The 115,343-nt window shown below is 71.1% G+C and carries 94 protein-coding genes, 5 tRNA genes and 1 pseudogene (1 of these 100 cut by a window edge); 36 read left to right on the top strand and 64 right to left on the bottom strand.

Annotation, left to right across the window (positions count from 1 at the left end; genetic code table 11):
* Positions 1-1,360 (bottom strand): annotated as a pseudogene (gene proS / locus AC07DF_RS06035) (proline--tRNA ligase) (it extends 55 nt beyond the left edge of the window).
* A gap of 199 nt (positions 1,361-1,559) precedes the next feature.
* On the opposite strand from proS, the gene AC07DF_RS06030 reads away from it, so the two are divergent.
* Both AC07DF_RS06030 and AC07DF_RS06025 read left to right on the top strand, forming a co-directional pair.
* Entirely contained in the window at positions 1,560-2,414 is an 855-nt protein-coding gene (locus AC07DF_RS06030) for a methyltransferase domain-containing protein (protein WP_478967292.1), read from the top strand.
* 149 nt (positions 2,415-2,563) lie between these two features.
* The gene (locus tag AC07DF_RS06025; RefSeq protein ID WP_478967290.1) at positions 2,564-3,166 is read left to right on the top strand and encodes a hypothetical protein; all 603 of its coding nucleotides are present in this window, start codon (positions 2,564-2,566) and stop codon (positions 3,164-3,166) included.
* A gap of 82 nt (positions 3,167-3,248) precedes the next feature.
* Here AC07DF_RS06025 and ffh read toward each other — a convergent pair whose 3' ends face one another.
* From ffh to nsdA, 5 genes are all read right to left on the bottom strand, one after another.
* Positions 3,249-4,799 carry a signal recognition particle protein gene (ffh, locus tag AC07DF_RS06020; protein ID WP_478967288.1) on the bottom strand — a complete coding sequence of 517 codons (1,551 nt, stop codon included), beginning with the start codon at positions 4,797-4,799 and terminating at the stop codon, positions 3,249-3,251.
* Between the two features lie 81 nt (positions 4,800-4,880).
* Positions 4,881-7,328, bottom strand: coding sequence for a [protein-PII] uridylyltransferase (locus tag AC07DF_RS06015; protein ID WP_478967286.1), 2,448 nt, complete (start codon positions 7,326-7,328; stop codon positions 4,881-4,883).
* A gap of 29 nt (positions 7,329-7,357) precedes the next feature.
* Positions 7,358-7,696: a P-II family nitrogen regulator gene (locus AC07DF_RS06010; protein ID WP_030231663.1), complete on the bottom strand. Its 339-nt coding sequence runs from the start codon at positions 7,694-7,696 to the stop codon at positions 7,358-7,360.
* The gene (locus AC07DF_RS06005; RefSeq protein WP_478967284.1) at positions 7,693-9,033 is read right to left on the bottom strand and encodes an ammonium transporter; all 1,341 of its coding nucleotides are present in this window, start codon (positions 9,031-9,033) and stop codon (positions 7,693-7,695) included. The genes AC07DF_RS06010 and AC07DF_RS06005 overlap by 4 nt, the downstream gene beginning before the upstream one ends.
* A gap of 338 nt (positions 9,034-9,371) precedes the next feature.
* Positions 9,372-10,865: a transcriptional repressor NsdA gene (nsdA, locus tag AC07DF_RS06000; RefSeq protein ID WP_478967282.1), complete on the bottom strand. Its 1,494-nt coding sequence runs from the start codon at positions 10,863-10,865 to the stop codon at positions 9,372-9,374.
* Positions 10,866-11,311: 446 nt separating this feature from the next.
* Here nsdA and AC07DF_RS05995 point away from each other — a divergent pair, with 446 nt between their 5' ends.
* The gene (locus AC07DF_RS05995; protein ID WP_478967280.1) at positions 11,312-11,977 is read left to right on the top strand and encodes a bifunctional DNA primase/polymerase; all 666 of its coding nucleotides are present in this window, start codon (positions 11,312-11,314) and stop codon (positions 11,975-11,977) included.
* Between the two features lie 102 nt (positions 11,978-12,079).
* Here the strand turns inward: AC07DF_RS05995 and ftsY are convergent, their stop codons facing one another.
* A complete protein-coding gene (gene ftsY / locus AC07DF_RS05990) occupies positions 12,080-13,279 on the bottom strand; it encodes a signal recognition particle-docking protein FtsY (RefSeq protein ID WP_478967278.1) in 1,200 nt (399 codons plus the stop codon).
* 151 nt (positions 13,280-13,430) lie between these two features.
* Here ftsY and AC07DF_RS05985 point away from each other — a divergent pair, with 151 nt between their 5' ends.
* On the top strand, positions 13,431-14,405 hold the full coding sequence (locus tag AC07DF_RS05985; protein WP_478967276.1) for an LLM class flavin-dependent oxidoreductase: 975 nt from the start codon (positions 13,431-13,433) through the stop codon (positions 14,403-14,405).
* A 112-nt stretch (positions 14,406-14,517) separates the two neighbouring features.
* On the opposite strand, the gene AC07DF_RS05980 is transcribed toward AC07DF_RS05985, so the two are convergent.
* The 4 genes from AC07DF_RS05980 to AC07DF_RS05965 form a co-directional block, all read right to left on the bottom strand.
* A complete protein-coding gene (locus AC07DF_RS05980; protein ID WP_478967274.1) occupies positions 14,518-15,936 on the bottom strand; it encodes a sugar porter family MFS transporter in 1,419 nt (472 codons plus the stop codon).
* A gap of 222 nt (positions 15,937-16,158) precedes the next feature.
* Positions 16,159-19,737, bottom strand: coding sequence for a chromosome segregation protein SMC (gene smc / locus AC07DF_RS05975; RefSeq protein WP_478967272.1), 3,579 nt, complete (start codon positions 19,735-19,737; stop codon positions 16,159-16,161).
* 210 nt (positions 19,738-19,947) lie between these two features.
* Complete coding sequence (locus tag AC07DF_RS05970) at positions 19,948-20,151, bottom strand: hypothetical protein (protein WP_030852030.1); 204 nt, start codon at positions 20,149-20,151, stop codon at positions 19,948-19,950.
* Positions 20,152-20,531: 380 nt separating this feature from the next.
* Positions 20,532-20,813: an acylphosphatase gene (locus AC07DF_RS05965; RefSeq protein WP_478967270.1), complete on the bottom strand. Its 282-nt coding sequence runs from the start codon at positions 20,811-20,813 to the stop codon at positions 20,532-20,534.
* 162 nt (positions 20,814-20,975) lie between these two features.
* On the opposite strand from AC07DF_RS05965, the gene AC07DF_RS05960 reads away from it, so the two are divergent.
* Together AC07DF_RS05960 and AC07DF_RS05955 are read left to right on the top strand one after the other, a co-directional pair.
* Complete coding sequence (locus AC07DF_RS05960) at positions 20,976-22,124, top strand: CAP domain-containing protein (RefSeq protein WP_478967268.1); 1,149 nt, start codon at positions 20,976-20,978, stop codon at positions 22,122-22,124.
* A 70-nt stretch (positions 22,125-22,194) separates the two neighbouring features.
* Positions 22,195-22,593 carry a winged helix-turn-helix transcriptional regulator gene (locus AC07DF_RS05955; RefSeq protein ID WP_382496935.1) on the top strand — a complete coding sequence of 133 codons (399 nt, stop codon included), beginning with the start codon at positions 22,195-22,197 and terminating at the stop codon, positions 22,591-22,593.
* Here the strand turns inward: AC07DF_RS05955 and mutM are convergent.
* The 8 genes from mutM to recG all read right to left on the bottom strand — a co-directional run bounded on the left by mutM (position 22,583) and on the right by recG (position 29,865).
* The gene (gene mutM / locus AC07DF_RS05950) at positions 22,583-23,443 is read right to left on the bottom strand and encodes a bifunctional DNA-formamidopyrimidine glycosylase/DNA-(apurinic or apyrimidinic site) lyase (protein WP_478967265.1); all 861 of its coding nucleotides are present in this window, start codon (positions 23,441-23,443) and stop codon (positions 22,583-22,585) included. The genes AC07DF_RS05955 and mutM overlap by 11 nt on opposite strands.
* A 73-nt stretch (positions 23,444-23,516) precedes the next feature.
* Positions 23,517-24,305: a ribonuclease III gene (gene rnc, locus AC07DF_RS05945; RefSeq protein WP_478967263.1), complete on the bottom strand. Its 789-nt coding sequence runs from the start codon at positions 24,303-24,305 to the stop codon at positions 23,517-23,519.
* A gap of 19 nt (positions 24,306-24,324) precedes the next feature.
* Positions 24,325-24,498, bottom strand: a complete 174-nt coding sequence (gene rpmF / locus AC07DF_RS05940) for a 50S ribosomal protein L32 (protein WP_003951102.1) — start codon at positions 24,496-24,498, stop codon at positions 24,325-24,327.
* A gap of 2 nt (positions 24,499-24,500) precedes the next feature.
* Complete coding sequence (locus tag AC07DF_RS05935) at positions 24,501-25,145, bottom strand: YceD family protein (protein WP_478967261.1); 645 nt, start codon at positions 25,143-25,145, stop codon at positions 24,501-24,503.
* Between the two features lie 127 nt (positions 25,146-25,272).
* Positions 25,273-26,370, bottom strand: a complete 1,098-nt coding sequence (locus AC07DF_RS05930; protein WP_478967259.1) for a DivIVA domain-containing protein — start codon at positions 26,368-26,370, stop codon at positions 25,273-25,275.
* An 82-nt stretch (positions 26,371-26,452) separates the two neighbouring features.
* Entirely contained in the window at positions 26,453-26,932 is a 480-nt protein-coding gene (gene coaD / locus AC07DF_RS05925) for a pantetheine-phosphate adenylyltransferase (protein ID WP_189728227.1), read from the bottom strand.
* Positions 26,933-26,958: 26 nt separating this feature from the next.
* Positions 26,959-27,546 carry a 16S rRNA (guanine(966)-N(2))-methyltransferase RsmD gene (gene rsmD, locus AC07DF_RS05920; RefSeq protein WP_478967258.1) on the bottom strand — a complete coding sequence of 196 codons (588 nt, stop codon included), beginning with the start codon at positions 27,544-27,546 and terminating at the stop codon, positions 26,959-26,961.
* 81 nt (positions 27,547-27,627) lie between these two features.
* The gene (gene recG / locus AC07DF_RS05915) at positions 27,628-29,865 is read right to left on the bottom strand and encodes an ATP-dependent DNA helicase RecG (RefSeq protein WP_478967256.1); all 2,238 of its coding nucleotides are present in this window, start codon (positions 29,863-29,865) and stop codon (positions 27,628-27,630) included.
* Between the two features lie 189 nt (positions 29,866-30,054).
* Between recG and AC07DF_RS05910 the strand changes: the two genes are divergently transcribed.
* Together AC07DF_RS05910 and AC07DF_RS05905 are read left to right on the top strand one after the other, a co-directional pair.
* Positions 30,055-31,893, top strand: coding sequence for an HSP90 family protein (locus AC07DF_RS05910; RefSeq protein ID WP_478967605.1), 1,839 nt, complete (start codon positions 30,055-30,057; stop codon positions 31,891-31,893).
* Positions 31,890-34,829: a tetratricopeptide repeat protein gene (locus AC07DF_RS05905; protein WP_478967254.1), complete on the top strand. Its 2,940-nt coding sequence runs from the start codon at positions 31,890-31,892 to the stop codon at positions 34,827-34,829. The genes AC07DF_RS05910 and AC07DF_RS05905 overlap by 4 nt, the downstream gene beginning before the upstream one ends.
* A gap of 9 nt (positions 34,830-34,838) precedes the next feature.
* Here AC07DF_RS05905 and AC07DF_RS05900 read toward each other — a convergent pair whose 3' ends face one another.
* Positions 34,839-36,608 carry a DAK2 domain-containing protein gene (locus tag AC07DF_RS05900; RefSeq protein WP_478967252.1) on the bottom strand — a complete coding sequence of 590 codons (1,770 nt, stop codon included), beginning with the start codon at positions 36,606-36,608 and terminating at the stop codon, positions 34,839-34,841.
* Between the two features lie 247 nt (positions 36,609-36,855).
* Between AC07DF_RS05900 and rpmB the strand changes: the two genes are divergently transcribed.
* A complete protein-coding gene (gene rpmB, locus AC07DF_RS05895) occupies positions 36,856-37,041 on the top strand; it encodes a 50S ribosomal protein L28 (RefSeq protein WP_004924906.1) in 186 nt (61 codons plus the stop codon).
* 85 nt (positions 37,042-37,126) lie between these two features.
* On the opposite strand, the gene thiD is transcribed toward rpmB, so the two are convergent.
* Positions 37,127-37,918 carry a bifunctional hydroxymethylpyrimidine kinase/phosphomethylpyrimidine kinase gene (gene thiD, locus AC07DF_RS05890; protein ID WP_478967250.1) on the bottom strand — a complete coding sequence of 264 codons (792 nt, stop codon included), beginning with the start codon at positions 37,916-37,918 and terminating at the stop codon, positions 37,127-37,129.
* Positions 37,915-38,880 carry a thiamine-phosphate kinase gene (locus tag AC07DF_RS05885; protein WP_382496958.1) on the bottom strand — a complete coding sequence of 322 codons (966 nt, stop codon included), beginning with the start codon at positions 38,878-38,880 and terminating at the stop codon, positions 37,915-37,917. Before AC07DF_RS05885 ends, thiD begins: the two co-directional genes overlap by 4 nt.
* A 206-nt stretch (positions 38,881-39,086) precedes the next feature.
* Here AC07DF_RS05885 and AC07DF_RS05880 point away from each other — a divergent pair, with 206 nt between their 5' ends.
* Together AC07DF_RS05880 and AC07DF_RS05875 are read left to right on the top strand one after the other, a co-directional pair.
* A complete protein-coding gene (locus AC07DF_RS05880; RefSeq protein ID WP_189727946.1) occupies positions 39,087-39,320 on the top strand; it encodes an Lrp/AsnC family transcriptional regulator in 234 nt (77 codons plus the stop codon).
* Between the two features lie 20 nt (positions 39,321-39,340).
* Complete coding sequence (locus AC07DF_RS05875; RefSeq protein WP_478967248.1) at positions 39,341-39,859, top strand: DUF3515 domain-containing protein; 519 nt, start codon at positions 39,341-39,343, stop codon at positions 39,857-39,859.
* A gap of 24 nt (positions 39,860-39,883) precedes the next feature.
* On the opposite strand, the gene AC07DF_RS05870 is transcribed toward AC07DF_RS05875, so the two are convergent.
* Genes AC07DF_RS05870 through AC07DF_RS05860 form a run of 3 tightly spaced genes read right to left on the bottom strand, consistent with a single transcriptional unit; the run spans position 39,884 to position 42,911 of the window.
* Positions 39,884-41,041, bottom strand: a complete 1,158-nt coding sequence (locus AC07DF_RS05870; RefSeq protein ID WP_478967246.1) for a D-alanine--D-alanine ligase family protein — start codon at positions 41,039-41,041, stop codon at positions 39,884-39,886.
* Between the two features lie 59 nt (positions 41,042-41,100).
* The gene (locus AC07DF_RS05865; RefSeq protein WP_478967244.1) at positions 41,101-42,111 is read right to left on the bottom strand and encodes an NAD(P)H-dependent glycerol-3-phosphate dehydrogenase; all 1,011 of its coding nucleotides are present in this window, start codon (positions 42,109-42,111) and stop codon (positions 41,101-41,103) included.
* Positions 42,108-42,911 carry a lysophospholipid acyltransferase family protein gene (locus AC07DF_RS05860; protein ID WP_478967242.1) on the bottom strand — a complete coding sequence of 268 codons (804 nt, stop codon included), beginning with the start codon at positions 42,909-42,911 and terminating at the stop codon, positions 42,108-42,110. Before AC07DF_RS05860 ends, AC07DF_RS05865 begins: the two co-directional genes overlap by 4 nt.
* 159 nt (positions 42,912-43,070) lie before the next feature.
* Here AC07DF_RS05860 and cofC point away from each other — a divergent pair, with 159 nt between their 5' ends.
* Complete coding sequence (gene cofC / locus AC07DF_RS05855; protein ID WP_478967240.1) at positions 43,071-43,709, top strand: 2-phospho-L-lactate guanylyltransferase; 639 nt, start codon at positions 43,071-43,073, stop codon at positions 43,707-43,709.
* Positions 43,710-43,718: 9 nt separating this feature from the next.
* Positions 43,719-43,922 carry a hypothetical protein gene (locus tag AC07DF_RS05850; protein ID WP_184598572.1) on the top strand — a complete coding sequence of 68 codons (204 nt, stop codon included), beginning with the start codon at positions 43,719-43,721 and terminating at the stop codon, positions 43,920-43,922.
* 71 nt (positions 43,923-43,993) lie between these two features.
* On the opposite strand, the gene AC07DF_RS05845 is transcribed toward AC07DF_RS05850, so the two are convergent.
* From AC07DF_RS05845 to leuC, 4 genes are all read right to left on the bottom strand, one after another.
* Complete coding sequence (locus tag AC07DF_RS05845; protein WP_215118325.1) at positions 43,994-44,635, bottom strand: HU family DNA-binding protein; 642 nt, start codon at positions 44,633-44,635, stop codon at positions 43,994-43,996.
* Positions 44,636-44,771: 136 nt separating this feature from the next.
* Positions 44,772-45,002 (bottom strand): SCO5555 family protein, encoded by a 231-nt coding sequence (locus AC07DF_RS05840; RefSeq protein WP_382592352.1) that lies wholly within the window; start codon positions 45,000-45,002, stop codon positions 44,772-44,774.
* A 277-nt stretch (positions 45,003-45,279) separates the two neighbouring features.
* Positions 45,280-45,873 carry a 3-isopropylmalate dehydratase small subunit gene (leuD, locus tag AC07DF_RS05835; protein WP_478967237.1) on the bottom strand — a complete coding sequence of 198 codons (594 nt, stop codon included), beginning with the start codon at positions 45,871-45,873 and terminating at the stop codon, positions 45,280-45,282.
* Positions 45,874-45,879: 6 nt separating this feature from the next.
* Positions 45,880-47,310, bottom strand: coding sequence for a 3-isopropylmalate dehydratase large subunit (gene leuC, locus AC07DF_RS05830; protein WP_478967235.1), 1,431 nt, complete (start codon positions 47,308-47,310; stop codon positions 45,880-45,882).
* A gap of 194 nt (positions 47,311-47,504) precedes the next feature.
* Between leuC and ndgR the strand changes: the two genes are divergently transcribed.
* Positions 47,505-48,221, top strand: coding sequence for an IclR family transcriptional regulator NdgR (ndgR, locus tag AC07DF_RS05825; protein ID WP_184598579.1), 717 nt, complete (start codon positions 47,505-47,507; stop codon positions 48,219-48,221).
* A 184-nt stretch (positions 48,222-48,405) separates the two neighbouring features.
* Here ndgR and AC07DF_RS05820 read toward each other — a convergent pair.
* From AC07DF_RS05820 to AC07DF_RS05775, 10 genes are all read right to left on the bottom strand, one after another.
* A tRNA-Glu gene (locus tag AC07DF_RS05820) sits at positions 48,406-48,478 on the bottom strand.
* Positions 48,479-48,522: 44 nt separating this feature from the next.
* Positions 48,523-48,594 (bottom strand) — tRNA-Gln (locus AC07DF_RS05815).
* A 20-nt stretch (positions 48,595-48,614) separates the two neighbouring features.
* A tRNA-Glu gene (locus AC07DF_RS05810) sits at positions 48,615-48,687 on the bottom strand.
* 41 nt (positions 48,688-48,728) lie between these two features.
* Positions 48,729-48,801, bottom strand: a tRNA-Glu gene (locus AC07DF_RS05805).
* A 21-nt stretch (positions 48,802-48,822) separates the two neighbouring features.
* Positions 48,823-48,894 (bottom strand) — tRNA-Gln (locus AC07DF_RS05800).
* Positions 48,895-48,984: 90 nt separating this feature from the next.
* Complete coding sequence (locus AC07DF_RS05795; RefSeq protein WP_478967232.1) at positions 48,985-49,716, bottom strand: HAD family hydrolase; 732 nt, start codon at positions 49,714-49,716, stop codon at positions 48,985-48,987.
* A 29-nt stretch (positions 49,717-49,745) separates the two neighbouring features.
* Positions 49,746-51,965, bottom strand: a complete 2,220-nt coding sequence (locus AC07DF_RS05790) for a FlgD immunoglobulin-like domain containing protein (protein WP_478967230.1) — start codon at positions 51,963-51,965, stop codon at positions 49,746-49,748.
* A gap of 169 nt (positions 51,966-52,134) precedes the next feature.
* Positions 52,135-53,619: a glutamate--tRNA ligase gene (gene gltX, locus AC07DF_RS05785; protein ID WP_478967228.1), complete on the bottom strand. Its 1,485-nt coding sequence runs from the start codon at positions 53,617-53,619 to the stop codon at positions 52,135-52,137.
* On the bottom strand, positions 53,612-54,388 hold the full coding sequence (locus AC07DF_RS05780; RefSeq protein WP_471549888.1) for a fumarylacetoacetate hydrolase family protein: 777 nt from the start codon (positions 54,386-54,388) through the stop codon (positions 53,612-53,614). Before AC07DF_RS05780 ends, gltX begins: the two co-directional genes overlap by 8 nt.
* Positions 54,389-54,561: 173 nt before the next feature.
* On the bottom strand, positions 54,562-54,753 hold the full coding sequence (locus tag AC07DF_RS05775) for a hypothetical protein (protein ID WP_478967619.1): 192 nt from the start codon (positions 54,751-54,753) through the stop codon (positions 54,562-54,564).
* A 599-nt stretch (positions 54,754-55,352) separates the two neighbouring features.
* On the opposite strand from AC07DF_RS05775, the gene AC07DF_RS05770 reads away from it, so the two are divergent.
* The 8 genes from AC07DF_RS05770 (at position 55,353) to AC07DF_RS05735 (ending at position 66,031) form a co-directional block, all read left to right on the top strand.
* A complete protein-coding gene (locus tag AC07DF_RS05770; protein WP_478967226.1) occupies positions 55,353-59,198 on the top strand; it encodes a sensor histidine kinase in 3,846 nt (1,281 codons plus the stop codon).
* Between the two features lie 9 nt (positions 59,199-59,207).
* Positions 59,208-59,621, top strand: coding sequence for a roadblock/LC7 domain-containing protein (locus AC07DF_RS05765; protein WP_030231800.1), 414 nt, complete (start codon positions 59,208-59,210; stop codon positions 59,619-59,621).
* 110 nt (positions 59,622-59,731) lie between these two features.
* Positions 59,732-60,127, top strand: a complete 396-nt coding sequence (locus AC07DF_RS05760) for a DUF742 domain-containing protein (RefSeq protein WP_053668780.1) — start codon at positions 59,732-59,734, stop codon at positions 60,125-60,127.
* On the top strand, positions 60,108-60,683 hold the full coding sequence (locus AC07DF_RS05755) for a GTP-binding protein (protein ID WP_104781463.1): 576 nt from the start codon (positions 60,108-60,110) through the stop codon (positions 60,681-60,683). Before AC07DF_RS05760 ends, AC07DF_RS05755 begins: the two co-directional genes overlap by 20 nt.
* 377 nt (positions 60,684-61,060) lie before the next feature.
* Positions 61,061-64,372 carry a nitrate- and nitrite sensing domain-containing protein gene (locus AC07DF_RS05750; protein WP_478967223.1) on the top strand — a complete coding sequence of 1,104 codons (3,312 nt, stop codon included), beginning with the start codon at positions 61,061-61,063 and terminating at the stop codon, positions 64,370-64,372.
* A gap of 10 nt (positions 64,373-64,382) precedes the next feature.
* Entirely contained in the window at positions 64,383-64,796 is a 414-nt protein-coding gene (locus AC07DF_RS05745) for a roadblock/LC7 domain-containing protein (protein WP_003993185.1), read from the top strand.
* Between the two features lie 94 nt (positions 64,797-64,890).
* Entirely contained in the window at positions 64,891-65,469 is a 579-nt protein-coding gene (locus AC07DF_RS05740; RefSeq protein ID WP_184598587.1) for a DUF742 domain-containing protein, read from the top strand.
* Entirely contained in the window at positions 65,450-66,031 is a 582-nt protein-coding gene (locus tag AC07DF_RS05735; RefSeq protein ID WP_009314218.1) for a GTP-binding protein, read from the top strand. The genes AC07DF_RS05740 and AC07DF_RS05735 overlap by 20 nt, the downstream gene beginning before the upstream one ends.
* 176 nt (positions 66,032-66,207) lie before the next feature.
* Here the strand turns inward: AC07DF_RS05735 and AC07DF_RS05730 are convergent, their stop codons facing one another.
* The 4 genes from AC07DF_RS05730 to AC07DF_RS05715 form a co-directional block, all read right to left on the bottom strand.
* Entirely contained in the window at positions 66,208-66,402 is a 195-nt protein-coding gene (locus tag AC07DF_RS05730) for an acyl-CoA carboxylase subunit epsilon (protein ID WP_184988591.1), read from the bottom strand.
* 35 nt (positions 66,403-66,437) lie between these two features.
* A complete protein-coding gene (locus tag AC07DF_RS05725) occupies positions 66,438-68,021 on the bottom strand; it encodes an acyl-CoA carboxylase subunit beta (RefSeq protein WP_382496998.1) in 1,584 nt (527 codons plus the stop codon).
* A gap of 154 nt (positions 68,022-68,175) precedes the next feature.
* Positions 68,176-70,578: a polysaccharide lyase 8 family protein gene (locus tag AC07DF_RS05720; protein WP_478967220.1), complete on the bottom strand. Its 2,403-nt coding sequence runs from the start codon at positions 70,576-70,578 to the stop codon at positions 68,176-68,178.
* A 205-nt stretch (positions 70,579-70,783) separates the two neighbouring features.
* Positions 70,784-71,623 (bottom strand): SDR family NAD(P)-dependent oxidoreductase, encoded by an 840-nt coding sequence (locus tag AC07DF_RS05715; protein ID WP_478967218.1) that lies wholly within the window; start codon positions 71,621-71,623, stop codon positions 70,784-70,786.
* A 383-nt stretch (positions 71,624-72,006) separates the two neighbouring features.
* Here AC07DF_RS05715 and AC07DF_RS05710 point away from each other — a divergent pair, with 383 nt between their 5' ends.
* Both AC07DF_RS05710 and AC07DF_RS05705 read left to right on the top strand, forming a co-directional pair.
* Entirely contained in the window at positions 72,007-72,612 is a 606-nt protein-coding gene (locus AC07DF_RS05710; RefSeq protein WP_478967216.1) for a YceI family protein, read from the top strand.
* A gap of 217 nt (positions 72,613-72,829) precedes the next feature.
* Positions 72,830-73,615 (top strand): S1 family peptidase, encoded by a 786-nt coding sequence (locus tag AC07DF_RS05705; protein WP_478967214.1) that lies wholly within the window; start codon positions 72,830-72,832, stop codon positions 73,613-73,615.
* Between the two features lie 83 nt (positions 73,616-73,698).
* On the opposite strand, the gene AC07DF_RS05700 is transcribed toward AC07DF_RS05705, so the two are convergent.
* Complete coding sequence (locus AC07DF_RS05700; protein WP_478967212.1) at positions 73,699-74,280, bottom strand: YdeI/OmpD-associated family protein; 582 nt, start codon at positions 74,278-74,280, stop codon at positions 73,699-73,701.
* A gap of 39 nt (positions 74,281-74,319) precedes the next feature.
* Positions 74,320-74,907 carry a TetR/AcrR family transcriptional regulator gene (locus tag AC07DF_RS05695; protein WP_478967210.1) on the bottom strand — a complete coding sequence of 196 codons (588 nt, stop codon included), beginning with the start codon at positions 74,905-74,907 and terminating at the stop codon, positions 74,320-74,322.
* Positions 74,908-74,978: 71 nt separating this feature from the next.
* Between AC07DF_RS05695 and AC07DF_RS05690 the strand changes: the two genes are divergently transcribed.
* Complete coding sequence (locus AC07DF_RS05690) at positions 74,979-75,917, top strand: DMT family transporter (RefSeq protein ID WP_478967208.1); 939 nt, start codon at positions 74,979-74,981, stop codon at positions 75,915-75,917.
* A gap of 161 nt (positions 75,918-76,078) precedes the next feature.
* The gene (locus AC07DF_RS05685) at positions 76,079-77,254 is read left to right on the top strand and encodes a Cmx/CmrA family chloramphenicol efflux MFS transporter (RefSeq protein WP_478967206.1); all 1,176 of its coding nucleotides are present in this window, start codon (positions 76,079-76,081) and stop codon (positions 77,252-77,254) included.
* 39 nt (positions 77,255-77,293) lie between these two features.
* Here the strand turns inward: AC07DF_RS05685 and AC07DF_RS05680 are convergent, their stop codons facing one another.
* Positions 77,294-78,643 carry a hypothetical protein gene (locus tag AC07DF_RS05680; RefSeq protein ID WP_478967204.1) on the bottom strand — a complete coding sequence of 450 codons (1,350 nt, stop codon included), beginning with the start codon at positions 78,641-78,643 and terminating at the stop codon, positions 77,294-77,296.
* 182 nt (positions 78,644-78,825) lie between these two features.
* On the opposite strand from AC07DF_RS05680, the gene AC07DF_RS05675 reads away from it, so the two are divergent.
* Positions 78,826-79,488, top strand: a complete 663-nt coding sequence (locus AC07DF_RS05675; protein ID WP_478967202.1) for an SLATT domain-containing protein — start codon at positions 78,826-78,828, stop codon at positions 79,486-79,488.
* 94 nt (positions 79,489-79,582) lie between these two features.
* Here AC07DF_RS05675 and cimA read toward each other — a convergent pair whose 3' ends face one another.
* The 6 genes from cimA to ureA form a co-directional block, all read right to left on the bottom strand.
* A complete protein-coding gene (gene cimA, locus AC07DF_RS05670; protein ID WP_478967200.1) occupies positions 79,583-81,187 on the bottom strand; it encodes a citramalate synthase in 1,605 nt (534 codons plus the stop codon).
* A gap of 313 nt (positions 81,188-81,500) precedes the next feature.
* Entirely contained in the window at positions 81,501-82,742 is a 1,242-nt protein-coding gene (locus tag AC07DF_RS05665; protein WP_478967198.1) for a TolB family protein, read from the bottom strand.
* A 142-nt stretch (positions 82,743-82,884) separates the two neighbouring features.
* A complete protein-coding gene (locus AC07DF_RS05660) occupies positions 82,885-83,490 on the bottom strand; it encodes a TetR/AcrR family transcriptional regulator (protein WP_478967196.1) in 606 nt (201 codons plus the stop codon).
* 16 nt (positions 83,491-83,506) lie between these two features.
* Positions 83,507-84,544 carry an agmatine deiminase family protein gene (locus tag AC07DF_RS05655; protein WP_478967194.1) on the bottom strand — a complete coding sequence of 346 codons (1,038 nt, stop codon included), beginning with the start codon at positions 84,542-84,544 and terminating at the stop codon, positions 83,507-83,509.
* Between the two features lie 9 nt (positions 84,545-84,553).
* Positions 84,554-86,275, bottom strand: a complete 1,722-nt coding sequence (locus AC07DF_RS05650; RefSeq protein ID WP_478967192.1) for an urease subunit alpha — start codon at positions 86,273-86,275, stop codon at positions 84,554-84,556.
* Positions 86,275-86,976: an urease subunit gamma gene (gene ureA / locus AC07DF_RS05645; protein ID WP_478967190.1), complete on the bottom strand. Its 702-nt coding sequence runs from the start codon at positions 86,974-86,976 to the stop codon at positions 86,275-86,277. The genes AC07DF_RS05650 and ureA overlap by 1 nt, the downstream gene beginning before the upstream one ends.
* A gap of 129 nt (positions 86,977-87,105) precedes the next feature.
* Between ureA and AC07DF_RS05640 the strand changes: the two genes are divergently transcribed.
* Positions 87,106-88,557 carry a cytosine permease gene (locus AC07DF_RS05640; protein ID WP_478967188.1) on the top strand — a complete coding sequence of 484 codons (1,452 nt, stop codon included), beginning with the start codon at positions 87,106-87,108 and terminating at the stop codon, positions 88,555-88,557.
* A 41-nt stretch (positions 88,558-88,598) separates the two neighbouring features.
* On the opposite strand, the gene AC07DF_RS05635 is transcribed toward AC07DF_RS05640, so the two are convergent.
* Both AC07DF_RS05635 and AC07DF_RS05630 read right to left on the bottom strand, forming a co-directional pair.
* Positions 88,599-89,687, bottom strand: a complete 1,089-nt coding sequence (locus tag AC07DF_RS05635; RefSeq protein WP_478967186.1) for a branched-chain amino acid aminotransferase — start codon at positions 89,685-89,687, stop codon at positions 88,599-88,601.
* 244 nt (positions 89,688-89,931) lie between these two features.
* Positions 89,932-90,975 (bottom strand): 3-isopropylmalate dehydrogenase, encoded by a 1,044-nt coding sequence (locus tag AC07DF_RS05630; RefSeq protein ID WP_478967184.1) that lies wholly within the window; start codon positions 90,973-90,975, stop codon positions 89,932-89,934.
* A 118-nt stretch (positions 90,976-91,093) separates the two neighbouring features.
* Between AC07DF_RS05630 and AC07DF_RS05625 the strand changes: the two genes are divergently transcribed.
* Positions 91,094-92,662, top strand: a complete 1,569-nt coding sequence (locus tag AC07DF_RS05625) for a purple acid phosphatase family protein (protein WP_478967182.1) — start codon at positions 91,094-91,096, stop codon at positions 92,660-92,662.
* A gap of 46 nt (positions 92,663-92,708) precedes the next feature.
* Here the strand turns inward: AC07DF_RS05625 and AC07DF_RS05620 are convergent, their stop codons facing one another.
* From AC07DF_RS05620 to AC07DF_RS05605, 4 genes are all read right to left on the bottom strand, one after another.
* Positions 92,709-92,840: a hypothetical protein gene (locus AC07DF_RS05620; RefSeq protein WP_478967180.1), complete on the bottom strand. Its 132-nt coding sequence runs from the start codon at positions 92,838-92,840 to the stop codon at positions 92,709-92,711.
* 247 nt (positions 92,841-93,087) lie between these two features.
* Positions 93,088-93,630: a GNAT family N-acetyltransferase gene (locus AC07DF_RS05615; protein WP_478967178.1), complete on the bottom strand. Its 543-nt coding sequence runs from the start codon at positions 93,628-93,630 to the stop codon at positions 93,088-93,090.
* 74 nt (positions 93,631-93,704) lie between these two features.
* Positions 93,705-95,336: an L-glutamate gamma-semialdehyde dehydrogenase gene (pruA, locus tag AC07DF_RS05610; RefSeq protein ID WP_478967176.1), complete on the bottom strand. Its 1,632-nt coding sequence runs from the start codon at positions 95,334-95,336 to the stop codon at positions 93,705-93,707.
* A gap of 52 nt (positions 95,337-95,388) precedes the next feature.
* Entirely contained in the window at positions 95,389-96,315 is a 927-nt protein-coding gene (locus tag AC07DF_RS05605; RefSeq protein ID WP_382497041.1) for a proline dehydrogenase family protein, read from the bottom strand.
* 190 nt (positions 96,316-96,505) lie between these two features.
* On the opposite strand from AC07DF_RS05605, the gene AC07DF_RS05600 reads away from it, so the two are divergent.
* From AC07DF_RS05600 to AC07DF_RS05575, 6 genes are all read left to right on the top strand, one after another.
* A complete protein-coding gene (locus tag AC07DF_RS05600; protein WP_478967173.1) occupies positions 96,506-97,771 on the top strand; it encodes a PucR family transcriptional regulator in 1,266 nt (421 codons plus the stop codon).
* A 102-nt stretch (positions 97,772-97,873) separates the two neighbouring features.
* Positions 97,874-99,193, top strand: a complete 1,320-nt coding sequence (locus AC07DF_RS05595; RefSeq protein WP_478967171.1) for a vanadium-dependent haloperoxidase — start codon at positions 97,874-97,876, stop codon at positions 99,191-99,193.
* Positions 99,194-99,311: 118 nt separating this feature from the next.
* Positions 99,312-100,805 carry an ABC transporter substrate-binding protein gene (locus AC07DF_RS05590; RefSeq protein WP_478967169.1) on the top strand — a complete coding sequence of 498 codons (1,494 nt, stop codon included), beginning with the start codon at positions 99,312-99,314 and terminating at the stop codon, positions 100,803-100,805.
* Complete coding sequence (locus AC07DF_RS05585; protein ID WP_478967167.1) at positions 100,802-102,565, top strand: ABC transporter permease subunit; 1,764 nt, start codon at positions 100,802-100,804, stop codon at positions 102,563-102,565. Before AC07DF_RS05590 ends, AC07DF_RS05585 begins: the two co-directional genes overlap by 4 nt.
* Positions 102,555-103,523, top strand: a complete 969-nt coding sequence (locus AC07DF_RS05580; RefSeq protein WP_478967165.1) for an ABC transporter ATP-binding protein — start codon at positions 102,555-102,557, stop codon at positions 103,521-103,523. Before AC07DF_RS05585 ends, AC07DF_RS05580 begins: the two co-directional genes overlap by 11 nt.
* Positions 103,520-104,209: an ATP-binding cassette domain-containing protein gene (locus tag AC07DF_RS05575; RefSeq protein WP_478967163.1), complete on the top strand. Its 690-nt coding sequence runs from the start codon at positions 103,520-103,522 to the stop codon at positions 104,207-104,209. Before AC07DF_RS05580 ends, AC07DF_RS05575 begins: the two co-directional genes overlap by 4 nt.
* Here AC07DF_RS05575 and AC07DF_RS05570 read toward each other — a convergent pair.
* Complete coding sequence (locus tag AC07DF_RS05570; RefSeq protein ID WP_478967161.1) at positions 104,187-104,771, bottom strand: TetR/AcrR family transcriptional regulator; 585 nt, start codon at positions 104,769-104,771, stop codon at positions 104,187-104,189. The two genes, AC07DF_RS05575 and AC07DF_RS05570, sit on opposite strands and share 23 nt — an antisense overlap.
* A gap of 99 nt (positions 104,772-104,870) precedes the next feature.
* Between AC07DF_RS05570 and AC07DF_RS05565 the strand changes: the two genes are divergently transcribed.
* On the top strand, positions 104,871-106,412 hold the full coding sequence (locus AC07DF_RS05565; RefSeq protein WP_478967159.1) for an MFS transporter: 1,542 nt from the start codon (positions 104,871-104,873) through the stop codon (positions 106,410-106,412).
* Positions 106,413-106,419: 7 nt separating this feature from the next.
* On the opposite strand, the gene serA is transcribed toward AC07DF_RS05565, so the two are convergent.
* The 5 genes from serA to AC07DF_RS05540 all read right to left on the bottom strand — a co-directional run bounded on the left by serA (position 106,420) and on the right by AC07DF_RS05540 (position 115,001).
* Entirely contained in the window at positions 106,420-108,009 is a 1,590-nt protein-coding gene (serA, locus tag AC07DF_RS05560) for a phosphoglycerate dehydrogenase (protein ID WP_478967157.1), read from the bottom strand.
* A gap of 221 nt (positions 108,010-108,230) precedes the next feature.
* Positions 108,231-109,229, bottom strand: coding sequence for a ketol-acid reductoisomerase (gene ilvC / locus AC07DF_RS05555; RefSeq protein WP_478967155.1), 999 nt, complete (start codon positions 109,227-109,229; stop codon positions 108,231-108,233).
* A gap of 121 nt (positions 109,230-109,350) precedes the next feature.
* Positions 109,351-109,875 carry an acetolactate synthase small subunit gene (gene ilvN, locus AC07DF_RS05550; protein ID WP_003993148.1) on the bottom strand — a complete coding sequence of 175 codons (525 nt, stop codon included), beginning with the start codon at positions 109,873-109,875 and terminating at the stop codon, positions 109,351-109,353.
* Between the two features lie 35 nt (positions 109,876-109,910).
* Positions 109,911-111,761, bottom strand: a complete 1,851-nt coding sequence (locus tag AC07DF_RS05545) for an acetolactate synthase large subunit (RefSeq protein WP_478967153.1) — start codon at positions 111,759-111,761, stop codon at positions 109,911-109,913.
* 225 nt (positions 111,762-111,986) lie between these two features.
* Complete coding sequence (locus AC07DF_RS05540) at positions 111,987-115,001, bottom strand: putative bifunctional diguanylate cyclase/phosphodiesterase (RefSeq protein ID WP_478967151.1); 3,015 nt, start codon at positions 114,999-115,001, stop codon at positions 111,987-111,989.
* Positions 115,002-115,343 lie beyond the last annotated feature (342 nt).

Raw genomic sequence — 115,343 nt, 5'->3', positions numbered from 1 at the left:
ACCGCCCCGTCCTCGGTGACCAGACACCGTACGGTCGCCGCGTGATCGGCGAGCTTGGCCTCGCCCTCCTCGCCGAGCACGGCCCAGGGGATGCGCGCCCAGCCGCCGGCGGTGACCGCCTCGATAGCCTCCTCGAACGTGGAGACCTCGGTCGTACGGGACTCGCGGCGCTCGCGGGACTGCTTCAGCAGCAGCGCCTGGTCCTCCTCCAGGATCCTGGGCAGCAGCGACACCAGGGAGTCCAGGGAGACCGGCTCCTTGCCTCCCGGGATGCGGCGCGCCAGCATCGCCGTGCCGTTCTCCAGGTCGCGCGGGCCGACCTCGATGCGCACCGGGACGCCCTTGAGCTCCCAGTCGACGGCCCGGCGGCCGAAGGGGGTGTCGGTGCGGTCGTCGACCTGGACGCGGACGCCGGCAGCCTTCAGCCGGTCGCCGAGCTCGCGGACCTTGGCCAGAACCGCGTCGTCGCCCTTGATCGCGAGCACCACGGCCTGGATCTGCGCGAGCCGCGGCGGGACGCGCAGGCCGTTGTCGTCGCCGTGCATCATCACCAAGGCGCCGATCATGCGGGTGGTGGAGCCCCAGGAGGTCTGCCAGACCAGCTCCTGCCGGCCGTCCTTGGACAGGTACCGGGTGTTGAAGGCCTTCGCGAAGTTCTGGCCCAGTTCATGGCTCGTGGCCATCTGGAGGGCTTTGCCGCGCCCATCATGCCTTCGAGCGTGAGGGTGTTGACGGCGCCTGCGAACCGTTCCTTGACGGTCTTGCGGCCCGGGACGACGTCCATCGCGAGCACGTTCACCATGAAGTCCTCGTAGACCCGCCGGTGAATGCGGGCGGCGAAATCGCGCGCCTCCTCGTACGTGGCGTGCGCGGTGTGGCCCTCCTGCCAGAGGAACTCGGACGTGCGCAGGAAGAGCCGGGGCCTGAGCTCCCAGCGCACGACGTTCGCCCACTGGTTGATGAGCAGCGGCAGGTCGCGGTAGCTCTGCACCCACTTCGAGAAGGAGGCGTTGATGATCATCTCGGAGGTGGGCCGGACCACGGCGGGCTCTTCGAGTTCCTTGCCGCCGCCGTGGGTGACCACGGCCAGTTCGGGCGCGAAGCCCTCGACGTGGTCCGCTTCCCTGGTCAGGTACGACTCGGGGATCAGCAGTGGGAAGTACGCGTTCTGCGTGCCCGTCTCCTTGATGCGGGCGTCCATCTCGGACTGCATCCGCTCCCACAACCCGTACCCGTACGGTCGGATGACCATGGTGCCGCGCACCGGACCGTTGTCGGCGAGTTCCGCCTTGGTGATCAAGTCCTGGTACCAGCGCGGGAAATCGTCCGCCTGGGGGGTGAGCACGGGTGCCTTTGCCATGGCGAGATGGTACGGGCCCACGTTGCCGGAATGTGAAATCTCGCCATAGGCACATGACAACTCACATGCCCGGGCGCATTCCACTGGACGACAGGTCGAGGGGGGAGTTTCCTGGCATACGGGGGTAGTGCGAGCGCACTGTCACGGGGGCCATGGAATCGGGCAAGAGGCAACTCTCGGCGGATTGGGGCGCTTACTTATGACACCTACGCTCGTGCGGCAGCACCTGCCTCACGCGGGGGCCGGACCCCGCGTGGACCTGCGTGCACGCGCGCGTGACTGGTCCGAGATCCAGGAGCGGATGCTCGTGCCGCTCTACGAGGCGGTCCACGAGCGACTGGACGTGGGTCCCGCCACGCGGCTGCTCGGCCTCGGCTGCGGTTCCGGGCTCGCCCTGCTGATGGCCGCCGCCCGGGGAGCGGCGGTCACCGGTGTCGACTCCTCCCCCGAAAGAATGACCTTCGCGCGGGAGCGGCTGCAGCCAGAGGCGTGGGGCACGCGCGCGCGTGCGGAGGCCCGGCTGGTCGAGGGCTCGCCCGGGGACGCGGCGGTGCCGGGTGCTCCCGCGTACACCCTGGTGACCGCCTTCGAACCGATCGGGTGCCTGGCGGGCGACTCGGAGGGCATGAGCGGGCTGCTCGCGGAGGCGACACCGCTCGCCGAGCGCGGTGCGGCCGTGGTGCTGGCCGGCTGGGGTCCACCGGAGCGGTGCGCCACGACGTCCGTGCTGCGGGTGGCCACGAAGCTGGCGGAGCCGCTGCGCAACACGGGCAGCTGGCGTCTCGCCCTGCGCGACGACCTGGAGGACGTCGCCCAGCGGGCAGGGCTCAAGCCGGACGGATCCGGGCGGGTGGCGTGCCCCTTCGGCTACGCGGACGTGGACAGCGCGGTACGCGGGCTCAAGTCGACAGGCCTGTTCGACGCGGCGATGACCGCGACCGACCAGGTACAGGTGGACAAAGAGCTGACCGAGGCACTGCATCCCCATCAGCGGCAGGACGGGACCGTGTGGATGCCCAATGTTTTCCGGTATTTGATCGCCCGGGTTCCATAGAGATCAAGCTTTGACCGGCACAGGCCGGTGCAGGTGTGAATGGTGTGAAGAAAGCACGGTGTGGTGCTCCTCGTTTCCCCAAGTGGATCTTGAACGCTTAATCTGATCCACCGCTCGGGGGATCTACACATCTGCATACAGGAGCTGCTTTGCCGCACCACAAGACCGCGCTGCGTCTCGTCGCGCCCGTCGCCGTCCTCGCCCTGACGCTCACCGCCTGCGGTGGCGGCGACGACAACGCCGACGCGAAGAGCCCAGCCACCGAGAAGGCCAAGGTCTACCCTTCGCCGGAGCCGACGTCCGGCGGCGAGATGGAAAGCGGCGAGAGCGCCACGGGCACGGTCGAGGAGGACCCGGGCAAGGTCACCTACGAGATCCTCGCGCAGAAGGTCGACGTGGGCACCGAGGCCGAGGCCGCGAAGGCCGTCTCGGAGCCGGACAAGGTCAAGGGCAAGGTGCTGGCCACCGCGTACCTGAAGTACACGCACAAGAGCGGCCCCGCCCTCACCGACGGTTCCGACGTGCACGACAGCACCACGGTCTCCGCCGACGGGCAGCGCGGCACCGTCCTCATCGGCGCCTCCGAGGATGCCTCGGGCTGCGAGGACCCGTACGACGTCGACAGTTGGAAGCAGGGCGAGAGCCATGTCTTCTGTGAGACGTACGTGATCCCGGCCAACGCCAAGAGCATCGAGGTCAACTGGTCCGAGGAGGACGGCGAGCCCTACATCTGGAAGTTCCCCAACGCCTGACCGGCGGAGCGCTGACAGAGCACTGAGGGCGCCCCCCTCCGGAAGGAAAGGGGGCGCCCTCGGTGTCGTGCGAAGTGGGCCGTCAGCCCATGAACTTCTTGAACTCGTCGGGGAGTTCGAAGTCCTTGCCGCCCTGCTGCGGCAGTCCGAAGGCGCTGCCGCCCTCGGCCGCGGCGGCCCGGCGGGCGGCCTCCTCCTGCTCCTGCTGCTTGCGCTTCATCGGGTTGCCGGAGCGCTGCTTGCCCTTGGCCTGCTTCTGCTTCTTCTTCGTCCGGCCGGGACCGCCGCCCATGCCCGGCATGCCGGGCATCCCGGGCATGCCGCCGCCCTGGGCCATGCGGGACATCATCTTCCGGGCCTCGAAGAACCGCTCGACCAGGTTCTTCACCGCGCTGACGTCGACACCGGAACCACGCGCGATACGGGCGCGGCGCGAGCCGTTGATGATCGTCGGCTCCTGACGCTCGGCCGGGGTCATCGACTTGATGATGGCGGCCGTGCGGTCGACGTCCCGCTCGTCCAGGTTCTGGATCTGGTCCTTCATCTGGCCCATGCCCGGGAGCATGCCGAGCAGCTTGGAGATGGAGCCCATCTTCCTGACCTGCTCCATCTGGGCCAGGAAGTCGTCCAGGGTGAAGTCCTGGCCCTTCTTGGACGCCAGCTTGGAGGCCATTTTCTCGGCCTCTTCCTGGCTGAACGTCTTCTCCGCCTGCTCGATCAGGGTGAGCAGGTCACCCATGTCGAGGATGCGAGAGGCCATCCGGTCAGGGTGGAAGGCGTCGAAGTCGTCGAGCTTCTCGCCGTTCGACGCGAACATGATCGGCTTGCCGGTGATCTGCCGGATCGACAGGGCCGCACCACCGCGGGCGTCACCGTCGAGCTTGGAGAGCACCACGCCGTCGAAGCCGACGCCGTCACGGAAAGCCTCGGCGGTGTTGACCGCGTCCTGGCCGATCATCGCGTCGACGACGAACAGGATCTCGTCGGGGCTGACCGCGTCACGGATGTCCGCGGCCTGCTGCATCATCTCCTGGTCGATACCGAGGCGGCCCGCGGTGTCGACGATGACGATGTCGTGGACCTTGGACTTCGCGTGCTCGATGGAGTCCTTGGCGACCTTGACCGGGTCGCCGACGCCGTTGCCCGGCTCCGGCGCGTAGATGCCGACGCCCGCGCGCTCGGCGACGACGCTGAGCTGGTTCACGGCGTTCGGGCGCTGGAGGTCACAGGCGACCAGCAGCGGCGAATGGCCCTGCTCCTTCAGCCAGCGGCCGAGCTTGCCCGCGAGGGTGGTCTTACCGGCACCCTGCAGACCCGCCAGCATGATCACGGTGGGCGGCTGCTTGGCGAAGCGCAGGCGCCGGGTCTCGCCGCCGAGGATGGTGACGAGTTCCTCGTTGACGATCTTGAGGACCTGCTGGGCGGGGTTCAGCGCCTTGCTGACCTCGGCACCGAGGGCGCGCTCCTTGACGTTCTTGATGAACGTCCGGACGACCGGCAGCGCCACGTCCGCCTCGAGAAGGGCGATCCGGATGTCCCGGGCCGTGGCGTCGATGTCCGCTTCGCTGAGACGCCCCTTGCCGCGCAGGTTCTTGAAGGTCGCTGAGAGGCGATCGGAAAGAGTATCGAACACGGCGCTCGCGGTCCTCAGGGTTGGTGGCTACAGGGAATCGCCCTCCAGGGTATCCCGGCGTGACAAGTCGCCGGGTCGACCTCACCCACGCAGTGTCTCCTCCAGCTTCCGGGCCACCGACACCGCCTCGTCCCCGGGCAGGGGCGCGCCCTCCGGGCCGGTCACGTAGAAGGCGTCCACGGCGTTGGCGCCGAGCGTCGAGACATGCGCGCTGCGCACCCGTAGGCTCGCGTCCTCCAGGGCGCGGCCGATGCGGAACAGCAAGCCCGGGGCGTCCTGGGAGCGCACCTCGATCACCGTGGCCAGCCGGGAGGCGGCCGGGTGGACCGAGACGCGGGGCGGCGGGGCGACCACGCCCCGGCGGCGCGGATAGGCCGCGTCCCGTTCGGCGAGGCGGCCGGCGATGTCCAGGGAACCGTCCAGGGCCCTCACGAGGTCCGCGCGCAGCCGGGCGGCCTGCGGCAGGGAGCCGTACTCGGCGGCGACCCGCCAGTCCAGCAGCAGGACGGAGCCGTCGACGCCGGCCGGGAGGTTCAGGGAGCGCAGTTCCGCCGTGCGCACGGTCAGCCGGTGCAGGGCGAGGACACCGGCCACCGCGGGCAGCACGCGCGGCTGGTCGGGAACGGCGATGAGAAGTTCCACACCCAGCGGCTCGGGGTCGCCGGACGGCTCCTGCCCGGCGGGCGGCTCGGTCTGTGCCCGCAGCGCGAGGACCGGGCTGCCGGTCGCCGCCGCCTCGAGGGCGAGCCGCTCCTGCTCTGCGGTCGGCGCACCCTCCTCGAGGTCGTCCGGGGCGTCCCCGGCGAGCACCGCCGAGACCCGCTTGACGAGCTCGGCGACGAGCGAACCGCGCCAGGACGACCAGGCGGCCGGTCCGGTGGCCAGGGCGTCGGCCTCGGTGAGCGCGTGCAGCAGTTCCAGGGTGCCCTGGGAGCCGACGGCCTCGGCGACGGAGCGCACGGTGGCCGGGTCCTCCAGGTCACGCCGGGTGGCCGTCTCGACCAGGAGCAGGTGGTGCCGTACGAGCGTGGCGACGACCGTCACGTCGTGGCGGTCGAAGCCGATGCGGGCGGCCACGTCCTTGGCGATGATCTCGCCGGCCACCGAGTGGTCGCCGGGCCAGCCCTTGCCGATGTCGTGCAGCAGCGCGGCGACCAGCAGCAGGTCGGGGCGGCTGACCCGGCGGGTGAACTCGGAGGCCTGTACGGCGGTCTCGATGAGGTGCCGGTCGACGGTCCACAGGTGCACGGCGTTGCGCTGCGGGCGGCAGCGCACCCGCTCCCAGTCGGGCAGCAGCCGGGTGATCAGCCCCTCGGCCTCCAGTGCCTCCCAGACCTCGACGGTCGGGCGGCCGGAGCCGAGCAGGGTCACGAGCTGTTCGCGTGCCTCGGCGGGCCAGGGCGTGGGCACCGGGCGCGCGGCGGCGGCCATGCGCCGTACGGCGTGCAGGGAGAGCGGGAGTCCGGCCTGCGCGGCGGCCGCGGCGGCGCGCAGCGGCAGCACAGGGTCGCGCTCGGGGCGCGCGGCACGGGCGAGCACCACCTCGCCGTCCTGTTCCACCACACCCTCGGCCAGCGGGGACCGCTCCGCCACGGGCTTCCCACCGCCCAGCATGGCGCGCAGCCGGGGCCGCACGGCGCGCGACCGCAGCACGCGCCCCACTTCGCGCCAGGTGACATCACTGGCGTACGAGACGACCCGTGCCGCCTCGTACACCTGCCGCAGCAGCGTGTCGGCGTCGAGCAGGCCGAGCTCGGCGGCCACCTGGTCCTGCTCCTGGAGGGCGAGCCGGTCGGTCGCGCGGCCGGTGGCCAGGTGCAGGGCGTCCCGTACGTCGAGGAGCCGGCGCCGGGCGTCGGCGAGGCCCTCGCGCGGGGCGTCGGCGAGCCAGGAGGCGGCGACGGCGCGCAGGGCGGTGGCGTCGCGCAGCCCGCCCCGGGCCTCCTTCAGATCGGGTTCCAGCAGGTACTGCAACTCGCCTTGGCGCTCGGCGCGCTCGGCGCACAGTTCCTGGAGTTCGGGGAGGCGTTTGGGCGCCTGGTTGCGCCAGTCGGCCAGCACGGCGGTACGCAGTCCGGCGGTGAGGCCGAGGTCGCCGGCGATGTGCCGGGCGTCCAGCAGGCCGAGCTGCACCTTGAGGTCCTCGCCGGCCGTCTTGCGGGCCTCGGCGGGCGTGCGTACGGAGTGGTCGAGGTCGAGACCCAGGTCCCAGACGGGGTACCAGAGCCGGTCGGCGAGGGCGGCGACCGCCTTGGTGTCGTTGCCGTCGTGCAGCAGGAGCAGGTCGAGGTCGCTGCGTGGGGAGAGTTCGCCGCGTCCGTAGCCGCCGACGGCGACCAGGGAGGCCCCGCGCAGTCCCTCAGCGCCCGCTGCGAACAGACCGGTGAGCCAGTCGTCCGTCAGTTCGGCCAGGGCGGAACGGCGCGGCGGCCCGGACCGCGCCTCCTCGGTGAGGAGACGCAGCCGGGCCGCCGCGTAGCCGCTGGGTCCCGAGTCCTCTGCTTCCTTCTGCATGTCCGTACCCGTCACCCAGCGACTCCTGTTCTGTTTGCCCTGCCTCAGAGCGCGTCGGGGCCGCGCTCGCCGGTCCGGACCCGTACGGCCGTCTCGACCGGGATGGACCAGACCTTGCCGTCACCGATCTTGCCGGTGCGGGCGGCCTTGACCACGACATCGATCAGCTGCTCGGCGTCGTCGTCCTCGACCAGGACCTCGATGCGGATCTTGGGGACCAGGTCGACGGTGTACTCGGCACCGCGGTAGACCTCGGTGTGGCCCCGCTGACGACCGTAGCCGCTGGCCTCGGTGACCGTCAGGCCGTGTACTCCGAAGGCCTGCAGGGCCTCCTTGATCTCGTCGAGCCGGTGCGGCTTCACGACCGCGGTGATGAGCTTCATGCGTCCACCTTCTTGCTCGCGGCTGCGGCGACCGGGGCCGTGACGGCCGTCTTGGCGGCACCGCCACCGGCACCGCTGAAGTCGTATGCGGTCTCGGCGTGCTCGGCCTGGTCGATACCGGCGACCTCCTCGTCCTCGGAGACCCGCATACCGATGGTCTTGTCGAGGATGAAGGCGAGAACGGCGGAGACGATCAGGGAGTAGGCGAGCACCGCGAAGACACCGGCGCACTGCTTCCAGAACTGGGTCAGGCCGCCGCCGTAGAAGAGGCCCTCGACGGTGGACTGGCCCTTGCCGCTGGCGAAGAGGCCGATCAGCAGGGAGCCGACGACACCGCCGACCAGGTGGACGCCGACGACGTCGAGGGAGTCGTCGTAGCCGAACTTGTACTTCAGGCCGACGGCCATGGCGCACAACACACCGGCGATGACGCCGACGGCGATCGCGCCGAGCGGGGTGACCGCTCCACCGGCCGGGGTGATGGCGACCAGGCCGGCGACCGCGCCGGAGGCGGCACCCAGGGTGGTGAACGCGCCGTGGCGGATCTTCTCGTAGGCGAGCCAGGCCAGCATGGCGGCGGCGGTGGCGACCTGGGTGTTGACGAACATCAGCGCGCCGACGCCGTCGTCGTTGCCGAGCCACGAGCCGGCGTTGAACCCGAACCAGCCGAACCACAGCAGACCGGCGCCGAGCATCACCAGCGGCAGGCTGTGCGGACGCATCGGGTCCTTCTTGAAGCCGACGCGCTTGCCGATGACGAGGATCACGCCGAGGGCCGCGGCACCGGCGTTGATGTGCACCGCCGTACCACCGGCGAAGTCGATGACGCCCAGCTCGAAGGCCCAGCCGCCGGCGCCCCAGACCCAGTGCGCGACCGGGAAGTAGACGACCGTGGCCCACAGGGCGATGAACAGCGCCCAGGCGCTGAACTTCACGCGGTCCGCGAGGGCGCCGCTGATCAGGGCGGGCGTGATGATCGCGAACATCAGCTGGAAGACCAGGAACACGAACACCGGGATGGTGTAGCCCGGCCACAGCTCCGTCAGGCCGATGTTGCCGAGGCCGACCCAGTCGGAGTTCCAGCCGATCAGGCTGCCGGAGTCGGTGCCGAACGCCATGGAGAAGCCGTACAGCACCCACAGGATGGTGACGATCCCGAGGCTGATGAAGCTCATCATCAGCATGTTCAGGGTGCTCTTGACGCGGACCATGCCTCCGTAGAAGAAGGCCAGGCCCGGGGTCATGAGCATCACCAGGGCGGAACAGATGAGCATGAACCCTGTGTTGGCGGCAGACAGCTTGGGTGCTTCTGCGGCAAGGGTGATGGCTGGTGCCATCGGCGTCTCCTCGTCGTTGGTACGGCCCCGTGCGGGCGAAGCCTCGAGCGGAATGAGGGGTGGGCCGGTTATGCGCCACGAGATTGGCGCAGCGCGGTTTCGGTGGAAGCCCCTCGTTGTTTCGCGGCCGTGACGAAGGCGCGTTCTGTGTTACGCGTCGATGAACTGCCGGATTGCGGGGGCGCCGATCGTTATCGTGGCGCAACCTTCGGCATCAGGCAGCCGTGGGCACACAGACCGGCCGCGGTCGGCCTTCCGATGACCTGGCATAGGGGGAGCCGAGTCGGGCAGTTCGGGAGGGCCGGCCGCGGCCGGGGTTCAGGGGGTCGTACGGCTTCTCAGACCGCCTCGGCGGTCTCAGGCAGTTCGGCGGCGAGCCGCTCGGTGAGGTCGACGACCTCACCGAGGTCGCCGAAGTCGCGGGCGGCCGTGTCGACCGTCTTTCGGATACGAGTGTTGACCCGCTCGGAGCGGACCTTCTTGGCGACCTGCATGGCCTGGGTGGCGAAGCCGGTGCTCTGCTCGGGCTCGCGCTGGAGGAGGTGCACGGTGGCCATGCCGATCAGGTTGAGCGCGTACGACCGCTGGTGCTCGTCGTCCTCGGCGAAGAGCTGTACGGCCCGCTCCATGAGGGGCTCGGCCAGCGAGGCATAGGTCGGGCTGCGGCCGGCGACATAGGCCAGGTCGCGGTACGAGTGGGAGTTCTCGCCGTACAGCTCGGCCTCGGAGAAGAAGCGGATCCAGTCGGGGTCCGGCTCGTCCCACTCGCCGGCGTCGGCGAAGGTGTCCTCGGCCATCCGGACCGCCCGCTTGCACTTGCCGGGCTGTCCCATGTTCGCGTAGGCGCGGGCCTCCATCGCATACAGCATCGACTGGGTGCGCGGGCTCGCGCAGTCCCGGCTGCCGTACTGCGCGAGGTGGATCAGCTCCAGCGCGTCGTCGGGCCGGCCGAGGTGGATCATCTGCCGGCTCATGCTGGACAGCACATAGGAGCCGAGGGGCCGGTCGCCTGCCTCCTTCGCGGCGTGCAGCGCGAGGACGAAGTACTTCTGGGCCGTCGGCTGGAGCCCGATGTCGTACGACATCCAGCCGGCCAGCTCGGCGAGTTCGGCGGCGACCTTGAACAGCCGGCGGGTGGTGGCCTCGGGCTGGGGCTCCTGGAGCAGGTCCGTCACCTCGTGCAGCTGGCCGACGACCGCCTTGCGGCGCAGGCCGCCGCCGCACTGGGCGTCCCACTGCCGGAACATCACGGTCGTGGACTCCAGGAGGTCCAGCTCCGGCTTGGAGAGCCGGCCCCGGGCGCGCCCGGCGGAGCCGGGCTCGGGCTCCGAGCGCTGGGCCGGGGGCGAGGGGACGAGCCAGCGCTGCATGGGCTCGATGAGGGCCGGGCCCGCAGACAGGACCAGCGAGCTCCCGAGGAAGCCGCGCCGCGCCAGCATCAGGTCGCTGCGCGAGAACTCGCTGAGCAGGGCCACGGTCTGCGGGCCCGTCCAGGGCAGGTCGACGCCGGTCGCGGAGGGTGACTGGCGCGCGGTGCGCAGCCCCAGGTCCTCGACGGAGACGACCACACCGAAACGCTCCGAGAACAGCTCGGAGAGGATCCTGGGGATCGGCTCGCGCGGGTTCTCGCCGTCGAGCCAGCGACGCACGCGCGAGGTGTCCGTGGAGATGTGGTTGGCGCCCAGCTGGCGTGCCCGGCGGTTGACCTGGCGGGCGAGCTCGCCCTTCGACCAGCCACTGCGCACGAACCAGGAGGTGAGCAGCTCGTTCGGGCGCTTGTCAGCGTGCGTCGCGCCCGCAGCGTTCGTTCCGCTTCCGCCGTTGCCGCTCACTGGAACGCCCCCATCCCTGGAACCACTTGTCGCCGAGTGCGCCAAGCCCTATCAGCATGCCGGTTCGTACGGCCGTCCGTCCGGCCCTTGTCACCCATCGAACGGAATAACGACTTGCCTCCGGCATACCCACGAGCGCATGTGCCCCCAGGACTCGTGCACACAAAGTAATCCTACGATCACCCGTCCAGCCACGGCTCACACGGAAACGCCACCATTCGCCACCCCTTCGAATGAACTCACGTACGCCTCCTCGCGATTCACTTGACACAGCACAACCAGGAGCGGGTGCAGCGATGCACTGAGGGGCGCGTGTCGTCGAGTGCACCACCCTGGGCACTCCCGGGCGCTGAGTGAACGGACCGCCGCCCGGGAAGGCGGAAACAGAGAGTCACGCAGAGCGACCGCTGCGTAACCACCGGTGCGTCGGACCCGTTGGAGGGGGCATGGTCTTCACGATCGGCATCAGCCGGGGCATGCGCGACATCCGGTCCGGCTCGCGCCGCCGCGGCCGCACGTCGGACGGCACCGTCGTGGCCGAGTACACCGGGCTGTGGGGCTGGGACGTCGTGCCGGGCGCCCGGGCCTCGGCGGGCACCTGCTCCTGCGGCCGCCGCGACTGCCCGGCGCCGGGCGCGCATCCGCTGGACTTCGCGCCGGTGATCCCCGCCGGGGCGACGCTGGGCGACGTGACCGAGTCCTGGGGCGAGTTCCCCGGCGCCTCGGTGATGCTGCCGGTCGGCCGGGCGTTCGACGTCATCGAAGTGGCCGAATCCGCCGGCTGCCGTGCGCTGGCCCGGCTGGAGCGCATGGGTCTGCCCGTCGGCCCGGTCGCGGCGACCCCGGACGGCCGCGCCCATTTCTTCGTCGCCCCCGGCGCCGCCGCCGATCTGTCCGGCCTGCTCTACCGCATGGGCTGGGACGACCCGGCCTCCCTCGACCTGCGCGGCCTCGGACCCGGTACGCACATCACGGCGCCGCCCTCGGACCGGGGCGGTCTCGGCCCGGTGCGCTGGCTGCGCTCCCCCGCCCTGGACTCGGCGTCCAGGCCACCGGAGGCCCGCCTGGTGCTGGGCACGCTGGCCTATGTGGCGCACCGGTCACGGGCCTGACCCCCTACACAGCGAAGCGCCCGACCCGACGGTGTCTCGGGGCGGGCGCTTCGCTGTGTCCATCCGGATTTCCGGAGGCGCTCCACTCGGCTGGTTCGGAGCTCACTCCCCGATAAGGGCGTCAACGAACGCCTCCGGCTCGAACGGCGCCAGGTCGTCCGCGCCCTCGCCGAGCCCGACGAGCTTGACCGGAACGCCCAGCTCGCGCTGGACCGCGACCACGATGCCGCCCTTGGCCGTGCCGTCCAGCTTGGTGAGCACGATGCCGGTGATGTCGACGACCTCGGCGAAGACCCGGGCCTGGACCAGGCCGTTCTGGCCGGTGGTGGCGTCCAGCACGAGCAGCACCTCGTCCACCGGGGCGTGCTTCTCCACGACCCGCTTGACCTTGCCGAGCTCGTCCATGAGGCCGGTCTTGGTGTGCAGACGGCCGGCGGTGTCGATGAGCACGACGTTCGCGCCCATCTCCTTGCCCTCCTTGACCGCGTCGAAGGCGACGGAGGCCGGGTCGCCGGCCTCCGGTCCGCGCACGGTGTGGGCGCCGACGCGCTCGCCCCAGGTCTGGAGCTGGTCGGCGGCGGCGGCCCGGAAGGTGTCGGCGGCGCCGAGGACCACGCTCTGGCCGTCGGCGACCAGGACGCGGGCGAGCTTGCCGGTGGTGGTGGTCTTGCCGGTGCCGTTGACCCCGACGACCATCACGATGCCCGGCTTGCGATCCTCGGGCTCGGTCTTGACCGCGCGGTCCATGTCGCGGCCGACCAGCGTGACGAGTTCCTCGCGCAGCAGGGTGCGCAGCTCGTCGGGGGTGCGGGTGCCGAGCACCTTGACGCGCTCGCGCAGGCGCTCGACCAGTTCCTGGGTGGGCTGCACGCCGACGTCGGCGGTGAGCAGCGTGTCCTCGATCTCCTCCCAGGTGTCCTCGTCGAGGTGCTCGCGCGACAGCAGCGTGAGCAGCCCCTGACCGAGGGCGTTCTGCGAACGGGACAGACGGGCTCGCAGCCGGACCAGGCGGCCCGCGGTGGGCTCCGGGATCTCGATCCCGGGAGCTTCGACGGGCGGCTCCTCGACGGTGACGGGAGCCGAACCGTCCGGGAGATCCACCTCCTCTATCGTGCGCCGCGGTTCCTCCCGCGGCGTCTCGGCCTCGTCGCCGACGTGCGGCTCGGCCGGTGGGGCGGTGATGTCGGGCGCTGCGGGCGGGGGCGGGGGCAGCTGCTTCTTGCGCCGGCTGCCGACGATGAGCCCGCCGAGCGCGCCGAGCACGACCACGGCGATGACTACAGCAAGGATGACGATGTCCATAACGCGTCCAGTATCAGCCATGGACCCCCGGGGCACCCCGCTTGTGCCGTCCCGCGGGGCCGAGGGCCGCCGGATCTCCACACCCCTGGATGTCTGACGAACCGTCAGCTAACGTCCCCCGGACACCCGCCCGGTGAAGGGAGACGTCCCCATGACCGTCACGGTCGCACGCTTCAACCTCGTCGCTCCCGGGGCCGGCCCCGTGGAGCTCGGAGCCCGCTACCGGGCGGCCCTGGAGATGGCCTCGTACGCCGACGACCGGGGCGTCACCACGGTGCAGACCGAGGAGCACCACGGGGCCGACAACAACTGGCTGCCGTCGCCGTTCGCCTTCGCGGGAGCCGTCTTCGGCGCGACCCGGCGTGTCGCGGTCACCGTCTCGGCGATCATCGGCCCGCTGCACGACCCGCTGCGGCTGGCCGAGGAGATCGCCGTGCTGGACCTGCTGAGCGGCGGCCGGCTGGTGACGGTCGCCGGGATCGGGTACCGGCCCGAGGAGTACGACCTGTTCGGCGTGGACTTCACCCGGCGCGGCCGGCTCCAGGACGAGCTGCTGGAGACGCTGCTGAAGGCGTGGACGGGCGAGCCCTTCGCCTACCGGGGCCGCACGGTCCGCATCACCCCGCGCCCGTACACCGACCCGCATCCGCTGCTCCTGGTCGGCGGCTCCTCCAAGGCCGCAGCCCGCCGGGCCGCCCGGCTCGGCCTGCCTTTCTTCCCCAGCGCGCATCTGCCGGAGCTGGAGGCGTACTACAAGGACCGGCTCGCCGAGTACGGCACCGAGGGCTGGGTCATGATGCCCGCGGCCGAGACGCCGCTGCTGCACCTCGCCGAGGACCCGGACCGGGCCTGGGCGGAGTACGCAGAGCACTTCCTGCACGAGGCGCGGACGTACGCCTCCTGGCAGTCGAGCGGAGTGCGCTCGGCGGTGAAGTCCACCGCGACGACCGTGGGTGAACTGCGCGCCGAGGGCGTGTACCGCATCCTCACACCCGAGGCGTGCGCCGATCTGGGCCTGGACTCCTATGTGCTGCATCCGCTGGCGGGCGGAATGCCGGTGGAGGAGGGGTGGCGGAGCCTGCAGCTCTTCTGCGAGCGGGTGCTGCCGGGGCTGACAGCCCCCTGAACACATGAGACCGCCGCCCCGGCTCGGGCAGTGGCCGAACCGGGGCGGCGGCGGGTTACGGGGAGAGGGGCAGCGGGGACTTTGGCCCTTCTCCCCGAGTGCGGGGGCGGGCTCAGCCCATCTCCTCCAGGGCCTTGCCCTTCGTCTCGCTGACGAACTTCAGGATGAAGGGGATGGAGAGCGCGGCGAAGGCCGTGTAGATCACGTACGTCACGGAGAGGTTCCACTCGGCCAGCGACGGGAAGCTCGCGGTAATGGCCCAGTTGGCGATCCACTGCGCGGCGGCGGCCACGCCCAGCGCGGCGGCACGGATCCGGTTGGGGAACATCTCGCCGAGCATGACCCAGACGACCACACCCCAGGACAGGGCGAAGAAGAGGACGAAGACGTGCGCGGCGATCAGGGCGATCCAGCCCTGCGCGGCCGGCAGCGTGCCGTCGACCAGGGGGTGCGAGAACGCCCAGGCCTCCAGCGCCAGGCCGATGACCATGCCGACCGAGCCGATGATCGCGAGGGGCTTGCGGCCGATGCGGTCGACGAAGATCATCGCGATCACGGTGCCGACGATGTTGATGATCGACGTGGTGAAGGAGTAGAAGAACGAGTCCGCCGGGTCGACGCCGACCGACTGCCACAGCGTCGAGGAGTAGTAGAACGCGACGTTGATGCCGACGAACTGCTGGAAGACCGACAGGCCGATACCGATCCAGACGATCGGCTTGAAGAAGAAGCTCCCGCCGAGCAGGTCCTTGAAGCTGGACTTGTGCTCGCTGGTCATGGCGTGCTCGATCTCGGCGACGCGGGCGTCCAGGTCGATGTCCTTGCCCTCGACCTGGGTGAGGATCTCCCGGGCACGCTCGTGCTTGCCGACGGAGATCAGGAAGCGCGGGGACTCGGGGATCGCGAAGGAGAGCAGGCCGTACAGGACGGCCGGGACGACCATGACGCCGAGCATGACCTGCCAGGCCTCCAGGCCCATCAGCTCGCCGCGCTGGTCACCGTCGGCGGCGTTCAGCAGAGCCCAGTTGACCAGCTGCGACACGGCGATGCCGATGACGATCGCGGCCTGCTGGAAGGAGCCGAGCCGGCCTCGGTAGGCGGGCGGGGCGACCTCGGCGATGTACGCCGGGCCGATCACGGAGGCCATGCCGATGGCGAAGCCGCCGACGACCCGCCAGAAGGCGAGGTCCCACAGGGCGAAGGGAAGCGCGGAGCCGACGGCGCTGACCGTGAAGAGGACCGCGGCGATCTGCATGCACCGGATACGGCCGATGCGGTCGGCTATGCGGCCGGCGGTCGCGGCGCCGATGGCGCAGCCGATGAGGGCGACGGCGATGACCTGGGCGAGGGCTGCGGAGCCGATGTCGTAGCGGCCGCGGATGGCCTCGACCGCACCGTTGATCACGGAACTGTCGTAGCCGAAGAGGAAACCGCCCATCGCGGCCGCCGCCGCGATGAAGATGACGTGCCCGAGATGTTCGGGGTGAGCCGCCCGGGCTCCGGACTTGGGTGCCTGCGCTGTGCTGGTCACGTGTACTCCTCAGGCCACCGGCAACGCTGCCGGAGGGAATCAGCCCTTCGAGGTCCACCTGAAGGTACCTGAAGGTAAAAGGAACGTTGCCGAGACTATGCCTTCAAGTTTCGAAGTCAATAGGTCGGGAGACGTGAATCTGCGACAGGAGTGTGGCGAGGATGTGTTCAAGAATTGAAGTCACAGGGCGTCGCAGGTGAGACCGATGTAGACCGCATCCATCTAGCGAAGGCGCTGGCTGATGACCTTCGACACACCGTCGCCCTGCATGGAGACGCCGTACAGCGCGTCGGCGACCTCCATCGTGCGCTTCTGATGGGTGATCACGATCAGCTGCGAGGCCTCCTGCAGCTCCTGCATGATCCGGATCAGCCGCTGGAGGTTGGTGTCGTCGAGGGCGGCCTCGACCTCGTCCATGACGTAGAACGGGCTGGGCCGCGCCTTGAAGATGGACACGAGCAGCGCCACGGCGGTCAGTGACCGCTCACCGCCCGAGAGCAGCGACAGCCGCTTGACCTTCTTGCCCGGCGGCCGGGCCTCGACGTCCACGCCCGTGGTGAGCATGTTGTCGGGGTCGGTCAGGATCAGCCGCCCGTCACCACCCGGGAACAGCCGGCTGAAGACGCCCTCGAACTCCCGGGCCGTGTCCCGGTAGGCCTCGGTGAAGACCTGCTCGACGCGTTCGTCGACCTCCTTCACCACCTGGAGGAGGTCCGCCCTCGTCTTCTTCAGGTCCTCGAGCTGCTCGCTGAGGAACTGGTGGCGTTCCTCCAGTGCCGCGAACTCCTCGAGGGCGAGCGGGTTCACCTTGCCGAGCTGCTGGTAGGCGCGCTCGGCAGACTTCAGTCGCTTCTCCTGCTCGGACCGGACGAACGGCTTCGGCCGGTTGCGCGGGTGCTCCGGGTCCTCCGGCAGCTCCTCGCCCTCGGCGGGGGGCGAGGGCGGCACGAGCTGGTGCGGTCCGTACTCCGCCACCAGTCCGGCCGGTTCGACACCCAGCTCCTCCAGCGCCTTCGTCTCCAGCTGCTCGATCCGCAGCCGCTTCTCGGCGCCGAGTACCTCGCCTCGGTGGACCGAATCCGTCAACTTGTCGAGTTCGGCCTTGAGATCGCGTCCCTCGGTGCGGGCACGGGCGAGTTCCTGCTCGCGGCGGGCCTTGGCGGCCTCGGCGGCGACGCGCTCCTCGTCGGCGCGGGCCAGGGAGACCTCGACGTGCGCGAGCAGCTGCCGTGCGCCCGCGCCGACGGCCTCGGCGACGGCCGCCTCGTGCCGCAGGCGGGACCGCCGCTGCTCGGCACGCGCGCGTGCCTCGCGTTCCGCGCGGGCGGCCCGGTCCAGCGAGTCGGCCCGTCCGGCCAGGCCCTTGACCCGTTCCTCGTGCGTACGGGCCTGAAGCCGGGCCTCCATCTCGGTCTGGCGGGCGTTGGCACCGTCGGCGGCGAGCCGGTCCCGGACGGAGGTGTCGGGCTCCTCCTCGATCGGCATCTCCTCGGCAACGGCCAGCCGCTCGGCGAGTTCCTCGACCTCGGCGAGAGCCTTGTCGAGGGCTTCCTGTGCCCGAGCGGCGGCGGCCGTGGACCGCTCGGCCTCCCCCGCCGCGCCCCGTGCCTGCCCGGCGAGCCGGCCGAGCTGCTGGGCGACGGCCGACTTCTCCCGGTCGGCGGCGCGACGCCGCTCCCCCACGTCCTCGACGAGCGCGGCGCACTCCTTGCGCCGTTCGACGGCCTCGTGCTGGGCCTCGGTCAGCTCCTCGCAGCGCACCGCCAGCTCTTCCAGTTCGGCGGCGGCCTCGTCGACGGAGGCCTGGACCTCCAGGAGGCTGGGGGCGCCGGCGGATCCGCCGTGGGCGAAGTGGGCGCCGAGGAGGTCGCCTTCGGCGGTGACGGCGGTGAGGTCGGGGTGGGTGTAGACGAGGTCTTCGGCGTCTTCGAGGGTGTCGACGACGACGATGCTGTGCAGGAGCCGGCGTACGGTCGGCATGAGGTCGTCGGGGCCGCGGACCAGGTCTGCCGCACGGGGGTGTCGTGCGTCTGCGGGTCCGTCGGGGCTGGTCGCGCAGTTTCCCGCGCCCCTGAGGTCGGCAGCTCCTGCCAAGATCAGAGTCGCCCGGCCTCCGTCCTGCTTACGCAGCAGGCGGATGGCCTCGGCGGCGGCCGAAGGGCTGGTGACGGCCAACGCGTCAGCGGCAACACCGAACGCTGCGGCAAGGGCGACCTCGTAGCCGGGGGTCACCGTCAGGAGTTCCGCCGCCGGGCCTAGGAGGCCGGAGAGGCGGTCCTTCGCCGCGAGCAGTATTCCGGTGCCGTCCTTGCGGCGCAGGCCCAGCGCCAGGGCCTCGTGGCGGGCCTGGGTCGCGGCGCGCTTGCGTTCCGCCGTCGTGGCCGCCTCGCGGGCCGCCGTGAGGGCGGACTCGGCGTCGGCGAGCCGCTGCTTCGCGGCCTCGTGCTGTTCGGCGAGTTCGGCGTCGCCCGCGTCGAGGCCGTCGACCTCGGCCTTGAGGGCCTCGTACTCCTCCTGGGCGGCGACGGCCCGCTCCTGGGCCTCGTCGCGGGCGGCGGCCAGGCGTTCGATCTCGGCCTGGGCGGAGGCCGCGCGTGAGCGGGCCGCGTTGACCTGGCCGCTGAGCCGGGCCAGTCCCTCGCGCCGGTCGGCGATGGCGCGGGCGGCGTCCTTCAGGCGCCGTTCCTCCTGGGTCAGGGCGCGCTCCAGCTCGGCGCGGTGGGAGACCGTGTCCTCCAGGGCGCGTTCGGCCGCCTCCAGGGCCGCCTCCAGCTCGGCCTCCTGCTCACGGATGCGGGCGGCCTCGCGCTCCATGTCCTCGGGGTCGCGGCCACGCCGCTCCTCGGGGGGCGCGGAGGTGGCGCTCTTCACGCGGGCGTCGGCCAGCGAGATCGTGCCGCGCACCCGCTCGGCGAGCTGGGAGAGCTCGTACCACGTCTGCTGAGCGCGCTGGAGGCGCGGCGTGAGCTGCCGGACCTCGTCCTCCAGGAGGGCCTCGCGCTGGAGCGCCTTCTTCAGCTCCAGCTCGGCGGCTTCCTTGCGCTCCTTCAGCGCGGCCTCGTCAGCGACCTCGGCGTTGCGGGCTTCCTTCAGCCGTACGAGGTCGTCGGCCAGCAGCCGCAGGCGGGCGTCTCGGAGGTCGGCCTGGATGACGGCGGCCCTGCGGGCGACGGCGGCCTGGCGGCCGAGGGGCTTGAGCTGGCGCCGTAGTTCGTCGGTGAGGTCCTGCACGCGCGCGAGGTTGGCCTGCATCGCGTCCAGCTTGCGCAGCGCCTTCTCCTTGCGCTTGCGGTGCTTGAGGACGCCGGCGGCCTCCTCGATGAAGGCGCGGCGGCCCATCGGGTCGGCGTGCAGTACGCCGTCGAGCTGGCCCTGCCCGACGATGACGTGCATCTCGCGGCCGATGCCGGAGTCGGAGAGAAGCTCCTGGATGTCGAGGAGCCGGCAGGTGTCGCCGTTGATCTGGTACTCGCTGCCGCCGTTGCGGAACATGATCCGCGTGATGGTGACCTCGGCGTACTCGATGGGAAGGGCCCCGTCGGAGTTGTCGATGGTCAGGGACACCTCGGCGCGGCCCAGCGGGGGGCGGCCGGTGGTGCCGGCGAAGATGACATCCTCCATCTTGCCGCCGCGCAGCGATTTGGCGCCCTGCTCGCCCATGACCCAGCTCAGCGCGTCCACGACGTTGGACTTGCCCGAGCCGTTCGGTCCTACGACGCACGTGATCCCCGGTTCGAACCGGAGTGTGGTCGCCGAGGCGAACGACTTGAACCCGCGGAGGGTCAGGGCCTTGAGGTGCACGCCGCCGGACTCTACCGCCCGGGTTCGTCTCACTCCATGAACCCACGGTTTCGCCGCTGAACGCGCAGGGCACACCACACGTTAAAGACGGTGAAAGGATGCGGGGGAAAGAAAGAAGGGACGCCGACGGCGTCCCTTGCACTTCTGACAACTTAGCGGTTATGACGGGCGGCCCAACCACTGCTGTGCTGTTGTGGAGCGGTGCAGTGATCAGGTGAGCGCAGGCTCCGCCTGGTGTGCGTCAACGCTCTCCATGATCCTGTCGTGAGAAGCGGCAGCCGTCAGCGCCTCGTTCTCAGCCTGGATCCGTCCGAGCTCGGATTCCAGGTCCTGGACGCGCTGCTGGAGCCGTCGCATCTCGGCGAGGAGTCGAGGGTCGGAGCCGCCGACGTAACCGAGAAGCGCCTTTGCCATGATGGATGGTCCTCCACAATGCGTGACCGACCGATGCGGTGTGGGTCGTGAGGGATTCGCACCCGCGATGCTTGGCAGGGCCTGGAGTTGTACCGCCGTTCAGCCATGCCAAACAGCTAAGGTGCGCGGGGCTTTCAGCGTCTCACCAAAAAGTTTGACGGTCAACACGATCACGCCCCGTATTGGGGGCCGACCGGGCGCGCGCGGCCTGATACGGCGGCACTGCGGCTTCTGCGGGGCCCTCGGGGCGTGGCGATCATCCTTGCGTGCGGAGCCTGCCAAGGCAAGCGATTCTTGGCAATCACCAGCCAGTTTCCGTCCGGGGCGGCCGTCGGCGGCCTGCTGGCGGGCGCCCCTGAGGGCCGCCCGACGGTATGGGATCAGCGGATGGCGAAGCCGTCGTAGCCGCCGCGAGGTGTGTCCCACATCTCGGTGACGCCGTCCACGCGGCCGGGCGTGTCGTCACTCTCGAGCCACTCCAGCAAGCCTTCACAGCCCTCTCGCGCGCCCTCCGCGACCACTTGGACGCGGCCGTCGCCCAAATTGAGAGCAAAACCACTCAGGCCGCCGATCTCCAGAGCCTTGGCCCGCGTGAACCAGCGGAAACCCACACCTTGGACACGTCCACGCACCCAGGCGACCAGTCGCACATCCTCGCTCATGACTGCAACCTAACCGCCCAAACTCCCTCGGGCGCACTTCCTTCACTTGCGCCATGCGGTACCGTCCCCACCCAACGAATCTCATATGAAACTCACACCATCGAGTGAGTTTGGTGTTGATCTCGAGGACGAGTCGACCGCCAGGACGAGGAAGGCCAGAACATGGGACGCCACCGTCGCTCCGACGCCGGCCGCGCCGCCACGGGCAGCGCCACGGGGATCACGCAGACCGACGGCACCGCGGGGGGCCACGATCCGCTGTTCGGCGGGGAAGACGGCCCGACCATGGGCATCGCGCCCTATCTGAACCCGGACGCGTACGCCGACACCTACGCGCGGAGCGAGGCCTACCTGTTCGAGACGGAGGCCCCCGCGCCTGGTGACGGGTACGCCGCCATCCCCCGCCAGCGGACCGCCGAGACGGCCGTCTTCGCGAGCGACGGCTTCACCCCCGAGGGCGGCACCCGGCGGGCGGGCTCGCATCGCCGCCGGAAGAAGGCCGCACGGCCGATGCGAACCGGTCTGCTCGGCGTGTCCGCCGCGGTCGCCATCGGCACCGTCGCTGTGGCCACGGGCGCGGTCCCCGGCCTCGAGAACTACCAGCTCGGCGGCGACGGCGGCGCCGACAAGGTGCAGGCCGCGGACACGCCGACCAACACCCCGGCCGAGCAGGGCGGCACCTCCGGCAGCGCCGACGGCCGGGGCGGCACGCCCACGAGCCGGGACGCCGAGCGCTCCCTGTCCCCGTCACCGTCCGCCTCGAAGTCGTCGGCCGCACCGACGAAGACACCCGAGAAGCCGGAGAAGACGCAGGAGAAGACGCCGGAGAAGGAGAAGCCGGCGGCGACCGCCAGCAAGAAGCCGGAGAACACGCCCTCCCGCACGGCCACGCAGGCGCCCCAGAAGCCCAGCGCCCCCGCCGCCCTCTCCGAGGAGTCCGCCGCCGCGGCCCAGGTGCTGAAGCTCGTGAACGAGGAGCGGGCCAAGGTGGGCTGCAGCGCGCTCGCCGCGAACAGCGCGCTGACCGGGCTGGCGCAGAACTACAGCGAGGACATGCGCGCCCGGGGCTTCTTCGACCACACCGACCCCGACGGCAAGACGCCGTGGGACCGGGCCGAGAAGGCCGGGATATCCAACCTCGGCGGGGAGAACATAGCCCGCGGCCAGGCGGACGCCGCGGCCGTGATGGATGCCTGGATGAACAGCCCCGGCCACCGGGCCAACATCCTGAACTGCGACTTCAAGACGCTGGGCGTCGGTGTCGAGCTGGGGTCGGGCGGACCGTGGTGGACCCAGAACTTCGGCTACTAGACCCCTGGTCGCACTAACCAGGAGTTAGCGCAAACTGTTGGCCAGCGCTGTGCTGGCGTATTCTTGGGGGATGACCACCACCCAGGAGCTCACGGAGGGGCTGGACGACCTCCCGTACAGCGTGTTCGCCAAGGCCTGCCCTTCGCGTGGCACGCTCGAGCACGCCACGGGCCGCTGGGGCGGCCTCGCGCTGAGCGCTCTGTACGAGGGGTCGCTGCGCTTCAACGAGCTGCGGCGCCGGGTCGACGGTGTGAGCGAGAAAATGCTGTCCCAGACGCTGCACGCGCTGGAGCGCGACGGTCTCGTCCACCGCGAGGCACAGCCGACCAATCCGCCCCGTGTGGACTACGAACTGACGCCGCTGGGACGCGGAGTGGCGGAGCGGCTGCTCGCCCTGATCCACTTCGTGGAGGGCAGCATGGACGACGTCCTGGCCGCGCGCGAGCGGTACGACTCCGCTAGGGCGTGATCCGCGGCGGCCGCTGGCACTTCGGGCAGTAGTAGCTCGACCGGTTCATCCAGGGCCGCCGCCGCATGGGCGTGCCGCAGCGCCGGCACGGCAGGCCCTCACGGCCGTACGCGTCGAGGGACCGGTCGAAGTAGCCCGACTCGCCGTTGACGTTGACGTAGAGGCTGTCGAAGCTGGTGCCGCCCACCGCGAGGGCGGAGTTCATCACGTCCCGCACATGGCCCAGGAGCAGCAGTGTGCGCGGACGCGTGAAGGTCGCGGTCGGGCGTTCGTAGTGGATACGGGCGCGCCACAGGGCCTCGTCCGCGTAGATGTTGCCGACGCCGCTGATCAGCGACTGGTCGAGCAGGGCCCGTTTGATCGTGGACCGCTTGCGGCGCAGCGCCTGGTGGAAGGCCTCATCGTCGAAGAGCGGGTCGAGCGGGTCGCGGGCGATGTGCGCGATGACGTCGGGCAGGCCGTCCGGGGTGTTGTCGTGCAGCGACAGACCGCCGAAGGTGCGCTGGTCCACGAAGCGGAGTTCGGTGTCCAGGGCGTCCGTGAAGCGGGCGCGGATGCGCAGGTGCTTCTCGTCGGGAGCCGTGTGCGGCTGCACCAGCAGCTGACCGCTCATACCGAGGTGGGCCAGGATCGACTGGTCCGTGTCCTCCAGGGGCAGCCACAGGTACTTGCCCCGGCGGCTGGGCGTGCCGATGCGGTGGCCCTTCAGCCGGTCCGTGAAGTCGGCGCCGCCCGCGAGGTGGCGGCGCACCGCGCGCGGGTGCAGCACCTCGACCTCGGCGACGGTCCGGTGGGCGACCCACCGCTCCAGGCCGCGCCGTACGACCTCGACCTCGGGCAACTCGGGCATGGGCTCCCCCGTGTACGAGCCGAGCGCCCACCCCGGGCAGGGGCGGGCGCTCGGGTGCGCTGTTTCTGTTCGGTCAGGCGGATGCCGGCTCGGGTCCGGCGCTCTCGTCGGCGGCCTGCTTGGCCGCCGCCTTGGCGCGCTCGTCCGCCGCGGCCCGGATGGACCTCCAGGCGGACTCGGCGGCCTGCTGCTCCGCCTCCTTCTTGCTGCGGCCGGTGCCGGTGCCGTACGAGACGCCTCCGACGCGGGCGGCAGCAGTGAAGGTCTTCTCGTGGTCGGGGCCGGTCTCCGTGACCAGGTACTCGGGCACGCCGAGCCCCTCGGTCGCGGTGAGCTCCTGGAGACTGGTCTTCCAGTCCAGGCCGGCTCCGAGGTTCGAGGACTTCTCGATCAGGGGGTCGAACAGACGGTGCACGAGCTCCGCCGCGGACTCCAGTCCCTGGTCGAGGTAGACCGCACCGATCACCGCTTCGAGGGTGTCGGCGAGGATGGACGCCTTGTCCCGGCCGCCCGTGCCCTCTTCACCGCGGCCGAGCCGGATGAAGGAGCCCAGTTCGAGCCCACGGCCCACCTCCGCCAGCGCACGCGAGTTGACCACCGCGGCCCGCAGCTTGGCCAGCTGGCCTTCGGGCAGGTCGGGGTGGGTTCGGTACAGCGTGTCCGTGACCACGAGACCCAGGACGGAGTCCCCGAGGAACTCCAGGCGCTCGTTGGTCGGCAGACCGCCGTTCTCGTACGCGTAGGAACGGTGGGTCAGCGCACGCACCAGAAGGGCGGACTCGAGCTTGTACCCGAGCCGCCCTTCCAACAGCGTGTGGGACGAGGCCTGGTTGTCCGCAGAGTTTTTCTTCGGCGTGGACACAGTGCCTCTCACCAGCCGCTCAGACCTCGAGGACCTGGCGCTTGTTGTAGGTGCCGCAAGACGGGCACGCGATGTGCTGCTGCTTGGGCTCGTGGCAGCGCTCGCACGCAACCAGGGTGGGGACCGCAGCCTTCCACTGCGACCGGCGGTGGCGCGTGTTGCTGCGCGACATCTTCCGCTTCGGAACAGCCACGGCTACTTCTCCTGCTTCTCGTCGACGCCCGGTTCGGCGCCGCTCATCTCGTCCTTCTCGCCGTCCTTCATGGTGCCGGCGAGTCCCTGCAAAGCCGCCCAACGGATGTCGACGGCGTCGTGGTGGTGGTCCGGGTCGTCCGCCAGTCGCGCACCGCACTCGGCACACAGACCAGGGCAGTCTTCCTGGCACACCGGCTGCATCGGCAGTGCGAGCACCACCGCATCACGCAGCACGGGCTCGAGGTCGAACATGCCGTCCTCGAGGAAGAGCCTGTCCTCGTCGTCCTCGGCGTCGTCGCCCGGTTCCGCGATCACGCGGCCCCGGTCGTCGGCGTCAGGGTACGAGAACATCTCCTGGAATTCCGCTTCGACGTCGAGCTGAAGCGGCTCCAGACACCTTACGCACTCCCCCTCGGCCCCGGCACGGGCGGTGCCTGTGACAAGCACCCCTTCCATGACCGACTCCAGGCGGAGTTCGAGCTCCACCGGGGCGCCTTCCGGCACTCCGATGACTCCCCCGATACCGAGGTCCTGGGGAGCGTCGACCGTGCGGGTCAGGCGCTGCAGCGCACCGGGCCGCCGGCCCAGCTCGTGTGTGTCGAACACGAGGGGGTTGCGGTGGTCGAGGCGGGCGTTCAGAGCCATTCCTGCTTTCGATCTTTCGAGCTGAGATGCCGCCGCCCTTGAGTGTTCCGGGCAGCGTTGATCGCGGACGTACGCGCGACCGAAGAGCCAGGATACTGGACCTTTCGCTGTCGGCCCAATCCGGTGCTCAGCCGTTGCCGCGGCCCTGTTCGTAGGCCCTCAGCTGCTCGGCGCTGATCATGCCGGTGTCGAAGAGGCTGGTCTCGTCGAGAGCGTATCCCTGCTGGCCCTGATGCCCTTGCTGGGCCTGCTGCGCCTGCTGGACCTGGTTCGGGTCGTACGCGGCCTGCTGGGCGTCGTAGCCCTGGTAGGCGTAGGGATCGGCGTGCTGGTAGCCGTACGGGTCCTGCTGGGCGGCGTAGGGCTGCTGCTGGTAGCCGCCGTAGGGGTCGGGCTGCTGGACAGGGGCGCCGCCCGCCGGGGTGTAGCCGGAGGCGGGGGCGTAGGCCGGTTGCGGCGGTCCGTAGTCCTGCTGCTGGGCGGGCTGCTCGGCCGGGGGCTTCCGCTCCCCCAGGGCGGCCAGGTCGGCGAGGTAGTCGGCGTCGCTGGAGTGCTGGACCGTGCTGGGGTCGTCGGCCAGGGTGCCGAGGTCGTCGCTGGCGATACGGCCGTGCAGCTTCTGCCTGCCGCGGCCGACGGCCTCCAGGGTCTTGGCGAGGACCGCCTCGAAGGAGCCGAGCTTGGCGTCGACGTACTCGTCGGCGGTACGGCGCAGGGTCTCCGGGTCCTGGCTGCGCTCGGGGGCGTCCTCGTCCTCGTAGCCCTGCTCGTCGACGCCGGGGCCGGTGCCGAGGAGCTTCTCACGGCCGCGGCCGACGGAGCCGAGGGTCTTGGTGAGGACGACCTCGAAGTTGGCGAGCTTGGAGTCGACGTAGTCGTCGGCCTCGGCGCGGACCTCCTCGGCCTCCTGGCGGGCCTCGGCGAGGATCCGGTCGGCCTCGGCCTGGGAACGGCGGGCGACCTCGGTGTCGGAGATCAGGGAGCCGCGCTCGGCGTGCGCCTGCCCGATGATGCGCTCGGCCTCCTGGCGGGCGTGCTCGACCATCTGCTCGCGGCCGCCGATCAGCTCCTGGGCCTGGGCGAGCGAGTCGGGCAGCGCCGCGCGCACCTCTTCCAGCAGCGAGAGCAGTTCGGCGCGGTTGACCACGCACGAGGCCGACATGGGCATGGACCGGGCGCCGGAGACCGCGGAGACGATCTCGTCGAGCTTTTTCTGCACGTCCACCGTGTGCTCGCCACTCTCTACAGATGCGTTGGAGACGGACGGGACGACTGTAGTCCCATCAGCAGTCCCATCAGCAGTCCCATCAGTCCTTGCGCAGGCGCTCGTTGAGGACCTGGAGAACCTCCGCCGGGACCAGGTGTGAGACGTCCCCGCCCCAGGTCGCGACTTCCTTGACCAGGGAGGACGACAGGAAGCTGTAGGTGGGGTTGGTGGGGATGAAGAGGGTCTCCACACCCGAGAGGCCGTTGTTCATCTGGGCCATCTGGAGCTCGTAGTCGAAGTCGCTGACCGCGCGCAGGCCCTTGACGATGGCGGGGATGTCGCGCTGCTTGCAGAAGTCGACGAGCAGGCCGTGGAAGGCCTCGACGCGGACGTTGCCGTACTCGGCGGTGACCCGGCGGATCAGGTCGATCCGCTCCTCGATCTCGAACAGGCCCTTCTTGGCCTGGTTGATCATCACCGCGACATAGACCTCGTCGTACAGCCTGGAGGCGCGGGAGATGATGTCGAGGTGTCCGTTGGTGATGGGGTCGAACGACCCGGGACAGACGGCGCGGCGCACTTGTGTTCCCTCGCTCTCCGGTCCGGTCATCGTGCGTCTTCGCACGTAGAGGCGGCGCGACCGTACCAAAACGTTCCCTCGCCGTAGCGGCGGGCCCGGAGGGCTTCGAAACCCTCGGGCCACCGGAATTCACCGCCTCTGGTGCTGCGCTCCACGGTGACGAGGGCTTCTTCGGCGAGCCAGCCCTCTGTGCGGAGTGTGAGCAGGATCTCGCGAAGATCGTCGTCCGTGACGGCGTACGGGGGGTCGAGGAAGACGAGGTCGTACGGTTCGCCGGGGGGTGGCGTGCGGATGATCTGTTCCGCTTTGCCTGATCTGACCTCGGCGCCCGGGAGGCCGAGGGACTTCACGTTGTCGCGGACCGTGCGGGTCGCTCGCGCGTCGGCCTCGACGAGGAGGGTGTGGCCCGCGCCTCGGGAGAGGGCCTCCAGGCCGACCGCGCCTGATCCCGCGTAGAGGTCGAGGACGCGTTCGCCTTCCAGGGGGCCGCCGAGGAGGGATTGCCAGGTGGAGAAGAGGCCTTCGCGTGCGCGGTCGGAGGTGGGGCGGGTTCCGGTGCCTGGGGGGACGGCCAGGCGACGTCCGCCGGCCGCGCCGGCGATCACGCGGGTCATCTGTGGTCCTTGGTCGTGGGCGGGTTCAGGTTCATTGTGGCTGGTCGCGCAGTTCCCCGCGCCCCTTGAGGGCGACAACCATCAGCCCTTTTCCAGGTACTGCTCTCTCTCCTCGTCCAAGAGGGCGTCCAGAGCCGTCCGGAGGGCGGGGAGGTGGGTCAGCTCCGGGTCTGCGGCCACTACCGCCGCTGCTTCCTGCCTCGCCTCCGCGATGATCTCCTCGTCCTCGATGACCGCGAGCATCCGGAGGCTGGTGCGGGCGCCCGACTGGGCCTGGCCGAGGACGTCGCCCTCGCGGCGTTGTTCCAGGTCGATGCGGGAGAGCTCGAAGCCGTCGAGGGTGGCGGCTACCGCGTTCAGGCGCTGGCGGGCCGGGCTCGCCTCGGGCATCTCGCTGACCAGGAGGCACAGGCCGGGCGCCGAGCCACGGCCCACGCGGCCGCGCAGCTGGTGGAGCTGGGAGACGCCGAAGCGGTCGGCGTCCATGATCACCATCACGGTGGCGTTGGGGACGTTGACGCCGACCTCGATGACCGTCGTGGCGACCAGGACGTCGGTCTCCCCCGCGGCGAAGCGGCGCATGACCGCGTCCTTGTCGTCGGGCTGCATACGGCCGTGCAGGACCTCCACCTTGACGCCGCTCAGCGGGCCCTTGGAGAGCTGGTCCGCCACTTCCAGGACAGCGAGGGGCGGGCGCTTCTCGGCGGCGTCCTCCGGGGACTCGGGGGACTGCTTCCTGCCGGACTTCTTGGGGTCGTCCTCCTCGTCGCCGATGCGGGGGCATACGACGTACGCCTGATGGCCGTTGCCCACTTCCTCGCGGACCCGTTCCCACGCTCGGGCCAGGAAGTGGGGCTTGTCGGCGGCCGGGACGACATGGCTGGCGATCGGCGAGCGGCCGGCCGGGAGCTGGTCGAGGACGGAGGTCTCGAGGTCGCCGAAGACCGTCATGGCCACCGTGCGCGGGATGGGCGTGGCGGTCATGACCAGGAGGTGCGGGGGCTGTTTGCCCTTGCCGCGCAGGGCGTCGCGCTGCTCGACGCCGAAGCGGTGCTGTTCGTCGACCACGACCAGGCCCAGGTCGTGGAACCGCACCTTGTCCTCGATCAGCGCGTGTGTGCCGATGACGATGCCGGCCTCGCCGGTGGTGAGGTCGAGAAGGGCGTGCCGGCGGGCGGCCGCGCCCATGGACCCGGTGAGCAGCACCACCTTGGTGGCCTGTTCGGCCCCGCCCAGCATGCCGCCCTCGGCCAGCTCGCCCATCATCTCGACGACGGACCTGTGGTGCTGCTGGGCGAGCACTTCGGTGGGGGCGAGCATGGCGGCCTGCCCGCCGGCGTCGACCACGGCGAGCATGGCGCGCAGGGCGACCATCGTCTTGCCCGAACCGACCTCCCCCTGGAGCAGCCGGTGCATCGGATGGTCGGTGGCCAGGTCGTCGAAGATCTCCCTGGAGACGCGCTGCTGGCCGTCGGTCAGGGTGAAGGGGAGGCGTGCGTCGAAGGACGCGAGGAGGCCGTCGGGGGTGGGCCTGCGGGGAACCGCCGGGAGCTGGGCGTCCGCGTGGCGGCGGCGGGCCAGGGCCACCTGGAGGACGAAGGCCTCGTCCCACTTGAGGCGGGCGCGGGCGTCCTCGATGTCCGCCTTGGTGTGCGGGCGGTGGATCTTCAGCAGGGCCTCGGGGAGGGGGACCAGGCCGCGGCCCTGGCGCAGGGAGTCCGGCAGCGGGTCGACGGCCTCCCGGGCCGTGGGCAGGACCGTCTGGAGCGCCTTGCCGATCTTCCAGGACTCCAGCTTGGCGGTGGCGGGGTAGATCGGGATCAGGGCGCCGGCCCAGGTCTCGACGGACTCGTCGGGGTCGTCGGGGTTTCCGCGCAGCAACTCGTAGGCCGGGTGGGCGAGTTGGAGGCGGCGGTTGAAGACGGAGACCTTGCCCGCGAACATCGCGCGTGTGCCCGGCAGGAGTTCCTTGTGGGGCTTGTGAACGCCGTTGCCGAAGAAGACCAGTTGGAGGCGGCCGCTGCCGTCCGTGATGGTGACCTCCAAACGCTGGCCCTTGCCGCGCGGGGCCTTGGCGGAGGCGAAGGTGTGCAGGCGGGCGTCGGCTACCTGGGCGACCACCGTGACGTGCTCGTCCATGGGGAGCTCGGCGAGGTGGGTGAGCTGGCCGCGCTCCTCGTATCTGCGCGGGTAGTGGTGGAGGAGGTCTCCGACGGTGAGCAGGCCGAGGTGCTCGGCCATCACCTTCGCGGTGGCGGGGCCGAGCACCGACTTCAGCGGTTGTTGCAGCGGTTCTTCCAGTGCGGGCACGAGATCCATTGCACACCACACCACTGACATTGCCGTAGAGGCCGCGGCGGACGTTGCCGTATACGTCCCGGAAATCCCTGGTCAGACGGCTGGTTCGGGCCTTAGGATGGCGCGCTCCCGGCCCTTCTTCGCGGTCACCGCCCCACCGGGACCGCCCGACCCCGCGCCGTCGCGAGTCCCCCCATCGGCGCCGTGATGATGGATTCCGAGACCTCACAGGCTTCCCAGGCACCCCGTTCGCCCCAGTCACCTCATACGTTCCAGGTCGACCTGCGTGGTCTGGTGGACCTGCTCTCCCACCACCTCTACTCCAGTCCCAAGGTGTATCTGCGCGAGCTGCTGCAGAACGCGGTGGACGCCATCACCGCGAGACGCGCGGCGGAGCCCGACGCCCCGGCCCGGGTGCGGCTGACCGCGCGGGGCGGCACGCTTCGGGTCGAGGACACCGGCGTGGGGCTCACCGAGGCGGACGTGCACAGCCTGCTCGCCACGATCGGGCGCAGTTCCAAGCGTGCCGAGGGTCTTCAGGAGGCCCGCTCCGACTTCCTGGGGCAGTTCGGCATCGGGCTGCTGGCCTGTTTCGTCGTGGCCGAGCGGATCCGGGTGGTCAGCCGCAGCGCCCGTACGCCCGGGGCGCCGCCCGTGGAGTGGACGGCCCGGGACGACGGTTCGTACACGGTGCGGACGCTGCCGGACGCCGACCGGCCCGAACCGGGCACGACCGTGCAGCTGGTGGCCCGGGCGGGGGCGGCGGAGTGGCTCACGCCCGAGCGGGTCGCGGCCCTGGCACGGGACTTCGGTTCGCTGCTGCCGTACGACGTCCGGGTGGGCGACGAGGCGGTCACCGACCTCCCGGCGCCCTGGGACCGTTCGTATCCGAGTCCGGCCACCCGCCGCGTCGCCCTCGCCCGGCACTGCCACGACCTGTTCGGCTTCACCCCGTTGGACACGATCGACCTGGCCGTGCCGCTGGCCGGCATCCGCGGGGTGGCGTATGTGCTGCCGTCGGCGGTCAGCCCGGCCCAGCGCGCGGGTCATCGCGTGCATCTCAAGGGCATGCTGCTGACCGAACGGGCCGAGCAGCTGCTGCCCGACTGGGCGTTCTTCGTGCGCTGCGTGCTCGACACGGACAGCCTGCGGCCGACGGCCTCGCGCGAGTCGCTGTACGAGGACGAGACGCTGGCCGCCGTACGGGAGGCGCTGGGCGAGCGGATCCGTGCGTGGCTGACGGGCCTGGCGGCCGGTGATCCGGAACGGCTGGCCGCGTTCCTGTCGGTGCACCACCTGGGTGTGAAGTCGCTGGCCCGGCACGACCGCGAGATGCTGCGCACGATGCTGCCGTGGCTGCCCTTCGAGACGACCGACGGGCGGCTGTCCCTGGAGGAGTTCGCGCAGCGGCACCCGGTGGTGCACTTCACGCGGACCGTCGAGGAGTACCGGCAGGTCGCGCCGATCGCGTCCGCGCAGGGCATCGGCGTGATCAACGGCGGTTACACGTACGACAGCGAGCTGGTGGAGGCCTTGCCGTCGGTGCGGCCCGGGACCGTGGTCGCCGAGCTGGACGCGGACACGGTGACCGCGCATCTGGACGACGTCGACCCGGCCGAAGAGCTGGCCCTGTCGGACTTCCTGGCGGCGGCGCGGGCCCGGCTCGACCAGCTGGGCTGCGATGTGGTGCTGCGGGCCTTCCATCCGCTCTCGGTGCCCGCGCTGCACCTCGACGACCGGGACGCCCGGCACGAACAGGCCCGGGCCGACGCCGAGGCGCAGGCCGACGACCTGTGGGCGGGCATCCTCGGCTCCCTGCGCGGCAGTGCTCCACGCGCGCGTCTGGTGCTCAACCACCTCAATCCGCTGGTCCGGCGGATCAGCGCGCTGCACGACCCGGAGCTGATCGGCACGGCGACGGAGTCGCTGTACGGGCAGGCTCTGCTGATGGCGCAGCGGCCGCTGAGGCCCGCCGACTCGGCGCTGCTCAACCGCGCGTTCATCGGTCTCCTGGAGTGGGCCACGCACAGCGAGGACGGTCAGGCATGAGTGAGATCACCGACTTCGACGCGCTGCGCCGGGCGATGGCGGAGAACTCGGACGAGCCGGAGGGGCCCGCCCGCAACGCGCGCGCGGAGGAGCTGCTGGCGGCGGCCGAGAAGCTGAACATCCCGCTCGCCGTGATCGAGGCGCTCGGGCACCAGCTGAAGGTCTACAACTACAGCTCCGAGAAGGGGAAGATGTTCGTCCCCTTCGCTCGCCTGCTGCGCCTGTGGGACGAACACCCCGAGGACTTCGACGAGTACGAGACCCACTCGCTGCACTGGGTCTTCAAGTGGGTGTCGTCCGGCATGCTCGACCAGCCGCACATCCCGCTCGCGTCGATCGAGAAGTGGCTCGGCGAGATGGAGCACCGCTATCGGCTCGCCGGGCACTCCGAGCGGGCCGTGCGCAGCGCCGAGCACAGTGTGGCCGCGCATGTCGGGGACATCGCGCGGGCCGAGCGGGCGTACGCCGCGTGGCTGGCCGCCGACCGGGACAGCATGGCCGACTGCCACGCCTGCGAGCTGCACGGGCAGGGCTGGTGGCAGGCGGAGCAGGGCCGGGACGCGGAGGCCGTGGAGCTGTGGCGGCCGGTGCTGGAGGGCGAGTACGCCTGCGCCCACGAGCCCCACACGGCCCTCGCCTCGTCCCTGGTGCCGCTGCTGCGGCTGGGCCGCCTGGACGAGGCTCGCGCGCACCATCTGCGGGGCTTCCGGCTCGTACGGGCCATGGAGAGCATGCGTGGTGCGTACGCGGAGCATGTGGAGTTCTGCGCGCTGACCGGCAACGAGGCGCGTGGTCTTGAGCTGCTCGCGGAGCGGCCGGCGTACTTCACGGACGACGGGCAGCCGCAGAGCAAGCTGGACTTCATGAGCGTGGTGGCCCTGCTCATGGACCGCCTGACCGGCCTCGGTCTCGGTGACCGGCAGGTGCCGGGCCCGGCCGGCCGGGAGTGGACCGCCCGGGAACTGGCCACGCACGCGCGTGCGGAGGCCCTCGCCCTGGCGGCGCGCTTCGACGAGCGCAACGGCACGGCATACGTCAGCGAGCGGGCACGCGCGCGTATGGCGCGGCAGCCCCTGGTGGAGCGGCTGCCGCTGGGCGTGCGGTCGGTGCGGACGGTCCCTCCGCCCGCTCCCCCGGCCATGACGCCTACTGGCACCGGGCAGCCGGGCCTGCCCGCCCTGCTGGCCGAGGCACGGCGGCTGTCGGACACCCTGCGGCCGGGCGCCGTGGAGGCGTGGGCGGCGGTCGCCGGGGCCGCGGAGGGCGTCGAGCTGGACCCGCGCGACCGGGCCGAGATCGCGGACCACGAGGCGATGGGCCTCGGCCCCGGGGGTGCCGCGCTCTTCGAGCGGGCCGCCGGGCTGTACGCGGAGGCGGGCGATCCGGGCGAGGCTCTGGCGGCACACGCGCGGGCGGCGTACGTACGCGCTCTCGGGGGCGAGGTGGCCGAAGCGGTCACGGCCGTGGCCGGGCCGTACGACGAGGTCCTCGCGCTGCACGCCGCCGGCGGCACGGGCCTGCGGCAGACGGCGTCCGTCCTGATGGGCCGGGCCCGGATCCTGATGCGCCGGGCGCACGCGGCCGAGGGTCCCGGGACGGAGGCGGTGCTCGCGGAGGCCGAGGCCGCCGTCCGCGAGGTCCTGGCGCTCGTCGACGGGCGGACCGGGGAGGACGTACGGCTGGCCGCGCGGGCCGCCGAGGCGCAGGCGATGCTCGGCGAGCTGGCGGGACTGGCCGGGGATCTGAGGTCGGCGGCGGAGCTGTTCGCGCGCGGCGCGGCGGCGTTCGTCGCTGCGGGGCTGCCCTGGTTCGCCGTGGAGTACGAGGCCCGGCTGGCCTCCCTGGCCCACCACCTCGACGACATGGCGGAGGCGGAACGGGCGCTGCGGGCGGCCCTGGAGCACGGCGGGCCGCAGCTGGAGGCGCCCGGCCGGGCCCAGCTGCACCTCCAGCTCGCCGAGGTGGTCGGCGGCCGGGGCGAGGCCGTGGAGGCCGCGGAGCACGCCCTGCAGGCGGCGCACTGGGCCGACGAGGCGGGCGAGAGCGCGACGCTGGGTGCCTGGGCACGGCAGCAGCTCGGCGGGTTCCTGCTGCGGCAGGAGCGGTGGGCCGAGGCCGCCGAGGTGCTGGAGTCGGCGCTGCCCGATCTGACCGCCGAGACACACGGCGACGGGGCGGTCGTGCAGACGCAGTGGTGGCTCGGCGACTGCCTGAGCGAACTCGGCGAGCACCGCGCGGCCGCCGAACGGCGCCTGCAGGCGGCCGAGATCGCCCGGCACTGGCCCGAGCAGCAGGACCACGCCACCCTCGCCCATCTGGCCGGTGAGTCGCTCGGACAGGCCGGGCTGGCCGCCGAGGCGGACCGGGCCTACACCCGTGCGGGCGACCTGTGGCGCGAACTCGGCAACACCCACGGTCTGGTCCGCTCCCTGCGCGCCCGCGCCTGGCTGGCGTTGCGCACGCGGGACGGGCAGGAGGAGGCTCGCGGCCTGATGGCGAGCGCGGTCCGGGCGTGCGAGACGGCGCGGGACACGGCGGCCGACGAGGAGTCCCGGCTCCCACTCACGGCCGAACTCGGTCACACCCACCGGCAGTTCGGCGACCTGCTGGCCCGCTCCGTCACCGAGGACGTCGAAGACGCCTCGACCCGGGCCGTGATGGAGGAGGCCCTGTTCCAAGTGGCCCGGTCGGCAGAGGTGTTCGCCTCGCTCGGGGACGGCGCCCTGCACAGCCGCACCGGCGCCGAGCTGGCCGCGGGCTGGCTGGAGGCCGACCTGGGCCGCCCTGCCGAGGCCGTGGCACGCGCGCGTGCGGTGCTGGCGGCGTACGAGGGACACGACGGCTCCGACGACACGGGAGCCGAGGACCAGGAGGTGCGGGCCCGGTTGGCGGAGGCCGGGCACATGCTCCGGGCCGTGGCGGAGCGGCAGGGCTGAGGTCCGGTCCTACTCCACGCCGATGAGGAGCAGGGCTCCTTGCCGTCCGCCCCGGTACACCACCGTGTCGACGGCGAGGTAGCTCTCACGGACCCGGCCCTCCAGATGCTCGGCGATCGCCTCGGGAGCGTCGTCGCCGAGCACCAGGGTGACCATCTCGCCCCCGGCCGCGAGCATCCGGTCCAGGACGGTCTCGGCGGTGGCCGCGACATCCGCGCCGATCACGGCCACGTCGCCGTCGATCAGGCCGAGGACGTCGCCGGCCTGGCAGATGCCGGCCATCGTCCAGGACTGGCGCTCGGCGACGGTGACCTCGGCGTAGCGGGTCGCGCCGGCCGCCGAGGTCATCGACACCACGTCCTCGTCGAAGCGCCGCTCCGGCTCGTGCACGGCCAGTGCCGCGATGCCCTGGACCGCCGAGCGGGTGGGGATGAGGGCCACGCGGATGCCCTCCGTACGGGCCTGCTCGGCCGCCGCCGCGGCGGTGTGACGCAGTTCGGCGTCGTTGGGCAGCAGCACGACCTCGCGCGCGTGGGCCCGCCGTACGGCCTGTACGAGCTCGCCGCTCGCGGGCGGCTCCCCGGGGCGTGCGAGCACGGTGGTCGCGCCGGCCTCGGTGTACAGCCCGGCCAGGCCCGCACCGGGCACGACGGCCACGACGGCGCGCTGGGCGCGCTCCCGGGGCAGCCGCTCGGCACCGGTGGTGTGCACGTCGCCGGCGCCGAAGTGTGTGATGCGGATCCGGTAGGGCCGCCCCGCCTCGATGCCGGCCTCGACGGCGGCGCCCGCGTCGTCGACGTGGACATGGACGTTCCACAGCCCGTCACCGCCGACCACGACGAGGGAGTCCCCGAGGGCGTCGAGCCGCTCCCGCAACCGCGCCACGGCCGCGTCCTCGGCCTCGAGGAGGTAGATCACCTCGAAGGCGGGCCCGTCCTGGTGCGCCGCGGCGGTGCCGTCCGCGCACTCGCCCCGCACGGGACCATCGGCCGGTTCCACGCGCGCGTGGTGGTCGCGGCGGTCGTCGTCCGGGCCGAGGCACAAGCCCACCGGCTCCTCAGCCACCACTCCCCCGGACGCCCTGGCCCCTGGCACGCTCACCACACCCGCCGCCACCCGGGGCATCTCCCCCGTGAACGTCTCCACCAGCGCCCCGAGCACCGCCACCAGCCCCCGCCCACCGGCGTCGACCACTCCGGCGCGTTCCAGGACGGGCAGCTGGCCGGGGGTCGCGGCGAGGGCCGTGCGCGCTCCCTCGTAGGCCGCCCGGGCCACCTTCCCGCAGTCGCCCTCGGCACCGTCCGCGGCGGCCGCGGCGGCCGAGGCGACCGTGAGGACGGTGCCCTCGACCGGGTGGGCCACGGCCTGGCGGGCGGAGTCGGCCGCGTGCCGCAGGGCGAGCCGCAGGCCCTGGCCGTCGGCATGGGCGGCCTCGTCGGCGGCCAGCACCTGGGCCATGCCGCGCAGCAGCTGGGCGAGGATGGTCCCCGAGTTCCCGCGGGCGCCGATGAGCGCCCCGTGCGCCATCGCCCGGGCGGCGTCGGCGAATGTCGGCCCCTCGGCACCCGCCCCCGCCGCATGGCCCGCGAACACCGCCTCGACCGCGGCCACCGCGGACTCCACGGTCAGGTACAGGTTCGTGCCGGTGTCCCCGTCCGCCACGGGGTAGACGTTGATCGCGTCGATCTCCTCACGCGCCCGCCCCAGCGTCTCGAGAGCGAGACCGCACCAGGTGCGCACCGCGACAGCATCGAAGAATGTCTGCGGCACCTGCGCCACTGCGCCTCCCTCAGCTGCTTGACGTGGCACGCAGCGTAGTCTCCGGGGCCATCCTCACCGGAAGTGGGCCAGGTGAGACCACCGCCCGACCATGGTAGTTTCGTCGTCCTGGGGCAGTCGTTGTATGCTGCTCCGGTTGCCCGATCCCAATCGGGCCATTCCCCTGGCACCGCCACTCAGATCTTCGATCCTGATCCCGGCATGCCGGGATCAACCGTAAGTGCATCTGAAGTCTTTGGAGTGACCCGTGGCTGCCAACTGCGACGTCTGTGGCAAGGGGCCGGGCTTCGGCAACAACATCTCGCACTCGCACCGCCGTACGCCCCGTCGCTGGAACCCGAACATCCAGCGTGTGCGTACCGTGGTGGGCGGGACGCCGAAGCGCGTGAACGCTTGCACCTCGTGCATCAAGGCCGGCAAGGTCTCGCGCTGACGCTCAGCTAGCGCGCGGCCACTGCTGGTTCGCTCAGAGAGCCGGTCCACCTCAGGTGGACCGGCTCTTTGTCATGCCTGAGCGGCTACGCTTCCCCGCGGAACCGCCAGCCGTGATCGACCGGCCCGATGCCCCCGCCGAGCGCGAAGCCGGCAGCGACGGCCCCTGTGACGTACTCCTTGGCCGCCGCCACCGCCTCCGGCACCGACGGCCCCTTCGCGAGCTGTGCGGCGATCGCGGAGGCCAGGGTGCAGCCCGTGCCGTGCGTGTGCCGGTTGTCATGGCGCGGCGCCCGCAGCCAGTGCTCCTCGGAGCCGTCGGTGAGCAGGTCGACGGCGTCCCCGGGCAGATGACCGCCCTTGATCAGCACCCAGCGCGGCCCGTACCCGAGCACGGCCGCCGCGGCGCGCCGCAACTGCTCCTCCGACTCGACCCGCACCCCCGTCAGCTGGGCCACCTCGTCGAGGTTCGGGGTGGCGACCGTCGCCACGGGGAGCAGCTTCGTACGGACGGAGTCCAGCGCCGAGGCGGCAAGCAGGGGGTCACCGTGCTTGGAGACGCCCACCGGGTCGACGACCGCCGGGGCGTCCGTCCCAGCGAGCAACTCGGCCACCGCCTCCACGAGTTCCGCGGAGGCCAGCATGCCGGTCTTGACCGCCTGGACGCCGATGTCGTCGACGACACTGCGGTACTGGGCCCGCACGGCCTCCACGGGCAGTTCCCAAGCCCCCTGCACGCCGAGCGAGTTCTGCGCCGTCACCGCGGTGACGACGCTCATGCCGTGCACGCCGAGCGCGAGCATGGTCTTCAGGTCGGCCTGGATGCCCGCGCCCCCGCCGGAGTCGGAGCCTGCCACGGTGAGGACGTTGGGGATCATGACTCTATGTCTCCGAAGTGGTCCCAGCCGCCCTTGCTGGTCCACGGCGCCCCGTCGACCGTGACCTGGGGCAGCGCCGAGGGGTTGAGGACCTCGCCGATGACCTTCCAGCGGGCGGGCAGCTTCACGTCCGAGGGGAACGTCGCCACGATCGCGTGGTCCTCTCCCCCGGTCAGCACCCACTGCATGGGGTCGACGCCGACGGCCTGACCGATGTCGTTCATCTGGGTCGGGATGTCGATCGCCCCGGAGCGGATGTCGATCCGCACCTTGCTGGCCTCGGCGATGTGACCGAGGTCGGCGATCAGACCGTCGCTCACATCGCACATCGCGGTCGCCCCGAGCCCGGCGGCGGCCGGACCAGCGTGATACGGCGGCTCGGGACGCCGGTGGGCCTCCACGAACGCGCGCGGCGAGCGGAACCCCCGCGACAACACCGCGTACCCGGCCGCCGACCAGCCCAGCCAGCCGGTCACCGCGACGAGGTCGCCGGGCTGCGCGCCCGCCCGCGTCACCGGCTCCTGGTTGCGCAGATCGCCGAGCGCCGTGATCGACACCATGATCGAGTCCCCGCGTACGACGTCACCGCCGACCACGGCGGCTCCGGCGACCTGGCACTCGTCGCGCAGGCCGTCCATCAGCTCGCTCGGCCAGGTCACCGGCAGGTCGGCCGGAACGACCAGACCGAGCAGCAGCGCGGTCGGTACGGCCCCCATGGCGGCGATGTCGGCGAGGTTCTGCGCGGCCGCCTTGCGGCCCACGTCGTAGGCCGTCGACCAGTCCCGGCGGAAGTGCCGGCCCTCCACCAGGATGTCCGTACTGGCCACGACCCTGCGGTCGGGCGCGGCCACCACGGCGGCGTCGTCGCCGGGGCCCACCCGGACCGCCGGGGTGGTGGTCAGACGGGAGGTGAGCTCCCTGATGAGCCCGAACTCACCGAGCTCACCAACAGTGCCCTTCATTGCCCTTTCTCCCCTTCTGTCCCTGTCCATGCGCGGTCGCGAGGCATCTTGGGCCTCGCTACGGTCGAAGTGACCGTCACGTTCTGCCGGACCCGCACCCCGGCGCGCAAGACCCGGTCCCCAGGGGTCTCCCCGTGGTGAGCGGCGACGCGATACCGTGGCGTTCCTTTTCCCCACATGATCCTCGTGGCCGCCCTGGAGGTTCCGTGGTACAGGCGTACATCCTGATCCAGACGGAGGTCGGCAAGGCGTCGACCGTCGCCGAGACGATCAGCAAGATCCCTGGGGTCGTCCAGGCCGAGGACGTGACAGGACCGTACGACGTCATCGTGCGGGCCCAGGCCGACACCGTCGACGATCTCGGTCGTCTGGTGGTCGCCAAGGTCCAGCAGGTGGACGGCATCACCCGCACCCTGACCTGCCCGGTCGTCCATATCTAGCCCCCGTCTACCCTGTGCCGGTGAACTCTTTCCGTCACCGGCACCGTTCTGTCTTCCGCGTGTTCCGCCTGCCCGCTCTCGCGCTGTTGATCACTGTCGCGGGCTGCTCCTCAGCAGACGACAGCGCGTCGGCGGCGGTTCCCAGTCCGGGCGCCAAGGCCGTGGAACTGTGCCGGAACCTGGACAAGGTACTGCCCGCGAAGGTGGACGGTGAGCACCGTGAGGACCCCGAGCCCGCGTCGGCGCTGACGGCGGGCTGGGGCAGCCCGGCGATCATACTGCGCTGCGGTGTTCCGCAGCCGCCGAAGATGATCGACCCCAAGGTGGCGGACGGACGTGATCCGGACGCGGTCGCCGGGGGTGTGAACGGGGTGGACTGGCTGATGGAGGAGCGGGGCGACGAGGGGCACGTGTTCACCACCGCCAACCGGGAGGTGTACGTGGAAGTGCGCGTGCCGGACGGGCCGGACAGCTCCGGGGTGCTGATCGATCTGGCCGCCGCTGTGAAAAAGGCGATCCCCGAGGGGATCGCCTCCTGACACCTCCTGCGACGCGCGGTCGATTCAGCGCAGGCCCGTCGAACGGCCAAGAGCCGCCTGCACCAGGCGGTCCACCAGCTCCGGGTAGGACACCCCGCTCGCCTGCCACATCTGCGGGTACATCGAGATGGGCGTGAATCCGGGCATCGTGTTGATCTCGTTGATCACGAACTCGCCGTCCTCGGTGAGGAAGAAGTCCGCGCGGACCAGGCCCTCGCAGGACGCCGCCTCGAAGGCGTCGACCGCCAGACGCTGGACCTCCGCCGTCTCCTCCGCCGTCAGAGGCGCGGGCACGATCCCCGGCGTCGAGTCGATGTACTTGGCCTCGAAGTCGTAGTACGCGTGCGCCTCGGGAGTGGGGATCTCGGCGGGGGCGGAGGCCCGGGGGCCGTCCTCGAACTCCAGGACGCCGCACTCGATCTCGCGGCCGCGCAGCGCCGCCTCCACGAGGATCTTCGGGTCGTGCCGCTGGGCCTCGGCGATCGCCTCGTCGAGTCCGGAGAGGTCGTCGACCTTGGTGATGCCGATCGACGAACCGGCGCGGGCGGGCTTCACGAAGAGCGGCCAGCCGTGCTCGCCGGCGAAGTCCACGATCTTCTTGCGGGCGGCGGTCTCGTCCCTCTCCCACTCGCGCGGGCGGACCACCACGTACGGGCCCACCGTGAGCCCGAAGGAGGTGAACACCCGCTTCATGTACTCCTTGTCCTGGCCGACGGCCGAGGCGAGCACACCCGAACCCACGTACGGGACGCCGGAGAGCTCCAGGAGGCCCTGGAGGGTGCCGTCCTCGCCGTACGGGCCGTGCAGCACCGGAAAGACCACGTCGACCTCGCCGAGCGCCTTGGGAACCGATCCCGGCTCGCTGTAGACGACTTCGCGGTTGGCGGGGTCGACCGGGAGGATCACTCCACCCTCGTCCGACTCGGCCAGCGCGTCGACACTCGGCGGGCGCCGGTCGACGATCGCCATCCGCTCCGGTTCGTCCGCCGTGAGCGCCCAACGGCCGTCCTGGGTGATGCCGATCGGCAGGACGTCGTACTTGGTCCGGTCGATGGCCTTGAGGACGGCGCCGGCGGTGACCACGGAGATCCCGTGTTCGGAGCTGCGCCCGCCGAACACGACGGCCACACGCGGCTTGCGAGGCGGCTGCTCTGGGCTCTGGGGGAGGTTCTCGGTGCTCATATCGGGTTGAGAGTACCCGTTGGTAGGGCCCGGAGACAGCGCCCCCGGCGACGCGTCGCTCAGCGTCGTTCGGGCTTCGCGCTGCGCGACATCAGCTCCTTGAGGGCCACCACCGGAGGCTTGCCCTCGTGCACGATTTCGACGACCGTCTCGGTGATCGGCATGTCGACTCCGTGCCGGCGGGCCAGATCCAGCACCGACTCGCAGGACTTGACGCCCTCGGCGGTCTGCTTGGTGACCGCGATGGTCTCCTGCAGGGTCATGCCCTTGCCGAGGTTGGTGCCGAAGGTGTGGTTGCGGGACAGCGGCGAGGAGCAGGTGGCCACCAGGTCGCCCAGGCCCGCGAGTCCGGAGAAGGTCAGCGGGTCGGCGCCGAGCGCCATGCCGAGCCGGGTGGTCTCGGCGAGACCGCGGGTGATGAGCGAGCCCTTGGCGTTGTCGCCGAGGCCCATGCCGTCCGCGATGCCGACGGCCAGCCCGATGACGTTCTTCACCGCGCCGCCGAGTTCACAGCCGACGACGTCGGTGTTGGTGTACGGGCGGAAGTACGGCGTGTGGCAGGCGGCCTGAAGCCGCTGGGCGACGGCCTCGTCGGTGCAGGCGACCACGGCGGCGGCCGGCATCCGCGCGGCGATCTCCCGCGCCAGGTTGGGCCCGGTGACCACGGCGATCCGCTCCGGGCCGACCTTGGCGACGTCATCGATGACCTCGCTCATCCGCATCGCGGAGCCGAGTTCGACGCCCTTCATCAGTGACACGAGGACCGTGTTCGGGGCGAGCAGCGGGCTCCACTCGGCGAGGTTGCCGCGCAGGGTCTGCGAGGGGACCGAAAGGACCGTGAAGTCGGCGTCCGCTGCGGCTGCCGCCGGGTCCGTGGTGGCCCGTACGTTCTCCGGCAGCTCGACGCCCGGGAAGTAGTCGGGATTGGTCCGGGTGGAGTTGATCGCCTCCACGAGCTCCGGACGGCGCCCCCACAGGGTGACCTCGCACCCCGCGTCGGCGAGCACCATGCCGAACGCCGTACCCCACGAACCGGCGCTCAGCACCGCCGCCTTGACCGGCTTGCTCACTTGCCCAGCCCCTCTTCCTGCGCCGACTGCACGGACTGCACCGATTCCTGCCCGCCCCCCTGTGTCTGCGCCTTGGTGCGGCGCCGCTGCTCGATCCGCTCCCGGCGCGGGTCGTAGGGCGTGGCGGGCGCCTTCTCCCCGCGGATCTCCTCCAGCTGACCGGTGACGGCGGCCATGATGGCCTCGGTGGCCTCCTTCAGCAGCTCCGCGGTCATCTCCCGGTCGTAGAACCGCGTGAGGTCAACGGGCGGCCCGGCCAGCACGCGGTGCGTCTTGCGCGGCAGGAGGTGCGGCTTCTTCGCGTACGGCGGCAGCAGCTCGTTGCAGCCCCACTGGGCGACGGGGATCACCGGGCACTTGGTCTCCAGGGCGACGCGCGCCGCCCCGGTCTTGCCGGTCATGGGCCAGCCTTCCGGGTCGCGGGTGAGCGTGCCCTCGGGATAGAAGGCGACGCATTCACCGCGGTTCACGGCGTCGATCGCGGCCCGGAAAGCGCTGAGCGCGTCCGTGCTCTCGCGGTAGACGGGGATCTGCCCGGTGCCCCGCATCGCGGCCCCGACGAATCCACTCTTGAAAAGGCCGCTCTTCGCGAGGAATCGCGGGACGCGCCCGGTGTTGTACTGAAAGTGCGCGTAAGCGAAGGGGTCGATGTGCGAATTGTGGTTCACCGCGGTGATAAATCCACCATCAGCCGGAATGTGCTCGATTCCGCGCCAGTCCCGCCTGAGCAGAACCACCAGCGGCGGTTTGCAGATCACCGCAGCGAAGCGGTACCAGAAGCCGATTCTGCGGCGGGGCACGCGGACACCTTCCTCTAGGGCCTGAAGCGGGGGCCACCGGGGGGCCGCACAAGTGTCGCCCCAGGCCGCCGGTCTGTCGAGAACACCGTACGCCCCGACCCGCCCGCCGCCCGATGCCCCGGGTGACAATGACCGCGACAAGAGAGGGACGGAACAGCTGTGCAGTGGACGTTGGTCGTACCCCTGAAACCCCTGGCCCAGGCCAAGAGCAGGCTTGCGGACACCGCGGACGACGGGCTGCGGCCGGGCCTGGCGCTCGCCTTCGCCCAGGACACCGTGGCGGCGGCGCTGGCCTGTCCCGCGGTACGGGGTGTGGCAGTCGTCACGGACGACGCCCGGGCGGGCCGTGAGCTGGCGGTACTCGGCGCCGCGATCATCCCCGACGCGCCGGGACGCGGCCTCAACGCCGCTCTCGCACACGGGGCGGGGATCATACGGTCCACTCGCCCCGGAAGTCCGGTGGCCGCGCTCAACGCCGATCTGCCGGCGCTGCGTCCGCCGGAATTGACTCGGGTACTCGACGCGGCCTCTGAATTCCCGCGCGCATTTCTCCCGGACGCGGCCGCAATCGGCACGACCCTGCTGGCAGCCGCCCCGGGCCGTGAATTGCTCCCGGCCTTCGGCACCGATTCCCGGGCCCGGCACCACGCGTCCGGGGCCGTGGAACTCGGCCTCGCCGACGTGGATTCCGTACGCCAGGACGTGGACACCGGAGACGATCTGCGCAACGCGCTGGCCCTGGGGGTCGGTCCCCATACGGCCGCGGCCGCCGCGCGGTTGCTGATCCCCGGGCAGTAGGCTGCGGACATGCAGGCGACCGCTTATACGTACGACCCCGAAAGCCGCAGCGGGCAGGTGCTCCTGGACGACGGCACCCCGGTGCCCTTCGACGCGCCTGCGTTCGACGCGGGGGGTCTCAGGCTGCTGCGCCCCGGGCAGCGCGTGCGTATCGAGGTGGAAGGCGCGAAGGACGACCTCAGGATCACTCTGGTGACACTGCAGACCCTCTGACCTCTGCTTGAACACGCCGCGGGCCGGACTCCATGCGGGAGTCCGGCCCGTCGCGTGAGTACCCGGCGCCCTTACTTCTTGCGGGCGGTGGTCTTCTTGGCGGTGGTCTTGCGCGCCGTCGACTTCTTGGCGGGCGCCTTCTTGGCCGTGGCCTTCTTCGCCGGGGCCTTCTTGGCGGTGGTCTTCTTCGCGGCGGTGCTCTTGGCGGTCGCCGTGGTCTTCTTGGCGGGCGCCTTCTTCGCCGTCGTCTTCTTCGCGGCCGCCGTCTTCGTGGTCGCCTTCTTCGCCGTCGTCTTCTTGGCGGTGGTCTTCTTCGCGGCGGCCTTCTTGGCGGTCGCCTTCTTCGCGGCGGCCTTCTTGACCGTCGCGCCGGCACCGCCGGTCAGGCTGCCCTTCGGCGCCTTCTTGACCGAGACCTCGCCGCCACGCGGCAGCTTCTTCGAGCCGCTGACCAGGTCCTTGAAGCCCTGACCCGCACGGAAGCGCGGAACGGAGGTCTTCTTGACCCGAACCCGCTCGCCCGTCTGGGGGTTACGGGCGTACCGAGCCGGACGGTCGACCTTCTCGAACGAACCGAAGCCGGTGACGGAAACCCGCTCACCCGAGACGACCGCGCGGACGATGGCGTCCAGTACGTGGTCGACAGCATCGGCGGCCTGCTGGCGGCCGCCCATCTTGTCGGCAATCGCTTCTACGAGCTGCGCCTTGTTCACGTCTTCCCCTTCGGAGACATCGCCAGAACGAAAGTGTTCAAGCTTTTTCGCACGTTAGGCAGATATATACCGCAAATCAAACACGAAACGGGCTTCTCACCCTTGTGCCGCAACGAACTCGGCGGTGTCGTCCGGTTCAGCGTTCCTCGTCGGGGAGTCGCCCCTCGTCGAGGTCCACGGTGAACCGTTCCAGCCGCCTTGCCGCGTCGGCGAGATCGTGCTTGGCCGCGGCCGTAATGACCAGCAGCTTCCGGGTCAGCGCCATCCGTACGCCCTCCGGGACTTGCAGTGCGCGCACTCTTGCGTGCGCTTCCTTGAGTTGGCCCGCGACTGCCGCATAGAGCTCGAGTTGGCCGTCGTGTTCCATGCACAGATTGTGCCATCTGGGGCGAGTTGTCGCCTGCGCAGGGGACAACTGCCGCCGCAAACGGCCTTCCGGGCAGGCGCGGAAGTCGCGGCTGTACACCTCGCGTACCCCGGCAACCACCGGCATAACGCGGGAAGTTGAACGCCGCCTTCCGGGCGGACAGGGCCGTTCGGGTGCAGACACGGCTGTACCCCCGATCGGGCTGATCGGGGGTACAGAGGGGGTGTTGCGGTGGCCGAAAGTCGCCTTGTTCCCAGGCGCCGGATCGTGCTCCTGATCAGAGCTGGATCGTCTGCGGCTTGAAGGCGGGACGCTTCGCCTCGTACGCGGCGATGTCCTCCTCGTTCCGGAGGGTGATCGAGATGTCGTCGAGGCCGTTCAGCAGCCGCCAGCGGGAGTTCTCGTCCAGCTCGAAGGCGGCGGTGATGCCCTCGGCACGCACCTCGCGGCTCTCCAGGTCGACGGTGATCTCGGCCTGCGGGTCCTTCTCGGCGAGCTCCCACAGCGCGTCCACGATCTTCTGCTCCAGAACCACTGTGAGCAGGCCGTTCTTGAGCGAGTTGCCGCGGAAGATATCGGCGAAGCGGGAGGAGATCACGGCCTTGAAGCCGTAGTTCTGCAGTGCCCAGACGGCGTGCTCACGGGAGGAGCCGGTGCCGAAGTCGGGGCCGGCGACCAGGACGGTCGCGCCCTGCCGCTCGGGCTGGTTGAGCACGAACGACTCGTCCTTGCGCCAGGCCTCGAACAGCCCGTCCTCGAACCCGTCGCGCGTGACCTTCTTGAGCCAGTGGGCGGGGATGATCTGGTCGGTGTCGACGTTGCTGCGACGCAGCGGGACGGCCCGGCCGGTGTGAGTGGTGAAGGCTTCCATGACTGATCAGACTCCAGCGGGCGTACGGGTGTCGGCGGCGGACAGGTCGGCCGGGGAGGCCAGGTGGCCCAGGACGGCGGTCGCGGCCGCGACCTGCGGCGACACCAGGTGCGTACGGCCGCCCTTGCCCTGCCGGCCCTCGAAGTTGCGGTTGGAGGTGGACGCGGAGCGCTCACCCGGGGCCAGCTGGTCGGGGTTCATGCCCAGACACATCGAGCAGCCCGCGTGCCGCCATTCGGCGCCGGCGTCCTTGAAGACGACGTCCAGACCCTCGGAAACGGCCTGCAGACCGACCCGCGCGGAGCCCGGGACGACCAGCATCCGTACGCCGTCGGCGACTTTGCGGTCCTTCACGATCTCGGCCGCGGCCCGCAGGTCCTCGATGCGGCCGTTGGTGCAGGAGCCTACGAAGACGGTGTCCACCTTGATGGAGCGCAGCGGCTGCCCGGCCTCCAACCCCATGTACTCCAGGGCCTTTTCGGCGGCGTAGCGCTCCGATGCGTCTTCGTACGATGCAGGGTCGGGGACGGACGCCGAAAGGGGTGCGCCCTGGCCGGGGTTGGTGCCCCAGGTGACGAACGGCGCCAGCTCGGTGGCGTCGATGACGACCTCGGCGTCGAACTCGGCGTCCTCGTCCGTCCTGAGCGTCTTCCAGTACTCGACGGCCGCGTCCCAGTCGGCGCCCTCGGGGGCGTGCGGGCGGCCCTTCAGGTACGCGAAGGTGGTCTCGTCCGGGGCGATCATGCCCGCGCGGGCGCCGGCCTCGATCGACATGTTGCAGATGGTCATGCGGGCTTCCATCGAGAGCTTCTCGATGGCCTCGCCGCGGTACTCCAGGACGTAGCCCTGGCCGCCGCCGGTGCCGATCCGCGCGATGATCGCCAGGATGAGGTCCTTGGCGGTGACGCCGTCGGGCAGTTCGCCGTCGACCGTGATCGCCATGGTCTTCGGGCGGGACATCGGCAGCGTCTGGGTGGCCAGCACGTGCTCGACCTGGGAGGTGCCGATGCCGAACGCCAGCGCGCCGAAGGCGCCGTGCGTGGAGGTGTGCGAGTCGCCGCAGACGACGGTGGTGCCGGGCTGGGTCAGGCCCAGCTGCGGGCCGACGACGTGCACGACGCCCTGCTCGACGTCGCCCAGCGGGTGCAGACGCACGCCGAACTCGGCGGCGTTCTTGCGCAGCGTCTCCAGCTGAACCCGGGAGACCGGGTCGGCGATGGGCTTGTCGATGTCGAGGGTGGGGGTGTTGTGGTCCTCGGTGGCGATGGTGAGGTCGAGGCGCCGCACCGTGCGGCCGCTCTTGCGGAGGCCGTCGAAGGCCTGCGGGCTGGTCACCTCGTGCAGCAGGTGCAGATCGATGAAGAGAAGGTCGGGCTCGCCCTCCGCGCGCCGGACGACATGGTCGTCCCAGACTTTCTCCGCGAGTGTCCTACCCATCGCTGTTCCCTCCGGCCGACGACGATCCGCCGGCCCAACTAGAGATCTTGAGGAGGCGGGCCCCTGCCCCGATTCCGGGCATCCGCCGCCAGGCCCGTACGTCACGGGCCGTTGTGACTTCGTGTCTTCAAGAGTGGCGGGTTCCACGGAAAATTGAACTTGCGTTTCACAGAGTGAGACGCGAGTATCGTTTCATGGACAACAGTAGCGGCGTCGGCGTTCTGGACAAGGCGGCCCTCGTCCTGAGCGCTCTGGAGTCCGGTCCGGCCACCCTCGCGGGCCTGGTCGGTGCCACCGGACTGGCACGACCCACGGCCCACCGCCTGGCCGTGGCCCTGGAACACCACCGCATGGTGGCGCGTGACATGCAGGGCCGTTTCATTCTCGGCCCTCGCCTGGCAGAACTCGCCGCGGCAGCGGGTGAGGACCGTCTCCTCGCCACCGCCGGCCCGGTGCTCACCCACGTCCGTGACATCACGGGCGAGAGCGCGCAGCTCTACCGCCGCCAAGGCGACATGCGGATCTGCGTCGCCGCGGCGGAGCGTCTGTCCGGCCTGAGGGACACGGTCCCGGTCGGCTCGACGCTCACGATGAAGGCCGGCTCCTCGGCACAGATCCTGCTGGCCTGGGAGGAGCCGGAGCGGCTGCACCGCGGTCTGCAGGGCGCCCGCTTCACGGCGACGGCCCTGTCGGGCGTACGGCGACGGGGCTGGGCCCAGTCGATCGGCGAGCGCGAACCGGGTGTCGCGTCCGTCTCCGCGCCGGTGCGGGGGCCGTCGAACCGGGTCGTGGCCGCAGTGTCGGTGTCCGGGCCGATCGAGCGTCTGACGCGTCACCCGGGGCGGATGCATGCGCAGGCCGTGATCGATGCGGCCGGGCGCCTCTCCGAGGCGCTGCGACGGACTGGCTGAACCGACTGATCGCTCTTGGGGAGAGCAGGCCTCAACGCCGCGGCAGGCTTTCCCCGATTCAGCGCCATGACGGGGGCGGTTTCGTCGTCGAGCGCGGGCCGTCAGTGGTTGTTCGCGCAGTTCCCCGCGCCCCTAGGGCATACGCAGAAGGCCCCTCACCGAGGTGAGGGGCCTTCGTGGTGTGTACCCCCGACCGGATTCGAACCGGCGCTACCGCCTTGAGAGGGCGGCGTGCTAGGCCGCTACACAACGGGGGCGTGGAGCCTGCAGGCGTTTAGAACTACAGCGCCGCAGGTCCGAGCTGGTCTACCTGGACTCGAACCAAGACTAACTGAACCAGAATCAGTCGTGCTGCCAATTACACCATAGACCAATGTGGTTTAGACCAGTCAGTACCCCCGACCGGATTCGAACCGGCGCTACCGCCTTGAGAGGGCGGCGTGCTAGGCCGCTACACAACGGGGGCCCTAGCAGTTCCGAGATGATCGTCGATCCTTCGGAACCCTGTACCCCCGACCGGATTCGAACCGGCGCTACCGCCTTGAGAGGGCGGCGTGCTAGGCCGCTACACAACGGGGGCCTTGCAGATGAGCTCTGCGAGCTGGCCTACCTGGACTCGAACCAAGACTAACTGAACCAGAATCAGTCGTGCTGCCAATTACACCATAGGCCACTGGAACGCAAGCCCCTGAGGGGGTTCTTGTTCTAGTTGTGCGCCTGGGGTTCCTGCCTTCCGGCCCGGCCCCGCGGCGCAGGAAGAACATTACCTGAAGGTGGACGGGGCTCCAAAACGACTATCCGTGCCGAGCAGAGAGGGCAGTTCGGCGAGGGAGGCGATGCGGTGCGGACCGACGGGCGGCTCGATCGTGGCGTACAGGCCGCCGCGGTCGATCCACACCGAGAGCAGCCCGGCGTCGGCGGCGCCCCGCCCGTCGATCTCCGGGTGGTCACCGACGTAGGCGACCTGGTGGGGCGGCAGATCGAGGGCCGTGCAGGCGGCGAGGAACGCGCCGGCCTCGGGCTTGGAGACGCCGAGCTCGGCGGCGCACAGGATGCTCTCGAAGCGGTCGTGGACGCCGAGGACGCGCAGCTTGTGGTCCTGGACGTGGATGCTGGAGTTGGAGAGCACGGCGTGCCGGTGGCTGGCGGCGAGGGCGTCGAGGACGGGCAGGACGTCAGGGAAGAGGGTCCAGACCTCCTCGTAGTGGGCGCGGTAGCGCCGGAACCACGCGTCGGCCTCGGCGTCGGTCAGCTCCTGACCCAGGAACACCCGTACGCGGTCGCGCCGCTGCGCCTCGAAGGTGGCCTCCCCCGCCGCGAAGCGCGCCCATTGCAGGTCGGTGATCTCCCGCCAGCGGGCGAGGGCCTGGTCGACGGTGTCGTAGTCGTCGAGCAGGCCCTCGGTCATCAGGTGGGCGCGCATGCCGAGGCGGTCGGCGGTGGTGTAGTCGAAGAGGGTGTCGTCGACGTCCCAGACCACGGCTTGGATGCTCATGGTGCGACCGTACCCACCGCGCCCCGCGCTCAGCCCAGGGTCATCGTGCCGGAGAGCGTGAGGTCCGGCCCCTGGCCGTCGCGGGGGCGGGCGCTGAGCTTCCAGGTGTAGCCGCCGGAGGGGGCCCCGGCACCGGTGTCGGTGGTGCCGTCCCAGGCCGGGCGTACGGCGGCTCCGGTGGAGGTGCCGGTCAGGGTGCGGACGACGGTGCCGGAGGCCGTGGTCAGGGTCAGGGTCCAGGTGGACGGCTTGTTCAGCTGCCAGACCGGTGACCAGGGGAACGATCTGCCGATCACGGACGGCGAGTAGACCTGGGCCTCTGTCTGCGCGAGCGGTGAGGTGGGGACGCCGCTGGGGACGATCGACACCTCGCCGTACGTGCCGTTGAGGTAGGCGATATGGCCGCCGAAGCGGTCGACGGCCCAGCGGCCGTTGCTGCCGCCGGTGTTCTGGTCGGTGGCCGGCAACTTCACCAGGGTGCGGGTGGTGGCCGTACCGGTGTGGAAGTCGGTGAGCAGCAGGTCGTGAGTGGTGCGGTTCTCGCGGAGCAGGAAGCCGTCGGCGAGGCGGGCCGGGCCGGTGTCGGCCGGGACCGTGATCTTGCGGTTGGTGGCCCGGTCGTAGACGCCCGCCGAAGTGCCGCAGGACCAGTACAGCCAGGTGTTGACGGCCTGGATGTCGGTGGGGGTGCAGGGGGCGCCGGTGGCGATGGTGGTGGTCGTGCCGGTCTTGAGGTTGCGGCCGGTGACCGCGCCCTGGGCGCTGCCCGGGGTCCACAGGGTCTGCCCCCAGACGGCGGCGGTGGTGCGGGCGCGGGTGAGGGTGGTCGTGCCGCTGGTCGCGGCGCGCGGGAAGTCGGTGATCCGCTGGGTGCCGGAGCCGCCGTTGTAGAGCGCGTAGCGGCCGGTGCTTCCGGCGAGGCGGCCCGAGGAGTCGCCGTCCGTGGGGGCGTTGGCGATGGTGGTGGTGTCGAGGCCGACGTTGAGGACGGATTCCTGGCCCGCGTCGTTGGTCCACAGGGAGGCGACGCGGCCGTCGCCCAGGGCCTCCAGTTGGGGACAGGCGGCGTCGCCGGTGAGGCAGCGGGGCGCCGCCAGGCCCGGGCTGCGGCGGGTCTGGGAGCCGGTGGGCTTGCCGGCGGCGTCCAGCTGGAAGCTGTTGTACCGGTAGGAGCCGCCCGGTGTGGTGCCGTAGAGGAACAACTCGCCGCCGGCGACGGCCAGTCCCTCCACCCGGGTCGCGAAGGCGGGGACCTGAGCCACCCTGGTGGTGGTGAGGCCACCGTTGTCGGTGGGGGTGATGCGGTGGATGTTCCAGTCGAGGCTGGAGGGTCCGGCGGTGGCGAGGGCGCCTCCGTCCAGGGACGGGCCGATGCCGCCGAACGACGAGGCGAGCACGGTGCTGGTGGTGCCGGTGACGAGGGAGCGGGCGGTCAGCGCGGCTTCGGTGCCGCCGACGACGAAGGTGGGGTTGCCGATGAGGAGTTGGTCGCCGACGACGGCTTCGAGCTGGGCGTCGGTCCTGATGAGGGCGGTGGGCTCGGTGCCGGGCCCGGCGTCCACCCGGATCGCCTTCCAGTCGGCGACCAGCCAGCGGTCGTTGAAGGCGATCTGCGGGGTGGCCTCGCCGCTGGTGACGTAGGTGCGGAAGGCGCCGTCCGCCAGGTCGACCAGGCCGACGGAGGTCTTGTCGTCCAGCACGTACACGATCGCGAGGCGGCTGACCGAGCCGCCGGTGCGGTAGTGGACGGGGCGGGCGTCCGTGGGGAGGCCGGTGACCGGGGTGTCGCTGGTGGTGCCGTCGGCGGCGGCGCGCAGCACGTGCAGGGCGCCGGTGCCGTCCATGGTGAGCACGCTCCAGCCGACGGTGGCGCGGACGGCGTGGCCGGAGGGGACCGTGACGGTGGCGGTGACGCCTGTGGAGCGGTGCCTCTGCGTGACGGTTTGGCCGTCGCGGGTGTTCACGACGTCGGTGCCGCTGGCCAGGTCGTCCGGGCCGGCGTGGGCCGGGGGGACCGTGTCGGGGTAGTCCACCGTGGTGACAGACGTGGTGCCCGGCCGGTACTGGAAGCCGGAGGCGCCGGCCCACGGGTAGTCGACGGTCACGCGCTTCTCGGTGACGAGACGCACCGTGCCCACCGGCGCATCGGCGCCGGGCGCCGCCTGCGCGGGTGCGGCCGGCAGCACGGTGCAGGACAGGGTCAGGGCCCCGCCGACGGCCGCGTGGACGAGTCTTCGTGAACGGCTCATGCTCTCTCCCCCGGTACCAGGGCGCACACGCGCACCGTGTGCACAGGGGGCATCCAACGTCTCCGCAGGGGACGGAAGTTGGCCGGAGGGGTGAATTCCGGGTGACGGCTGGGCGGACACCACGAGGGCGGCGTCCGAAGCGGACGCCGCCCTCGTGGTGGGTGGTGCGTTACGCGGCCAGCTTCGCCAGCGCCGCGTCGATGCGGGCCAGGGTCCGCTCCTTGCCCAGGACCTCCAGGGACTCGAAGAGCGGCAGGCCGACCGTGCGGCCGGTGACGGCGACACGGACGGGGGCCTGGGCCTTGCCGAGCTTGAGGCCGTGGGCCTCACCGGCGGCCAGGACGGCCTCCTTCAGCGACTCGGCGGAGGTCCAGTCGGCGGCCTCCAGCTTCTCGCGGGCGGTGCGCAGGAGGGCGTCCGAGCCTTCCTTCATGGCCTTGGTCCAGCTGGCCTCGTCCTCGGCCGGCTCCGGCAGGAACAGGAAGTCGACGTTGTCGGTGATCTCGGAGAGCACCTTGAGGCGGGTCTGCGCGTGCGGCGCGATGGCCTGCCACTTCGCCTCGTCGAAGGCCTCCGGGGCCCAGGGGGCGAACGGGGCCTGGAGCCAGGGGCGGCAGCGCTCGGTGAAGTCCTTCACATCCAGCAGGCGGATGTGGTCGCTGTTGATGGCCTCGCACTTCTTCAGGTCGAAGCGGGCCGGGTTGGGGTTCACGTCGGAGATCTCGAACGCCGCGATCATCTCGTCGATCGAGAAGACGTCCTGGTCGGCCGAGAGGGACCAGCCGAGCAGGGAGAGGTAGTTGAGCAGGCCCTCCGGGAGGAAGCCGCGCTCCCGGTAGAGGTTGAGGGACGACTGCGGGTCGCGCTTGGAGAGCTTCTTGTTGCCCTCGCCCATGACGTAGGGCAGGTGGCCGAAGGAGGGGATCTCCTTGGCGATGCCCAGCTCGGTCAGCGCCTTGTACAGGGCGATCTGGCGCGGGGTGGAGGAGAGCAGGTCCTCGCCGCGCAGGACGTGGGTGATCTCCATCAGGGCGTCGTCGACCGGGTTGACCAGCGTGTAGAGCGGGGCGCCGTTGGCGCGGACGATGCCGTAGTCCGGGACGTTCTCCGGGGTGAAGGTCAGCTCGCCGCGGACCAGGTCCGTGAAGGTGATCGTCTCGTCGGGCATCCGGAAGCGGACGATCGGCTCCCGGCCCTGGGCCTTGTACTCCGCGACCTGGGCGTCGGTCAGCTCGCGGCAGTGGCCGTCGTAGCCGGAGGGCTTGCCGGCGGCGCGGGCGGCCTCGCGGCGGGTGTCCAGCTCGTCCTGGGAGCAGTAGCAGCGGTAGGCGTGGCCGGCGTCGAGCAGCTTGGCCGCGACGTCCTTGTACAGGTCCATGCGCTGCGACTGGCGGTACGGCGCGTGCGGGCCGCCGATCTCGGGGCCCTCGTCCCAGTCGAAGCCCAGCCAGCGCATCGAGTCGAGCAGCTGGGTGTACGACTCCTCGGAGTCGCGGGCCGCGTCGGTGTCCTCGATGCGGAAGACCAGGGTGCCCTGGTGGTGCTTGGCGAACGCCCAGTTGAACAGGGCGGTGCGCACCAGGCCCACGTGGGGGTTACCGGTGGGCGACGGACAGAAACGGACGCGTACGGGAGTGCCGGGTGCGCTAGCCACGCTTGACAACCTTGTTGGTGAGAGTGCCGATGCCTTCGATGGTGACGGCGACCTCGTCGCCGACGTTCAGGGGGCCGACCCCAGCCGGGGTGCCCGTGAGGATCACGTCGCCGGGGAGCAGCGTCATGGCCTCGGAGATGTTGACGATCAGATCCTCGATGGAGTGGATCATCTCGCTCGTACGGCCCAGCTGGCGCTGCTGGCCGTTGACCGTGAGCTGGATGGTGAGGTCGGCCGGGTCCAGGTCCGTCTCCACCCAGGGGCCGAGCGGGCAGGAGGAGTCGAAGCCCTTGGCCCGGGCCCACTGCTTCTCACGCTTCTGGACGTCGCGGGCGGTGATGTCGTTGGCGCAGGTGTACCCGAAGATCACGTCCCGGACGCGCTCGCGCGGGACCTCGCGGCACATCCGGCCGATGACGACGGCCAGCTCGGCCTCGTGGTGCAGCTCCTCCGAGAAGGAGGGGTACTGGATGTCGTCGCCGGGGCCGATCACCGAGGTGGAGGGCTTGAAGAAGGCGAAGGGGGCGTCGGGGACCTCGTTGCCGAGCTCCCTGGCGTGCTCGGCGTAGTTGCGGCCGAAGGCCACGACCTTGTTGGGGAGCACCGGGGGCAGCAGCCTGACCTTGCTCACCGGCACCTTCGTACCGGAGAGTTCGAAGTCCGCGAACGGGATGCCCTTGATGATGTCCAGGACGAGCTCGTCCTGCTTTTCGCCCTCGATGGCGCCGAAGGCGACGTTCCCGTCGATGGAGAATCTGGCGATGCGCACGGGATGCTTGGCCCCTTGACTGAAGCGGCTGGAGTCTGACGCTCCAGGCTAACGCGGGCGGGTGTCCGCGCCGCGCTCATGATGAAGGGCGCCCCCCGCTGTCGGAGGGCGCCCTCGATGTTCGTGTCCCGGCGCCTTGAGCAGTCGGCGGCCGGTGCGCGTACTACCTGGTGTCACACCGCGGCCGCGGCGGCCGCGACGGGGACCTCGGTGAGGATGGTTCGCTTGGGGTTGGCAGTCTGTGCGGGGAGTTCGACGGGGTGCTCCGGCTGCTCCGGCGTCTGCAGTTCGTCGGCGTCGTCCAAGTGCGCCAGCGTCGTGCGTCGCGGGTTTGCGATCTTGTGGAACATCGTCGTCGTCTTCACTGTTTACTTGACCCTGTCCTGTGACGGCGCCGGGCGGGTCCTTGGACCTCGCACCGGGCGCGGGTTGTCGGTTTTGCCATCTCTGTAAAGCGTCAGGCTAAACATGGGATTCCCGGCCCAATCGCGGAGGGGCCATGATCAGCATGTGAGTTTCCTCACGAATCAGAGTCCGAATCGGTCAATCCGGACTCATGCCCCACCCCCACGAAACGGACATTGACCCCCTGAAGCCATCATTCCGCTCCTGATCATGGCGACTGGGACACCCCTCGCGGCCCTGCGACTCGCGGGCTTACGTCCGAAATGGACGAACTCACTTTCTACGACCGGTGATCCGGCCCTCACGTGGTGTCACCTATGTCACGGCCTGGCCTACGGGCCTTGTTGGAGATCCTGTGCTGTGCTGGAATCTCACGGACCGCCGCAGGATCGAGCCGGCGCACAGGGGGCGCACAGACGCGCCGAGTGGCGGCGAGAAGGGGGAGCCAGCGCCGGTCACTCACGACCACCACGGGGCGTACTCAGGGCGTCCCCAGAACGCCGACACCGTGCCCCGCCGCTGACGCGACGGGGTGCCTGGTCCAGAGGTTGCGACGCTAGTGCAGGGACGTTTCAAGAGGGATGGCAGCGCTTCGGCGGAGCCGGAGCCGCACGGCGGGACTGGCGCCATGAAGGGCGGCCCCGCGCCCCAGCACGCCCAGAACCCGGGCTCGGCCGGCGACGGCGGTGAGCACTCAGGGCGGTCCGGTCCATCGGCCCCCTCGGGGGCCTCGAATCCGTCCCCGGCGCTGAAGCCGCCGACGGGCCCCACCGGCCCCGGCCCGCGAATAGCCCTGCGCAACTGGCGCATCTCCACCCGACTGGTCTCGCTGCTCGCCCTCCCGGTGGTCGCGGCCACCTCGCTGGGCGCGCTGCGTATCAACCAGTCCATGGACGACATCCAGCAGCTCGACAACATGAAGCTGCTGACGGACATGACCAAGCAGGCCACCGAGCTGTCGGCCGCGCTCCAGGAGGAGCGCGACCAGTCGGCCGGCCCGCTCGCGCACGGCGGCAAGGCGACCGACTTCACGGTCAAGGGTCTGCGCGAGAAGACCGACCGGGCGATGAAGAACTTCCTCGACAGTTCCGAGGAGATCGACAGCGCCAGCAAGGAAGGCAACCTCAAGGGCGTCCGCGAGTACCTCATCCAGCTCGCCGGCGAGCTGGGCGACCTGGCGCAGATCCGCAAGAGCGCCTACGCCTCCGACGGCAACTCCACGCAGACGATCGAGGCGTACCACCGTCTGATCGAGAACCTGGTCGACCTCTCCCAGGACATGGCCGAGGCGACCAGCAACCCGGACATGATCCAGCGCACCCGGGCACTGGCGGCCTTCTCCTCCGCCAAGGAGTACTCCTCCATCCAGCGCGCGGCCCTCGCGGCGGCGCTGCCCGCGAGCAACACCACGACCGGCAAGCTCTCGCCGAACGACCGGCTCTACGCCGAGTCGTCCCTGGAGAGCCAGAAGTCCGAGATCCGCAGCTTCAAGAGCATCTACGGCGAGGACGCCGCCGCCGAGCTGCTGAAGCCGATCGAGGACGGCGGCAACTCCACGATCAAGGCCACCGACACCTACGCGGGCCGTGCCCTGGTCTCCGCGAGCGGTCTCGCCCAGCAGGACAAGCGGTCCTACCGCGACTGGCTGGACGACAGCTCCACCAAGATCCAGCAGATGAAGAACATCGAGCACACGCTGCTCGAGGAGATGGAACAGAAGGCCCGCGAGCTGCGCAGCGCCACCGAGCGCGACGCGATCATCTCCGGTGCGCTGATCCTGATCGTGCTCGGTGTGTCGCTGGTCGGCGCCTTCGTCGTGGCCCGCTCCATGATCCGCTCGCTGCGCCGCCTGGAGGAGACCGCGACCAAGGTCGCCTCCGACCGGCTGCCCGAGCTGGTCAAGCAGCTCTCCGAGTCCGACCCGCAGGACGTCGACACGTCCGTGGAGTCGGTCGGTGTGCACTCCCGGGACGAGATCGGCCGGGTGGCCGCGGCCTTCGACGACGTGCACCGCGAGGCGGTCCGCCTCGCCGCCGAGCAGGCCCTGCTGCGGGGCAACGTCAACGCGATGTTCACCAACCTCTCGCGCCGCTCCCAGGGCCTCATCCAGCGTCAGCTGTCGCTCATCTCCGAACTGGAGTCCCGCGAGGCCGACCCGGACCAGCTGTCCTCGCTGTTCAAGCTCGACCACCTCGCGACGCGCATGCGCCGTAACGGTGAGAACCTCCTCGTCCTCGCGGGTGAGGAGCCCGGCCGCCGCTGGACCCGCCCGGTCCCGCTGGTCGACGTGCTCCGCGCCGCCGCGTCCGAGGTGGAGCAGTACGAGCGCATCGAACTGGCCGCCGTGCCGACCACCGAAGTGGCCGGCCGGGTCGTCAACGACCTCGTGCACCTGCTCGCCGAGCTGCTGGAGAACGCGACCTCGTTCTCCTCGCCGCAGACCAAGGTCAAGGTCACCGGTCACGCGCTGCCCGACGGCCGTGTGCTGATCGAGATCCACGACACCGGTATCGGTCTGTCGCCGGAGGACCTGGCCGCGATCAACGAGCGGCTCGCCTCTCCCCCGACGGTGGACGTCTCCGTCTCCCGCCGCATGGGTCTGTTCGTGGTCGGTCGTCTGTCGCAGCGGCACGGCATCCGCATCCAGCTGCGCCCGTCCGACTCCGGCGGTACGACCGCGCTGGTCATGCTGCCCGTCGATGTCGCCCAGGGCGGCAGGAAGCCCCAGCCCAAGCAGCCCGGCCAGCCGCCGCTCGGCGGTGGCGGTCCGGCCGCGGCGCAGGCCGCCGCCGGTGCGGCCGCGGCCCGGCGTGGCGCCGGTGCCGGCCAGGGCGGCGGCGCGCTCGGGGCGGGTCCCTCCGGTGGCGGTGCCTTCGGTGCCGCCGCGTCCGGCGCCGGCCGGCTCGGTCCGGGCCAGAGCCCGCGCGCCGCGCTGCCCGGGCGGGACGCGGACAGTGGCCGTCCGGGAGCGCCGGGCGGAGCGCGCGGACACCAGGGTCCCGAGAAGTCCCCGTCGTTGTTCGACCAGGGTGCTCCCTCCGCGCCCCCGCAGGGCCGCCCGGCTCCGGCCGGTGCCGGGTTCGGGCAGCAGGCCCCGGGTGCCCCGCAGGGCCTGCAGGCCGCGGGCACGAACGGGCCGCAGGGCCAGGACGCCTTCGGTGGCGGCCGCGGCTCGCAGCGCCCGGGCGGCAACGCCGAGCAGGGCCAGGGCCGTCGTCCGCAGCTGCCGCCGCGCGACGGTCCGCGGGCCGAGCTGCCCGGTGGCGACCCGCAGCCGCGCGTGCCGAGCTGGAGCGACGAGAACGCCCAGCCGCCGGTGCCGCGCTCCTCGCTGGACACCCCGCGTGGTCACGAGGAGCCGGACGTCTCCCGCACGTCCCAGATGCCGCGGATCGACGACCGGCAGGGCCCGGGCGCGACGGCGGAGATCCCGGCCGTGCCACGTGACGACGACCGGCAGGGCCCCGGCTCGCCCGCCGACTTCGGCAGGGGCGGCCCCCAGCACTCGGACCAGTTCGCCACCGGCACGAGCGGATCGCAGGACCCGGGTCAGTTCGTCCGCCCGGACGTCTTCGGCTCCCCGGCCGGCCGCCACGACCCGTCGTCCACGACGGGCCAGTACCCGGCACCGCAGGCCCCGCAGTCCTACGACAACGGCTCCACGGGCCAGTTCCCGGCACCCCGCCAGGACAACAGCGGCAGCCAGTACCCGGCGCAGCGCCAGGACAACGGCTCCACCGGCCAGTACCCGGCCCCCCGCCAGGACGGCGGCTCCGGCCGGCCCACCCTCCCGGGTCCGGCCACGCCGGCCGACCCCGGTGGCACGGGCCGGTTCGAGCGGCCGCAGGTCAACGGCGGCCGGGGCGGGTCCGACTTCGGCGCGCCTCGGCCGCCTGCCCCGCAGGCCCGGCCCGCCCGGCAGGAGCCCGAGGCCCTGCCGCCGGCGTCCGGTCCGGGCGACGGGCGTACGCCGCTGTACGACACGCTGGAGACCAACTGGTTCCACGGCCAGCACGGCCAGCAGGAGCAGCAGCCGCAGAACAACGGCTCGGCTCCGTCCTCGCAGCAGCCGCAGGGACCCACCGGTCCGCAGCGGTCGTCCGCACCCGCCGGCTGGCGCAGTTCACCCAACGACGATCTCGGCCGCCAGGCCGAGCGCGTCCGCCAGCCCGCCGCGGGTGGTGTCACCACCTCCGGCCTGCCGCGCCGTGTGCCCCGGGCGAACCTCGTCGCGGGCACGGCTCAGCAGCAACCGGCGCAGCAGAGTGGTCCGCAGATCTCCCGGGCGCCCGATGACGTCCGGGGCCGGCTGACCAATCTCCGTCGCGGTATCGCACAGGGTCGTCAGGCCGGGTCCACCCAGACCGGCAGCTTCCCTCGACCCTCTCACCAGCAGGAGCGTTAGTTGAGTCCGATGAGCCAGGCGGCACAGAACCTCAACTGGTTGATCACCAACTTCGTGGACAACACCCCCGGGGTGTCCCACACCGTCGTCGTGTCCGCCGACGGTCTCCTCCTGGCGCTGTCGGAGGGCTTCCCGCGCGACCGCGCGGACCAGCTCGCGGCCGTCGCCTCCGGTCTGACGTCCCTGACGGCAGGCGCCTCCCGGATCTTCGAGGGAGGCGACGTCGCGCAGACGGTCGTGGAGATGGAGCGGGGGTTCCTGTTCCTGATGTCCGTCTCGGACGGCTCGTCGCTGGCCGTCCTGGCACACCCCGAATGCGACATCGGCCTCGTCGGCTACGAGATGGCGCTCCTGGTCGACCGCGCGGGCGCGGTCCTCACCCCCGACCTGCGAGCTGAGCTCCAAGGCAGTCTGCTCCACTGAACGGTTCGGCACCACCCGTCTCACCACATCACCGTCCGGCCGCCACACACCCCACACAGGCCCAGTCAGACGGCTCGACTGACCGACTTGCTGTCCCGCCCGGAGGACCCATGACCCCGCCCCCCGCCTCTCATGATCCGTACGCGGAGCCGTACGAGGACGAGGGCGACCAGCCGCTGGTACGGCCTTACGCCATGACCGGCGGCCGGACGCGGCCGCGTTACCAGCTGGCCATCGAGGCTCTGATCAGCACGACCGCGGACCCCGCGGCGCTCATGGGGCTGCTGCCGGAGCACCAGCGCATCTGCCACCTGTGCCGTGAGGTGAAGTCGGTCGCCGAGGTCTCGGCGCTGCTCAACATGCCGCTGGGTGTGGCCAGGATCCTCGTCGCGGACCTCGCGGAGGCCGGTCTCGTCGCGATCCACCAGCCGGGCGGCGACGACGCCACCGGCGCACCGGACGTGACACTGCTCGAAAGGGTGCTCAGTGGACTTCGCAAGCTCTGACGCGGGTCGTTCCACCACGTCCGCGAAGATCGTGGTGGCGGGCGGCTTCGGCGTGGGCAAGACCACGTTCGTCGGCGCCGTCTCGGAGATCAACCCGCTGCGCACGGAGGCCGTCATGACCTCCGCCAGCGCGGGGATCGACGACCTGACCCACACCGGGGACAAGACCACCACCACGGTGGCCATGGACTTCGGCCGTATCACCCTGGATCAGGACCTGATCCTGTACCTCTTCGGTACGCCGGGCCAGGACCGCTTCTGGTTCATGTGGGACGACCTGGTGCGCGGCGCCATCGGCGCGGTGGTCCTGGTGGACACGCGCCGGCTGGCCGACTGCTTCCCGGCCGTCGACTACTTCGAGAACAGCGGTCTGCCCTTCGTCGTCGCGCTGAACGGCTTCGACGGCCAGCAGCCCTACCAGCCCGAGGAGGTGCGCGAGGCGTTGCAGATCGGGCCGGACACCCCGATCATCACGACGGACGCCCGCCACCGGGCCGATGCGAAGAGTGCCCTGATCACGCTGGTCGAGCACGCCTTGATGGCACGGCTGAGGTAGCACCCAATTCGAGAGCGCCATACGGCAGTTGTCGTAGATACACCGGAGCCGACTGTGTCCTTTGACACGGTCGGCCAAGGTGTTCATAACGTTTCGGCAGAGGAATCGGGTGGTACGGCCACGCGTCGCGCACATCCGGTCTCGCTGCGCGCACAATCGCCCCGCCTTTTGGCGGGGCTCGCTCTTTATGACCGTTTTATCTGGGGCTTACATCACTCGGAATCCCCTCCCCGGACTGTTTGGAAGAGCGCAGGTCGTCGTGCTGGAATGCCTGAACTGCCCAATAGTCAACGACGTACTCGTCAGCCGATGACTTGTTGGGCGCTGAGACACTGCGGCACAACGTTGGTGCCGACCGCCGAGAGGTTGTTGGTCGAGTGAGGCGAAGCAAGAACAGTCCCGAGCCGTCGGCCCGGGGCAACTTCACCCCGCCGCCGCGCACAGCGGCGCCCGCCCCCGTGCCCGGTTCGGAGCCGACGGCCGCGCCTGCCGAGAGCAGCGGCCGTCTCTCCCCGCGCAACTGGCGCGTGGCGACCAGGCTCAACGCGATCCTGCTCATACCCGTGCTGGTCGGCCTCGTCATGGGCGGCTTCCAGGTGAAGAGCTCGATCGACACCTGGCAGGAGGCCGAGGACGCGGAGAACACCGCACGCCTGGTGCGGGCCTCCCTGCTGTACGCCAACGCCCTCTACAACGAGCGCGACACCTCGGCGGCGCCCCTGCTGAAGGGCAGCGCGCAGACCGCCCAGGACAAGGCGACCGTCACCCAGGTCCGCAAGGCCACCGACGAGGCCGCCGACGCCTTCGACACCGCGGCCCAGAGCATGCCGGCCAAGCCGGGCCTCGAGCGCCGTCTGAAGCTGTTCCGCGAGGCGGAGCCGAAGCTGCAGACCCTGCGCCAGGTCGCGTACACCTCCAAGCTCAAGGGTGTGCAGACCGAGGAGGGCTACGTCGAGGTCGCCCACCCGCTGACGGAGTTCGCCAACGAGCTCGGCCTGGGCACCGGAAACATCACCAGCTACGGCCGGACCGTGTACGCCATCGAGCTCACCAAGGCGGCCCTGTCGCTGCAGCGCTCGATCGGCATGCACATCCTGGTCAAGCCGGGCCCGGACGACGGCAACCTGGCCAGCCAGCGCATCGCCCTGTCCTCGTACGCCTACCTCGAGCGCATCGCCATCGAGGAGTACATCGGCGGCGGTACCGAGCAGGACGCGGCCAAGCTCAAGACGGCCGAGGCGAAGCTCAAGGCCGACGGCGCCGCGATGGCCCGGGAGGCCAAGGCCAAGAACCCGGACTACGTCGCCCCGCCGGCCAACCCGACGACGATGGTCTCGGCCGTCGCGACGCTGCCGAGCACCGACCCGAGCGCCCGTGCCGCACTCGGCGAGAAGGGCATCACCGCCGAGAACTGGTGGGCGGTCAACACGCTCAAGTTCAACGCGTACGAGAAGATCGAGGCGGACATGGCCGACAAGGCCGTGAGCGAAGCCTCCGACATCGCCGACGACGCCCAGCGCGACGCCTACATCACCGGTGCCGCCGTCGTGGTCGCCCTGCTCCTGGCCTTCATCCTGGCCGGTGCGGTGGCCCGCCAGATGAGCCGCTCGATGCGCCAGCTGCGCAACGCCGCCTTCGGCATCGCCGAGCAGCGTCTGCCGATGCTGGTCGACCAGCTCTCACGCACCGACCCCGGCCGCGTCGACACCCGGGTCCAGGCCATCCCGATCACCACCACGGACGAGATCGGCGAAGTCGCCCGCGCCTTCGACCAGGTCCACCGTGAGGCCGTCCGGCTCGCCGCCGAGCAGGCCCTGCTGCGGGGCAACATCAACGCGATCTTCACCAACCTGTCGCGCCGCAACCAGTCGCTGATCGAGGGCCAGCTGACCCTAATCACCGACCTGGAGAACAACGAGGCCGACCCGGACCAGCTGGAGAACCTCTTCCGGCTGGACCACCTCGCGACCCGTATGCGCCGTAACGGCGAGAACCTCCTGGTCCTCGCCGGCGAGGAGCCCGGCCGCCGCTGGGACCAGCCGGTGCCGCTGGTCGACGTGCTGCGCGCCGCCTCCTCCGAGGTGGAGCAGTACGAGCGCATCGAGCTGTCCGGTGTCCCGGAGGCCGAGATCCACGGCCGTGCCGTGACCGACCTCGTGCACCTGCTCGCCGAGCTGCTGGAGAACGCGACGACGTTCTCCTCCCCGCAGACCAAGGTTCGCGTGACCGCCACCCGTCTCCCCGACGGCCGGGTCATGATCGAGATCCACGACAAGGGCATCGGCCTCACCGCCGAGGACTTCGCGGACATCAACCACAAGCTGGCCAACCCGCCGACGGTGGACGCCGCGATCTCGCAGCGCATGGGCCTCTTCGTGGTCGGCCGGCTGTCCGACCGGCACGGCATCCGCGTCCAGCTGCGCCCCTCGGGCGAGCAGGCCGGTACGACCTCGCTGGTCATGCTGCCGGACGCGATCACCCACGGTGGTGGCGGCGAGCAGCACGTGGACCGCGACGAGTTCACCGTCTCGCAGATCATCCCGGAGCAGAACTTCGGCGGCGAGAACTTCAACCAGCAGCCCATGCGCACGGCCGCGGAGCTCGGCTTCGACGACAGCCGCTACTCCGAGGTGCCCGACGACATACGTGAGCTGGACCCCGTCGGCCGCTCCCTGATGCGCGAGGAGCGCAGGGCGGCCCTGGAGGCCCAGTCGCACGAGCAGCCCGCCCTGCCCGGGCGGAACCAGCAGGACCCCGACGAGGGGCATGCGTACCCCGAGGACTTCAACGGACCGCAGGGCTACGACACCGGCCAGGCCTACGACACGGGCCAGACCGGCTACCCCCAGCAGCAGCCCTCCGCGTACGACCGTCAGGCGACGTACGAGGACCAGCAGGCGCAGTACGAGGACCAGCGGCACACGGCGTACGAGGAGCCGCAGCGCCCCGCGTACGACGAGCAGTACTTCGCGCCGAACGGCGGCATGCCGCAGAACGACACCTTCTCGCCGAACGGCGGCTACCCGGACCCCTCCTATGCGGAGCCGGCCCAGCAGGAGCCCTCGGCGCCGGGTGCGGGCGTGCCCGACAGCTTCCCCGCCTTCGAGCAGCGTCGTCACCAGGACGACTGGCCGCAGCAGGACGGTTACCAGAACGGCTACCCGAGCCAGTACCCTTCTCAGGCCCAGGAAACGGAATCTGCGCAGGCCGCTGACGCAAGTGAGCAGGACCGCGTAGGCTTCGACCGTCCGGGACCGGCCCAGTCCGCCGCCCACTCGATGACCGACGCGGGACTCCCCAGCCGCGGATCCACTGCGAGCGGTGCGAACGGCACGGGCGGCGCGCGGCACGCCAGCCAGGAGCCTCCGGCTTCCACCCCGGAGAGCACCGGCGGCAGCGACTGGCGCTCGGCGAACGACGAGCGGTGGCAGCAGGCTTCGCAGCTCCGGAAGCCGAGGGCCGGCGGGGTCACCTCCTCCGGTCTGCCGAGGCGGGTACCCAAGGCCAACCTGATCGAGGGTGCCGCCGAGAGCACCCCCCAGGGAGGCCCCCAGGTCTCCCGCGCCCCGGAGGACGTCCGGGGCAGGCTGAGCAACCTGCGCCGCGGCGTGGAACGCGGACGCAACGCAGGCAGTGAAACGAACGGCCAGGGCTTCGGTCCTGACAGCACCTACAACCAGGAGCGTTAGTGTGAGCCCGATGAGCCAGGCGGCACAGAACCTGAACTGGTTGATCACCAACTTCGTGGACAACACCCCGGGGGTGTCCCACACGGTGGTGGTCTCCGCCGACGGACTCCTTCTGGCGATGTCCGAAGGCTTCCCCCGCGATCGTGCCGACCAGCTCGCGGCCGTCGCTTCCGGTCTGACGTCACTGACGGCGGGCGCCTCCCGGATCTTCGAGGGAGGCGCTGTGAACCAGACGGTTGTGGAGATGGAGCGGGGATTCCTCTTCATCATGTCCGTATCCGACGGCTCTTCCCTCGCGGTTCTCGCGCATCCCGAGGCGGACATCGGTCTCATCGGGTACGAGATGGCACTGCTGGTCGACCGAGCCGGTACGGTCCTGACACCGGACCTTCGTGCGGAGCTCCAGGGGAGCCTGCTCAACTAACGGACGGACGGTGCGTTTTGGCGCCCCGTGGCCGTAAAGTTTCGGGACGCGGCTTCACAGCGATGGGTGCCAGGCACAGTCGGAGGAGGAGAAAGTGGCAACACCCCCAGGCGGTTCGTCTTCGGGCAACTGGTCGTACGGTCCTGCCCAGGGCCAGAACGACGGTGCCCAGAACCCGAACCGTTACAACTTCCCCTCCACGCCGAGTCACCGGCAGCCGTACGCGCCGCAGGGCCCCGGCCCGTCGCCGTACGACCAGCCGCCGGCCCCGCGTATCCAGCCTGTGCAGCCGCAGCGCCGCACCCCCGAGCCGGCGCCCGCCGGGGCGTCGAACAACCCGCTGGTGCGTCCGTACGCCATGACCGGCGGCCGGACCCGCCCGCGCTACCAGCTCGCCATCGAGGCGCTGGTGCACACCACTGCGCAGCCGCACCAGATGCAGGGCCAGTTGCCCGAGCATCAGCGGATCTGCAACCTCTGCCGGGAAATCAAGTCGGTCGCCGAGATCTCGGCGCTCCTCACGATCCCTCTCGGCGTGGCCAGGATCCTCGTCGCCGACTTGGCGGAGGCGGGACTGGTCGCCATCCATCAGCCCGGCGGCGACGAGAACGCCGGCGGCCAGCCAGACGTGACACTGCTCGAAAGGGTGCTCAGTGGACTTCGCAAGCTCTAGCGGCGGTCCTTCCCGCTCCACCACCTCAGCGAAGATCGTGGTGGCGGGTGGCTTCGGCGTGGGCAAGACCACGTTCGTCGGGGCCGTCTCGGAGATCAACCCGCTGCGTACCGAGGCCGTCATGACGTCAGCTTCGGCCGGCATCGACGACCTCACCCACACCGGGGACAAGACGACCACCACGGTCGCCATGGACTTCGGCCGTATCACCCTGGACCAGGACCTGATCCTGTACCTCTTCGGTACGCCCGGTCAGGACCGCTTCTGGTTCATGTGGGACGACCTGGTGCGCGGTGCCATCGGCGCGATCGTGCTGGTGGACACGCGGCGTCTGGCCGACTGCTTCCCGGCCGTCGACTACTTCGAGAACTCGGGTCTGCCGTTCGTGATCGCGCTGAACGGGTTCGACGGGCAGCAGCCGTACAACCCGGACGAGGTGCGGGAGGCTCTGCAGATCGGGCCGGACACGCCGATCATCACGACGGACGCACGGCATCGGGCCGATGCGAAGTCTGCGTTGATCACGCTGGTCGAGCATGCGCTTATGGCGCGGCTTCGGTAATTGATTGCTGTGGGACAGCCCCTGGCGGCCTCTGGGTTGCCGGGGGCTGTTGCGTTGCCGGGTGCGGGTTGTGGGGGCTGGTCGCGCAGTTCCCCGCGCCCCTGAGGCATGCGCCCCTGGGCGCCACCCAAAGAGAGGCCCCTCCGTCTGGAGGGGCCTCTCTTTGGGTACTGGGGTCAGCGCCAGCTGTGCGGGGCCCGGAAGCCCGGCTCGCGTTCCAGGCGGCGCCAGCCGGCCTTGACGCGGCCGCGGTGCGCCGGGGTCGGGTCGGTGGGGCGGGCGGCGGCGCGGGCCAGGAGGATCGCCGTGATGGCGGCGACTTCCTCGGGCTCGGCGTGGCCCTTCTCGACGCGGATGTCAGGGGTGTCCATGGGTGTCAGTCTCCGTGAGAGAGATGTCCGCTGGGTTACTGCGGAGGGTTGCCGTGCTTGCGGGAAGGCAGGTCGGCGTGCTTGGTCTGGAGCATCGCGAGGGACTTGATCAGAACCTCGCGGGTCTCGGCGGGGTCGATGACGTCGTCGACCAGGCCGCGCTCCGCCGCGTAGTACGGGTGCATCAGCTCGGACTTGTACTCCTTGACCATGCGCGCGCGCATGGCCTCGGGGTCCTCGGCCTCGGCGATCTGGCGGCGGAAGATGACGTTGGCCGCACCCTCCGCGCCCATGACGGCGATCTCGTTCGTCGGCCAGGCGTAGGTGAGGTCCGCACCGATGGACTGGCTGTCCATGACGATGTACGCACCTCCGTAGGCCTTGCGCAGGATCAGCGAGATCCTGGGCACGGTCGCGTTGCAGTACGCGTAGAGCAGCTTCGCGCCGTGGCGGATGATCCCACCGTGCTCCTGGTCGACGCCGGGCAGGAACCCGGGTACGTCCAGAAGAGTGATGATCGGGATGTTGAAGGCGTCGCACATCTGGACGAAGCGGGCCGCCTTCTCGGAGGCCTCGATGTCCAGGACACCGGCGAGCGCCTGGGGCTGGTTGGCGACGATGCCGACGACCTGGCCGTCCATCCGGCCCAGCGCGCAGATGATGTTCCGCGCCCAGCGCTCGTGGACCTCCAGGTAGTCGCCGTCGTCGACGATCTCCTCGATGACCTTGGCCATGTCGTACGGCCGGTTGCCGTCCGCCGGGACCAGGTCCAGCAGGACGTCCGAGCGGCGGTCCACCGCGTCCGTGGCCTCCGCGCGGGGCGGGTTCTCACGGTTGTTCTGCGGGAGGAGGGAGAGGAGGTAGCGGACCTCGGCGATGCAGGTCTCTTCGTCGTCGTAGGCGAAGTGGCAGACGCCGCTGGTCTCGGCGTGGACGTCGGCGCCGCCCAGGCCGTTCTGGGTGATCTCCTCGCCGGTGACCGCCTTGACGACGTCCGGGCCGGTGATGAACATCTGCGAGGTCTCGCGGACCATGAACACGAAGTCCGTCAGGGCGGGGCTGTACGCCGCGCCGCCCGCGCACGGGCCGAGCATCACCGAGATCTGCGGGATCACACCCGACGCCTTGGTGTTGCGCTGGAAGATGCCGCCGTAGCCGGCGAGGGCGGAGACGCCCTCCTGGATACGGGCGCCGGCGCCGTCGTTCAGCGAGACCAGCGGAGCCCCTGCCGCGATGGCCATGTCCATGATCTTGTGGATCTTGGTGGCGTGGGCCTCGCCCAGCGCGCCGCCGAAGACCCGGAAGTCGTGGGCGTAGACGAAGACCGTCCGGCCCTCCACCGTCCCCCAGCCGGTGATCACTCCGTCGGTGTACGGCTTCTTGGCCTCCAGGCCGAAGCCCGTGGCCCGGTGCCGGCGCAGCTGCTCGACCTCGCGGAAGGAATCCGGGTCGAGGAGCAGCTCGATGCGCTCCCGGGCGGTCAGCTTTCCCTTGGCGTGCTGCGCCTTGGTCGCCTTCTCGCTCGGTCCGGCCACCGCCTGCGCACGGATCTCGTGCAGTTCGGCCACGCGTCCGCGCGCGTCGGTCGGCTCACCCGGCGCCTCATCCAAAACGGTCATGTAGCGACCTTACGAAGCCAACCCAGGAAAGCGGGCCGTCGACTCCTCACAGTCTCCGGCGTGTTTTCCTGGTACCCCTGAACAGAACCATGCCGGAGTGCAGCCAATCCGACTGCTCAGAGGGTGTACGGCTTGTAGGGGTCACACAAAGACCTCAATCGAGAGTCACCTCACATCGGTGCATCGCGCATACCTCCCCGGGCGTGACGCGCAGTCTCAGTCGAGGGCCGGTCGAGAGCACCTCGACGCTCTCGTCCGCGCGGACGACCCGGCGGACCGGGCGGTCCCAGGTGATCTCCAGCGGCTTGCCCGTACGGGGCGGCTCGCTCGCACAGAGGGTAGCGGTACGGCCCCGGCGGACGGTCAGCACGCTCGCGCCGGCGGAAGCGGTGAGCGGGCCCGCCGTGCCGGCCCGCCAGAAGTTCGCGGCCGTGCAGCCGAGGGAGGGCACGGTGACCGCCTGGCAGGTCGCGTCGTTGGCGAGGACCGAGAGCCAGTGGCGGTCGGCGGCGCGGCGTGCGACGGCGCGGCGGGACGCCCCGGGCATGAGGACGTAGGCGTATGTGGCGTCCTCGGGGTCGGTGCCGTGGTCGAGCCAGAGGGTCTGCCAGCGGCGGGTGCGCCGTTCCGGGGTGCTGCCGGTGTTGATGTCGGACCAGGCGCCGGTGCGGTCCTCGCGCAGCGCCTTGAGCTGGCCGTCGAGCAGGACCCAGCCGCCGTGGTCCTCCAGGTGGGCCCAGTTCCGGTCCTTGTTCCGGTCCTTGTTCCGGCCCTGGACGAAGGTCTGGGTGCCGGACTCGCCGAGGTTGCGGTTGTCGACGATCGTCTCGACCGGGACGCCGTCGGAGCAGGTGATCCCGGCGCCCAGGCAGATCACCGCGTCCGCGACGCAGAACCAGGACTTGCGGGCCTGGAGGGTGGAGCCGAGGCCCTTGAGGTGCTGGCCGAGCGCCGCGTACGTGCCGTCGGTGGTGCCGCCGACCCAGCGCGCGTCCGGGCGGGCGGTGCCCCACTCGCCGCCTTCGCGGTCGGCCAGGCGTTTGGTGGAGACGGTGGTGCCGGGCAGGCGGTACCAGTCCACCGTCGGCCAGAACCAGTCCGTGTACTGGTCGCTCGTACCGGACCACCAGCTGACCATCCCCGCGCCGGTGTGCCAGCCGCGCGGGTTCTCGCCGTTGCCGCACTCGTAGTGGGCGACCCGGTCGCTGGCCATGGCGATGTTCACGGTGAAGCCGGGGCGACGGTGGACGGCACGGTCCATGGCGGCGAAGAGGTGGTGTCCGGTGGGTTCGGGGGCGGGCGGGGCGGGCGAGGCGGCGATGGCGTGCAGCCGGGCCAGGTCGGCCACGCCGAACTGGGGTGCCGTCAGGATCGGGGTCACCGTGTCCCGTTCGATCCAGCCCTTGACGCGGGCGTGCCAGCGGTCGCGTTGGGCGGGGCTCGCGGCGGCCGCGAGGAGGGCGATGGCCGCGATGAGCTGCTGTCCGTGGAAGTGGTCGCTCCGCATGACCTTGCGGTCGTCGGTGGTGAGGTAACCACGGCTGATGGCCCGGCCGTTGACACTGTCCATGACCAGTCCGTCGTGGATGAGCGGGGCGTAGGCGTGCTCGACGCTGTCGAGGATGATCTGCCGCTGGGGGTCGGTGACCGCCCAGTCGGATCCGGCGAGCAGGGCGAAGAGCCGGCCGAGGCCGTCGAGCATGACCTGGCCGTAGGTGCCCGAGTAGGCGACCCAGGTGTGCTGGACGAAGGAGCCGTCGGCGTAGAGGCCGTCGCCCCGGGTGACGTACGGGAAGACCGGGGAGAGCGCGTCACGGGCGAGGGCGATCTTGGCCGGGTCGCGGCCGAGGATGCCGCGCAGGGCGACGGAGCGGCACAGGTCGACGCGGTTGGCGCCGGTGGAGGTGCCGGTGTAGTCGCCGAGGGCCGACTCGGGGATGAAGTGGTCGACGGCTGCGCAGGCGGCCCGGACGCGGGGGTCGCCCAGCTCCTCGTGCAGGGCGGCTGTGATGTCGGTGAGCAGGCGGGGGCTGCCGATCTGCCATTCCCACCAGTTGCCGTAGCGGGTGGTGGAGGGGTTGTAGACGGTCTCGGAGAGGTGGTCGAGGCCGCGCAGGACGTCGGCGAGGAGATCCGGGTCCGCGGTCGAGCCGGTGCCCTGCTGGACGTAGGCCTGGGTCATGGTCCACAGGCGGCCGTAGCTGAGGGTGATGCCGGCCGGCGGGTCGAAGGGGTGCCCGGGCCAGAGGGAGTTGGCCGCCGGGGCCATGCCGGCGCGCAGGCGGCGCGCGAGTTCACCGGTCTCGGCGAGCCGGGAGGCGTACGGCTCCGCGGCCGGGTCGTAGCCGTCGCCGAGGGCGATACCGAGCCAGCGCCGGCGGAGGGTTTCGTACGCATCCTCGGCTTCGGGAGCATCCGTGCCGTGGGGGGCCGGCCCCGCGCCCCCGGTCGCCGCCAGCGCCGCGGCCGCGAGCAGCAGGGCCCGGCGGCTGGGGCGCGACAGGGTGGCGGCGGCCTTGGCCGTACGGCGGGGGAAGACGCGACGCTGGGGGGTCATGCCCATGCCCTACCACGGGGAGGCGGCCACCTGAACGGAGGATTCGGCCGGAGTGACCGGGATGGGGGAACGGGAGGACGCGGGGCGCCGGACGGGTGGTTCGGGGGTTGGGGTGTGGGGGGGGTTGGGCGGTGAGGAGGGGGCGGTACGGGGCCGGCCTCCCGGCGTGCGCCGGTGAGGGCAGTGGGTGACGCACCGGCACCGGTCAGCCGAAGCGATTCAGCAGGCGGCGGCGCAACCCCGGAGACAGGGCCCGGATGCGGGCCGGGAGGGTTCGCCAGGCAGGGGCGTGCGCCTCGTCGCGGTCCTGGCGTACGGACTCGAAGATCTCGCGGGCGACGCAGCCGGGCGAGACGGTACGTGGGGTGGTGCGGTCGCGGGGGCCGCCCCGGCGGGTGGAGCCGGCGCGGCCGGGCACGACGAGGGTCACGCCCACGCCCGTGCCGCGCAGTTCCTGGCGCAGTGCCTCGGCGAAGGCGGCGAGGCCCGCCTTGGCGGCGGAGTGCACCGCTTCCTCCCGTACGCCCGCGCGGCCCGCGACCGAGCCGAGCAGCACCACCCGGCCCCGGCCGGCCGCGATCATGGACGGCAGCACTTCGCGCACGAGATGGAGCGTGGCGTTGAGGTCGAGGGCCAGCACCCGGTCGATGTCGGTGTGCGGCATGGCGGCGAACGGGCCCGTCCAGCCGATGCCCGCCCCGGCGACCAGGACGTCGATCCGGCCGGTCGCGTGCAGCGCGGACTGGGCCAGCAGTCGCGGGCCGTCCGGGGCGGCGAGGTCGGCGGGCAGCACGAGGGCCGAGGTGCCGGACGCCGTCCGCTCCAGGCAACGCCGGTCGCGTCCGTTGAGGAGCAGTTGCCAACCGTCCGTGGCGAAGCGTCGTGCCGTCGCCGCCCCGATGCCCGAGGAGGCGCCGGTGACGAGGGCCACGCGCCGGTCCAGACGCCGCGCCGGTCCGTGTTCGCGCACGCTCGACGAGGCCGAGGGGCCGCGTGGGGCGGGGCCCGGTGGGTCGTAGGCCGAGCCGGAGCCGGTGAGTGTCATCGGTCGGTCTCCCTGCGCTGTACGTCCGCCGTGGTCTCGTCTGTCGCCATGCGGGGCCCTGCGGGTCCCTTCACACGGAACCTCCTCTTCCAGGACACCGCCATCCCGGTGCACCGCGCCAGCGCTGGAGCCCTCTCAGGGGCCTGCCTCACCCGGTCCGACGTGCCCGTTTCCGTAGGCGGTCCATGGGCCGGGCCCGTCCGCGACGGCCGTGGCAGGACCACTCCTGCGGGCCGCGTGGTGCCGCCAGGCGGCGGTATCGCGACATGCCGCCCAATGATGTTGAATATTGAACCGGAATAGGTCTACGGTGGTGCGCGTTGATGTAGTTCAAGATTCAACATCAAGAGTCGTCACCACATCACTCGCAGGAAGGCGCACCCATGAGCATCTTCAGCAGCAAGGACACCGAGACCGCCACCGCCACGTCCGGCGTGGTGCGGCCGGAACTGGCCGCCCTGACCGGCGACTACACGATCGACCCCGCGCACTCGACGATCGGCTTCGTCGCCCGTCACGCGATGGTCACCAACGTCAAGGGCAGCTTCCAGGACTTCACCGGCACCCTCCACCTCGACGGCACCGACCCCTCGCGGTCCTCGGCCTCCCTCGATGTCGTGATGGACAGCATCGAGACGGGCAACGCCGACCGGGACGGCCACCTCAAGAGCGCGGACTTCTTCAAGGCGGACGAGTTCCCGACCATGACGTTCCGCTCCACCAAGGCGGAGTCCCTCGGTGGCGACGACTACCGCGTCACCGGCGACCTGACGATCCTCGGCACGACCCGCCCCCTCGCCATCGACCTGGAGTTCAACGGCGCCGCGAAGGACCCCTTCGGCAACGAGCGCGTCGGCTTCGAGGGCAAGGCGGAAATCCTGCGCTCCGAGTGGGGCCTGACCTGGAACGCCGCCCTGGAGACCGGCGGTGTCCTCGTCTCCGACAAGATCAAGCTGAACTTCGACATCTCGGCCATCAGGAACGCCTGAGCCTCCGGCCACGCCGTACGGGACGACTCCGTGCGGCGTGGCCGAATCGGGCCTCTTGTGCGAGGACTCGCGGCGTTCTCATAATCCAGCAGCAGAATTTTGACCGGTCCATGCCAGCACATGGACGTTTTTTTGGCCCTGCTGCTGACATGTGCTCGTCAAACGGATGCTTCGGTTGCACATCTCCCCAGGTCAACCCCCCACGGAAGGCATCACGTTGAAGAGACTCCTCACGGCCCTCAAGAGATGCGCGGTCGTCGGCGCCGCCGCGCTCGCGATCGCCAGCCTTCAGCCCGTCACCGCGGCGCAGGCCGCGCCGTCGCCCGTCGTCGGCGGAACGCGGGCCGCGCAGGGCGAGTTCCCGTTCATGGTCAGGCTGTCCATGGGCTGCGGCGGCGCGCTCTACACCCAGCAGATCGTGCTCACGGCCGCGCACTGCGTGGGCAGTTCCGGCAACAACACGAGCATCACCGCCACCGCGGGGGTAGTCGACCTGCAGTCCACCAGCGGCCGGGTCCAGGTCCGCTCCACCAAGGTGCTCCGCGCGCCCGGCTACAACGGCACCGGCAAGGACTGGGCACTCATCAAGCTCGCCCAGCCGATCAATCTGCCGACCCTGAAGATCGCCACGACCTCGCAGTACAACACCGGTGACTTCACCGTCGCCGGCTGGGGCGCGAACCGTGAGGGCGGCTCCCAGCAGCGCTACCTCCTGAAGGCGACCGTGCCCTTCGTCAGCGACGCCGCGTGCAAGGCCTACGGCGGTCTGTACAGCGGCCTCGTCGCGAACGAGGAGATCTGCGCCGGCTTCGACGCGGGCGGCGTCGACACCTGCCAGGGCGACTCGGGCGGCCCGATGTTCCGCAAGGACAACGCCGGCGCCTGGATCCAGGTCGGCATCGTCAGCTGGGGCGAGGGCTGCGCCCGGCCCGAGGCCCCCGGCGTCTACACGGAGGTCTCCGCGTTCGCCTCCGCCATAGCCTCGGCGGCGTCCACTCTCTGACGCGCCCTCGGCAACAGAACCTCGCGGGTCCGGTGCCGTTGGGCACCGGACCCGTGGTCGTGCGGTGGGGTGACCTCCGTCGCTCACCGGTTCCGTCCGCCGGTCTCCAGCTTCGCCACCGCCGCGGCCACCTGTGCCGCCCTGGTCCGCGATGTCCGGGCGCGGAGGACGCCGAGCATGGTGAGGTAGCGGTCCGTCCGTCCGAGTTTCCCGAAGGCCGCCGCGGCACGGGGGCTCAGGGCCAGGGCTGACGCGAGGTCTTCCGGGATCTCGGCCTCCTGCTGGGACGCGTAGGCGGCGTCCCATCGCCCGTCCGCCTGCGCGGCGGCCACCTCGTCGCGTCCACCGGGGCGCATCCGGCCGGCGGCGGCCAGTTCCTCCACCCGCCGGACGTTGACCATGGACCAGAGGCTGCCGGGGCGTCGCGGGGTGATCCTCTGGAGGTAGTACGACTCGTCGAGGCGCTTGCGCTGACCGGTGATCCAGCCGTGGCAGAGCGCCACGTCGTTGACGTCGGCGGCGCTGACGGAGGGGATGCCCGAGCCCTTCTTGGCGACCTTGACCCAGAGGCCGGGACACGGGGCGGGGTGAGCGGTCAGCCAGGAGTCCAGGTCGGCCACGGTGGCGAAGGTGAGCGGGTCCGTGCCGTCGGAGGAGGTGGTCATGTGACCACCGTAGGGACCATTTAGGACAGGATCCGTCCGCTACGCGAGCAGCGCGCGTGCCTGTTCGCGGGCGTCGGCGATGGCGTCCGGGAAGATGTTCAGGCCGTGGGCGACGAGCGCGCCCTCGTGCAGCAGCATCAACGCCCGGGCCAGCCCGGCCGGTTCGTCCGGTGCGATGTCCGCGGCGAGGCGGCTGAACAGGGCGAGCATCCACTGCTTCTGGCCGGTGATGATCGGGTGGGCCGGGTGGCCCGGGTCGCTGATCTCCGCATGAGCGTTGACCATGCTGCACCCCTTGGGGCTGCTGTCCCGCGCCCATGCGCGCGAGGCGTCGAAGATCACCAGGACGCGCTCCCGTGGGTCGGGCCCGGCCGCGTCCAGGCGCTCACCGAGGAAGGCCCGCCAGCGCTCGTCGCGGTCTGCGAGGTACTCCACGACGATCTGCTCCTTGGAGCCGAACCGGTCGTAGAGGGTCTTCTTCGTCACCCCGGCCTCCGCCGCGATGAGGTCGACCCCCACGGCATGGATGCCTCGCTCGTAGAACAGCCGCGCGGCGGCCTGGAGGGCGCGGCGGGCGGCGGGCGTCAGCGTGATCCGGCGGGGGGATTCGGAAGCGGTGGTACCCATGACGTCGAGTATACCGATCTGTATAGTCGAGAGAGAACGGGTAAACCGATCTGTCTAGTGGTGGTCATGCCGTGAACATCCTGCTCTCCCTCGCCTTCGTCCTGTGCTGGAGCTCCGGGTTCATCGGAGCGAAGCTCGGTGCGGGCAGCGCGTCCGCGCTCACGGTCCTGATGTGGCGGTTCCTGCCGCTGGCCGTCGTCCTCCTGGCCGTCGCCGTCCTCACGCGGTCGGCCTGGCGGGGGCTCACCGCCCGGGACGTGACCCGGCAGGCCGTGGTCGGCGTGCTGTCGCAGAGCGGCTATCTGCTGAGCGTCTACTACGCCATCCAGCTGGGCGTCTCCAGCGGCACCACGGCCCTGATCGACGGCATCCAGCCCCTCGTCGCCGGAGCCCTCGCGGGACCGCTGCTCGGGAGCCACGTCTCGGGCCGGCAGTGGATCGGCCTGGGCCTCGGGCTGAGCGGGGTCGCCGTGGTCACCCTGGCCGACGCCGCCGCCGGGACCGGCGTGGCCTGGTGGGCGTACGCCGTTCCGCTGCTCGGCATGCTGTCCCTGGTCGCGGCGACGTTCCTGGAGAGCCGCTCCCGCGCACGGGTGGCCCCCTCAGTGTCGCTGACCGTCCACTGCGCCACCAGCGCCGTCCTCTTCACCGTGCTGGCGCTGGGCGCCGGAGCCGCCGCGCCGCCGGCCGCGGGCGCGTTCTGGGTGGCGGTCGCCTGGCTCGTGGGCCTGTCCACGTTCGGCGGATACGGGCTGTACTGGCTCATCCTGAAGCGCTCCGGCGTCACCGAGGTCAACACCCTGATGTTCCTCATGGCCCCGGTCACGGCCGTCTGGGGCGCGCTGATGTTCGGTGAGCCGTTCGGCGTCCAGACCGCGCTCGGGCTGGCCGTCTGCCTCGCGGCCGTCGTCATCGTCCACCGCGGCGGGAGCCGGGGCAACGGAGCCTTGACCGCCGCCCGGGGAGAGCGGGAGAAAAACCGGTGGACCCGGTCCTCCGAAGCCGCCTAACGTGCCTGTCGTGTCCAGCCCCGAGGCGTCCAGAGTGCGGCCACCGGCTCTCCGGTGGCTGCTTGTGATGCCGGGTCGCTGAGGCCCCTTCTTCGCTCCGCCGCCGGATCGCCGACCGACGTGTCGTGTTCGTCGTCGACTTCCGGGTGCGGAGTTTCTTCATGCCGTTCGCTCTTCTTCTGCTGGGCCTTGCCGTGTTCGCGCAGGGAACGACCGAGTTCATGCTGTCCGGGCTGGGGCCGGACATCGCGCGGGATCTGGGGGTGTCCGTTCCCCAGGCGGGCGCGCTGACCTCCGCCTTCGCGGCGGGGATGGTCGTTGGGGCGCCGCTCGTGGCGGGTCTCGCGCGGCGCTGGTCTCGGCGGGGTGCGCTGCTGGCGTTCCTCGTCGTCTTTCTCGCCGTCCATGTCGTCGGTGCTCTCACCGGCAGTTTCGAGGTGCTGCTCGCCACACGGGTCGTGGGGGCGCTCGCCAGCGCCGGGTTCCTCGCCGTCGCCCTCGTGGCCGCCGTGGACATGGTCCCGGCGGACGCGAAGGGCCGGGCCACGTCCACGCTGCTGGGCGGGGTGACGCTGGCGTGTGTGGCCGGGGTGCCCGCCGGGGCCGCGCTGGGCGGGCTGTGGGGCTGGCGTACGGCGTTCTGGGCCGTGGCGCTGGTGTCGCTGCCGGCCCTGGTGGCCGTGGCATGGTCCGTACCGGGCGGGACGGCGGAAGGCACGCCGCCCGCGCTGCGCCGTGAGCTGCGGTCGCTGCGCGACCCTCGGCTGATCGTCACCCTGCTGCTGGGCGCTCTCGTGAACGGTGCGACGTTCTGCACCTTCACCTATCTCGCGCCGCTGGTCACCGAGGTGACGGGGCTGGGCAGCGCATGGGTGCCCGGGGTGCTCGCGCTGTTCGGGGCCGGGTCGTTCGTGGGGGTGACCGCCGCGGGGCGGTTCGCCGACCGGCGTCCCGTGCCGGTCCTCGCCGGCGGGGGTGTCGCGCTCGGTGTGGGCTGGTGCCTGTTGGCTCTCGGGGCCGGGCACCCGGTCCTGGCCCTCGGGCTCGTCTTCGTCCAGGGGGCGCTGTCGTTCGGCGTCGGCTCCACGCTGATCGCCCAGGTGCCGTACGCGGCGCCGGGCGCGCCCACGCTGGCCGGCGGTTTCGCCACGGCCGCGTTCAACGTCGGCGCCGCGCTGGGCCCTTGGATCGGTGGCGCGGCGATCGGCGCCGGGTTCGGGTACCGGTCGCCGGTGTGGGTGAGCGCGGGGCTGGTCGCGCTCGCGGGCGTCGTGGCCGGGGCGATGGGGCGGCGGCGGGGGCGGCTCGCGGGGAACCAGAAGCCCCTGCGGCGTTGAGCTCAGGCGGCGGGGCGAGGCACTACGACGCTGCCGGGGTCAGAACCCGCCCCCGAAGTCCCCACCGCCGAAGCCTCCGCCACCGACGTCCCCTCCCCCGAAGCCGCCACCGAAGTCACCGGAGTCGAAGTTGGCGCCGGAGACGTCACCGCCCTCGTACCCTCCGAAGTCGCCGTAGCCGGAGCCGTAGTCGGCCGCGTAGGCGGGGGCGGCCATCATGCTGCCGAGCATCGTGCCGACGAGGAGGCCGGGCAGGATGCCGCCGGCGAAGTAGCCGCCGGCCCAGGGGCCGTACGCCGGGCCGGCCTCCCAGTACGGGCGGCGGCCGTAGTCGGTGTCGACCTCGCGGATCACCGGGTCGCGGCCCTCGGCGAGCCGGGCCTGGTCGGCCGCGCAGACGGGGACGTCGCGCATGGTGCCGCCCGAGGGCGTCCAGCTCGCGTCGGCGACCGAGGGGCCGTGGCGCGGGTCGAAGAAGCAGGGCGGGCGGCGCTCCGGCAGCCGGCCGCCCTCGCGCCGGGCCGCGAGCCGGGCCAGGGAGAAGCGGCCGTCCTCCACCGTCTGGGTGACGGGCCGGACGTCCTCCGGTTTGGTGGCTGCCGCCATCAGGGACTTCGCCTGCTCGTAGGAGTCCAGGGCACGTTCGTAGTCGGCGCGCATCGCGTCGTCGGCGCCGGGTTCCCCAGGATGGAAGTCGAGGCGGTCGAGCTCCTCGCCGAAGGCGGTGATGTCCTCGTCGACCACCACACGCAGCTTCTCCAGGGCCGCCCGCTGCTCCTCCTCGTGGCGGCGCCGGTTGCGCCGGACCACGGCGTAGGTGCCCACGCCGCCGGCCGCGACCAGGGCGCCGAACGTGATCAGACCGCCGACCGGTACGTCGGTGCCCGAGCCGTCGCTCCAGCTGCTCGGCGCCGAACCGCCCACGCTGCGCAGGGCGTCGTCGACGAAGTCGTTCAGCTGGGCCTTGGTGTCGCCGGTGTCCTGCACGGCCGTGACCAGGTTGGACACCGCCTGGCGGCTCATCACCGCGCTGTCGGCGCGGGCGTCGAACTCATCTCCGAGGCGGATGCCGTACAGGCCGGTCACGCCGGTCTCGGTGCGGAGGTTCCGGAAGAGGTCCTGCGTGGGGACGTCGTCCGGGAGCACTGCCACGAAGACGGGCTTGTCCGCGTCCTTGATCTTGTCGGCCAGCGCCTCGGCGTCCGAGGCGGCCAGCTGACCGGAGGCGGCCGGATCGACGTAGACGGGGTTCTCGCGCAGTTCCGCGGCGACCTTTGAGAGGTCGGTGGCCGCGTGCGCACCCGGCGCACCGGCCATCAGCGCCACCAGTACGGCGGCGACCGGCACGATCAGCAGACGTACGAGGGTACGCACCAGCGCGGCCTTCATATGTTCGAAACTACCTGAATCGGCACAGAAAGGGATATCGGTAGGAGCGGGGATTTAGGAACGCCACTGCGCCTACGATGCCTCTGGCTCACTGCCGTGGGCCGTGCCGGGCCCGGCCGGTCCACCGGTCGCAGCGGAAAGGGCGGATCAGGGGCATGTTCGGAAGACGCAGGGCCGCGGACATGACAGTGTCCGCACTCGCCGAGCTGGACCGTTCGCGTGCGCGGGCGGACCTGTTGTGGGAGCTGTTCCGGCATGCCGAGACGGAGGTGACGACGGCGATCGGCTGGTACCTGGCGCGGCGCCGGGGGCCGTCACTGTGGTCGCGGTCGCTGCGGGCGCTGGCCGCGCTGCTGGGCATCGTCGGCACGCTCACGCCGCTGGTGCACGCGGCCGCCCCGACGACCGTGCAGCCCGAGTGGGGCTTCGTCTTCCTGGCCGGCGGAGCGGGCTGTGTGCTGTTCGACCGGATCTTCGGCTTCTCGGCGTCCTGGACGCGCTACATCCGTACGCAACAGGCCCTGCAGCAGATCCTCAAGAGGGCGCAGGCCGAGTGGGCGCAGGCGTATCTGCGGGCCACCGACTCGCCCAGCGACAAGGAGCAGGCCGCGCTGCTCGGGGTGATCGAGCGCTTGCGGACGGACGCGCAGCGGATCATCGAGGACGAGGGGTCGGCCTGGGTCGGCTACCTGGCCGATGGGGTGGAGGAACTGACCCGCGCCACCGTGCACACGCCCGGCCAGCGGACCAACGGGGCGGGGGTGTTCCGGCTGGACCGGGCGGCGGGGCGCGAGCGGGTGGGCGATGCCGCCCAGGTGCCGCGCGCCCGCGACTCGGCCATGTGACTTCCAGGTGCTCGGCGTTGCCGCTGGGGGCGGGGGCGCAGCCCGGCGTGGCGGGGTGCGCCCCCAGCGGCACGCATGCTCGCAGCGGGGGTGACTACTCCGCCGGAGCAACCCCCGCCCGCAGCAAGCCGTACGTGTACGCGTCCTCCAGGGACTGCCAGCTCGCCGCGATGACGTTCTCGGCGACGCCCACCGTGGACCACTCGCCCGCGCCGTCGGACGTGGAGATCAGGACGCGGGTCGTGGACTGGGTGCCGTGCTTGCCTTCGAGGATGCGGACCTTGTAGTCCACCAGCTCCAGCTTGGCGAGCTGGGGGTAGATCTTCTCCAGGCCCACCCGCAGGGCCCGGTCGAGGGCGTTGACCGGGCCGTTGCCCTCGGCCGTGGCGACGATGCGCTCGCCCTTGGCCCACAGCTTGACCGTGGCCTCGTTGGCGTGGGACCCGTCGGGCCGGTCCTCGACGATGGCACGCCAGGACTCGACCTCGAAGTAGCGCAGCGGCCTGCCCTGCACCTCGGTGCGCAGCAGGAGTTCGAAGCTCGCGTCGGCCGCCTCGTACGTGTAGCCCTGGAGTTCGCGTTCCTTCACCCGCTCGACGACCCGGCCGACCAGCTCCCGGTCGCCACCGAGGTCGATGCCGAGTTCCTTGCCCTTGAGCTCGATGGACGCGCGGCCCGCCATGTCGGAGACCAGCATCCGCATGGTGTTGCCGACCAGCTCGGGGTCGATGTGCTGGTACAGGTCCGGGTCGACCTTGATGGCCGAGGCGTGCAGCCCGGCCTTGTGGGCGAAGGCGGAGAGGCCGACGTAGGGCTGGTGCGTGGAGGGGGTGAGGTTGACGACCTCGGCGATCGCGTGCGAGATGCGCGTCATCTCGCGCAGGTGGCCCTCGGGCAGGACCTTCTTGCCGTACTTCAGTTCCAGCGCCGCGACGACCGGGAAGAGGTTCGCGTTGCCGACGCGCTCGCCGTAGCCGTTGGCCGTGCACTGCACATGCGTCGCACCCGCGTCGACGGCGGCCAGCGTGTTCGCCACCGCGCAGCCCGTGTCGTCCTGGGCGTGGATGCCGAGCCGGGCGCCCGTGTCGGCCAGGACCGTGGAGACGACCGCCTGGATCTGCGCCGGGAGCATGCCGCCGTTGGTGTCGCAGAGGATCACCACGTCCGCGCCGGCCTCGGAGGCCGTACGGACCACGGCCTTCGCGTACTCCGGGTTCGCCCGGTAGCCGTCGAAGAAGTGCTCGCAGTCGACGAAGACCCGGCGGCCCTGCTCCTTCAGGAACGACACCGTGTCGCGGATCATCTCCAGGTTCTCGTCCAGCGTGGTGCGCAGGGCGAGCTCGACATGGCGGTCGTGGGACTTCGCGACCAGTGTGATCACCTCGGCGCCCGACTCCAGCAGTGCCTTCACCTGCGGATCCTCCGCCGCCTTCGCTCCCGCGCGCCGGGTCGCGCCGAACGCGACCAACTGGGCGTGCCGGAAGTCGATCTCCTGCCGGGCGCGGGCGAAGAACTCGGTGTCCCGGGGGTTGGCACCCGGCCAGCCGCCCTCGATGAAGCCCACGCCGAACTCGTCCAGGTGCCGTGCGATGGCCAGCTTGTCGGCGACGGTGAGGTTGATGCCCTCCCGCTGGGCGCCGTCGCGCAGGGTGGTGTCGAAGACGTGGAAGGAATCGTCGAGCTCGCTGGTTGCGGTCATGGTCTCAAGGCTCCTGAGGATTTGGATCTCGGTCGTACCGGAATGACCGGCTCCACCGCCCCCACATACTCCCTCGCGCTCTCGCTCCTGGCTGCGGGTGGGCCAGAAAAGCGAAAAACCTCTCGCGGGTGCGAGAGGTCTGCGCGCGGGTCGAGGACGACGGTGTCCGCCCGTACCTGGTCGTACGTGGCGGTCACTGCGGACCGGCGCGCCTGCTGCCAATAATCATGGCGGACGAGAGCACGGGGGCAGTCTGGCACAGCCCCCGTGCCTCGCTCACGGCTGTCTCAGGATGCGGTCGGTCTGCGGTCGGTCACCTGATGTGGCGCACGTAGACGTGCGAGGTGTCGTACGTGTCGCCGGGCACGAGGTCGGGCGAGGAGCTGCCGAAGGCGGCCGTGCGGCCGTGCCGGTCGATCACCGGGGCGGACACGCTCTGGTCGTTCGGTCCGCCCTCGGCGTCCGGGCTGGCCAGGATCGTGCGTCCGGTGCGCAGGTCGCGGACGTAGGCGCGCGTCGTACGGTCCGGGTCGCCCGGGTCGGCCGAGACGAAGGTGAGGTACCGGCTGTCGGCGCTGAGCCGCGGGTAGGCGGTGAAGGCGGCCGGGTCGGCGGCGTCGATCCGGCGCAGGTCCCCCGTCTTGAGGTCACGGACGAAGACGTTGTGCCCCTGGTTGGTGTCGCCCGGGGTCAGCCGGGAGTCGAGCGAGTTGAAGACCGCGTATCGGCCGTCGGCGCTGATCTGCGGGAACTCGGTCTGCCCGTCGGACTTCAGGCCGTCCGGCGCCAGGTCGGCGTGGAACAGCTTCCCGCTCGGCACATCACGGACCCAGGCGTCGCTCCAGTCGCCCGAGGAGGGGTGCGGGACGAAGAACTGGTAGCCGACGCGACTGCCGTCGGCGCTGATGGACGGGTTGGTGGCTGCGGTCTTCCGGTCGGTCGCGGCGGGCACCTGGCTGATGCGGACGGCCTCGCCGCTGGTGCGGTCGACGCGGTAGACGCGTCCCCAGACATCGTCGCCCTGCGTGAACTCCGATCGCTGGGCGACAAAGGCGACGTAGCGGCCGTCGGCGCTGATGGCGGGCTGCCTGCCGGTGTCGTAGCCCGTGTCGACGGTGTCCGCGACGCGCTGGAGGGTGCCGGTCTTCAGGTCCCTCACCCAGATGTGGCTGCGGCCGTCGCTCGTGGCGGCGAAGGCCAGGTACCGGCCGTTGCCGCTCAGGGCGACGTCGTCGACGGAGCCGTCCACGCCGTCGCTGGCCGGCCGGACCGTGCCGGTCTCGAGGTCGCGCACGAAGGCGTCGGCGAGGCCGTCGGTGTCACCGGCGACGAGGTTGCCGGCACGGGAGACGAAGGCCAGCCGGCGTCCGTCGGCGCTCAGGCTCGGCCCGCCGGAGGCGGCGTCGCCGTCGGTGCCGTCCGGGGCGACGCTCGCCTTCTCGGTCCGCGGCACCGGCGCCGGCGCGGCGGTCGCGGGCAGCGCGGCGGCCGTGCCGAGCGTGACGGCCAGGGCCACTCCGAGCGCGACGGACGTGGCCCTCCTGGTGCTGGTCATGTGCTGTTCCCCCTGTGGTCCCGCATCCCCGTGTCCCCGTGGACGCTTCTCCCCCGGCCCCGCGCCGAGGGCTTCTCCAGAGCCAACATCATCACGAACCAGGGGGTCAATCCGCCGAATTGAGTACAACGCGGCCGGGGGTTCAGGTGTCCGCGAGGAGGCTGTCCTCGAGGAACTCCCGTACGTGCTGGAGGACTTGCGCCCGGTCGGTGCCGCGCAGGCCGATGGCCACGTGGATGGCGAAGCCGTCCAGCAGCGACCGCAAGCGGGCGGCGAAGCGGTCGGGGTCCACACGGCGGAACTCGCCCCGCGAGATGCCCTCGGCGAGCAGGGCGACCAGGTCGCGGTGCCAGACGCCCTCGATGGCGGCCTGCCGGTCCCGGGCGTCCGCGTCGACGGCAGCGGTCTGCGAGCGGTTCCAGACCTCGAGCCACAGCGTCCAGTGCGGGTCGCGGTGGCCGTCGGGTACGTACAGGTCGACGTAGGCGTCGAGGCGTTCGCGGGCGGTGGCGGAACGCGTCAGCAGCCGCCCGCGCTCGGCGCCCAGCCGGCCTTCGCTCCACTCCAGGGTGCGCAGCAGCAGTTCGTCCTTGGAGCCGAAGTAGTAGAGCAGGTGCCCGCTGCTCATCCCGACCTCGCGGCCGAGCGCCGCCATGGTGAGCTTCTCCAGACCGCGCTCGGCGATCATCTCCATGGCGGCGGCGAGCACGTCCTCACGGGGCGGCGCCTGCCTGCGCCCACCGGCCATCTGCGGCTCCCGGGTTCTAGATCCTCGGCTGTTGCTGTGTGATGCAGTGGATGCCTCCACCACCAGCGAAGATCGTACGGGCGTCCACCAGTGTCACGGTCCGCTCGGGGAAGAGCCGGCGGAAGATGCCGGCCGCGAGTTCGTCACGGGGGTCGTCGAAGCCGCACAGGACCACGCCGCCGTTGCAGAGGTAGTGGTTGATGTAGGAGTAGTCGGCCCAGTGGCCGTCGGCCTCCAGGACGGTCGGGGCGGGGACCTCCACGACCTCCAGGCGGCGGCCGCGTGCGTCCGTCCGGGACTTCAGCAGGCCGATGACCTCCTTGGTCACCTCGTGGTCGGGGTGCGCGGGGTCCGGCTGGGAGTGCGCGACGACCACGCCGGGCCGGGCGAAGGCCGCGACGATGTCGACGTGGCCGAGGGTGCCGAAACCGTGCGGAGGATAGTCGCCGGTCAGTCCGCGCGGCAGCCAGATCGCCTTGCGGGTGCCGAGCTGGGCGTGGATCTCCTGCTCGACCTGTTCCCGCGTCCAGTGCGGGTTGCGTTCCGGTCCGAGCTGGACCGTTTCCGTCAGCAGGACGGTGCCCTCGCCGTCCACATGGATCGCCCCGCCCTCGTTGACGAGTCGCGAGGCGTACGTCCGTGCCCCGGCGAGGTCCGCGACGTGCGCGGCGATCTTCGCGTCGTGCTCCCAGCGGGCCCACTCCTGGGCGCCCCAGCCGTTGAACGTCCAGTCGACGGCGGCCAGTTGGCCCTTCCCGTCGGTCAGGAAGGTCGGGCCGATGTCACGCATCCAGGCGTCGTCGTGGTCCCGCTCGACCGTCTCGATGCCGTCGCCGAGCAGGGTGCGGGCCTCGGCCGACTGCCCGGGGCCGCACACCACGGTAACCGGCTCGAAGCGGCGCACCGCACGGGCGACGGACGCCCAGGCGATCCGCGCGGCCGCGAGGTCGTCGGGGGCGTCGAAGGTCGGGTTCTCGCCCGGCCAGGCCATCCAGGTGCGCTCGTGCGGGGTCCACTCGGCGGGCATGCGGAAGCCGTCGGCGGCAGCGGTCATCGTGGGTCCTCAGAGGAAGTAGAGACGGTTGAGGGAGACGGACTCGGCGGGATCCGAACGCAGCGGCTCGCCGTCCAGGGTGACCAGACCGGTGCGCTGGTCGACGTCGACCGCTCCGGTGCGGGAGTTCAGGCGCAGGTCGGCCGGCCCGATGCCGCGCGTGCCGCGCACCGCGACCCTGCGGCGACGGGTCGGCATCGTGTCGCGTCCCTGGTCGACGGCGGCCTGCGCCACGAAGGCGACGGAGATGTCGGCGGGCGTGGCGCCGTACGCCCCGAACTGCGGCCCCAGCACCAGTGGTTCGCAGGTGTCGGTCGCCGCGTTCGGGTCGCCGGTCACGCCGTAGGCCGGGAAGCCGGACTTCAGCACCAGCTGCGGCTTGGCGCCGAAGTACTCCGGACGCCACAGCACGATGTCGGCGAGCTTGCCGGCCTCCAGCGACCCCACCTCGTGCGCGAGGCCGTGGGCGATGGCGGGGTTGATGGTCAGCTTGGCCATGTAGCGCAGGACGCGCTCGTTGTCGTGGCCGTCGTCGTGGCCGTCGTAGGTACCGAACTCGGACTTCATCTTCCCGGCCATGGCGAAGGTGCGGCGGACCGTCTCGCCCGCGCGTCCCATGCCCTGCGCGTCCGACGAGGTGATGCCGATGGCACCGAGGTCGTGCAGGACGTCCTCGGCGCCCATGGTTCCGGCGCGGATGCGGTCACGGGCCATGGCGGCGTCGCCGGGCAGGTCGGTCTTGAGGTCGTGGACGGAGACGATCATCCCGTAGTGCTCGGCGACGGCGTCCCGGCCGAAGGGCAGGGTCGGGTTGGTGGAGGAGCCGATGACGTTCGCCACGCCCGCCATCTTCAGGACGTTGGGGACGTGCCCGCCGCCGCAGCCCTCGATGTGGAAGGCGTGGATGGTCCGGCCCTCCAGCACCTTGAGGGTGTCCTCGACGGACAGGCACTCGTTCAGTCCGTCGCTGTGCAGGGCGACCTGGACGTCGTGTTCCTCGGCGACGCGCAGGGCGGTGTCCAGGGCGCGGGTGTGGGCGCCCATGTCCTCGTGCACCTTGAAGCCGGAGGCGCCGCCCTCGGCGAGGGCCTCCACCAAAGGCGCCGGGCCGGACGACGAACCCCGGCCCAGGAAGCCGATGTTGACCGGCCAGGCGTCGAACGCGCTGAACGCGTGCCGCAGCGCCCAGGGCGAGTTGACGCCGACGCCCCACACGGGCCCGAACTCCTGCCCGATGATCGTGGTCACGCCGGAGGCGAGCGAGGCCTCCATGACGCGCGGCGACAGCAGGTGGACGTGGGTGTCGACGGACCCGGCCGTGGCGATGAGGCCCTCGCCGGAGACGATCGACGTGCCGGTGCCGACGACGACGTCGACCCCGTCGAGGGTGTCGGGGTTCCCGGCCCGGCCGATCGAGCGGATCCGGCCCTCGCGGATGCCGATGGACACCTTGCGGATGCCCTGCACGGCGTCGATCACCACGACGTTGCTGATCACGACGTCGCAGGTCTCCCGGACGGCGGCGGCCTTGAGGTGCATCCCGTCCCGGGCGGTCTTGCCGAACCCGGCGAGGAACTCGTCGCCGTGGCGCTGGGAGTCGGACTCGACCTCGACGGTGAGTCCGGAGTCGCCCAGCCGGATCCGGTCGCCGGCGCGCGGGCCGTGGGTGGCGGCGTACTCGTACGGGGTGAGGCGGCGGGCCTCGGCGGGGTGTCCTCCTGGGCGGCTCATCACTCGGCCTCCTGATCAGATGGGTCCGATACGCCGAGGTAGCCGCAGGCGGCGGCGCGGCGCAGTGCCTCCTCGCGGGCGCCGGGCGCGTCCAGCGCCCCGTCGACCAGACCGGCGAACCCGATCGCGATCCGGTCGCCCCCCATGGGCACCAGCCCGACCTCGACGCTCTCCCCCGGCCCGAACCGCACGGTCGACCCGGCGGGCACGGCGAGCCGCATCCCGTAGGCCCGCTCCCGTGCGAAGTCGAGCCGCGGGTTCGCCTCGAAGAAGTGGAAGTGGGAGGTGACGGAGACGGGCACGGTCGCGGTGTTGGTGACCGTCAGCCGCTCGGCGGGTTCGGGCTCGGCGTGCTCGGGTCCCGGCAGCAGCGCGCCCGGGGCGGCCGGGCCCGATCCGCCGCCGATGGGGCCGGAGACGACCGCGAGCCGTGAGCCGTCGTCGAAGACCGCCTCGACGTGCACCTCGGTGACGACGTCGGCGACACCGGGCAGCACGTCGCCGGGCCCGAGGACGGACCGTGCGGCCTCGACGGCCTCCGCGAGCCGCTTGCCGTCCCGGGCGGCCTCGCACACCGTGTCGGCGATGAGCGCGGTGGCCTCCGGCACGTTGAGCCGCAGACCGCGCGCCTTGCGGGCCCGGGCCAGCTCGGCCGCCGAGAAGAGCAGCAGCCGGTCACGTTCCGTAGGGGTCAGCCTCACGCCTCGGCACCTCCTTGCCAGACTCTAATTTAGAGCATCACTCTAAACATGAAGACCAGTGGATCGAAAGGTTGACAGCAAACCTCGCGAGCTTCAGATTGAACGTCACTCAAACTGAGGGAGCCACCTATGCCGATCGAACAGCGCGGAGTCGACACCGTCCCCGAGGAGGAGCGCACCAGCGGGCCGCGCGACCTCGTCTCGATCCTGCTCGGCTCCAACCTCTGCCTGGGCGTGATCGTCTTCGGCTGGCTGCCGCCGTCCTTCGGCCTGGACTGGTGGGGGTCGGTCAGCGCGGTGCTCGCGGGCACGGTGGCGGGGGTGGTGTTCACGGCTCCGCTGGCGCTGGTCTCGCTGCGCACGGGCACCAACCTGTCGACCTCGTCCGGGGCCCAGTTCGGGGTGCGCGGGCGGCTGGTCGGCTCGGTGGTCGGGCTGCTGCTGGCCCTCGGCTACACCGCGCTGACCGTGTGGATCGGCGGGGACGTGATGGTGGGCGTGCTCGGCCGGCTGGCCGGACTGCCGCAGGGCGGGACGTCGTACGCGGTCGTCTACGGCCTGCTCGCCGCGGCCACCGTCGCGGGCGCCGTCTACGGCTACCGGGTGCTGCTGGCGATGTCACGGGTGCTGGCGTTCGGCATGACGGCCCTGCTGGCGCTGGGCGTGATCGCCTATGCCCCCGGCTTCACCACCGCCGCGCTCCCGGAGGCCGGCGGCTATCTGCTGGGCGGGTTCTGGCCGACCTGGCTGCTCGCGGCCGTGGCGGCGGGACTGTCCGGGCCGATCGCGTTCATCACGCTGCTCGGCGACTACACCCGCTACATCTCCCCGGCCCGCCACTCCTCACGCCGGGTGCTGCATGCGACCTGGCTGGGGCTGATGCTGGGGCTGCTGGTGCCGCAGCTGTTCGGCACCTTCACGGCGTACGCGGCCGGAGCGGCCCTCGACTACGCGGGCCCGCTGGTCTCCGCCGCCCCGGCCTGGTACCTGGTCCCGCTCCTCCTCGCGGCCTCCGCCGGCTCGGTCGGCAACGCGGGTCTGATGCTGTACTCGATGGGCCTCGACCTGGACGCGATCCTGCCGCGCGCCTCCCGCGCCACGGCCACGTACACGGTCGCCGTGGTGGCCACGGCCTGCGTCTTCGCCGGGCACTACTACTCGACCGCGCAGAACGCGATGACGGCCTTCGTGCTGCTGCTGACGGCGATCGGCACGCCCTGGGCGGTCATCACCCTCATCGGCTTCGCCCGCTGCGGCGGGGTGTACGACGCGGACGCCCTCCAGGTGTTCAACCGCCGCGCCCGGGGCGGCGTCTACTGGTACCGCGCCGGCTGGAACGTCCCGGCGACACTCTCCTGGGCCGCCGGAGCGACCGTCGGCGTCCTGGCGGTGTCCCTGCCGTCGTACCAGGGCCCGCTGCTGTCACTGACCGGCGGGGTGGACTGCAGCTTCCTGCTGTCGGGGCTGGTGGGCGGGGTGGCGTACGCGCTGACGGCCCCGGGGTCCGTGCGTCCGGAGCCCGGGGCCGATGAGGCGAGTCGTGCTTCCAGCCCAACCGCTTCGAGTGGTGGGTGGGCATAGGCCGGGGGTCCGGGGGCGGAGCCCCCGGGGACCGGGGCCACTCAGCCCAGGGGGTGCATCCAGCCGTGCGTGTCAGCAGCCGTACCGCGCTGAATGTCCAGCAGGGCCTGCCGCAGCCGCAGCGTGACCTCCCCCGGCTCTCCCCCGCTCTGCTTCCACTCCGCCCCGGCTCGCTTCACCGTACCGACCGGCGTGATCACGGCAGCCGTACCGCAGGCGAACACCTCGGTCAGCGACCCGTTCTCCGAGTCCCGCTGCCACTGCTCGACGGACACCCGCCCCTCCTCGGCCTCGTATCCGAGGTCACGGGCGACGGCGAGCAGCGAGTCACGGGTGACGCCCTCCAGGATCGACCCGGTCAACGAGGGCGTGACGATCCTGTCCCCGTACACGAAGTACAGGTTCATCCCGCCCAGCTCCTCGACCCACGTGTGCTCGACGGCGTCGAGGTAGCAGACCTGGTCGCACCCCTTCGTCGCGGCCTCGGCCTGCGCGAGCAGGGACGCCGCGTAGTTGCCGCCGGTCTTCGCGTCGCCCATACCGCCGGGGACGGCACGCACACGGTCCTCGGAGACCCAGATGGAGACCGGCTTGACGCCGCCCGGGAAGTACGCGCCGGCCGGGGAGGCGATGACCAGGAACAGGTACTCGTTGGCCGGCTTCACGCCCAGCCCGACCTCGGTCGCGATCATGAACGGACGCAGGTAGAGGGACTCCTCACCGCCGTGCGCCGGGACCCACGCCTTGTCCTGCTTCACCAGCGCGTCGCACGCCTCGATGAACGTCTCGACCGGCAGCTCGGGCATCGCGAGCCGGCGCGCGGACCGCTGGAAGCGCTCGGCGTTCTTCTCCGGGCGGAACGTGGCGACCGACCCGTCGGGGCGGCGGTAGGCCTTCAGACCCTCGAAGATCTCCTGCGCGTAGTGCAGCACCGTGGTGGCGGGGTCGAGGGAGATCGGCGCGTACGGCACGAGCTGTCCGTCGTGCCAGCCGCGGCCTTCCGTCCACTTGATCGTCACCATGTGGTCGGTGAAGTGGCGGCCGAACCCGGGGTTGGCCAGGATCGCCTCGCGTTCTGCGGCGGAGAGCGGGTTGGCGGAGGGCTTGAGCTCGATCGTGGGCGTCGTCATGGGTTGATGTCCTTCACCGGTTGTAGTGACGGGCCGCGCTCGGTACTGCTCTGAATGTGACCAGTGCTAGGACGTCCGAGCATTCCCTCATTCCGCGGCCTCGCGTTCGATTATCGCCCGTGGGCGGCGGCGGAAGGAACGGGGTGAATGCGACCCGGTGGTCGATGGCGGCACCCGGCGGGGAACATGCGAAAGCCGCCGGGTGCGGATGCGACCCGGCGGCTTCGTGAAAAGCAGCGGCGGGTCAGCCGGCTACTCGTACGGCGAGCGCGTCGCCGATCTCCGTGGTGGAGCGGGCGGGCTTGCCCGTGCGCTCCGACAGGTCGGCGGCGACCGCCTCGTCGATACGGTCGGCCTCGGCCTCGTGGCCGAGGTGGCGCAGGAGCAGGGCGACGGACAGCACCGTGGCGGTCGGGTCGGCCTTGCCCTGGCCGGCGATGTCAGGGGCCGAGCCGTGCACGGGCTCGAACATCGACGGGAAGTCTCCGGACGGGTTGATGTTGCCGGAGGCCGCCACGCCGATGCCGCCGGAGACGGCCGCGGCGAGGTCGGTGACGATGTCGCCGAAGAGGTTGTCCGTGACGATGACGTCGAAGCGCTCGGGCTGCGTGACGAGGTAGATCGTCGCCGCGTCCACGTGCATGTACTCGGTGGTGACCTCGGGGAACTCCTCGGCCACCTTGTTGAAGATGTTCGTCCACAGGTGACCCGCGAAGGTCAGCACGTTGTTCTTGTGGATCAGCGCCAGCTTCTTGCGCGGGCGGGCCTGGGCACGGGCGAAGGCGTCCCGGACCACGCGCTCGACACCGTAGGCCGTGTTCACGGAGACCTCGGTGGCGACCTCGTGCTCGGTGCCCTTGCGGATCGTGCCGCCGTTGCCGGTGTACGGGCCCTCGGTGCCCTCGCGGACCACGACGAAGTCGATCTCCGGCTCGCCGGCCAGCGGGGTGGCGACACCCGGGAGCAGCTTCGACGGGCGCAGATTGACGTGGTGGTCGAAGGCGAAGCGGAGCTTGAGCAGGAAGCCGCGCTCCAGGACGCCGGACGGCACGCTCGGGTCGCCGATCGCGCCGAGCAGGATGGCGTCGTGCTTCTTCAGGGCGTCGAGGTCGGCGTCGGTGAGGGCCTCACCGGTGGCGTGGTAGCGCCGGGCGCCGAAGTCGTACTCCTTGGTCTCCAGCTTCACATCCTGCGGAAGGACGGCGGAGAGGACCTTCAGCCCTTCGGTCACGACCTCCTGGCCGATTCCGTCACCGGGGATCACTGCGAGATTGATGCTGCGAGACATGCGGGCACCCTACTCCTCGTCCCATGGGATGACACACGGTGTCCGCGATACGGACACGTCGCCCCTCGTTCACCCGTATGTCAGACCGGTGTTGGGCCTTGCTGGGAAATTGACCCACATGGAGACTCCCGACTTCGGCATTCCCAGGCGGCTCGCGGACCGGATGAGCATGGCGGAACAGCACGAGTATCTGCGGACGCGCCTGTCGCGGCGGCGCACGCTGGTGACGGCAGGCGCGGTGGCGAGCGGGCTGCTCACCGGCTGCTCGGGCTCCGGCTCCGGGGGCGCCACGGCGACCAGGGACCCGTCACCGAGCACGTCCAAGGCGCCCGGCTCCTTCATCACCCCCTTCGGCCGCCATCTCGCCTTCGGCGCCGACCCGAAGACCCAGATGCGGATCTCCTGGCAGGTGCCGCTCGCGGTGAAGAAGCCGTACATCCGGGTCGGCACGCGCCCCGACGACCTCGGCCGCAAGGTGGAGGCGGAACTGCGGGATCTGCACACCCCGGAGCTGAAGGGCGCACGGGCGGCGGTCGACCAGTTCTACCTGCACGCGGCACTGGACGGCCTGCGCCCGGACACGACGTACTACTACGGCGTGGGCCACGAGGGCTTCGACCCCGCCTCCCCCGACCACCGGTCCACCATCACCTCCTTCCGCACGGCACCCGCGAGTCCGCCGGAGCGGTTCGTGTTCACCGCGTTCGGCGACCAGGGCGTCGGCGAGGAGGCGGCCCTCAACGACCGTCTGCTGCTGCGCCAGAGCCCCGCCTTCCATCTGCACGCCGGCGACATCTGCTACGCCGACCCGACCGGCAAGGGCAAGGAGTCGGACGTCTTCGACGCCGGGCAGTGGGACCGGTTCCTCAAGCAGACCGAGCCGGTCGCCAGGTCGGTGCCGTGGATGGTGACGACCGGCAACCACGACATGGAGGCCTGGTACTCGCCGGACGGCTACGGCGGACAGCTCGCCCGCTTCTCCCTCCCGGACAGCGGCTTCGACGCGCGTACGGCACCGGGCGTGTACGCCTTCACCTACGGCAACGTCGGCGTGGTCGCGCTGGACGCGAACGACGTGTCGTACGAGATCCCCGCCAACTTCGGCTACACGGAGGGCAGGCAGACGAGGTGGCTGGACAAGAAGCTCGGAGAGCTGCGGGCCGCGAAGGGCGTCGACTTCATCGTCGTCTACTTCCACCACTGCGCGTACTCGACGTCCACGCACGCCTCCGACGGCGGGGTGCGCGCCGAGTGGCTGCCGCTGTTCGCCCAGCACGAGGTGGACCTGGTGATCAACGGGCACAACCACGTCTACGAGCGGACCGACGCGATCAAGAACGGCGAGGTGGGCAGGCCGGTGCCGGTCGGCGGAACGACGGACCCCAGGCGGGACGGGATCGTGTACGTCACCGCGGGCGGCGGCGGCAAGGAGCTGTACGGCTTCCCCGACGGCGTGAAGGAGAGCTATGAGGGGAACACCGCCGACCATGACTCGGTCGCCACGTTCCGGTGGACCAAGTCCCAGGACACGAAGGCGGAGGCGGTGGAATGGTCGCGGGTGCGCTACCGCGGGTTCTCGTTCCTCTCCGTGGAGGCGGAGAGCGGTGCCGCGCCGAAGCTGAAGGTGTCGGCGCTGGCGTCGAGCGGGGAGCGGATCGACCACTTCGAGGTGCGACGCGGGGCGTGAGGCCCCGCGTCGCGCCCCGTCGGGCGGCTCCCGGTCCGGAGGCGGCTCAGTGGCCGGTGGATCCGCCGTTGTCCCTGCGGTCGAGGGCGCGCTGGAGCGCGGCGGCGGCGTTCTTGCGGTCGGACTCGCTCGAACGGGAGGCGTGACGGACTCGGCGGCGGACGGTCGTCTCGGCCATGGGAAATCGACTCCTTCGACAGCACGGAGTGCACGGGGGGTTTCGAGACGCCGGATGGGGCGGGGAGCGACGGCCGCAGGGGTTGCCTGCACGGGGCCCGGCTCACGACCGCCATTCGCTTGGTCGAGCGAGACGTTCGGCTCCTACAAAAGTAAGGGAGGCCGGAGCGTCTGTCTCCACAATTACTCGGACTTCCTACTATCTGAGACGGTGGACTAGGTCACACCGCGCCGACCTGCACCGCTTCTCAGAGCACGTCGCCGTCGCGCCAGTCGAAGACGAGTTCATGCCCGGGGCCGAGGGGACCGGCGAGGGCCGGCCGGACGTAGGTGCTGTCCTCCTCCTCCGGCAGGCGGACGATGCCGTCCCGGGGGCTGAGGGCGTGTACCTCCCCGCCCCACAGCTGCCAGCCGCGGGAGGTGTAGAGCCGGGCGCCGTCGTCACTGGCGGACAGGGCGCCGAAGTCGTAGGCGCGCTCGACGACGCGCTCGAGCTCGCCCATGACCAGCCCGCCGAGGCCGCCGCGACGGGCGTCGGCACGGACGGCGACGTTCTCGACGTACCCGACGCGCAGCCACCGTCCGCGGTGCCGCACCCGGCGCATCACGACCGCCCCGTGCGCGGCGAGCCCGGAGTCGTCGTGCACGAGGGCGTGCATGCCGCCGAGGCCGTGGTCCCAGTCCTCGTCGCCGAAGTCGCCGTCGAAGGCGGCGTCCAGCAGGCCGCGCACGGCGTCGAGTTCATCGGGGGTCAGATCGGCGGTGTGGGCGGTGCGCACTCGGGTGGTCATCGGACCAGTCTTTCCCCCGGACATGCCGACGGGCCAGGTCTTTTCGACCTGGCCCGTCGGTGCGCCGCGAGGTGTCAGCCCATGTGCGGGTACGTGTAGTCCGTCGGCGGGACCAGCGTCTCCTTGATGGCGCGGGTCAGGGTCCAGCGCATCAGGTTCTGCGGGGCGCCGGCCTTGTCGTTGGTGCCGGAGGCACGGCCGCCGCCGAAGGGCTGCTGGCCGACGACGGCACCGGTCGACTTGTCGTTGATGTAGAAGTTGCCGGCCGCGTAGCGGAGCTTGTCGGCCGTGTAGGCCGCCGCCGCGCGGTCGTTCGCGATGACCGAGCCGGTCAGGGCGTAGTCGGAGACGGACTCCATCTGGGTCAGCATCTCGTCGTACTTGTCGTCCTCATAGACGTGCACGGCGATGATCGGGCCGAAGTACTCGGTGCGGAAGACCTCGTTCTCCGGGTCGCTGCACTCGATGACCGTCGGGCGGACGAAATAGCCCTCGGAGTCGTCGTAGGTGCCGCCCGCGACGATCGTGCAGGAGGCGTCCTGCTTGGCACGGTCGATGGCGGCCTTGTTCTTGGCGAAGGCACGCTCGTCGATGACGGCGCCGATGAAGTTCGACAGGTCGGTGACGTCACCCATCTTGATGCCGTCGACCTCGGCGGCCAGCTCCTCCTTGAAACCGGAGTTCCAGATCGAGGCGGGGATGTACGCCCGGGAGGTGGCGCTGCACTTCTGGCCCTGGAACTCGAAGGCACCACGGGTGAACGCCGTCTTCAGGATCGCCGGGTCGGCCGAGGGGTGGGCGACGAGGAAGTCCTTGCCGCCGGTCTCGCCGACGAGGCGCGGGTAGGTGCGGTACTTCTCGATGTTGTTGCCGACCGTCTTCCACAGGTACTGGAAGGTGGGGGTCGAGCCGGTGAAGTGGATGCCGGCGAGGTCGCGGTGCTCCAGGGCGACCTTGGAGACCTCGATGCCGTCGCCGGTGACGAGGTTGATGACGCCCTTGGGCAGACCGGCCTCCTCGAGGAGCTGCATGAGCAGCACGGCGGCGTGGGTCTGCGTCGGGGACGGCTTCCAGACGACGACGTTGCCCATCAGGGCGGGGGCCGTCGGGAGGTTGCCCGCGATGGCGGTGAAGTTGAAGGGCGTGACCGCGTAGACGAAGCCCTCCAGCGGGCGGTGGTCCAGACGGTTCCACACGCCCGGGGAGTTGGCCGGGGGCTGCTCGGCCAGCAGGTTGCGGGCGTAGGAGACGTTGAAGCGCCAGAAGTCGATCAGTTCACAGGGCGTGTCGATCTCGGCCTGCTGGGCGGTCTTGGACTGGCCGAGCATGGTCGAGGCGGCGAGCGTCTCGCGCCAGGGGCCGGACAGCAGCTCGGCGGCGCGCAGGATGATCGCCGCGCGGTCGTCGAAGGACATCGCACGCCAGGCGGGAGCGGCGGCCAGGGCCGCGTCGATGGCGTCCTGGGCGTCCGCCTGCGTGGCGTTGCGGTAGGTGCCGAGCACGGCCTTGTGGTTGTGCGGCTGGACGACCTGGAAGGCCTCGCCGCCGCCCATCCGCTTCTCGCCGCCGATGGTGCAGGGCAGGTCGACGGGGTTGTCGGCCAGCTCCTTCAGCTTGGCCTCCAGCCGGGCCCGCTCGGGCGAGCCGGGGGCGTAGCCGTGCACCGGCTCGTTGACGGGGGTGGGGACCTGGGTCACAGCGTCCATGTTTTCCCTAACTCCTTACTGAGCGGTGGTTCGGTCTCAGCCTTGAAGGCTGTCAGCCCTTGGTGAGCATCGATCGTGCGAAGAACCGCAGGTTGGCCGGTTTCTCGGCGAGCCGGCGCATGAAGTAGCCGTACCAGTCGGTGCCGTAGGCGGTGTAGACGCGCATGCGGTGGCCCTCGGCGGCGAGGCGCGACTGCTCGTCGCCGCGGATGCCGTAGAGCATCTGGAACTCGTACTCGTCCAGCTTGCGCCCGGCGCGATGGGCGAGCTCCTGGCCGATCGCGATCAGGCGCGGGTCGTGGGACCCGATCATCGGGTACCCCGTCCCCTCCATCAACGTACCGAGAATCCGTACGTACGCCCGATCGATCTCGTGCCTGTCCTGGTACGCGACCGAGGCGGGCTCCTTGTACGCGCCCTTGACCAGGCGTACCCGGCTGCCGTTCGCGGCGAGGCGGCGGGCGTCGGCCTCGGTGCGGAAGAGGTAGGCCTGGATGACGCAGCCGGTTTGCGGGAAGTCCTTCCGCAGCTCCTCGTGGATGGCGAACATCGAGTCGAGGGTGGTGTGGTCCTCGGCGTCCAGAGTGACCGTGGTGCCGATCTCGGCGGCGGCCTCGACGACCGGGCGGACGTTCTTCAGGGCCAGCTCGTGGCCGTCTTCCAGCGCCTGCCCGAACATCGACAGCTTCACCGACATCTCGGCGCGGGTGCCGAGCTCCAGTGGCTTGAGGCGGTCGATCAGTTCCAGGTAGGCGTCCCGGGCGGCGGCGGCCTGCGCGGGGTTGGTGATGTCCTCGCCGACGACGTCCATCGTCAGCTCCAGACCCCGGTCGGCGAGGTCCCGGACCACCGGGACGATGTCGTCGACGCCTTCGCCCGGGATGAAGCGGTCGACGACCTGCTTGGTCACCGGGGCCGCCGAGATCAGGCGTCGCATCCGGTCGCTGCGAGACGCGGCGAGAATCACGGGACCCAGCACGGGGCACCTCCAGAGCACAACCAACGGATGGCCGGACCCCGGGCGGATGACGCTTCGGGTACGGCGCGGAGAACCACCGTGAAACCTAAGGATCCCTTCGATCGTCGGCCATCGACAGCTGTCACGCATTCGTGCCGCAGATCTCAGACAGATGTATGAAGGGTCGTGGGCGGTGGGAGACAATGCCCGCATGACGTCGGAACACCGGGGGGACTACGAGGAGCTGGTCGACGAGATCTCGGAGCTGCTCGGCGCGCCCGCGACGCTGGAGAACCGGGACTTCGAGCTGATCACCTTCGGGGCGTACGACAGCGAGGGCGACCTCGATCCGTCGGCCCTGGATCCGGTGCGCACCCGTTCGATCCTCACCCGCCGTTCGACCGCGGCCGTCCGGGCGTGGTTCGAAGGCTTCGGCATCACGCGCGCGACCGGCCCGGTGCGTATCCCGCCGACGCCGGAGGCGGGGGTCAACCGGGGACGGATCTGCCTCCCCGTCCGCCACCGGGGCGTGGTCCACGGCTATGTCTGGCTCCTGGACGACGATCCCGGCCCGAGCGAAGGCCGGCTCTCCGCCGCCATGGAGGTCACGACCCGGATCGGCGCGCTGCTCGCGGACGAGGCCCAGCACGGTGCCGACCTGAGCCGAGAGCTGCGAGCCGTCCTCACCGCGGAACGCGACTGGCAGCGCGACATGGCCATAGCGGAACTCCGCACCGCCCTCGGCTCCCGCGCCGACGGTCTGCACACGGTGATCTGCGTGGCCCCCTGGCCGTCGGCCGACCCCGACGACGCCCCCTCGGTCCGTACGATGCCGGGCGCGACAGCCCTGTGCACGCTGCCGTGGGGGGCGTCGGCCCAGTGCGTGGCCCTGCTGATCCGTCTGCGCTCGACAGACGTACTGACTCCGGCGACCACCGCGGCGGCGCGACTGCTGGAACGGGTGGGCGGCAGCGCTTCCTCCGCCGGAGCCGGGGCCGGGGCCGGGCAAGCGGGCACCTCCGCCCACGGACCTGCCGGCCCCGCCGCCGGCCTGGCCACCCCCCGCTCCGGTCTCGCGGAGCTGGGTACCGCCTGGTGGGAAGCGTCCGCCGCGGCTCGGGCGGCGCTGGCCGAGGCCCGGCTGGGGCCGGTCGCGCAATGGTCGCAGATCGGGCCGTTCCGGCTGCTCACCGCGCTGCCGCCGGACCTGGCCCACGACCCCGCCGTACACGCCCTGCTCTTTCCGGTGCACCGGGAACTCGCCCGTACCGCCGAGATCTACCTCGACCGCGCCGGCCAGGCCGCCCGGGCCGCCGCCGAGCTGGGCATCCATCGTCAGACCCTGTACTACCGCCTGTCCCGCATCGAGAAGCTGACCGGCCTGGACCTGGACGACGGCGAGGACCGGCTGCTGCTGCACATGGCGCTGAAAGGGGCTCGGCTCGCACACGGCGACGCCATGGGGCCGCCCAGGTGAGACCCGTCGCCCGATCGGGCGGTGCTCAGCACGGACCCGTGTCGTCCGGCGCCTCGCGCGGTCACGGTTCTCCTGGTGTGCCATCGGCTGGGAGGAGTGCACGTGCGGAACCGACGCGCCTGGTCTGCGACGCGAACGGCGGTGGCGGGGCTGGCCTGCGGGGCCCTCGCGCTCGCGCTGCCGTGTGCTCAGGCGAGTGCCGGGCCCGGCCGTGCCGCGCGAGCGGTGTCCGGGACCGAGCACGACGGCCGGGGCGATCGGAACGCCGCAGTCGTCGTCGAGTGGATGCGCACGGCGGATGCCACCATCAAGGCCGAGGCCCACCCGTCCCCGCCCGAGCTGTTCATCCTGGAGGCGTACGTCTCCACCGCCGTCTACAACGCCGTCGTCGGCGTCGAGGGCCGCTTCGCCCCGTACAAGTGGGACGGGCGGGCGCCTCGCACGGCCTCGTCCGAGGCGGCTGCCGCCTCGGCCGCGCACCAGGTGCTGCGCCATCATTTCCCCGGCGCCTCCGCCCGGTTGGACGCCGCCCTGACCGGCTCCCTCACGAAGATCCCCGACGGCAGGGCCGAGGACGAGGGCGTCGCGTTCGGCAAGCGCGCCGCCGCCCGCATCATCGACCTCCGCCAAGGTGACGGTCGCGGCGCGTCCGTGCCGTTCCCCGCGCACCCGCGGCCCGGTGTCTGGCGTCCCACTCCCCCCGGACACGAGCCCTTCACCACTGCCTGGGTCGGCAGGGTCCGGCCGCTGCTGCTGGACTCCCCGCACCAGTTCCGCCCCGGCCCGCCGCCGGCGCTCCGCTCGGCCCGGTACGCGAAGGACCTCGACGAACTGGCGCACTACGGAGGACGGACCGGCTCACGCCGGACCCCGGAACAGACGGACACCGCGCTCTTCTTCGCCGCCCCGGACCTGCAGGCGGCCCTGGGCGACCACGCCACCCGGCACGGGCTGGACATCGCCGAGACGGCGCGCCTGTACGCGGCGGCCAACACGTCCCAGGCGGACGCGGTCATCACCGCCTGGGACGCCAAACTCCACTACGGCACCTGGCGGCCGGTCACCGCCATCCGCGAAGCGGACACGGACGGCAACCCGGCGACCCGGCCGAACCCGCACTGGGAGCCGCTGCTCGTCACCCCGTCACATCCCGACTACCTGAGTGGCCACGCCACGATGGGCGGCGCGCTGATGCGCATGCTGAGCGGGATCCTCGGCACCTCCCGCGTCGACCTGCACATCCCTTCGACGAGCACCGGCACGTCGCGCCACTACCGCTATGCCCACGAGTACGAACGGGACGTCGTCGACGCCCGGGTCTGGGGCGGTATCCACACCCGGACGGCGGACGTGGTGGGCAGCGCCACCGGCCGGCACCTCGCGGCCTGGGCGCTGCGGAAGTACTTCCGTCCGCTGCCCTGACCTCTGACGCCCTGACATCGACACAGAACACACTTCTGAAAACGATAATCATCATGCTACGGTCGTGGCGCATTCAACCATTGACCCTGTCTTGACCATGCCTTGACCGAGGTGTTCCGTGCGCGTCCCCGCCCGTCTCGCCCCCCTCACCGCCGTCGCCGCGGCTTCCGCCCTGCTCACCGGCTGCTTCACCGGCACCCAGCAGGCCACGGACGACTCCGGGCCCGGAGGCAAACGCATACGCGTCGCCATGCTCCAGCCACCCCGCTCCGGCCTCTCCCCGCTCTCCGACGACGCGTTCAAACTGTCGCGCTGGTCGACCGCCGAGACACTCGTGAAGCTGGACGCGAAGGGCGACGCCCGGCCCGCGCTCGCCACCGAGTGGCAGCAGTCCGGGAAGAGCTGGACGTTCACCCTCCGCCAGGGCGTCACCTTCCACGACGGCACGAGACTCACCCCCGAAGCCGTCGTCCGTGCCCTCACCAAGGCCGCCACCGCCTCCCCCAAGCCCCGCATCCTCGACGGCGTGGACCTCACCGCGAAGGCGGACGGCGACAAGGTCACCGTCACCACCGCCACCGAGGACCCCCTGGTCCCGCAGCGCCTCAGCTCCCCGCAGCTGGCGATCCTGGCGGCGAAGGCCTATCGGGGGAAGACGGTCGACCCCGTCGGCGCGGGCACCGGGCCCTTCGAGCTGACGAAGGTCGACGGCACCTCCTCCGCCACCCTCGACCGCTACGACGGTTACTGGGGCGGGAAGGCCGAATCCCCCGGCATCGACGTGAAGTTCGTCCCGGACGGCACCGCCCGCGCGGCGGCGCTGCGCAGCGGCGAGGCCGACATCGTCGAGGCGATCCCGGTCTCGCAGGCCGCCGTCCTCGACCAGGACCTGGTCACCGAGGTCCCGATGCCGCGCACCAACACCCTCTACCTCAACACGGAGAAGGGCGCCTTCGAGGATCCCGCGATCCGGGCGGCGGCCCGGGAGGCGATCGACGCCGAGTCGATCGTGAAGGGTGTGTACGAGGGCCGTGCCGATGTCGCCGAGGGCCTGCTCGGGCCCGCGCTCCCCTGGGCCGCCGAACTGCGCACACCCGTCAAGCGCGCCAAGGCCGGCGACCCGGCCGGCGAGACCGTCACCATCGGCACGTACACCGACCGTTCCGAGATGCCCGAGGTCGCCGCCGCGCTGCAACAGCAGCTCCAGAAGGCCGGGTTCAAGGTGAAGCTGGACGTGCGCGAGTACGCCAACATCGAGTCCGACGCGCTCGCGGGCCGCTTCGACGCCTTCGTCCTCTCCCGCGCCACCGTCCTCGACTCCGGCGACCCGGCCGCCTACCTCTACAGCGACTTCGCCTCCAAGGGCACCTTCAACCTCTCGCACTTCGCGGACCCCCAGGCCGACAAGGCACTGCAGAAGGCCACCGACACCCGGGTCGGCGACGCCCGCCGCAAGGCCGTCGTCGAGGCCGAGGCCGCCGTCCTGGCAGCGGACGCGGCCGTTCCGATGCTCCACGAGCGCGTGATCCAGGGCGACGCCGCCGGGGTCGTGAACGCCGCGCACGACCCGCGCGAGCGCGAGCTCGTGACCGCGGACACCTACGTCAAGTGAGGTCCCTCGCGAAGAACACGGCCGGATTGACCCGCTGTGTCGGCCTCCTCGCCGTCCTGGCCGTCGTCGGCCTGCTGCCCTGGCTCTCCCGCCGCGACCCGGCGCTCACCGTGCTGCGCGCCCGGTCGGCCGAGCAGGAGGCGACCGAGGAGGCCCTGGCCGCGATCCGCCGGGACCTCGGCCTGGACGCCGGCCCGCTGTCGCTGCTCGGGCAGTGGGCCGCCGACCTGCTCCACGGCGACTTCGGCACCTCCTGGGTGTCGGGGCACGACGTCCTGCCCTCCGTGCTCGCAGGGCTCCAGGTGTCGCTGGGGCTGATGGGCGCGGCGCTCGGCGTGGCGGTGCTGCTGGCCGCCGCGCTGGTGACGCCGGTGCTGGTGCGCGGGCGCGGCTCGGCCGGGGCGTTCGCCGCGATGCTGGCCGCCCTTCCCGAGTTCCTGCTGGCCACCGTCGTGCTGCTGGTCTTCGGCGTGTGGCTGCGATGGCTGCCCACGTCCGGCTGGCAGAGCGCCGAGTACCTGGTGCTGCCCGCGCTCGCCCTCGGCGTCCCGGCGGGCGGGCTGCTCGGGCGGCTGGTGGCGGACGCGCTGCCCGCCGTGCTCGACGAGCGGTGGGCGGAGCTGTGGCGGGGCGCCGGGGTGAGCCGGGCCCGGATCGCGGGGGCGGCGCTGCGGCGCGTCCTGCCGCCACTGGTCCCGCAGTTCGGGATGGTCGCCGTCGGCCTGACCGGCGGCGCGGTGGCCGTGGAGACGGTGTTCGCGGTGCCGGGCATCGGCCGCACGGCCCTCGGCGCGGCCCGGTCGCAGGACCTTCCGCTGCTGCAGGGCTCGGTCCTCGCGCTGCTGCTGCTCGGACTGGTCGCGGGCGCGGTGGCGGCGGGCGTACGGCGCCGGCTGCTGGGGCCCGCGCTGCGGGACGCCGGGCTGACGCTGCCGCCGGCCCGCCCGGTCCGCGCGCACCCGGCGGTCCCGGTGGTACTGGCCGCCGTCCTGCTGCTCACCATCGGCTGGGGCCTGCTGCGCGACCCGTACGCCGTGGACACGACCGTCCGGCTCGCCGCGCCCTCCCGGGCGCATCCGCTCGGCACCGACGGTCTGGGCCGCGATGTGCTCGCCCGGCTCGGTCACGGTGCCGCCTCGACGGTCGGCACGGCGACGGCGGTCTGTCTGCTGGGCCTGCTGATCGCGCTCGTGCTGGGCTTCGCGCCGGGGGTCGCGGCGGGCGCCTCGGACATCGCCAACGCGCTGCCCCCGGTGATCGTCGGCATCCTGGTCGCGGCGGCCGCCGGGCCCGGCACCGGCGGGGCGGCCCTGGCGGTCGCGCTGATCTCCTGGCCTGCCCTGTCCGCGCACGCGGCGGCCCTGGTGCAGGAGGTGCGGGCGTCGGCGTTCCTCACCGCCCAACGGGCCATCGGGGCGAGCCCGTTCTGGATCCTCACCCGGCATGTCCTGCCGTCCGTGGCCGCCCCGGTCGCCCGTCATGCCCTGCTGCGGCTGCCGGGCATCGCTCTGGCCCTTGCCTCCCTCGGCTTCCTGGGCCTGGGCGCCCAGCCGCCCGCCCCCGAGTGGGGCCTGCTGCTGGAGGAGTCCCGGGCCTATGTGGAACGCGCCCCGTGGGCGGCCCTCGCCCCGGCGGCGGCCCTGGCCCTGCTGGCGGGCCTCGCGGTGTCGGGCGCGGCACTCACCCAGGGCCGGAGCGTACGGCGAGCCGGCCCGGCCGCGGTCAAGGCCGAGAAGAAGGAGGCCCCCGTTGGAGTCTGAGCCACTGCTGTCGGTGCGCGAGCTGCGGATCGCCTTCGACGGGGTCGAGGCCGTGCGCGGCCTGTCCTTCGACGTGCTGCCGCGTGAAGTCCTGGCGATCGTGGGCGAGTCGGGGGCGGGCAAGTCCCTCACGGCCCGCGCGCTCCTCGGCATGCCGCCACACGGCGCGACCACCAGCGGGACGATCACCCCGGACCTCTCGGCCCACCGCGGCCGCCGTATCTCCCTCGTCCCGCAGGACGCACTGTCCGCCCTCTCCCCCGTACACCCGGTCGGCGACCAACTCGCGGCCGCCGTACGGTCGGTGGCCGGAGCCTCCCGCAAGGAGGCCCGGGCCCGGGCGGTCGCGGCCCTGGACCGGGTCGGCATCCCGGACGCGGCACGCAGGGCGCGGGCGTATCCGCACGAGTACTCCGGCGGCATGCGGCAACGTGCCGTGATCGCCATGGCCACGATCAACGAACCCGGCCTCGTGGTCGCCGACGAGCCCACCACCGCCCTCGACGAGGAGCGCCGCGACCAGGTGCTGCGGCTGCTCGCCGAGCAGCGGGAGGCGGTCGGCGCCGCGCTGGTCCTGGTCACCCACGACATGGACGCCGTGGCGGGCCACGCGGACCGGATGCTGGTCATGTACGCCGGGCGCCTCACCGAACTCGGCCCCGCGGACGAGGTGCTGGCCCGCCCCCGCGCCCCCTACACGGCAGGCCTCCTGGCGTCCCTCCCGCAGCACGCTCCCCCGGGCCGCCGGCTCCCCGCCCTGCGCGGCACCCCGCCGGCCCCGGGCACGCTCCCGCCGGGCTGCGCCTTCGCCCCGCGCTGCCCGCTCGCCACGGACCCCTGCCACACGGCGGAACCCGAGCCCCGGCAGGCGGCCGGACGCCTGGTCGCCTGCCATCGCTGGGAGGAACTCCCGCACCCCGCCACGGAGCTGTTCATGAAGGAGGGACAGCCGGCATGACCGATCCCCTGCTCGACGTCCGCGACCTGGTAGTCCGCTACGGACCGGTCACCGCCGTGGACGGCGTCTCCTTCTCCCTGGCCGCCGGCGAGACACTCGCCCTGAACGGCCCGTCCGGCTGCGGCAAGTCCTCCACGGCCCTGGCGGTGCTCCGGCTGCGCCGCCCGGCGAGCGGGGAAGTCCGTTTCGAGGGACGGGATTTGACGTCCCTACCGGAACGCGAACTGCGTCCGCTGCGCCCCCGTATGCAGCCCGTCTTCCAGGACCCGTACGGCTCGCTGAGCCCCCGCCACCGCATCCGGGACGCCATCGCCGAACCGCTGAAGGTCCAGGGCCGCTGGCATCCGGCCGACGGCCCCGCCCGCGTCGCCGAACTCCTCGACCGAGTCGGTCTCGACCCCGCCTACGGCGACCGCCGGCCACACGAGCTCTCCGGCGGCCAGTGCCAGCGCGCCGGCATCGCCCGCGCCCTGGCCTGCGATCCACGCCTGCTGGTCCTGGACGAGCCGGTGTCGTCGCTCGACCCGTCGGTGCGGGCGGGCGTGCTGAACCTGCTCGCCGACCTCCAGGACGACCTGGGCCTCGGCTACCTGTTCATCTGCCACGACCGGGCGGTCGTACGGCACTTCGCGGACCGGGTGATCGAGATGCGCGAGGGACGCGTCACGTCCGGTCAGCGGCCGTGATCACCTGGCGCAGCCCTTCGGTGAGCGCCTCGGCGTCGGGCGCGCGCTCGGGGTCGAAGTTCCACTGTGCGATGAGCCCCGTCATCAGCGTCGTGTAGAACCTGCCGAGCGTGTCCAGGGTCTTGTCCGGGATGTCCTCTTCACGGACACCCATGAAGAGCGCGACCAGGGCACGCTCGGCATCCCGCTGCTGTTTCGCCAGGTGGTCACGCACCACGGGCAGCTGGTCACCCATGGCCACGATCTCCATGCTGAGGCGCCACATCGAACCGGGCCCCCGCATGGTCCCGATGATGTTGGACCACACCTCCTGGAACCGCTCCAGCGAGCCGGGCTCAGCTTCGCTCGCCCCGGGCTCCTCCCCGTCGAAGGCGTCGGAGAGCTCACCGACCAGCGACAGGTACGCCTCCGCGAGCAGCGCGTCCTTCGAGCCGTAGTGGTAACCGATCGACGCCAGGTTGGTCCCCGACTCCTTGACGATGTCGCGCGCGGTCGTGCGCACGAACCCCTTCGCCAGCAGGCAGCGCTTGGCGCCCTCGAGCAGATCCTCACGGTGTCCCATGACACGTCACACTACCCCGGAATCCATACGCCCGTACCAGACGATCGTATTACACAACCGTACTAGACAAGCGTTTAAGACGGTCGTACAGTCCTGCCCATGACGACAGAACCGCACTCTCCCGCCCGCGCCGGGCGCCGCGAATGGACGGCTCTCGGCGTGCTGATGCTGCCGCTGCTCCTGGTCTCGATGGACGTCTCCGTCCTCTACTTCGCGATCCCCGCGATCAGCGCCGACCTGGAACCGAGCGCCACCCAACAGCTCTGGATCTTCGACAGCTACGGCTTCGTCCTGGCCGGCCTGCTGATGACCATGGGCTCCCTGGGCGACCGCATCGGCCGTCGCAGGCTCCTGCTGTTCGGCGCCGCCGCCTTCGGTACGGCCTCCCTGGTGGCGGCCTACGCGAACAGCGCCGAGACCCTGATCGCCGCCCGCGCGGTCCTCGGCATCGGCGGCGCGACGCTGATGCCCTCGACGATGGCACTGGTGCGCACGATGTTCACCGACCCCGCGCAGCGCACCAAGGCGATCGGTGTGTGGTCGGGCGTCATGACGGCCGGCATCGCGCTCGGCTCGGTGATGAGCGGCGTGCTCGTCGAGCACTTCTGGTGGGGCTCGGTCTTCCTGGTCAATCTGCCCGCGATGGCGCTGCTCCTGGCCCTGGGGCCCTTCCTGCTCCCCGAGTCGAGGAACCCCCACCCCGGCCGCTTCGACCTGCTGAGCGTTCCCCTGTCGATGGCGGCGGTGCTCCCCGTGATCTACGGCCTGAAGGAGCTCGCGTCGCAGGGCTGGGACGTGCGGTACGCGATGGCGGTGACGACCGGCCTGCTCTTCGCCGCGCTCTTCGTCCACCGCCAGCGCACGGCGGTGTCCCCGCTGATCTCACCGGAACTGTTCCGGAGCCCCGGCTTCAGCCCGGCCGTCGTCCTCAACCTCGTCGCCGCCTTCGGCATGATGGGCTCGGCGTACTTCACGACCCAGTACATCCAGTCGGTCCTCGACAAGAGTCCCCTGGAGGCGGCGCTGTGGAGCCTGCTGCCGTCGGTGCCCATCGGGCTCGCGGCCCCGGTCAGCGCACAGCTCGTGCAGCGGGGCGTTTCCCGCGCGTACGTCGTCGGCAGCGGCTTCGCGATCACCGCGTGCGGTTATGTGCTGCTGACCCTGACCGGCACGGACTCCCTCTGGCTGCTGCTGGCCGCGTGCGCCGTTCTGGCCTGCGGCGCCGTCATCGTCATGTCCCAGGTGGCCGACCTGGCGCTGAGTGCCGCCCCGGTGGAGAAGGCGGGCGCGGCCTCGTCCCTGCTGGAGACGGGCACGGAGTTCGGCGGCGCGCTGAGCATGGCGTTCCTCGGCTCCATCGGTACGGCCGTCTACCGCCACGAGATCCCGGCCTCGGCGCCCACCCCCGCCCGCGAGACCCTGGGCGGCGCCCTGGCCGTCGCCGAGCGGCTGCCGGGGCGCGCGGGAGACGCCCTGGCGACGGCGGCCCGCGAGGCGTTCACCAGCGGTATGCACGCGGCGGCGATCACGGGCGCGGTGCTGCTGGCCGGAGCGGCGGCGGCTGCCACGCTGCTCCTGCGCCGGGTCCCCGAACACGAAAACGCCGAACGGGCTGATCAACTCAGCCCGTCCGGCGTCTGAGAAAAGGTCAGACCAGGTTCACGGAACGCGCGGAGGTCGCACCGATCTCCGCGGCCACCTCGGCCAGCACCCCGGAGGTCACCGTGTCGTCCACGGTCAGCACCGCCAGCGCCTCGCCGCCGGCCACGGCCCGCGACACCTGCATGCCGGCGATGTTGATGCCGGCCTCGCCGAGGATGCGGCCCACCGTGCCGACGACACCCGGACGGTCCTCGTACCGCAGCACGACCATGTGCTCGGCGAGCGCGAGGTCGACGTCGTACTCCCCGACGGCGACGATCTTCTGGAGGTGCTTCGGGCCGGCCAGCGTGCCGGAGACCGACACCTCCTCGCCGTCGGCGAGGGTGCCGCGCACGGTGACGACATTGCGGTGCTCGGACGCCTCGGAGCTGGTGGTCAGGCGCACCTCGACACCGCGCTCCTGCGCGAACAGCGGGGCGTTCACATAGGACACCGTCTCGTCGACGACGTCCTCGAAGACACCCTTGAGGGCGGACAGCTCCAGCACCTTCACATCGTGCTGGGTGATCTCGCCGTACACCTCGACGTCGAGGCGGACCGCGACCTCACCGGCGAGCGCGGTGAAGATCCGGCCGAGACGCTCGGCGAGCGGCAGGCCCGGCTTGACGTCCTCGGCGATGACACCGCCCTGCACGTTCACCGCGTCCGGGACGAGCTCACCGGCGAGCGCGAGACGCACCGAGCGGGCGACGGCGATACCGGCCTTCTCCTGCGCCTCGTCGGTGGAGGCACCGAGGTGCGGGGTGGCGACGACCTGGTCGAACTCGAAGAGCGGGGAGTCGGTGCACGGCTCCTTGGCGTACACGTCGAGACCGGCACCGGCGACCCGGCCCTCCTTGAGGGCGGAGTACAGCGCCTCCTCGTCGACGATCCCGCCACGCGCGGCGTTGACGATGCGCACGCTCGGCTTGACCTTGCGCAGCGCCTCGTCGCCGATCAGACCGAGGGTCTCGGGCGTCTTGGGGAGGTGGACGGTGATGAAGTCGGAGACCTCGAGCAGCTCGTCCAGCGACACGACCTTGACGCCCATCTGCGCGGCGCGGGCCGGCTGCACATAGGGGTCGTAGGCGACGACCTTCATGCCGAAGGCCGACATGCGCTGCGCGACCAGCGCGCCGATGCGGCCGAGGCCGACGACACCGAGGGTCTTCTCGGCCAGCTCGACGCCCGTGTACTTGCTGCGCTTCCACTCGCCGTTCTTCAGCGCGGCGTTGGCCTGCGGGATGTTACGGGCGGTGGCGACGAGCAGACCGCAGGCCAGCTCGGCGGCGGTCACGATGTTCGAGGTGGGGGCGTTGACGACCATCACGCCGGCCTTGGTGGCGGCGGAGACGTCCACGTTGTCCAGGCCGACGCCGGCTCGTGCGACGACCTTCAGCTTGTTCGCGGCGGCGATCGCCTCGGCGTCGACCTTGGTGGCCGAACGGACCAGGATCGCGTCCACCTCGGCGATGGCCGGGAGCAGCTCGGCCCGGTCCGCGCCGTTGCAGTGCCGGATCTCGAAGTCCGGGCCAAGCGCGTCGACGGTGGCGGGCGACAGCTCTTCAGCGATGAGTACGACGGGTTTCGAGCTCACGTGAGTCCTCACAAGTCCAGTGCTGCGGACGGCCGTCCCGACGGCCGCAGGCGGTGGAGGGGTGCTTGCCGCGTGGAAGACGCACGACGCTGTGGGCCTGACGCGTATATATGCAGCAGTGTAGTGGTGGTGCGGAGGGCGCCTCACGCCTGTGCGGAAGGATCACCCGGACGAGAAAGGGTCCGGCCGCGGCACCGATGCCGCGGCCGGACCCAGAAGGCTTACGCCTCCTCGTCGACCCAGCTCATGAGCTTGCGCAGCTCCTTGCCGGTGGTCTCCAGCAGGTGCTCGGAGTCCTGCGTCTTGTACTCGTTGTACTTCTTCAGACCGCCGTGGTACTCGTCCATCCACTGCTGGGCGAAGGTGCCGTCCTGGATCTCGGCGAGGACCTTCTTCATCTCGGCCTTGGTGGCGTCCGTGATGATCCGCGGGCCGGTGACGTAGTCGCCCCACTCGGCGGTCTCGGAGATCGACCAGCGCATCTTCTCCAGGCCGCCCTCGTACATGAGGTCCACGATCAGCTTCAGCTCGTGCAGGCACTCGAAGTAGGCGATCTCCGGCTGGTAGCCGGCCTCGGTCAGGGTCTCGAAGCCCGCCTTGACCAGCGCGGCCGTACCACCGCAGAGCACGGCCTGCTCGCCGAAGAGGTCGGTCTCGGTCTCCTCGGTGAAGGTCGTCTTGATGACGCCGGCCCGGGTGCCGCCGATGCCCTTGGCGTACGACAGGGCCAGCGCGAAGGCGTTGCCCGTGGCGTCCTGCTCGACGGCGGCGATGCACGGAACGCCGCGGCCCTCCTCGTACTGGCGGCGGACCAGGTGGCCCGGGCCCTTGGGGGCGACCATGCAGACGTCGACGCCGGCCGGGGGCTTGATGAAGCCGAAGCGGATGTTCAGGCCGTGGCCGAAGAACAGCGCGTCGCCGTCCTTCAGGTTGTCCTTGATGTGGTCCTCGTAGACCTGGGCCTGGATCGGGTCCGGGACGAGGATCATGATGACGTCGGCCTCGGCGGCGGCCTCCGACGGGCTCACCACGCGCAGGCCCTGCTCCTCGGCCTTGGCCTTGGACTTGGAGCCCTCGTGCAGACCGACGCGGACGTCGACACCCGAGTCACGGAGCGACAGCGCGTGGGCGTGGCCCTGGCTGCCGTACCCGATGACCGCGACCTTGCGGCCCTGGATGATGGACAGGTCGGCGTCGGCGTCGTAGAACAGCTCGGCCACTTTGGGTTCTCTCCTCGGGAGTGCAGGTGTTGCGTCCCACCGTATGACGGAGGGCGGAAGGGAAGTCTGAGGGTCTCGGAATACGGGCGGCCGACGGCGCGCCGACCGCCCGATTCAGGTCTTACGCCGACCGGTCCAGGGCGCGCAGCGACCGGTCCGTGATGGAACGGGCACCACGGCCGATCGCGATCGTGCCGGACTGGACGAGCTCCTTGATGCCGTACGGCTCCAGCATCTTGAGCATCGCGGTCAGCTTCTCGCCGGATCCGGTGGCCTCGATGGTGACGGCCTCCGGGGAGACGTCGACGGTCTTGGCGCGGAACAGCTGGACGATCTCGACGATCTGGGAGCGCGTCTCGTTGTCGGCGCGCACCTTCACCAGGACGAGTTCGCGCTGCACCGCCTGAGACGGCTCCAGCTCGACGATCTTCAGCACGTTGACGAGCTTGTTGAGCTGCTTGGTGACCTGCTCCAGCGGCAGGTCCTCCACGCCGACGACGATGGTGATGCGGGAGATGTCGGGGTGCTCGGTGACACCGACCGCGAGCGAGTCGATGTTGAAGCCGCGGCGGGAGAACAGGGCGGCGATCCGGGCGAGGATGCCGGGGGTGTTCTCCACCAGGACGGAGAGCGTGTGCTTGGACATGATCTGCTTCCTCTGCTTGAAAGTCCTGGGGGCTCTCAGTCGTCTTCGTTGTCGCCGAAGTCGGGGCGGACGTCCCGGGCGGCCATGATCTCGTCGTTGGAGGTGCCGGCGGCGACCATCGGCCAGACCATCGCGTCCTCGTGGACGATGAAGTCGATGACGACCGGGCGGTCGTTGATCGAGTTCGCCTCCTCGATGACCTTGTCGAGGTCGTCCGGGGACTCACAGCGGATGGCGTAGCAGCCCATGGCCTCCGACAGCTTCACGAAGTCGGGGACGCGGGTGCCGCGGGCGTCCGGGTTGACGTCTTCCGGGCCGGAGTGCAGGACGGTGTTGGAGTACCGCTGGTTGTAGAAGAGGGTCTGCCACTGGCGGACCATCCCGAGGGCGCCGTTGTTGATGACGGCGACCTTGATCGGGATGTTGTTCAGGGCGCAGGTGGTGAGCTCCTGGTTGGTCATCTGGAAGCAGCCGTCGCCGTCGATGGCCCAGACGGCCCGCTCGGGTGCTCCGGCCTTGGCGCCCATGGCGGCCGGGACGGCGTAGCCCATGGTTCCGGCGCCGCCGGAGTTCAGCCAGGTGCCCGGCTTGTCGTACTCGATGAAGTGGGCGGCCCACATCTGGTGCTGGCCGACGCCCGCCGCGAAGATCGTGCCCTCGGGCGCGAGCTGTCCGATGCGCTGGATGACCTGCTGCGGGGAGAGCGAGCCGTCGTCGGGCTGGTCGTAGCCGAGCGGGTAGGTGTCGCGCCAGCGGCTCAGGTCCTTCCACCAGGCGCTGTAATCGCCCTGGTGGCCTTCGCTGTGCTCCTTCTGGACGGCCTGGATCAGGTCGGCGATGACCTCGCGGGCGTCCCCGACGATCGGCACGTCGGCGGCGCGGTTCTTGCCGATCTCGGCCGGGTCGATGTCCGCGTGGACGATCTTGGCGAAGGGGGCGAAGCTGTCCAGCTTGCCGGTGACGCGGTCGTCGAAGCGGGCGCCGAGGGCGACGATCAGGTCGGCCTTCTGCAGACCGGTGACGGCGGCCACGGAGCCGTGCATGCCGGGCATGCCCAGGTGCTGCTGGTGGTCGTCGGGGAACGCGCCGAGCGCCATCAGGGTGGTGGTGACGGGCGCGCCGGTGAGCTCGGCGAGGACCTTCAGCTCGGCGGTGGCCTTGGCCTTGAGCACGCCGCCGCCGACGTAGAGCACGGGCCGCTTCGCCTGGGTGATCAGCTTGGCTGCCTCGCGGATCTGCTTGGCGTGCGGCTTGGTCACCGGGCGGTAGCCGGGCAGGTCCATGGCGGGCGGCCAGGAGAAGGTGGTCCTCGCCTGGAGGGCGTCCTTGGCGATGTCGACCAGGACCGGGCCGGGGCGGCCGGTGGAGGCGATGTGGAAGGCCTGCGCGATGATCCGCGGGATGTCCTCGGCCTTGGTGACGAGGAAGTTGTGCTTGGTGATCGGCATGGTGATGCCGACGATGTCCGCCTCCTGGAAGGCGTCCGTGCCGATCGCCTTGGACGCCACCTGGCCGGTGATCGCGACCAGCGGCACGGAGTCCATGTGCGCGTCGGCGATCGGGGTGACCAGGTTGGTCGCGCCGGGGCCCGAAGTGGCCATGCAGACGCCGACCTTGCCGGTGGCCTGCGCGTAGCCGGTGGCGGCGTGACCGGCGCCCTGCTCGTGCCGGACCAGGACGTGGCGCACCCTGGTGGAGTCCATCAGCGGGTCGTAGGCGGGAAGGATCGCCCCGCCGGGAATGCCGAATACCGTGTCGGCGCCGACCTCCTCGAGAGAGCGGATGAGGGACTGCGCGCCCGTCACCTGCTCGGGGGCGGAGTGTCCTCCGGATCGGGGCCGGGGCTGCGGGTGATGGGCCCCGGTGGCCTGCTCGGTCATCGGCATTCTCTTCTCAGATGCTGAGGGTTTTTTGCGAGGTTTGTGCGGTTTTCATCTGCTGCACGTAAGGCACCTGTGCAACAAAAAACCCCTCGTGCCATAAGGCAAGCGAGGGGAGCGCGCCGGGTGGGGTCGCTGAGCGGTCGAGGCTCAGCGTCAGCCGACGCGCTTTCCAAGTACGAGAATTCGGGTGCGCATGGCACAGACCCTCCCCCCGGCACACACTCACTGTCAAGTGGGTGGGACGGGAGTCTCATTATGTGAGCGTAGGGCCGTACCGCCTCCGATGACGGCGGACACTCCCGAGCTGTACACCCGCGGAGCACCGCCCGCGAACGCCGGCTCGGCAGGACCGTTCGGCACCGGATAGTGACCGCCGGCCAGTGCCCGGCGCAGCCGGTACTCGTCGAGCGGTCCGGAGAACGCCATGCCCTGCCCGTGCGTACAGCCCATCGAGCGCAGGGCGACGACCTGCTCGGGCAGGTCCACCCCCTCGGCCACGGACTTCAGCCCGAGATCGGTGGCGATGCGCAGCAGCCCACTGGTGATCTTGTACAGCCGGGCGGACTCGACGACACCCTCGACCAGGGCGCGGTCGAGTTTCAGGATGTCGACGGGGAGCCGCCTGAGGGCCGTGATCGCCGCGCAGTCGCTGCCGAACCCGTCGAGGGCGATCCGCACGCCGACCCGCCGCAGGGCGCCGAGACGCCGCTCCAGCTCGTCCGTCGAGACCTTCGGGCCGACGTCGGACAGCTCGATGATCAGCGACCCGGACGGCAGCCCGTGCCGTGTGAGCAGTGCCTCGATCGAGCCGAGGGGCATCGACCGGTCCAGCAGCCGACGGGCGCTCATCCGGACGACGACCGGCACGGACAGCCCGGTCGCCTGCCGCTCGGCGGCCTGCTCGACTGCCTCCTCGATCATCCACCGGCCCAGCTCGGCGGTCTTGTCGCTGTCCTCGGCCACGCGCAGGAATTCCGCCGGGGTGAAGAGCACCCCCTGCGAGGAGCGCCAGCGCGCCTGCGCGGACACCGACGTGATCCGGCCGTCCTCCAGACAGACCACCGGCTGGTGCAGCAGGGCGAACTCGCCGTCGTGCAGTGCGGCCCGCAGGCGCGTGGCGAGCTCCGCCTTGCGGACCACGTCCTGCTGCATCTGCGGCTTGTACAGCTCGACGCGGCCCTTGCCGCCGGCCTTGGCGCGGTACATGGCCAGGTCGGCGTTGCGCAGCAGCTCGCCGGCGCCGAGGCCCGCTTCCGCGAAGGCCACGCCGATGGAGGCGTTGACACGGACATCGTTGCCGTCGATGAGGTACGGCTGGGAGAGCGTCGCCCTGAGGCGGTCGGCGAGTTCCACTATGTGCCGTTCCCGGGCGGCCCGGTCGCGGGTGTTGTCCCCGACGATCAGGGCCGCGAACTCGTCGCCGCCCAGCCGGGAGGCGGTGTCGCCCTGCCGGACGGAGTCCTGGAGTCTGCGGGCGGCCTGGACGAGCAGCTCGTCCCCCGCCTGGTGCCCGATCGTGTCGTTGACGGCCTTGAAGCCGTCGAGGTCGATGAACAGCACGGCCGTGTTCCGCAGGGCCACGCCCCGGTCGGAGGCCCGGCGGCCCGAGAGCGCGTGCTGGACGCGCTTGGTGAACAGGGCGCGGTTGGGCAGGTCCGTGAGCGGGTCGTGCTCGGCGTTGTGCTGCAACTGGGCCTGGAGCCGGACCCTTTCGGTCACGTCCCTGCTGTTGAAGATGAGGCCGCCGTGATGGCGGTTGACGGTCGACTCGACGTTGAGCCAGCCTCCGTCGCCCGACCGGAAACGGCACTCGATACGCGTGGTGGTCTCCTCGACCGGGTCGGCGGCGAGGAACCTGCGCGCCTCGTGCACGACGCAGCCCAGGTCCTCCGGGTGGATGAGATTCGCCAGTTCCGTACCGACCAGGTCCTCCGCCGAGCGGCCGTACACACCGGCGGCGGCCGGGGAGACGTACCGGAGGACACCGCTGGGCGCCGCGATCATGATCACGTCGCTGGAGCCCTGCACCAGGGAGCGGAAGTGGTTCTCCTTCTGCGCCAGTTCCTGGGTGAGGGTGATGTTGTCGAGCAGCATGATGCCCTGGCGCACGACGAGCGCGAGCACGACCGTGCCGCCGGTCAGCAGGACCACGCGGTCGACGCTGCGGCCGTTGAGGACGTTGTAGAGGATCCCCAGCGTGCACACGGCGGCCGCGAGATACGGCGTGAGGGCGGCGAGGGAGCCGGAGATGGGCCGGGCGGCCGGATACCGGCCGAGCTCGCCTCCGGGCGTGGGCGGCTGGTGATGCGATGCGCCGCGCTGCCCGGGCACGTGCTCGTGCACCACGCGGGTGTGCCCCGCCGTGCTCTGGCGGTCCGGGCCGTGCCGGTCGGTGTCCGGCGTGCGGGGCGCGGCCCACGGGGCGTACGCCAGGAGCAGCGAGCCGGCGAACCAGCCCGCGTCGAGCAGCTGGCCTGAGCGGTAGTCGTGGTGCATCAGCGGCGAGGTGAACAGGGCGTCGCACATCACGGTCAGCGCGAGCGCGCCGATGGCGGTGTTGACCGCGGAGCGGTTCCCGGCGGACCGCCTGAAGTGCAGCGCGAGGACCATGCTGACCAGCGCGATGTCGAGCAGCGGGTAGGCCAGCGACAGCGCGGTGTGCGCCACGCCTGGCCCTTCCGACTTCGCGGCCTGGGCGAGGGCGAGGCTCCACGCCAGGGTGAGCAGCGAGCCGCCGATCAGCCAGGCGTCCAGCCCGAGGCAGACCCAGCCGGCCTTGGACACCGGCCGCTTGGCGAGGACGAGCAGCCCGACGATCGCGGGCGGCGCGAAGCACAGGAAGAACAGGTCGGCGTAGCTGGGGCTGGGCACGGGCAGTCCCAGGACCACCTCGTACCATCCCCAGACCAGGTTGCCGAGGGCCGCCATCGCCGAGGAGAGGCCGAACAGCAGCCAGGCTGGTCGAAAGCGGGTGCGGCGGTTGCGGGCGTAGAGGAAGCACGAGACGGAGGCGGTGGCCGCCGCGGCGCTCAGCCCGAAGTCGCCCATGACGAGGGCCACTTGGGACGAGCCCCAGCCGAGCGCGGAACCGACGGCGTATCCCGCGCAGACCAGGGCGAGGACGAGTTGGAGGGCCAGGCCCGGCCGATGGCCGCGGGCCGGCGTGCGGGGCAGCAGCACCCCCGGTGACGGAGGCTGTGCCCGCAGCGCTCCGTCCAGCATCGGGGTCGGCGGCGCGCTCACCGGACCCTCCCGGTCCGTACCGCTTGCCGGTGATCACTGTGATGGGTGTGGTGGCCGCCGTGATCGGCGTGCCGGCCGCGTCTGAACGCGGCCGTCCGCCAGGGTCGCCGCCGGCCGCCCCGTCCCGTCGGATCGCTCGTCCATAGGCCGCGCATCGCCTGTCGCCCCCCTCACAGTCCGAAAGGTCCGTCCCCGGCGCCGAAAGTCCCCCGGCGCTGCCCCTGTCGGGACGATACACCAGTCTCGTCACTCAGGGACATAGGTTCTCTACGCTCCGTGACGATCAACAGATATATGAGTACCCACCGCACCCGAAGGATTGCGGACGGTACCCGAGGTCGG

The sequence above is a fragment of the Streptomyces sp. NPDC044719 genome (assembly GCF_056433405.1).
The sequence above is the reverse complement of the archived record's forward strand: the minus strand, read 5'-3'. Positions and strand labels throughout refer to the sequence as shown.

What these genes read in the sequence shown, in the direction of transcription:
- AC07DF_RS05995 (WP_478967280.1), top strand. Translation starts at nt 11,312, where the DNA reads ATGGTCTTCACGATCGGCATCAGCCGGGGCATGCGCGACATCCGGTCC.
- AC07DF_RS05790 (WP_478967230.1), bottom strand. Translation starts at nt 51,965, where the DNA reads ATGAGCCGTTCACGAAGACTCGTCCACGCGGCCGTCGGCGGGGCCCTG.
- AC07DF_RS05870 (WP_478967246.1), bottom strand. Translation starts at nt 41,041, where the DNA reads ATGAGCACCGAGAACCTCCCCCAGAGCCCAGAGCAGCCGCCTCGCAAG.
- AC07DF_RS05565 (WP_478967159.1), top strand. Translation starts at nt 104,871, where the DNA reads ATGACGACAGAACCGCACTCTCCCGCCCGCGCCGGGCGCCGCGAATGG.
- AC07DF_RS05935 (WP_478967261.1), bottom strand. Translation starts at nt 25,145, where the DNA reads ATGGCTCTGAACGCCCGCCTCGACCACCGCAACCCCCTCGTGTTCGAC.
- AC07DF_RS05725 (WP_382496998.1), bottom strand. Translation starts at nt 68,021, where the DNA reads ATGACCGTTTTGGATGAGGCGCCGGGTGAGCCGACCGACGCGCGCGGA.
- AC07DF_RS05965 (WP_478967270.1), bottom strand. Translation starts at nt 20,813, where the DNA reads ATGAGCGAGGATGTGCGACTGGTCGCCTGGGTGCGTGGACGTGTCCAA.
- AC07DF_RS05680 (WP_478967204.1), bottom strand. Translation starts at nt 78,643, where the DNA reads ATGAAGGCCGCGCTGGTGCGTACCCTCGTACGTCTGCTGATCGTGCCG.
- AC07DF_RS05760 (WP_053668780.1), top strand. Translation starts at nt 59,732, where the DNA reads ATGACCCCGCCCCCCGCCTCTCATGATCCGTACGCGGAGCCGTACGAG.
- AC07DF_RS05765 (WP_030231800.1), top strand. Translation starts at nt 59,208, where the DNA reads ATGAGCCAGGCGGCACAGAACCTCAACTGGTTGATCACCAACTTCGTG.
- AC07DF_RS05575 (WP_478967163.1), top strand. Translation starts at nt 103,520, where the DNA reads ATGACCGATCCCCTGCTCGACGTCCGCGACCTGGTAGTCCGCTACGGA.
- AC07DF_RS05720 (WP_478967220.1), bottom strand. Translation starts at nt 70,578, where the DNA reads ATGACCCCCCAGCGTCGCGTCTTCCCCCGCCGTACGGCCAAGGCCGCC.
- AC07DF_RS05985 (WP_478967276.1), top strand. Translation starts at nt 13,431, where the DNA reads ATGACCGTCACGGTCGCACGCTTCAACCTCGTCGCTCCCGGGGCCGGC.
- rsmD (WP_478967258.1), bottom strand. Translation starts at nt 27,546, where the DNA reads ATGACCCGCGTGATCGCCGGCGCGGCCGGCGGACGTCGCCTGGCCGTC.
- leuC (WP_478967235.1), bottom strand. Translation starts at nt 47,310, where the DNA reads ATGGGTAGGACACTCGCGGAGAAAGTCTGGGACGACCATGTCGTCCGG.
- AC07DF_RS05630 (WP_478967184.1), bottom strand. Translation starts at nt 90,975, where the DNA reads ATGTCTCGCAGCATCAATCTCGCAGTGATCCCCGGTGACGGAATCGGC.
- AC07DF_RS05655 (WP_478967194.1), bottom strand. Translation starts at nt 84,544, where the DNA reads ATGACCGCTGCCGCCGACGGCTTCCGCATGCCCGCCGAGTGGACCCCG.
- AC07DF_RS05960 (WP_478967268.1), top strand. Translation starts at nt 20,976, where the DNA reads ATGGGACGCCACCGTCGCTCCGACGCCGGCCGCGCCGCCACGGGCAGC.
- cimA (WP_478967200.1), bottom strand. Translation starts at nt 81,187, where the DNA reads ATGACCGCAACCAGCGAGCTCGACGATTCCTTCCACGTCTTCGACACC.
- AC07DF_RS06030 (WP_478967292.1), top strand. Translation starts at nt 1,560, where the DNA reads ATGACACCTACGCTCGTGCGGCAGCACCTGCCTCACGCGGGGGCCGGA.
- AC07DF_RS06005 (WP_478967284.1), bottom strand. Translation starts at nt 9,033, where the DNA reads ATGGCACCAGCCATCACCCTTGCCGCAGAAGCACCCAAGCTGTCTGCC.
- AC07DF_RS05710 (WP_478967216.1), top strand. Translation starts at nt 72,007, where the DNA reads ATGAGCATCTTCAGCAGCAAGGACACCGAGACCGCCACCGCCACGTCC.
- AC07DF_RS05730 (WP_184988591.1), bottom strand. Translation starts at nt 66,402, where the DNA reads ATGGACACCCCTGACATCCGCGTCGAGAAGGGCCACGCCGAGCCCGAG.
- AC07DF_RS05910 (WP_478967605.1), top strand. Translation starts at nt 30,055, where the DNA reads ATGGATTCCGAGACCTCACAGGCTTCCCAGGCACCCCGTTCGCCCCAG.
- AC07DF_RS05660 (WP_478967196.1), bottom strand. Translation starts at nt 83,490, where the DNA reads ATGGCCGGTGGGCGCAGGCAGGCGCCGCCCCGTGAGGACGTGCTCGCC.
- AC07DF_RS06010 (WP_030231663.1), bottom strand. Translation starts at nt 7,696, where the DNA reads ATGAAGCTCATCACCGCGGTCGTGAAGCCGCACCGGCTCGACGAGATC.
- AC07DF_RS05715 (WP_478967218.1), bottom strand. Translation starts at nt 71,623, where the DNA reads ATGACACTCACCGGCTCCGGCTCGGCCTACGACCCACCGGGCCCCGCC.
- AC07DF_RS05850 (WP_184598572.1), top strand. Translation starts at nt 43,719, where the DNA reads ATGCAGGCGACCGCTTATACGTACGACCCCGAAAGCCGCAGCGGGCAG.
- AC07DF_RS05640 (WP_478967188.1), top strand. Translation starts at nt 87,106, where the DNA reads ATGCCGATCGAACAGCGCGGAGTCGACACCGTCCCCGAGGAGGAGCGC.
- thiD (WP_478967250.1), bottom strand. Translation starts at nt 37,918, where the DNA reads ATGATCCCCAACGTCCTCACCGTGGCAGGCTCCGACTCCGGCGGGGGC.
- AC07DF_RS05745 (WP_003993185.1), top strand. Translation starts at nt 64,383, where the DNA reads ATGAGCCAGGCGGCACAGAACCTGAACTGGTTGATCACCAACTTCGTG.
- AC07DF_RS05620 (WP_478967180.1), bottom strand. Translation starts at nt 92,840, where the DNA reads ATGGCCGAGACGACCGTCCGCCGCCGAGTCCGTCACGCCTCCCGTTCG.
- AC07DF_RS05545 (WP_478967153.1), bottom strand. Translation starts at nt 111,761, where the DNA reads ATGCCGATGACCGAGCAGGCCACCGGGGCCCATCACCCGCAGCCCCGG.
- AC07DF_RS05970 (WP_030852030.1), bottom strand. Translation starts at nt 20,151, where the DNA reads ATGGCAAAGGCGCTTCTCGGTTACGTCGGCGGCTCCGACCCTCGACTC.
- AC07DF_RS05955 (WP_382496935.1), top strand. Translation starts at nt 22,195, where the DNA reads ATGACCACCACCCAGGAGCTCACGGAGGGGCTGGACGACCTCCCGTAC.
- AC07DF_RS05615 (WP_478967178.1), bottom strand. Translation starts at nt 93,630, where the DNA reads ATGACCACCCGAGTGCGCACCGCCCACACCGCCGATCTGACCCCCGAT.
- AC07DF_RS05570 (WP_478967161.1), bottom strand. Translation starts at nt 104,771, where the DNA reads ATGGGACACCGTGAGGATCTGCTCGAGGGCGCCAAGCGCTGCCTGCTG.
- AC07DF_RS05665 (WP_478967198.1), bottom strand. Translation starts at nt 82,742, where the DNA reads ATGACCAGCACCAGGAGGGCCACGTCCGTCGCGCTCGGAGTGGCCCTG.
- AC07DF_RS05885 (WP_382496958.1), bottom strand. Translation starts at nt 38,880, where the DNA reads ATGAAGGGCACTGTTGGTGAGCTCGGTGAGTTCGGGCTCATCAGGGAG.
- AC07DF_RS05905 (WP_478967254.1), top strand. Translation starts at nt 31,890, where the DNA reads ATGAGTGAGATCACCGACTTCGACGCGCTGCGCCGGGCGATGGCGGAG.
- recG (WP_478967256.1), bottom strand. Translation starts at nt 29,865, where the DNA reads ATGGATCTCGTGCCCGCACTGGAAGAACCGCTGCAACAACCGCTGAAG.
- AC07DF_RS05840 (WP_382592352.1), bottom strand. Translation starts at nt 45,002, where the DNA reads ATGGAACACGACGGCCAACTCGAGCTCTATGCGGCAGTCGCGGGCCAA.
- AC07DF_RS05685 (WP_478967206.1), top strand. Translation starts at nt 76,079, where the DNA reads ATGCCGTTCGCTCTTCTTCTGCTGGGCCTTGCCGTGTTCGCGCAGGGA.
- AC07DF_RS05635 (WP_478967186.1), bottom strand. Translation starts at nt 89,687, where the DNA reads ATGACGACGCCCACGATCGAGCTCAAGCCCTCCGCCAACCCGCTCTCC.
- mutM (WP_478967265.1), bottom strand. Translation starts at nt 23,443, where the DNA reads ATGCCCGAGTTGCCCGAGGTCGAGGTCGTACGGCGCGGCCTGGAGCGG.
- ftsY (WP_478967278.1), bottom strand. Translation starts at nt 13,279, where the DNA reads ATGGACATCGTCATCCTTGCTGTAGTCATCGCCGTGGTCGTGCTCGGC.
- AC07DF_RS05625 (WP_478967182.1), top strand. Translation starts at nt 91,094, where the DNA reads ATGGAGACTCCCGACTTCGGCATTCCCAGGCGGCTCGCGGACCGGATG.
- AC07DF_RS05600 (WP_478967173.1), top strand. Translation starts at nt 96,506, where the DNA reads ATGACGTCGGAACACCGGGGGGACTACGAGGAGCTGGTCGACGAGATC.
- AC07DF_RS05795 (WP_478967232.1), bottom strand. Translation starts at nt 49,716, where the DNA reads ATGAGCATCCAAGCCGTGGTCTGGGACGTCGACGACACCCTCTTCGAC.
- pruA (WP_478967176.1), bottom strand. Translation starts at nt 95,336, where the DNA reads ATGGACGCTGTGACCCAGGTCCCCACCCCCGTCAACGAGCCGGTGCAC.
- leuD (WP_478967237.1), bottom strand. Translation starts at nt 45,873, where the DNA reads ATGGAAGCCTTCACCACTCACACCGGCCGGGCCGTCCCGCTGCGTCGC.
- AC07DF_RS05700 (WP_478967212.1), bottom strand. Translation starts at nt 74,280, where the DNA reads ATGACCACCTCCTCCGACGGCACGGACCCGCTCACCTTCGCCACCGTG.
- AC07DF_RS05695 (WP_478967210.1), bottom strand. Translation starts at nt 74,907, where the DNA reads ATGGGTACCACCGCTTCCGAATCCCCCCGCCGGATCACGCTGACGCCC.
- ndgR (WP_184598579.1), top strand. Translation starts at nt 47,505, where the DNA reads ATGGACAACAGTAGCGGCGTCGGCGTTCTGGACAAGGCGGCCCTCGTC.
- ilvN (WP_003993148.1), bottom strand. Translation starts at nt 109,875, where the DNA reads ATGTCCAAGCACACGCTCTCCGTCCTGGTGGAGAACACCCCCGGCATC.
- AC07DF_RS05675 (WP_478967202.1), top strand. Translation starts at nt 78,826, where the DNA reads ATGACAGTGTCCGCACTCGCCGAGCTGGACCGTTCGCGTGCGCGGGCG.
- AC07DF_RS05650 (WP_478967192.1), bottom strand. Translation starts at nt 86,275, where the DNA reads ATGAGCCGCCCAGGAGGACACCCCGCCGAGGCCCGCCGCCTCACCCCG.